The 115,343-nt window shown below is 61.0% G+C and carries 97 protein-coding genes (1 of these 97 running past the window's edge); 28 read left to right on the forward strand and 69 right to left on the reverse strand.

Annotation, left to right across the window (positions count from 1 at the left end; all coding sequences use genetic code 11):
• The 7 genes from AAFH49_RS03355 to AAFH49_RS03385 all read left to right on the forward strand — a co-directional run.
• Window positions 1–310 (forward strand): ClpP family protease (locus AAFH49_RS03355; RefSeq protein ID WP_342296002.1); only part of this gene is annotated, 310 nt, incomplete at its 5' end.
• A gap of 141 nt (window positions 311–451) precedes the next feature.
• Window positions 452–1,432 (forward strand): cation diffusion facilitator family transporter, encoded by a 981-nt coding sequence (locus AAFH49_RS03360; protein ID WP_342296003.1) that lies wholly within the window; start codon window positions 452–454, stop codon window positions 1,430–1,432.
• A gap of 57 nt (window positions 1,433–1,489) precedes the next feature.
• Window positions 1,490–2,728: an MFS transporter gene (locus AAFH49_RS03365; protein WP_342296004.1), complete on the forward strand. Its 1,239-nt coding sequence runs from the start codon at window positions 1,490–1,492 to the stop codon at window positions 2,726–2,728.
• Between the two features lie 194 nt (window positions 2,729–2,922).
• A complete protein-coding gene (locus tag AAFH49_RS03370) occupies window positions 2,923–3,318 on the forward strand; it encodes a hypothetical protein (RefSeq protein ID WP_342296005.1) in 396 nt (131 codons plus the stop codon).
• A gap of 112 nt (window positions 3,319–3,430) precedes the next feature.
• Entirely contained in the window at window positions 3,431–3,877 is a 447-nt protein-coding gene (locus AAFH49_RS03375) for a DUF6526 family protein (RefSeq protein WP_342296006.1), read from the forward strand.
• Window positions 3,878–3,963: 86 nt separating this feature from the next.
• Window positions 3,964–4,266 (forward strand): DUF4286 family protein, encoded by a 303-nt coding sequence (locus AAFH49_RS03380; protein ID WP_342296007.1) that lies wholly within the window; start codon window positions 3,964–3,966, stop codon window positions 4,264–4,266.
• Window positions 4,267–4,393: 127 nt separating this feature from the next.
• Complete coding sequence (locus AAFH49_RS03385; protein WP_342296008.1) at window positions 4,394–4,984, forward strand: arylesterase; 591 nt, start codon at window positions 4,394–4,396, stop codon at window positions 4,982–4,984.
• A 122-nt stretch (window positions 4,985–5,106) separates the two neighbouring features.
• On the opposite strand, the gene AAFH49_RS03390 is transcribed toward AAFH49_RS03385, so the two are convergent.
• Window positions 5,107–6,033 (reverse strand): DUF72 domain-containing protein, encoded by a 927-nt coding sequence (locus AAFH49_RS03390; protein WP_342296009.1) that lies wholly within the window; start codon window positions 6,031–6,033, stop codon window positions 5,107–5,109.
• Between the two features lie 75 nt (window positions 6,034–6,108).
• Window positions 6,109–6,381: a hypothetical protein gene (locus AAFH49_RS03395; protein WP_342296011.1), complete on the reverse strand. Its 273-nt coding sequence runs from the start codon at window positions 6,379–6,381 to the stop codon at window positions 6,109–6,111.
• On the opposite strand from AAFH49_RS03395, the gene AAFH49_RS03400 reads away from it, so the two are divergent.
• The 4 genes from AAFH49_RS03400 to AAFH49_RS03415 all read left to right on the forward strand — a co-directional run bounded on the left by AAFH49_RS03400 (window position 6,380) and on the right by AAFH49_RS03415 (window position 11,997).
• On the forward strand, window positions 6,380–7,267 hold the full coding sequence (locus tag AAFH49_RS03400) for a septal ring lytic transglycosylase RlpA family protein (RefSeq protein ID WP_342296012.1): 888 nt from the start codon (window positions 6,380–6,382) through the stop codon (window positions 7,265–7,267). The two genes, AAFH49_RS03395 and AAFH49_RS03400, sit on opposite strands and share 2 nt — an antisense overlap.
• Before the next feature lie 224 nt (window positions 7,268–7,491).
• A complete protein-coding gene (locus tag AAFH49_RS03405) occupies window positions 7,492–9,927 on the forward strand; it encodes a penicillin acylase family protein (RefSeq protein WP_342296013.1) in 2,436 nt (811 codons plus the stop codon).
• 73 nt (window positions 9,928–10,000) lie between these two features.
• Window positions 10,001–10,834: a TonB family protein gene (locus tag AAFH49_RS03410; RefSeq protein WP_342296014.1), complete on the forward strand. Its 834-nt coding sequence runs from the start codon at window positions 10,001–10,003 to the stop codon at window positions 10,832–10,834.
• 35 nt (window positions 10,835–10,869) lie between these two features.
• Window positions 10,870–11,997, forward strand: a complete 1,128-nt coding sequence (locus tag AAFH49_RS03415; RefSeq protein ID WP_342296016.1) for an energy transducer TonB — start codon at window positions 10,870–10,872, stop codon at window positions 11,995–11,997.
• 121 nt (window positions 11,998–12,118) lie between these two features.
• On the opposite strand, the gene AAFH49_RS03420 is transcribed toward AAFH49_RS03415, so the two are convergent.
• The 4 genes from AAFH49_RS03420 to AAFH49_RS03435 all read right to left on the reverse strand — a co-directional run bounded on the left by AAFH49_RS03420 (window position 12,119) and on the right by AAFH49_RS03435 (window position 16,853).
• Window positions 12,119–12,358 carry a hypothetical protein gene (locus AAFH49_RS03420; protein WP_342296017.1) on the reverse strand — a complete coding sequence of 80 codons (240 nt, stop codon included), beginning with the start codon at window positions 12,356–12,358 and terminating at the stop codon, window positions 12,119–12,121.
• Between the two features lie 185 nt (window positions 12,359–12,543).
• The gene (locus AAFH49_RS03425) at window positions 12,544–14,121 is read right to left on the reverse strand and encodes a DUF1501 domain-containing protein (protein ID WP_342296018.1); all 1,578 of its coding nucleotides are present in this window, start codon (window positions 14,119–14,121) and stop codon (window positions 12,544–12,546) included.
• Between the two features lie 16 nt (window positions 14,122–14,137).
• Window positions 14,138–15,889 (reverse strand): DUF1800 domain-containing protein, encoded by a 1,752-nt coding sequence (locus AAFH49_RS03430; RefSeq protein ID WP_342296019.1) that lies wholly within the window; start codon window positions 15,887–15,889, stop codon window positions 14,138–14,140.
• A gap of 250 nt (window positions 15,890–16,139) precedes the next feature.
• Window positions 16,140–16,853, reverse strand: coding sequence for a C40 family peptidase (locus AAFH49_RS03435; RefSeq protein ID WP_342296021.1), 714 nt, complete (start codon window positions 16,851–16,853; stop codon window positions 16,140–16,142).
• 334 nt (window positions 16,854–17,187) lie between these two features.
• Here AAFH49_RS03435 and AAFH49_RS03440 point away from each other — a divergent pair, with 334 nt between their 5' ends.
• On the forward strand, window positions 17,188–17,550 hold the full coding sequence (locus AAFH49_RS03440; protein ID WP_342296022.1) for a hypothetical protein: 363 nt from the start codon (window positions 17,188–17,190) through the stop codon (window positions 17,548–17,550).
• A gap of 136 nt (window positions 17,551–17,686) precedes the next feature.
• Window positions 17,687–18,499: a hypothetical protein gene (locus AAFH49_RS03445; RefSeq protein ID WP_342296023.1), complete on the forward strand. Its 813-nt coding sequence runs from the start codon at window positions 17,687–17,689 to the stop codon at window positions 18,497–18,499.
• A gap of 85 nt (window positions 18,500–18,584) precedes the next feature.
• Here the strand turns inward: AAFH49_RS03445 and AAFH49_RS03450 are convergent, their stop codons facing one another.
• Window positions 18,585–19,511: a helix-turn-helix domain-containing protein gene (locus tag AAFH49_RS03450; RefSeq protein WP_342296024.1), complete on the reverse strand. Its 927-nt coding sequence runs from the start codon at window positions 19,509–19,511 to the stop codon at window positions 18,585–18,587.
• Between the two features lie 158 nt (window positions 19,512–19,669).
• Window positions 19,670–20,830 (reverse strand): acyl-CoA dehydrogenase, encoded by a 1,161-nt coding sequence (locus AAFH49_RS03455; RefSeq protein ID WP_342296025.1) that lies wholly within the window; start codon window positions 20,828–20,830, stop codon window positions 19,670–19,672.
• Between the two features lie 179 nt (window positions 20,831–21,009).
• On the opposite strand from AAFH49_RS03455, the gene AAFH49_RS03460 reads away from it, so the two are divergent.
• Together AAFH49_RS03460 and AAFH49_RS03465 are read left to right on the forward strand one after the other, a co-directional pair.
• Window positions 21,010–21,372, forward strand: coding sequence for a DoxX family protein (locus tag AAFH49_RS03460; RefSeq protein WP_342296026.1), 363 nt, complete (start codon window positions 21,010–21,012; stop codon window positions 21,370–21,372).
• Between the two features lie 40 nt (window positions 21,373–21,412).
• Window positions 21,413–22,021: a hypothetical protein gene (locus AAFH49_RS03465; protein ID WP_342296028.1), complete on the forward strand. Its 609-nt coding sequence runs from the start codon at window positions 21,413–21,415 to the stop codon at window positions 22,019–22,021.
• An 18-nt stretch (window positions 22,022–22,039) separates the two neighbouring features.
• On the opposite strand, the gene recJ is transcribed toward AAFH49_RS03465, so the two are convergent.
• From recJ to pdhA, 12 genes are all read right to left on the reverse strand, one after another.
• On the reverse strand, window positions 22,040–23,779 hold the full coding sequence (recJ, locus tag AAFH49_RS03470; RefSeq protein ID WP_342296029.1) for a single-stranded-DNA-specific exonuclease RecJ: 1,740 nt from the start codon (window positions 23,777–23,779) through the stop codon (window positions 22,040–22,042).
• Window positions 23,780–23,996: 217 nt separating this feature from the next.
• Complete coding sequence (locus AAFH49_RS03475) at window positions 23,997–25,823, reverse strand: tetratricopeptide repeat protein (RefSeq protein WP_342296030.1); 1,827 nt, start codon at window positions 25,821–25,823, stop codon at window positions 23,997–23,999.
• A 191-nt stretch (window positions 25,824–26,014) separates the two neighbouring features.
• A complete protein-coding gene (locus AAFH49_RS03480; RefSeq protein ID WP_342296032.1) occupies window positions 26,015–28,138 on the reverse strand; it encodes a peptidylprolyl isomerase in 2,124 nt (707 codons plus the stop codon).
• 164 nt (window positions 28,139–28,302) lie between these two features.
• Window positions 28,303–28,566, reverse strand: coding sequence for a hypothetical protein (locus tag AAFH49_RS03485; RefSeq protein ID WP_342296033.1), 264 nt, complete (start codon window positions 28,564–28,566; stop codon window positions 28,303–28,305).
• Between the two features lie 22 nt (window positions 28,567–28,588).
• On the reverse strand, window positions 28,589–29,167 hold the full coding sequence (lptC, locus tag AAFH49_RS03490; protein ID WP_342296034.1) for an LPS export ABC transporter periplasmic protein LptC: 579 nt from the start codon (window positions 29,165–29,167) through the stop codon (window positions 28,589–28,591).
• 27 nt (window positions 29,168–29,194) lie between these two features.
• Window positions 29,195–30,529 carry a BamG family beta-barrel-assembly machinery protein gene (bamG, locus tag AAFH49_RS03495; protein ID WP_342296035.1) on the reverse strand — a complete coding sequence of 445 codons (1,335 nt, stop codon included), beginning with the start codon at window positions 30,527–30,529 and terminating at the stop codon, window positions 29,195–29,197.
• Entirely contained in the window at window positions 30,516–31,256 is a 741-nt protein-coding gene (locus AAFH49_RS03500; protein WP_342296036.1) for a type III pantothenate kinase, read from the reverse strand. Before AAFH49_RS03500 ends, bamG begins: the two co-directional genes overlap by 14 nt.
• Before the next feature lie 91 nt (window positions 31,257–31,347).
• Window positions 31,348–33,354, reverse strand: a complete 2,007-nt coding sequence (locus AAFH49_RS03505) for a pseudouridine synthase (RefSeq protein ID WP_342296037.1) — start codon at window positions 33,352–33,354, stop codon at window positions 31,348–31,350.
• Window positions 33,355–33,505: 151 nt separating this feature from the next.
• Window positions 33,506–33,889, reverse strand: a complete 384-nt coding sequence (locus tag AAFH49_RS03510; protein WP_198069582.1) for a TraR/DksA family transcriptional regulator — start codon at window positions 33,887–33,889, stop codon at window positions 33,506–33,508.
• Between the two features lie 185 nt (window positions 33,890–34,074).
• Window positions 34,075–34,551 carry a 6,7-dimethyl-8-ribityllumazine synthase gene (ribH, locus tag AAFH49_RS03515; RefSeq protein ID WP_342296038.1) on the reverse strand — a complete coding sequence of 159 codons (477 nt, stop codon included), beginning with the start codon at window positions 34,549–34,551 and terminating at the stop codon, window positions 34,075–34,077.
• A 182-nt stretch (window positions 34,552–34,733) separates the two neighbouring features.
• Window positions 34,734–35,510: a tetratricopeptide repeat protein gene (locus AAFH49_RS03520; RefSeq protein ID WP_342296039.1), complete on the reverse strand. Its 777-nt coding sequence runs from the start codon at window positions 35,508–35,510 to the stop codon at window positions 34,734–34,736.
• Between the two features lie 58 nt (window positions 35,511–35,568).
• Window positions 35,569–36,621: a pyruvate dehydrogenase (acetyl-transferring) E1 component subunit alpha gene (gene pdhA, locus AAFH49_RS03525; RefSeq protein WP_425293316.1), complete on the reverse strand. Its 1,053-nt coding sequence runs from the start codon at window positions 36,619–36,621 to the stop codon at window positions 35,569–35,571.
• 202 nt (window positions 36,622–36,823) lie between these two features.
• On the opposite strand from pdhA, the gene recF reads away from it, so the two are divergent.
• Both recF and AAFH49_RS03535 read left to right on the forward strand, forming a co-directional pair.
• Window positions 36,824–37,939, forward strand: a complete 1,116-nt coding sequence (gene recF / locus AAFH49_RS03530) for a DNA replication/repair protein RecF (protein ID WP_342296042.1) — start codon at window positions 36,824–36,826, stop codon at window positions 37,937–37,939.
• 72 nt (window positions 37,940–38,011) lie between these two features.
• Window positions 38,012–38,323, forward strand: a complete 312-nt coding sequence (locus AAFH49_RS03535; protein WP_342296044.1) for a DciA family protein — start codon at window positions 38,012–38,014, stop codon at window positions 38,321–38,323.
• Between the two features lie 224 nt (window positions 38,324–38,547).
• Here AAFH49_RS03535 and AAFH49_RS03540 read toward each other — a convergent pair whose 3' ends face one another.
• Window positions 38,548–38,934 carry a helix-turn-helix domain-containing protein gene (locus tag AAFH49_RS03540; protein ID WP_342296046.1) on the reverse strand — a complete coding sequence of 129 codons (387 nt, stop codon included), beginning with the start codon at window positions 38,932–38,934 and terminating at the stop codon, window positions 38,548–38,550.
• 278 nt (window positions 38,935–39,212) lie between these two features.
• Window positions 39,213–40,064, reverse strand: coding sequence for a glycerophosphodiester phosphodiesterase family protein (locus AAFH49_RS03545; protein ID WP_342296047.1), 852 nt, complete (start codon window positions 40,062–40,064; stop codon window positions 39,213–39,215).
• 134 nt (window positions 40,065–40,198) lie between these two features.
• Here AAFH49_RS03545 and AAFH49_RS03550 point away from each other — a divergent pair, with 134 nt between their 5' ends.
• A complete protein-coding gene (locus AAFH49_RS03550) occupies window positions 40,199–40,819 on the forward strand; it encodes a hypothetical protein (RefSeq protein ID WP_342296048.1) in 621 nt (206 codons plus the stop codon).
• A gap of 89 nt (window positions 40,820–40,908) precedes the next feature.
• Here the strand turns inward: AAFH49_RS03550 and AAFH49_RS03555 are convergent, their stop codons facing one another.
• The 12 genes from AAFH49_RS03555 to AAFH49_RS03610 form a co-directional block, all read right to left on the reverse strand.
• On the reverse strand, window positions 40,909–41,199 hold the full coding sequence (locus AAFH49_RS03555; protein ID WP_342296049.1) for a PLD nuclease N-terminal domain-containing protein: 291 nt from the start codon (window positions 41,197–41,199) through the stop codon (window positions 40,909–40,911).
• Between the two features lie 103 nt (window positions 41,200–41,302).
• The gene (locus tag AAFH49_RS03560; RefSeq protein ID WP_342296051.1) at window positions 41,303–41,965 is read right to left on the reverse strand and encodes a rhomboid family intramembrane serine protease; all 663 of its coding nucleotides are present in this window, start codon (window positions 41,963–41,965) and stop codon (window positions 41,303–41,305) included.
• Window positions 41,966–41,972: 7 nt separating this feature from the next.
• Window positions 41,973–42,944: a polyprenyl synthetase family protein gene (locus tag AAFH49_RS03565; RefSeq protein WP_342296053.1), complete on the reverse strand. Its 972-nt coding sequence runs from the start codon at window positions 42,942–42,944 to the stop codon at window positions 41,973–41,975.
• A 149-nt stretch (window positions 42,945–43,093) separates the two neighbouring features.
• The gene (locus tag AAFH49_RS03570; protein ID WP_342296055.1) at window positions 43,094–43,402 is read right to left on the reverse strand and encodes a hypothetical protein; all 309 of its coding nucleotides are present in this window, start codon (window positions 43,400–43,402) and stop codon (window positions 43,094–43,096) included.
• A 142-nt stretch (window positions 43,403–43,544) separates the two neighbouring features.
• Window positions 43,545–46,028: a ribonuclease R gene (gene rnr / locus AAFH49_RS03575; RefSeq protein WP_342296057.1), complete on the reverse strand. Its 2,484-nt coding sequence runs from the start codon at window positions 46,026–46,028 to the stop codon at window positions 43,545–43,547.
• A 331-nt stretch (window positions 46,029–46,359) separates the two neighbouring features.
• On the reverse strand, window positions 46,360–48,264 hold the full coding sequence (locus tag AAFH49_RS03580; protein ID WP_342296058.1) for an ABC transporter ATP-binding protein: 1,905 nt from the start codon (window positions 48,262–48,264) through the stop codon (window positions 46,360–46,362).
• A gap of 138 nt (window positions 48,265–48,402) precedes the next feature.
• Window positions 48,403–48,867, reverse strand: coding sequence for a hypothetical protein (locus AAFH49_RS03585; RefSeq protein ID WP_342296060.1), 465 nt, complete (start codon window positions 48,865–48,867; stop codon window positions 48,403–48,405).
• A 90-nt stretch (window positions 48,868–48,957) separates the two neighbouring features.
• Entirely contained in the window at window positions 48,958–49,626 is a 669-nt protein-coding gene (locus AAFH49_RS03590; protein WP_342296061.1) for a lipoprotein signal peptidase, read from the reverse strand.
• A gap of 175 nt (window positions 49,627–49,801) precedes the next feature.
• Window positions 49,802–50,473, reverse strand: coding sequence for a lipoprotein signal peptidase (locus tag AAFH49_RS03595; RefSeq protein ID WP_342296062.1), 672 nt, complete (start codon window positions 50,471–50,473; stop codon window positions 49,802–49,804).
• A gap of 211 nt (window positions 50,474–50,684) precedes the next feature.
• Window positions 50,685–54,089, reverse strand: a complete 3,405-nt coding sequence (gene ileS / locus AAFH49_RS03600) for an isoleucine--tRNA ligase (RefSeq protein ID WP_342296063.1) — start codon at window positions 54,087–54,089, stop codon at window positions 50,685–50,687.
• 169 nt (window positions 54,090–54,258) lie between these two features.
• Window positions 54,259–56,703, reverse strand: coding sequence for an efflux RND transporter permease subunit (locus AAFH49_RS03605; protein ID WP_342296064.1), 2,445 nt, complete (start codon window positions 56,701–56,703; stop codon window positions 54,259–54,261).
• A gap of 251 nt (window positions 56,704–56,954) precedes the next feature.
• Window positions 56,955–58,457: a glycine--tRNA ligase gene (locus AAFH49_RS03610; protein WP_342296065.1), complete on the reverse strand. Its 1,503-nt coding sequence runs from the start codon at window positions 58,455–58,457 to the stop codon at window positions 56,955–56,957.
• Window positions 58,458–58,631: 174 nt separating this feature from the next.
• Between AAFH49_RS03610 and AAFH49_RS03615 the strand changes: the two genes are divergently transcribed.
• Entirely contained in the window at window positions 58,632–60,032 is a 1,401-nt protein-coding gene (locus AAFH49_RS03615) for an inorganic phosphate transporter (protein WP_342296066.1), read from the forward strand.
• Window positions 60,033–60,221: 189 nt separating this feature from the next.
• On the opposite strand, the gene AAFH49_RS03620 is transcribed toward AAFH49_RS03615, so the two are convergent.
• The 13 genes from AAFH49_RS03620 to AAFH49_RS03680 form a co-directional block, all read right to left on the reverse strand.
• Entirely contained in the window at window positions 60,222–60,707 is a 486-nt protein-coding gene (locus AAFH49_RS03620; protein ID WP_342296067.1) for a hypothetical protein, read from the reverse strand.
• A gap of 215 nt (window positions 60,708–60,922) precedes the next feature.
• Complete coding sequence (locus AAFH49_RS03625) at window positions 60,923–61,417, reverse strand: DUF4385 domain-containing protein (RefSeq protein ID WP_342296069.1); 495 nt, start codon at window positions 61,415–61,417, stop codon at window positions 60,923–60,925.
• Window positions 61,418–62,310: 893 nt separating this feature from the next.
• Window positions 62,311–63,942 carry an Ig-like domain-containing protein gene (locus AAFH49_RS03630; RefSeq protein WP_342296071.1) on the reverse strand — a complete coding sequence of 544 codons (1,632 nt, stop codon included), beginning with the start codon at window positions 63,940–63,942 and terminating at the stop codon, window positions 62,311–62,313.
• A complete protein-coding gene (locus AAFH49_RS03635; RefSeq protein WP_342296073.1) occupies window positions 63,926–64,192 on the reverse strand; it encodes a hypothetical protein in 267 nt (88 codons plus the stop codon). Before AAFH49_RS03635 ends, AAFH49_RS03630 begins: the two co-directional genes overlap by 17 nt.
• Window positions 64,192–65,100 carry a class I SAM-dependent methyltransferase gene (locus AAFH49_RS03640; RefSeq protein ID WP_342296075.1) on the reverse strand — a complete coding sequence of 303 codons (909 nt, stop codon included), beginning with the start codon at window positions 65,098–65,100 and terminating at the stop codon, window positions 64,192–64,194. Before AAFH49_RS03640 ends, AAFH49_RS03635 begins: the two co-directional genes overlap by 1 nt.
• A gap of 150 nt (window positions 65,101–65,250) precedes the next feature.
• Entirely contained in the window at window positions 65,251–67,119 is a 1,869-nt protein-coding gene (mnmG, locus tag AAFH49_RS03645; RefSeq protein WP_342296077.1) for a tRNA uridine-5-carboxymethylaminomethyl(34) synthesis enzyme MnmG, read from the reverse strand.
• A 201-nt stretch (window positions 67,120–67,320) separates the two neighbouring features.
• Window positions 67,321–68,058: a GNAT family N-acetyltransferase gene (locus AAFH49_RS03650; RefSeq protein ID WP_342296079.1), complete on the reverse strand. Its 738-nt coding sequence runs from the start codon at window positions 68,056–68,058 to the stop codon at window positions 67,321–67,323.
• Between the two features lie 144 nt (window positions 68,059–68,202).
• Window positions 68,203–68,700, reverse strand: coding sequence for an rRNA maturation RNase YbeY (gene ybeY, locus AAFH49_RS03655; RefSeq protein WP_342296081.1), 498 nt, complete (start codon window positions 68,698–68,700; stop codon window positions 68,203–68,205).
• Window positions 68,701–68,716: 16 nt separating this feature from the next.
• Window positions 68,717–69,163: an ATP-binding protein gene (locus AAFH49_RS03660; protein WP_342296083.1), complete on the reverse strand. Its 447-nt coding sequence runs from the start codon at window positions 69,161–69,163 to the stop codon at window positions 68,717–68,719.
• A 163-nt stretch (window positions 69,164–69,326) separates the two neighbouring features.
• Window positions 69,327–72,863, reverse strand: a complete 3,537-nt coding sequence (locus AAFH49_RS03665) for a DUF4175 family protein (RefSeq protein ID WP_342296084.1) — start codon at window positions 72,861–72,863, stop codon at window positions 69,327–69,329.
• Window positions 72,864–72,981: 118 nt separating this feature from the next.
• The gene (locus AAFH49_RS03670) at window positions 72,982–73,752 is read right to left on the reverse strand and encodes an exodeoxyribonuclease III (RefSeq protein ID WP_342296086.1); all 771 of its coding nucleotides are present in this window, start codon (window positions 73,750–73,752) and stop codon (window positions 72,982–72,984) included.
• Window positions 73,749–74,141 (reverse strand): hypothetical protein, encoded by a 393-nt coding sequence (locus tag AAFH49_RS03675; RefSeq protein WP_342296088.1) that lies wholly within the window; start codon window positions 74,139–74,141, stop codon window positions 73,749–73,751. The genes AAFH49_RS03670 and AAFH49_RS03675 overlap by 4 nt, the downstream gene beginning before the upstream one ends.
• Window positions 74,138–74,545 (reverse strand): carboxymuconolactone decarboxylase family protein, encoded by a 408-nt coding sequence (locus AAFH49_RS03680; protein WP_342296090.1) that lies wholly within the window; start codon window positions 74,543–74,545, stop codon window positions 74,138–74,140. Before AAFH49_RS03680 ends, AAFH49_RS03675 begins: the two co-directional genes overlap by 4 nt.
• Before the next feature lie 209 nt (window positions 74,546–74,754).
• On the opposite strand from AAFH49_RS03680, the gene AAFH49_RS03685 reads away from it, so the two are divergent.
• On the forward strand, window positions 74,755–75,456 hold the full coding sequence (locus AAFH49_RS03685) for a ComF family protein (protein ID WP_342296091.1): 702 nt from the start codon (window positions 74,755–74,757) through the stop codon (window positions 75,454–75,456).
• Between the two features lie 82 nt (window positions 75,457–75,538).
• Here the strand turns inward: AAFH49_RS03685 and AAFH49_RS03690 are convergent, their stop codons facing one another.
• The 3 genes from AAFH49_RS03690 to AAFH49_RS03700 form a co-directional block, all read right to left on the reverse strand.
• Window positions 75,539–76,807 carry an SUMF1/EgtB/PvdO family nonheme iron enzyme gene (locus AAFH49_RS03690; RefSeq protein WP_342296093.1) on the reverse strand — a complete coding sequence of 423 codons (1,269 nt, stop codon included), beginning with the start codon at window positions 76,805–76,807 and terminating at the stop codon, window positions 75,539–75,541.
• 69 nt (window positions 76,808–76,876) lie between these two features.
• Window positions 76,877–77,923, reverse strand: coding sequence for a PorP/SprF family type IX secretion system membrane protein (locus tag AAFH49_RS03695; RefSeq protein WP_342296095.1), 1,047 nt, complete (start codon window positions 77,921–77,923; stop codon window positions 76,877–76,879).
• Window positions 77,924–78,020: 97 nt separating this feature from the next.
• Window positions 78,021–79,256 carry an OmpA family protein gene (locus tag AAFH49_RS03700; RefSeq protein ID WP_342296097.1) on the reverse strand — a complete coding sequence of 412 codons (1,236 nt, stop codon included), beginning with the start codon at window positions 79,254–79,256 and terminating at the stop codon, window positions 78,021–78,023.
• A 441-nt stretch (window positions 79,257–79,697) separates the two neighbouring features.
• Between AAFH49_RS03700 and AAFH49_RS03705 the strand changes: the two genes are divergently transcribed.
• From AAFH49_RS03705 to AAFH49_RS03725, 5 genes are all read left to right on the forward strand, one after another.
• Complete coding sequence (locus AAFH49_RS03705; RefSeq protein ID WP_342296099.1) at window positions 79,698–82,730, forward strand: AsmA family protein; 3,033 nt, start codon at window positions 79,698–79,700, stop codon at window positions 82,728–82,730.
• Between the two features lie 106 nt (window positions 82,731–82,836).
• Entirely contained in the window at window positions 82,837–83,679 is an 843-nt protein-coding gene (locus tag AAFH49_RS03710) for a DUF4382 domain-containing protein (RefSeq protein ID WP_342296101.1), read from the forward strand.
• 312 nt (window positions 83,680–83,991) lie between these two features.
• Window positions 83,992–85,005 (forward strand): ABC transporter transmembrane domain-containing protein, encoded by a 1,014-nt coding sequence (locus tag AAFH49_RS03715; RefSeq protein WP_342296102.1) that lies wholly within the window; start codon window positions 83,992–83,994, stop codon window positions 85,003–85,005.
• Window positions 84,998–86,359 (forward strand): HlyD family secretion protein, encoded by a 1,362-nt coding sequence (locus AAFH49_RS03720; protein WP_342296104.1) that lies wholly within the window; start codon window positions 84,998–85,000, stop codon window positions 86,357–86,359. Before AAFH49_RS03715 ends, AAFH49_RS03720 begins: the two co-directional genes overlap by 8 nt.
• A 128-nt stretch (window positions 86,360–86,487) precedes the next feature.
• A complete protein-coding gene (locus AAFH49_RS03725) occupies window positions 86,488–88,038 on the forward strand; it encodes a TolC family protein (RefSeq protein ID WP_342296106.1) in 1,551 nt (516 codons plus the stop codon).
• Between the two features lie 87 nt (window positions 88,039–88,125).
• Here the strand turns inward: AAFH49_RS03725 and AAFH49_RS03730 are convergent, their stop codons facing one another.
• From AAFH49_RS03730 to fumC, 12 genes are all read right to left on the reverse strand, one after another.
• The gene (locus AAFH49_RS03730) at window positions 88,126–89,568 is read right to left on the reverse strand and encodes an efflux transporter outer membrane subunit (protein ID WP_342296107.1); all 1,443 of its coding nucleotides are present in this window, start codon (window positions 89,566–89,568) and stop codon (window positions 88,126–88,128) included.
• 45 nt (window positions 89,569–89,613) lie between these two features.
• On the reverse strand, window positions 89,614–92,772 hold the full coding sequence (locus AAFH49_RS03735; protein ID WP_342296108.1) for an efflux RND transporter permease subunit: 3,159 nt from the start codon (window positions 92,770–92,772) through the stop codon (window positions 89,614–89,616).
• Between the two features lie 211 nt (window positions 92,773–92,983).
• On the reverse strand, window positions 92,984–94,141 hold the full coding sequence (locus AAFH49_RS03740; RefSeq protein WP_342296109.1) for an efflux RND transporter periplasmic adaptor subunit: 1,158 nt from the start codon (window positions 94,139–94,141) through the stop codon (window positions 92,984–92,986).
• A gap of 37 nt (window positions 94,142–94,178) precedes the next feature.
• Window positions 94,179–94,445 (reverse strand): hypothetical protein, encoded by a 267-nt coding sequence (locus tag AAFH49_RS03745; RefSeq protein ID WP_342296110.1) that lies wholly within the window; start codon window positions 94,443–94,445, stop codon window positions 94,179–94,181.
• Between the two features lie 248 nt (window positions 94,446–94,693).
• Window positions 94,694–95,203: a gluconokinase gene (locus tag AAFH49_RS03750; RefSeq protein WP_342296111.1), complete on the reverse strand. Its 510-nt coding sequence runs from the start codon at window positions 95,201–95,203 to the stop codon at window positions 94,694–94,696.
• Between the two features lie 138 nt (window positions 95,204–95,341).
• Window positions 95,342–96,712, reverse strand: a complete 1,371-nt coding sequence (locus tag AAFH49_RS03755) for a sensor histidine kinase (RefSeq protein WP_342296112.1) — start codon at window positions 96,710–96,712, stop codon at window positions 95,342–95,344.
• A 153-nt stretch (window positions 96,713–96,865) separates the two neighbouring features.
• Window positions 96,866–97,543, reverse strand: a complete 678-nt coding sequence (locus AAFH49_RS03760; RefSeq protein WP_342296114.1) for a response regulator transcription factor — start codon at window positions 97,541–97,543, stop codon at window positions 96,866–96,868.
• A gap of 106 nt (window positions 97,544–97,649) precedes the next feature.
• Window positions 97,650–98,141, reverse strand: coding sequence for a DinB family protein (locus AAFH49_RS03765; RefSeq protein ID WP_342296116.1), 492 nt, complete (start codon window positions 98,139–98,141; stop codon window positions 97,650–97,652).
• A 93-nt stretch (window positions 98,142–98,234) separates the two neighbouring features.
• The gene (locus tag AAFH49_RS03770) at window positions 98,235–98,690 is read right to left on the reverse strand and encodes a DUF6970 domain-containing protein (protein ID WP_342296117.1); all 456 of its coding nucleotides are present in this window, start codon (window positions 98,688–98,690) and stop codon (window positions 98,235–98,237) included.
• An 89-nt stretch (window positions 98,691–98,779) separates the two neighbouring features.
• Entirely contained in the window at window positions 98,780–99,187 is a 408-nt protein-coding gene (locus AAFH49_RS03775) for a diacylglycerol kinase family protein (RefSeq protein ID WP_342296119.1), read from the reverse strand.
• Window positions 99,180–99,773 (reverse strand): GNAT family N-acetyltransferase, encoded by a 594-nt coding sequence (locus AAFH49_RS03780; RefSeq protein ID WP_342296121.1) that lies wholly within the window; start codon window positions 99,771–99,773, stop codon window positions 99,180–99,182. Before AAFH49_RS03780 ends, AAFH49_RS03775 begins: the two co-directional genes overlap by 8 nt.
• Window positions 99,774–99,857: 84 nt before the next feature.
• Window positions 99,858–101,258, reverse strand: a complete 1,401-nt coding sequence (gene fumC / locus AAFH49_RS03785; RefSeq protein ID WP_342296123.1) for a class II fumarate hydratase — start codon at window positions 101,256–101,258, stop codon at window positions 99,858–99,860.
• A gap of 293 nt (window positions 101,259–101,551) precedes the next feature.
• Here fumC and AAFH49_RS03790 point away from each other — a divergent pair, with 293 nt between their 5' ends.
• Together AAFH49_RS03790 and AAFH49_RS03795 are read left to right on the forward strand one after the other, a co-directional pair.
• A complete protein-coding gene (locus AAFH49_RS03790) occupies window positions 101,552–101,935 on the forward strand; it encodes a dodecin family protein (protein WP_342296124.1) in 384 nt (127 codons plus the stop codon).
• A gap of 218 nt (window positions 101,936–102,153) precedes the next feature.
• Window positions 102,154–103,230 (forward strand): proline iminopeptidase-family hydrolase, encoded by a 1,077-nt coding sequence (locus AAFH49_RS03795; RefSeq protein ID WP_342296126.1) that lies wholly within the window; start codon window positions 102,154–102,156, stop codon window positions 103,228–103,230.
• Window positions 103,231–103,322: 92 nt separating this feature from the next.
• Here AAFH49_RS03795 and AAFH49_RS03800 read toward each other — a convergent pair whose 3' ends face one another.
• Window positions 103,323–104,501, reverse strand: coding sequence for a TonB family protein (locus AAFH49_RS03800; RefSeq protein ID WP_342296127.1), 1,179 nt, complete (start codon window positions 104,499–104,501; stop codon window positions 103,323–103,325).
• Entirely contained in the window at window positions 104,488–105,174 is a 687-nt protein-coding gene (locus AAFH49_RS03805) for an RNA polymerase sigma factor (RefSeq protein WP_342296128.1), read from the reverse strand. Before AAFH49_RS03805 ends, AAFH49_RS03800 begins: the two co-directional genes overlap by 14 nt.
• 137 nt (window positions 105,175–105,311) lie before the next feature.
• On the opposite strand from AAFH49_RS03805, the gene AAFH49_RS03810 reads away from it, so the two are divergent.
• On the forward strand, window positions 105,312–107,366 hold the full coding sequence (locus AAFH49_RS03810) for a vWA domain-containing protein (RefSeq protein ID WP_342296129.1): 2,055 nt from the start codon (window positions 105,312–105,314) through the stop codon (window positions 107,364–107,366).
• Between the two features lie 199 nt (window positions 107,367–107,565).
• On the opposite strand, the gene AAFH49_RS03815 is transcribed toward AAFH49_RS03810, so the two are convergent.
• The 5 genes from AAFH49_RS03815 to treF all read right to left on the reverse strand — a co-directional run.
• Window positions 107,566–108,384 carry a porin family protein gene (locus AAFH49_RS03815; RefSeq protein ID WP_342296131.1) on the reverse strand — a complete coding sequence of 273 codons (819 nt, stop codon included), beginning with the start codon at window positions 108,382–108,384 and terminating at the stop codon, window positions 107,566–107,568.
• 288 nt (window positions 108,385–108,672) lie between these two features.
• Window positions 108,673–111,528, reverse strand: coding sequence for a DUF7619 domain-containing protein (locus AAFH49_RS03820; RefSeq protein ID WP_342296132.1), 2,856 nt, complete (start codon window positions 111,526–111,528; stop codon window positions 108,673–108,675).
• Window positions 111,529–111,832: 304 nt separating this feature from the next.
• A complete protein-coding gene (locus AAFH49_RS03825) occupies window positions 111,833–113,635 on the reverse strand; it encodes a hypothetical protein (protein ID WP_342296133.1) in 1,803 nt (600 codons plus the stop codon).
• A complete protein-coding gene (locus tag AAFH49_RS03830) occupies window positions 113,632–114,186 on the reverse strand; it encodes an RNA polymerase sigma factor (protein WP_342296134.1) in 555 nt (184 codons plus the stop codon). The genes AAFH49_RS03825 and AAFH49_RS03830 overlap by 4 nt, the downstream gene beginning before the upstream one ends.
• A 255-nt stretch (window positions 114,187–114,441) precedes the next feature.
• Window positions 114,442–115,343: the 3' portion of an alpha,alpha-trehalase TreF gene (gene treF / locus AAFH49_RS03835; RefSeq protein ID WP_342296135.1), read on the reverse strand. The gene runs 757 nt beyond the window's last position; the window shows 902 of its 1,659 coding nt (coding positions 758–1,659); the start codon falls outside the window, past its right edge; it ends in the stop codon at window positions 114,442–114,444.

Raw genomic sequence — 115,343 nt, forward strand, 5'->3', positions numbered from 1 at the left:
CTGCACCGGCTTGGCCGCCAGCATGGGCGCGTTTCTGCTCTGCGGCGGCGCTATTGGCAAACGCTCGGCCCTGCCCCACGCCCGCGTCATGATTCACCAACCCTCGGGCGGCGTGCAGGGCCCGTCGGCCGACATCGAAATCACCGCCCGCGAGGTCATTAAAATCCGCGAGGAGCTCTACGGCATCTACGCCGAGCGCACCGGCAAAACCTACCAGCAAATCCACGCCGACTCCGACCGCGACTACTGGCTGCGGGCCGACGAAGCCAAAGAATACGGCCTGATTGACGAAGTGCTGACGCGGCCGTAGCACAGTAGCGCGGACTTTGTAGTCCGCGTCCCCGCGTCATTCGGGTGTCGTTCCGGGGCGCGGACTACAAAGTCCGCGCTACTTCATCGCACCCAAAGCCCAACCGTTTACGTTCTTCGCGCAGCGCCAACGCTTCGCCCCATGCCTCACGACCACGACCATTCCGCCCCCGGCCACTCGCACGCCGGCCACCAGCACGCCGCCCCGCCTCCCGGCGGCGGCTTCAGCGCTGCCTTCGCTATCGGCATTGGCCTCAACTTGGCCTTCGTGGTTGCCGAAACCATTGGCGGCTTCTGGGCCAATTCCAGCGCTCTGCTCTCCGATGCCGGCCACAACCTGAGCGACGTGCTCAGCCTGGCCCTGGCCTGGGGCGCGGCCTGGCTGGCGGGCCGGCCCGCCACCCGGCGCTACACCTTTGGCTACCGGGGGGCCACCATCCAGGCCGCGCTATTGAACACGGCCCTGCTCTACGCCGCGCTGGGCTTCATTCTCTGGGAAACCATCGACCACTTGCGCCACCCCGCCCCCGTCAACGGCCGCTGGGTGATGTTGCTGGCCGGCGTCGGCATCCTCATCAACGGCATCACCGCCCTGCTCTTCCGCAGCGGCCAGTCCGATGTGAACGTGCGCGGCGCTTACCTGCATATGATGACCGACGCCCTGGTGAGCGTGGGCGTGGTGGCCGGCGGCGGCCTCGTGCTGCTCACCGGCTGGGCCTGGCTCGACCCCGCCATCAGCTTCATCATCCTCGGTCTCATCGCCTATAGCTCGTGGGGCCTGCTGCGCGACAGCCTCCGCCTGGGCCTGCAAGCCGTGCCCGACGGCATCGACCCCGAAGCCGTGCGTGCTTACCTGCTGGCCCAGCCCGAGGTCGAGTCCGTGCACGACCTCCACATCTGGAGCCTCAGCAGCGCCGGCCACGATGCCGCCCTCATGGCCCACCTCGTGCGCCCCGGCCAGGCCGATGCCGCTTGGCTGGCCACCCTCACCAAGGGCCTCGAAACCGAATTCAACATCCGCCACAGCACCGTGCAGGTCGAGGACGGCCCCCTGCCCGGCGGCTGCCACAGCCACTGCGAGCTGGCCGCGCCGGCCGTGTCGGAAGCGGCGCACGCTCACTAATGCCTTAGGGAGCTGGCGAGCCGCTTGTGGCACCACAAGTTGGTGCTACATTTCGCCATGCAAGTTTCCCACCCTACTAAAACCACCGTTCTCAGCGCTGCCGTCATCGTAGCCGCGCTGGGCTATTTCGTCGACATCTACGACCTGATTCTGTTCAGCATCGTGCGCGTCAAAAGCCTCAATGACCTCGGCATTATTGACAAAGCGGCCGTGACGGACCGCGGCTTGTTTCTGATAAATATGCAGATGGGCGGCATGCTGCTCGGCGGCATTCTGTGGGGGATTTTGGGCGATAAAAAGGGCCGGCTCTCGGTGCTGTTTGGCTCTATTCTGCTCTATTCGCTGGCCAACATTGCCAACGGCTTCGTCCAAACCATCGACCAATACGCCTGGCTGCGGCTCATCGCCGGCATCGGACTGGCCGGCGAGCTGGGCGCGGGCATCACCCTCGTCAGCGAAAGCCTGCCCAAGGAAAAGCGCGGCTACGGCACCATGATAGTGGCCACCGTAGGCGTGAGCGGGGCTATGCTGGGCTACTGGGTGGGCGAAAAACTGGGCTGGCGCAACGCCTATTTCGTGGGCGGCGGCCTGGGCCTGGCCCTGCTCCTGCTCCGCGTGAGCGTGTTCGAGTCGGGCATGTTCCAGCAGGTGCAGGCCCAGGCCGAAGTATCGCGCGGCAATTTCCTGAGCCTCTTCACCCACCCCACCCGCCTGGGCAAGTACCTGCGCGTGCTGCTGATTGGGGTGCCGCTGTGGTTCGTGGTGGGCATCCTGGTCACGCTGGCACCGGAGTTTGGGCGGGCCCTGGGCCTCACGGGCGAGGTCACGGCCGGGCTGGCGGTGTTCTGGTGCTATTTCGGGCTGGTGTTTGGCGATTTCATGAGCGGGGCGCTGAGCCAGCTCTGGCACTCGCGCAACAAGGCGCTGCAGGTGTTTCTGGTGTTTTGCGCCACGCTGGTGGCCGTGTATTTGTTTGGAATAAAAGGCGCCTCACCGGCCACGTTCTACGCCGTGTGCTTCGTGCTGGGCATTTCGGTGGGCTTCTGGGCCTTGTTTGTGACGGTGGCCGCCGAGCAGTTCGGCACCAACCTACGGGCCACGGTAGCCACCACCGCGCCCAACTTCGCACGCGGCGCGGTGGTGGGCCTGGTGCCCGCCTTCAAGTACCTGAGCGGGCAGTTGGGCTTCGTGCCGGGCGCGGCCGTGCTGGGCGGCGTGTCGCTGCTAATAGCCTTCTGGGCCGTGAGCACCCTGCCCGAGAGCTACGGCAAAGACCTGGACTACGTGGAGGAATAGCCCCCAGGCCGTCATGCTGAGCGCAGTCGCAGCATCTCTACCGTTTAACTAATCCTAATCGACAGGTTTAGCATTGCGGTAGAGATGCTGCGACTGCGCTCAGCATGACGTGCTATTTCCCCCTGGTTCTGAAAACCTTGCGGTAGGCGCGGCGTACACAGGCCATACCTAACCGGGTTTCACAACCCGCCCCCATGAAAAAGCTCCTCGGCCTTTTGGCCATTATCGTGGCCTCCTCCCTCTCGGCCCACGCCCAAACCCCCATCACCCCCGAAGCCCAACAGCCGGCTCCGCTCACCATTGAGCAGCAGCAGCAGCGCGCCGCCGATACCAAAGCCACCTACGAGGCGCAAAAACAGCAAAGCAACAACAGCGACCAGGCCGTGCGCGACAGCAAAAACCAGCTTCAGCAAAACGCCAGCCAGCAGTCCGACCTCAAAAAGCAGCTCCGCGAGCAGCGCAACCAGGAAAAAGCGCAAAAGTCCCAGCTGAAAGAGCAGCGCCACGCCGCCTCCGAAGCCAAGAAGCAGGAGCGCGCCGCCCGCGACATGGCCAAAGCCGAAAAGAAACGCGCCAAGGAAATGAAATAAAGAAGTCGGCCCGCCGTCTTTCTATGAAAAAAACTCCGGCTTCGGCCGGAGTTTTTTATTGCCCGCTTTCCAACCCATCTCCCCTGCTTTAGTCCCCATCACCTCATTTCGCATGCCCACCCCCACCAAAAACACCGCCCAATATTATCCCTGGCACCATTTCGTGCTGCTGCCGCTGGCCGGGCTCATGGCCGGCTACGCCATTCTGCGCTACACCAAAGTGGCCGGCGACGACGACCAGACGGCCCGGCTCTGGTTCACAGTGGCCGCCCTGGCCATCATCGGCCTGGGCGTGCTCCTGATGCTGCGCCAGCACTACGCCCTGCAATTGCAGGACCGCATCTGCCGGCTTGAGGTGCGCCAACGCTATTTTGAGGTAAGCGGCCAGCGCTTCAATGCCCTCGAAAAGCAGCTCAGCCTCAGCCAAATCCTGAGCCTGCGCCTGGCCGGCGATGCCGAGCTGCCCGCCCTGGCCCAGGCCGCCGCCACGTCCAATCTTTCACCCAAAGACATTCAGGCCCGTATCACTGATTTTCAGTTCGACACCATGCGCGTCTGAAAAGAGCAACTGCGTGAGGGAGCGGCTGAGTGCTTTATTCACCGTTTCTTCACTCAGTCACCTCCTCACTCAGTCACTCCATTCCTATGATTCTCTACAACGTCACCAGCAGCATCGAGCCCACCGCCGCCGAGGCTTGGCTGGACTACATGCGCTCCACCCACATGCCCGAGGTGATGGAAACCGGCTTTTTCATCAAGAGCCAGCTCTGTCGCCTGCTCAACGAGGAAGAAGGTGGCATCACCTACGCCGCCCAATACTACTGCCTCAGCTTGGAGCAGCTCGAAGAATACCAGGCCATCTGCGCCCCCTCCCTCCGCGCCGATATGGAAAAGCACTTCGCCGGCAAGTACGTCTCGTTCCGCACCGTGCTGGAAGTGGTGGAGTAAAGCCCTGCCTCAGCTTAATTTAAGAACGTCATGCTTCGACTCCGCTCAGCATGACGTTCTTTCTGGTTCTTGCCGACCCCACCAGTCGGGCACGAAAAAGTCTACTGTGCTGTTTAAACAGCACTATATGAAAAATATTATTTTCTTTGGCGACAGCCTCACCGCAGGCCACGGCCTGCCGGCCGCCAACAGCTTCCCCAGCATCCTCCAGCAGCGGCTCGACGAGCACCCGCTTCCTTATAAAGCCTACAACTACGGCGTGAGCGGCGAAACCAGCGCCGGCGGCCGCCAGCGCCTGTCCGCCGTGCTGGCCCGCCACCCGATTGACGTATTCGTGCTGGCCCTCGGGGCCAACGACGGCATCCGGGGCATCCCCGTCCGCGAAACCACCCAGAACCTCCAGTTCATCATCGATGCCGTGCGGCGGCAGTATCCGCAGGCCCAAATGGTACTAGCTGGCCTGGAGTTTCCCTTCGACCTTGGCCCGCTCGGCGGCCACCGCCTGGCCCACTACGCCACCGAGTTCAAAGCCCTGTTCCGCACCCTGGCCGATAAAAACTCACTGCCCTTCGTGCCCTTCCTCTTACAAGGTGTGCTGGGCCGCCGTGAGTTGAACTTGGCCGACGGCGTGCACCCCAACGCAGCCGGCCAGAGAATCCTGGCCGAAAACGTGTGGCAGGTGCTTGGGCCGCTCTTGCAACAGCCGGTTAGTTTGTGACTTAACACCTCTGTCATCCTGAGCGCAGCGAAGGACCTTATCACATTTGGACGAAAGCTGTTTGAACGTAATAAGGTCCTTCGCTGCGCTCAGGATGACAGATGGCTGATAGCAAGCACCTCCTAAAACCCAAACAGGTTCCCCTGCACCGGCTGCGGAATGATGTGCGGCGGCGGCACCACAATTCCCGTTAGCCTCCGGATTTTCTCCAATAAATACTGAGCGAATACCGGCGCGTGACGCACGTCTTTTTGGTGGATGAAGAAGTAGACCTCGTGCACGCCCTGCGCCACCCAGGCGGCAATGCGCTCAGCCCAGGCATCAGCCCGGTGGTAGTCGGTGGAGTGCAGGCCGTGGCCGTTGAAACGGATGAAGGCGGTGGGCGTGGTCAGGCGCAGGGGCAGCACGTCGCGCCGGCCGGCCACATCGGTTATCACCAGCGTTTTGTTGAGGGCTTCGAGGGTTGCGAATACGGCATCGGCCAAAACGCGGTCGGCAAACCAGCGCGGGTGGCGCAACTCTACGGCCAGCGGCACGGTCTCGGGGAAGTCGACCAGGAAGCGTTCCAGTCGCGGCAAATGCTCGGGGCCGAAGTGCGGCGGCAACTGCAAAAAGGCCCAGCCCAGGTTGTCGCCCAGCCCTTCGAAGGCTCGCGCCGTGGTCACCACCAGGTCATCGGCCTGAAATAATTCCCGCTCGTGGCTGATGCTGCGCGGCAGCTTGGGGCAGAACTTAAAGCCCGAATCCGGCCCCACGGCCTCGCGCCAGCGCCGCACTGTGGTGGCATCTGGAATGCGGTAGTGGGTGGTATTCAGCTCAATGCTGTTGAACTGCTGCGCGTAGTAGCGCAGGTAGTCGGGCTCCTTGATGCCGGCGGGGAAATACGTGCCCAGCCATTCCTTATTCGTCCAGATGGGACAGCCGACGTAAATGCGGGCCGGCGCAGGCTGCGTGAGCCGGGCGCGGGCCAGCACCCGGGCCGTCTCGGGATGGTCGGGCGGCAGGCTGAAATCAACGTAGCGAAGGTCGGGTAAGCGGCCAAAATCCATGGGACAAAGGTAGGGTTAGGGCCCGGCGGCGGGCTACTGCTCTTACGATAAAAACCGGACTTATGCAACCCGGTTTCAAAGGTAGTCGTAGGGCCGATGCCCAAATTTTATACCCGTCGCATAATCTAATTTTGGTACCTGTGCAATGGCAAAGGCCCAATTCGGCAAAATATACTTTGAGGCAACCTCACGGCTACTTTTCAGGCCAACATGAAGATTAATTAAATGCAAGTTTTCTGGATAAAGGACAATTTTTAACCTAATTCGGTTAGTAGAGGTCAGCGGATTTTTAGCATTGCTCAAATGGATGGGTCTATGTTTGTCCTGCTCACCATCTGCAAATCGCATGATTTTATCTCGTCGCCTTAAAGTACTCGTCCTTTCCAGTTGCTTCTTTTTTCTACTGACTTTGCTGGGCGCTTCGGCGCGCACCGCCCCCGGTACCACCAAAGCAGTTCCTGCCACTAGCACCGCCACTACGGTGTTGCGCGGCCGGGCCTCCTGGTATGGCAGTTACTTCCAAGGCCGACGCACCACCAGCGGCGAGCGTTACAACCGCTTCAAATACACCTGCGCCCACAAAACCCTGCCCTTCGGCACCCGCCTGCGGGTTACCAATGTGAAAAACGGCAAGTCGGTCGTGGTGCGGGTTTCCGACCGTGGCCCGTTCCGCCACCAGCGCATCCTCGACTTATCCGAAGCCGCCGCCAAGCCCCTGGGCGTGGTTGACTGCGGTGCCGCTACCGTGGTAGCCGAAGTAGTAGCCCCCGAAACACCCCTCGGCCCCGCTTCTACCCCCAACAACCTGGCCGCCCTCTTCGCCGCCGACCCCAACCCCGAAGCCGCGTTCACGACCTACACGGTAACCCCGGATGCCCCCATCAGCCCCGCTGACTCAGCAGCCAGAGTCAACGCTACGGCCACGCTCATCGCCGCGGCGCACGCCACCAAAGCCGAAGTCATCAGCACCACCGAATCGGTGAATTGCCCGGCCGGTTTCCTCATTCAGGCCGGCTCTTTCATTGATGCTGCCAATGCCCAGACGGTGCAGGCCCGCATCAAGTCGCTGATGCCGGAGCTTAGCGTAACCATCTCCCAGGATTTGCTCGATGGGCGCCAGCGCAGCCGCGTGCTCGTGGGCCAGTTTGGCGAACGTCCCGAGGCCGAAGCCGTGCGCCAGCAATTGCTGGTCTGGGGTATCGGTGGGCTGGTGCGCGAAGTTGCGCTTCGATGAGTTTAGCATTGCGCTGATACGCCAACACTGCCCGCAGCGCGGAGGCATATTGGTAGTAGCACCGTTTCTAATAATTTTAAAGCCCTGGTGGGGCGACACTCATAATGTGAGTGTCGCCCCACCAGGGCTTTTGCTATTTTGTCTTCCCTGCTTCCTACCGACATGCCGCCGCTCTGCAGCTTCGCGCAGTAGCTTGCGCTCGGAATTCCAATTCATTATCTACCATGATAAAAGCCATACTGGCCCTGGCCGCGTGCCTTACCCTCGTTTGGGTGCTTAATACCAAGCAGGGCAACCTGCCGCCCTTCGGCAAGCTGCTGAGCCCGTACCGGGGCTTCTGGCTGAACGGCGAGCGGCCCGAAGACTTCCCGGCCCAACAAAAGCTAGCCATCGCGGGCCTGCAACAACCTGTGACGGTGCGCTACGACGACCGCCGCGTACCGCACATCTTCGCCCAAAACGACCACGACTTGTACCTGGCTCAAGGCTACCTCACGGCCCGCGACCGGCTCTGGCAGATGGATTTCGTGGCCCACGTAGCGGCCGGGCGGCTGGCCGAAATCGTGGGGCCGGAGCGGCTCGAAACCGACCGGTTTTTCCGGCGCATGGGCTTAGGCTTCGGAGCGCAAAAGTCAGTGGCCGCCGTGCTGGCCGACCCCGTGACCCGCGTGGTGGCCCAGTCCTATTCCGATGGCATCAACGCCTACATCAGCAGCCTTACGCCCGCTACCTACCCATTCGAGTACAAGCTGCTCGACTACGCGCCCGAGCCCTGGAAGCCGCTAAAAAGCGCCCTCATCCTCAAATACATGGCCTTCGACCTCACCGGCCGCTCCGACGACCTGCGCATGAGCAACGCCCTGCGCAAATACGGCCCGGCGGTGATGCGCGACCTGTTTCCGGACTACCCTACCCGCGAAGACCCGGTGATTCCGGTGGGCACTGCGTTAGATTTTAAGCCGCTGGCCACGCCGCCCGTGCCACCGGCTTTTGTGGCGGCTGAAGCGCCGTATGCGCCCACGCAGGAGCCCTCACGCGACTTGGGTTCCAACAACTTTGCGGTGGGTGGGGCGCGCTCGGCTACGGGCTTTCCAATGCTGGCCAATGACCCGCACCTACAGCTCAACCTGCCCAGCATCTGGTACCAGGTGCAAATGACCGCACCGGGCGTGAACGTCTACGGCGTGTCGATTCCGGGCGCGCCACTGGCCATCATCGGCTTTAACGAGCAGGTGGCCTGGGGCGTGACCAACACCTACGCCGATGTGCTCGACTGGTACCAGGTGCAGTTTCGGGACGCCCGCAAGCTGGAATACTGGCACGCCGGCCGCTGGAAGCCGGTGCGCCGCGTGGTGGAGCACATCAAAGTACGCGGGCAGGCTGACCGACTTGATACCGTATTATACACCCACCACGGCCCGGTGGTGTACGACCGCGTCGAGAAGCCCTTCCTGCCCCAGACGCCTATCGGCTACGCGGCCCGCTGGACAGCCCACGACGCGGCCAACGAGTTCAAAACCTTCTACCAACTCAACCGCGCCCGCACCTACGCCGACTACACGACCGCACTGGCCAGCTACGGCGCGCCGGCCCAGAATTTCGTGTTTGCCGATGCCGGCCAGGACATTGCCATCTGGCCCAACGGCCGCCTGCCGCTAAAATGGCACGAGCAGGGCAAATACCTGCTCGATGGCCGCGACCCGGCTCAGGACTGGCAGGGCTGGATTCCGGCCGCCCAGAACCCGCACGCCAAGAACCCGGCCCGGGGCTTCGTGTCGTCGGCCAACCAGTCGTCGGTGCGGCCGCAGGACTATCCATATTATATGAACTGGGACTACGGCTCGTCGGAGCGCGGCCGGCGCATCAACCAGCGCCTCGGCCAGATGCCCATAGTGACGGCCGACAGCCTGCGCCTGCTGCAGAACGACGTGCTGGGCCTGAATGCGCAGCTGATGCTGCCGCGAATGCTGGCGCTGGCCGGCACGCAGGCAGCCACTACACCCGAGGGCCAGGCCCTGGCCGCGCTGCGCGCCTGGAACTACCAGTACACGGCCGATGCCGTCGGCCCCAGCCTGTTTGAGCTGTGGTACGACAACCTGGTGAAGCGTCTCTGGGACGACGATTTTCCCCTCGACCCTAAAGGCCCGGCCTACCGCTACCCCGCCCGTGACCGCACCAACAACCTGATTCTGAAGGAAGACAGCAGTCGCTGGATTGACGACCGCCGCACCCGCGCCCGCGAAACCCTGCCCCTGCTGGCCCGCCAAAGCCTGCGCTGGGCCGTGGACAGCCTCACCCGCAAATACGGCGCACAAGGCCCCAAATGGCGCTGGGCCAGTCAGAAAAGCACCGACATCCTGCACCTGCTCAAGCTCCCCGGCTTCGGGCAGCTAGACGTGGATTGCGGCGGCGGCGCGGGCATCGTGAACGCCACCACCGAGCGCAACGGCCCCAGCTGGCGCATGGTGGTGGCGCTGGGCCCGCAGGTGCGCGCCTACGGCGTGTACCCCGGCGGCCAGAGCGGCAACCCCGGCTCGCCCTTCTACAGCAACCTACTGGAAACCTGGCGCGTGGGCCAGCTTGATGAGCTGGTGTTCCTGCGCAGCGCGGCGGAGCCAAATGCGCGGGTGGCTACAAGCTGGACGCTGAAAGCGAAGTAATTTGCGAGTATTTAAAATTTATCAATGGTGCCGTTTCGCACCCGTTTTGTCTCTTTTCACCCAACAACTTCCTTTGAAATCTACCTTGTTTAACCCCGCCTTGCGCACACTGCGCACCGTGCTGCCGTTTCTTATTATCTGCGCTGCGCAATCGGCCTTGGCGCAAACCACTCCGCCCCCGGTTCCGGCGTCTGATACCGCACGGATTGGCGGCAAAATATATACCTACGTCGAGCAAATGCCGCAGCTGCCCGGTGGAGGCGGTAATGCCTCCATTATCAATGCCATCCAGAGTCGGGTGGTGTACCCGGTCCAGGCCATTCAGCAGCATGTGGAAGGGCGGGTATTCGTGAGCTTTACAGTGGGCGAAAACGGGATGGTGCGCGATGCCAAAGTCGTGAAGGGCATCGGGGCCGGCTGCGACGAAGCGGTATTGGCGGCCGTACAGCAGCTGCCGCAGTTCAACCCCGGCCGGCAAGTGGGCCGGCCGGTACCAGTGCGCTTTACCGTGCCCGTTACCTTCCGCATGGTTGCGCCGGCTGGTAGCCTCGCTGCCCCAACTGACACCCTTAACCGGATTTACACCCTAGTGCAGCAGATGCCGGAGTTGCCCGCGGGCGGCGGTTCCGAGGCCATCTTACAGGCCATTCAACGGGCGTTAGTTCAGCCCGCTGCCGCGTTGGCCAGCCGCAAAATGGAGAAGGTGTTTGTTGCCTTTGTTGTAGGCCCCAGCGGGGTGGTGCGCGATGTCAAGGTTGTGAAGGGCGTGAATCCTGACTACGACGCTGCTGCGGTAGCCGCCATCCATAAACTTCCGCGCTTCAACGGCGGCAAAATGCTGGGCCGGCCTGCGTCGGTAAGCTTCACCGTGCCGGTTGAGTTCGGGCGGGCTGCTCGTTTTCATTGATTCCTGCAGTTCGCTCCCGCCAATAAATTTGCGGTATGAATTCCTGCACTCCTTACTTCAACATCCTTAGCAGCCAGCATTCCCAGCGGCTCTGGTTGCTGTTGGCGCTGGCGTTGCTGACCACCCACCCCGCCGCCGCCCAATACTACGGCCAGTATGCTACCGATACCACCCAGATATTCAACTACGTAGACCAAATGCCGACCCTGCCCGGCGGGGGTGGCAATCTGGCGCTGGTGAAGGCCGTTCAGAAGCACCTGCAGCTCCCGATTGAAGTTCGCGAGGGCCGCACCGAAGGCCGGGTGTTCGTGCGCGTCGTCGTGGGGGTGAGTGGGGTGGCCCGGCAGGCGGCCGTAGTGCAGTCCCTTAGCCCCGCCTGCGATGCCGCCGCGCTGGCCGCGGTGAAACGGATGCCGCGCCTGTTGCCGGGCCGCTACCAGGGCCAGCCGGTGGCGGTGCTGCTCACCGTGCCGGTCATGTTTCTGTCGCCGCGCCATGTGTTTGCCAGCGCGGAAGTGGCGCGGCCAGCTCAGTTTCCCGGCGGCGACGCGGCCCTGGAGCAGTACCTGCAAAAGAATAAAGCCACGCCCCCCGAAGTAAAGCAGCGCGACCTTAAAGGCCGCGTTGTGGTGCGCTTTGTGCTGAAGCCTGATGGCCGCGTGGGGGCCAGCGAAGTCATCAACTCCCTCTGCCCCAGCTGCGACGACGAAGCCCTGCGCCTCGTGCGCGGTTTCCCGCGCTGGCAGCCCGCCCTGGGCTACGACGACCAGCCCGTGGCCATGTACCAGGTGGTTAACATCTGGTTTAGCCCGCCCGCGCCGCCTACCGGCCAGGCCGCGCCGGTGCCCGAAAATCAGGTTTACAGCCAGGTTGAGCAGATGCCCGTGCTGCCCGGCCGCAGCGGCCCCGACGGCCTGCAAGCCGCCCTGCAGGAACTGATTGAGTACCCCGAGCGGGCTAGTAGCGGCGAGGGTCAGGTCAGCTTCGTGGTGGAGCCCGATGGCCGCATCACGCGCCCGGTCATGCTCAAGCCCATCAACAGCGCCCTGGATGAGGCGGTGCTGGCGGCAGCCCTGCGCCTGCCCCGTTTCGAGCCCGGCCGCCACAACGGCCAGCCGGTAGCCGTGCGCCTCACTGTCCCGGTCTTAGTTGACATTCGATAAGCAGCTTTTTCTCCGGAAATCAGCACTGTAAAAACACAGAAAAGGCGACCTCCAGTAGAAGGTCGCCTTTTCTGTATCGCATTGGTCCTGTACCGTTTTGCAGCGGCGGGCCGATAAATAGCTAGTCGTGGCTGGCGCGGTTGATGAGCAGTACCGTCACAGCCGCAATCGCCGCGATGCCGAGCACCATTTGCGTGGGCGTGAAGCGCTGAGCGGCTTTGCGCAGTAGTACGCCGCCGTTTTTCAGCAGGTCGTCTACGTGCTCGGTCTTGCCTTGAAATACGTGGTAGGCACTCTCGAAAGTACGGGCAAGGTCTTCGGGCAGGATGTCTTCGAGTTGTTTTTCGATTTGCGCTTCCATAAAGCTGGTATTGAGAAGGGAGAGGTGAAAAAGGGCAATTACCGCCCCGGATTCGCTGTACGGAAAAGTGCGGGGCCGGGCTGTCTTTTTTCTATTTATCAAACGAAAAAATCCACAACAACGAATACCAACCATCTCATTATAAGCAGGATTTATCAATAGATATTACCCCACAATTCCCGACTTTACTCCACCACCACGATGCGTGAGCCCGTGCGCCGGTCCTCCCGTACCTGGCAGTAATAGGCCCCCGGGGCCAGTCCGTTCAGGTCCACAGGCAGCAGTTGGGTGCCACGGGGCAACACCTGGTCCACGGCGCGGCGCACCTCGCGGCCCAGCGCATCGAGCACCACGATTTGGACGTGGCCACCGGCGCTTTCGTAGGCCACGGTGGTGCGGCTATCGCGCGCCACCGGGTTGGGGTACACCGTGAACTCGGCTACCTCGGCCGCGGCAGCCGTAGCTGTAGCGGCCCCGGGCCGCAGCACCGGCACGTAGGTGAAGGATTGCCCGAAGAGCTGCGTAAGCGTGGCCGGCGTCACCTGGAACCAGTCTTTGAGGATGCTGGTGTAGATGCTGCGGAAATCGAACTGCATGGGAATGTTGTCGTTGACGCCGGCGCTGGTGGGCAGCGTGGGGTTGGCGCCATGCACGATGGGGTTCACCTTGGAGCCAAACACCAGCAGCGGGGCAGCCGCGCCGTGGTCGGTGCCGAAGCCCGAATTGGACCGGATGCGCCGCCCGAATTCCGAGAACGTCATGCCTACCACTCGGTCCTGGATTGCTAGCCGCCGTAAATCATCCTGAAAGGCATTCACGGCCTCCGCAATCTTACCCAACAGCGTGGCGTGGGTGCCCACCGTGGTGCTGCCCGTGCTGGGCACCTGCAGCGTGTGCGTATCGAAGCCGCCGAGCTGGCACACGTAGATGCGCGTGCTCAGGCCACCAGCCACCAGCTGAGCCACTATTTTGAGCTGGTCGGCCAGCGAATTCTGGCCCGCCGTGGGGTATAGTGGCGAGAGGTTCTGGGCCCGCCCGGCCGCCGCCTGAATGGCCGTGGTGTACACCTGCGTCTGGCTCACCACCTGCCGGATAAACGTCAGCTCGTGCCCGGCCGGCGTATTCGGCGCGGCATCCACGCCGCCGCTAAGCAACTGATAGAAAGACGACGTGCTGGCAATGGCCATGCCCATGTTCACCGTGGGGCCCTGCACGCAGTTGCTCACCACCGAGCCGATGCTGATGGCCAGCGGGTCGGGATTCGTGGTGCTGGGGTAGCCGGTGGGGAAGCCCGGAAACTCGCCGTCGAGGTAGCGGCCGGCCCAGCCGGTGGTCCAGGTCACGTTCGAGTCGGAACCCGAAGTCCAGATATCGGTGGCCCGGAAGTGCGAGAAATTGGGGTTGGGGTAGCCCACGCTCTGCACCACGCCCAGCTTGCCATTCTGGTACAGGTTCTGGAGCGAGGCCATGGCCGGGTGAATGCCGGTAGCCGTGGTGAGCGGCAGCACCTGCGCCTGGGGCAGCGCAATATTGCTGCGCGCCGCCAGCAGGGCCGGGTACTGGTCCAAGGGGATAATCATGTTCAGCCCATCATTGCCGCCCTGCAGCTGAATGATGACGAGCACCTTATCCGTAACCGTGGTGGCATTGGTGAGGGCCGCCAGCTGAGCCGAATAGCCATAAGCTCCAATCGGCAGCCCGCTCAAAAAAGCAGTGCCAACTGAGGCCGCAGCCGTAGTCTGTAGAAATTCGCGACGTTTCATGGTGTGGCTGTTGGCGTTAGGACAAGTGGTATTCGGCCAGGCCCATCAGGGCGCGTAGCATGGCTTGCAGCTTGGTGGTCACGGCGGCTTTCTTGGCCGTGTTGGTGGGCGCGGCCAGGTACTGCTGCCACTCTATGGTCCACTCAAAATCGGGCAGGCCCGGCAGCAGCGCGGTTTTCAGAAAGGCAATTTGATTGGTGGTGAGGGCAATGGGCACCATCAGCTTCACATACTCAGCAATCAGCAGGTTGCAATCGGCCGCCGTAGCGGCCGGGAATGACTGCGTGAGCGCGAGCACGTCAATCACAATTTTGACCCCGCTGCGCGTGTAGCCCGAGCCAATGAACAGGTCCGTGACCTGGTTGCGGCGCGGCAGTGTCACGGCATTTATCCAGAGTTCGTGGTACTGCGGCGTCTGATAGTAGGCAGCCCAGCCGGCCACGTTGGGCGGGTCGCCCAGCGTCTGCTGCTGCACGAAAGTGAGGCTGTTGAGGTAGTCCCACATGGTGTACTGCACGGCCGCGTTGGTGGCGGGCGGAAACACCATTTCCATCTGCCGGCACAGGCCCACCGTGAAATCGAGCGGGCTTTTGATGAGGCAGCCCACGTTCAGCACATCGAAAAAATGCTCGGAGCTAAACAGCGCCCGCAGCACCGGCACGATGTCGAAACCATTGTTGATGAGAATAGTAGCCAGCGGCCGGATAATATCTGTCTCCACCTGCGTGTCAATCAGGTAGTACACAAACCAGCGGTACAGCTTGCGCACGATAAAGCGCGCCGTCTCGACCTGCTGAAAAATCAGGTTGATAAGGGCTTGGTATTCGGTAGCGCCGCCGTTGGCAATGCTGGCATTGCCGAAGGCCGACGAAAACACTTTGGTCGTAGTATCGTGGCGGCTGGCCGTGAAGTAGCTGCTCACGGGCACGGTGGCCAGGTCGCGCCAGCCGGTGAGGACTTTGGCGGCGGCCTGCACGTCGGCCTCGGTGTAGTTGGTGTAGTTGCCGACGCCAATCAGCGGCCCCTTGCCCACCGTGAACAGCTCCAGCAACTCCCGGCCGTAGTTCTCGTTGGGCGCACCGGTTATACTCTGGTTGCCATTTAGATAGCGCAGCATGGCGGGCGTCACGGTCACGTCCTTGGCCAGCTGCTTGAAATTGCCCAGCGCGTGCTGGCGCAGCAGGCGGCAGTATTCGTAACCCATGCGGGCATCATTGATGTCGCCCAGCTCCACCACAAAGTGGTTGTGCCAGAACAGCGTCATCTTCTCCACCAGCGTGGTGCTCTGGCCCAGCAACTGGCCCAACCACCAGTCGCGCAGCGAAGCCCGCCGCACGCCCTCAAAATTCTGGTCGAATACCTGCGCCGTCCAGGTCTGCCCGATGGGCACGCTGGTATCAGTGGCCGACACATTCACGGGCGGGTCGGGCGCGGTGGCCGGGACCGTCAGCAGGCCGTTGAGCACCGCTGTGAGGTTGGAGCCCGCCGCCGTCATAATCTCCGTGCGTGTGGGGCCGAACAGGCAGCGGCGCAGCAGGTGGGCGGCCTGCGCGTAGCCCCAGGTACCAGCGTAGGGCGTGAGGGTGCTGGTGGTGCGGGCCAGGCCGGTAGGCAGCGCCTTGTTGGCATAGCGGCTCACGGTTTCGGGTGGGTCCTGCTGGGCCTGCGCGGCGGCGGGGGCTACCGGTGACGCGGGCCGCTCAGCTACGGCCGCCGCCGGGGCATTTAGGACGGCCGCGTTTCGTTGGAGGAAATGTCGACGGTTCATAAGCAGGGCGTAATGATGGAATCAGCAACAACAATGAAACGAGTCCTGGCCCGGCGTTCTTTCTCTTATGGGCCAACGGTTTAGCATAGACTAGCCAACGCCTGGCGAGTTTAATACAAGTATCCCATTTCTTACTGAGTAATCGCTGAATTATCAGCCAATGGAGCCAATACCCCGGCGAAGGGCACAAAAAAAACGCCCGGCTGCAAGGCCGGGCGTTTTGCTTGAACTTCTGGTCTAAATCCGAAGGCTATTGAACCGAGGCAATTGCTGATTCGGTGGCAGCTTCGGTGATTGCCTCATCGGCCGCAGCAGCGGCGCGTACGCGGCCGGCGGCGTAGAAATTGCGGTGGTAGTAGGGCTGGTTCAGCGAGCTCACCATCACGCCGCCGTTGCAGGCCGAGTGGGCAAACTTGCCGTCTTTCAAATAGATACCAACGTGGTAAATCGGCCCTTTGCCCCGGCGGAAAAACACCAGGTCACCGGTCTGCATCTCGGCCTTGGCCACGCGCTGGGTGTTGCTGAACATGGCCCGCGAAGAATGAACCAGGTTGATGCCGTACACCTCGCGGAACACGCGCGTCACGAAACCCGAGCAGTCGGTACCACGGCGCGAGTTGCTACCGAAGCTGTAAGGCGTTCCAATCCAGTCCGTTACCGTACGCAGCAGGTCCTTGTTCTCATCGAAGGCCAAGTGCAGGCCCAGGGTCTGGGCGTAGTAGTGGTAAGTGAGCGAGTCGCGGGAGGCGGCCAGCTCGGCGGCAGTGGGCTTGGTGGCCGGTGGGTTGCTGGGGTCGCTTTCGGGGGTAGTCTCTCCTATCGTCAGGGCCGGAAGCAGCGAAGCTTCGGCCACGACCGGTGCCGAGATGGCACGGGCCGTAGCCGAAGCTTCGGGGGCGCGTTCAAAGAAGAAGGAGAGGGCCAGCGAGGTAGCGGCGAGGCAATACAGGAGGCTGTGTTTCATTGTCCGTCGTTAGGGTTGGGGGCAAAAAACCGGGTTCCAAAGTGAGGGCGGAAGAGCCGGAGTAGTAGCTTTCTTAGGCGATAGGCAAGGCTGAGTGTAGCCGAGTGAAGAGGTGGTGAAAAGAAGTCGTACCCGATAATTTCTATTGTTCGTAGAATAGGTCGCAGGGTAAAGCTAGGTTAAACTTTTGGTAAGTCCGGCACTTTTTCTCAAAAAAAAGCAAAAACACTTTTCAAAAGATAATTTTATCAATAAATATTAACTGAACAGCTTGCAACCAAGCTCGTCTTTGCTTCGTATCTGCGCGACCAAAATATTCCTATATCTTCCCCTTATGAAAAAGCTCCGGACCTGGACTAACTCGCCCCTCGCCCTCATCGCTCGCCGCGTGCTCAAGGCCCAGCGCGTGGCCATGGTGGTGGGCCAAACGGTGCACCTGAGCGGGGCCTCCCGCGAGGAATTCTTGGCCGATGCCGAGTGGGTAGCCCACGAGGCCGTGCACCTGCGCCAGTACCAGGAGCACGGCCTGTTCCCCTTCCTCTGGAAATACCTCCTGGAGTCGGCCCGCGTGGGTTACTACCACAACAAGTATGAAGTGGAAGCCCGTGAGGAAGCCCGCCGCGTGGTGCTGGCCGACCCCAACCATGTGCTGCGCCCCCTGCCGCGTCACTCCCAGCCCAGCCCCGAAACGACTTGATAAGACTAGCATTAGCCAAAATAAAACTGGCGAATTGCAACTAACCGGCAGTTGATTACGAATAAACCCAACGCCTTTGGCGCTCCGGCGCAGGACTCTCTTCTTTTATTTCCACTTCCAATTCCCGCTCATACTCATGGATAACCAGCAAGACCAGTTCGGGACCCCGAACCCAGCTAATACCGGCCGCACCGGCCAGAACCCCACCACGCCGGGCACCAATCCCAGCACTTCCAGCGGCGCTTCCGCCGCTTCGCGCAAATCGGCCCCCACGCCCAGCGCCCAAAGCTCCTCCCCTGCTTCCGACGCTCAGAATCAAACCACGGCCAACGCTGGCGACAACCGCCAGGGCGAAGGCCAGCAAACCAACTCCCAGGAAGGCACCCTGCTCGACACGGCCCTGAACAGCGGCAAAAAATGGATTGAAGACTCGGGCGTGCTCGACAGCGTGAACCAGCTGCCCCAGTCGCTCAAAGACCTTGGCAACCGCGCCCTCGACCGCGTCAACGGCCTCAGCACGACCCAGAAAGTGGTAGGCGGCGCCATCCTGGCCGGCGGCATTGCCTGGCTAGCCACCCGCAAGGGCAAGTCGGGCAGCAGCGACAGCAGCGCGTATAACTATGGCCGCCAGCGCGATGCCGGCAGCTACGGCCGCCGCAGCTATGGCTACCAAGCCCCCGACGCGAGCACCAGCCGCCGTCCGGCCGCCGGCACCACCGGCCGCACCGATAGCGGCGCGCCCTACGCCAACAGCGGTAGCCGTTTCGGCAGTAGCGGCAGCTACAGCAGCGATGCCAGCGCCTCCAAGTCATCCAGCAATACCGGCATCCATTCGGGCAGCGGCCGCAGTGAAAGCAGCCCCAGCGCCTCGGCATTCACCGACCACGGCGCACAAGCTTCCGAGCACCGCTCCCACTCGAAAGACGACGGTTTCCGTAGCATCGAATAACCTCGTAATCTGCTAAAGAAAAAGCCCCGCTTCTCCTCGAAGCGGGGCTTTTTCTTTGCTATCGCCTTTAGGGCGAACAAACTATTTAGATGTTCATGGCCGACTCGCGGCGGCGCATCTTACCGGCCGGGATGCCGAACATCATCTTGAAGCGGCGGCAGAAATAGGCGGTGTCTTTGTAGCCCACTTCCTTGCCGATGTCGCGGATGCTTTTCTTGGTGGTGCGCAGCAGGAACACGGCGCGCTCCATGCGCTGGTATTCGATGTAGTCCTGCGGGTTGATGTTGGTCAGCATCTTGAAATACTGGCCCACGTAGTCCTCGCTCACGTTGGCTACGCCCGAGAGGACTTTGTTCGACAGGTCGCCGCCCAGGTTCTCCTTGATGTAGTTGAACAGGTCAATCAGGCGGGGGTCTTTGAAGTAGGTGCTGTTGGTGGCCAGCTGCTCCACAAACATGTTGTTGCGCAGCACGTAGCGCACCACTTCCACCACGATATTCTCGGTGTAGATGTTGATGAGACGCTCGCGGCCGGGCAGGTCCTGCATGCTCTCTTCCACCACCTTAATCACCAGATTGGCGAGCTTGGGCTGGCCCGAAATGAGGAAGGCCGGCACATCGAGCGAGGCGAAGAAGTTCACCGAATCGAACACCTTGGCTTCGAAGCTTACGAAGCTGTGGCTCTCTTCGGCGTCGCCGATGAGGTCGAGGTTGTCGTTGGAATGGAAGAACTTGTCCTTGTTCGAAATGAGGTCATCGTTGGTGATGACGCGGTTTTTCGTGTCTTCGCCGTAGCTCACGCGGGTGGGCCGGCCGCCGGGGATGAAGAGCATTTCGCCTTCTTCCACCACCATAGCCTCTTCGCCAAACGTGAGGTGGCCTTTGTGGAGAAGAATCAGATTATTGCCGACATCGTAGGAGTTGCGCACAGTAAAGGGCTGATGCAGCACCAGGTTTTTGGCCTTGATGTATCGAACGCCCAACGACTCGATGACTTTATTGTAATCTTCCATAATTCAGGTGGCCCGGAAGGCCGTTGAGGGGTGCGGACGAGGTAACTGGGTGGCTACCGCAATGCAATATAACAGCTTGAAATTCACAAAAACTAAAAACCCAGCCAAATAGTGGCTGGGTTTTGTGCAATGAATCTGAATTTTAGGCAATTCCCCGTTTACTTGAGGATATCCCGCGAAATCACAATTTTCTGAATTTCCGAAGTGCCCTCGTAAATCTGGGTAATCTTGGCGTCGCGCATGAAGCGCTCGACGTGATATTCTTTCACAAAGCCGTAGCCACCATGAATCTGCACCGCTTCTACTGCCGAGTCCATGGCAACTTTGGAAGCGAACAGCTTCGCCATGGCACCCGACTTGCCGTAGTCGGCGCCGTTGTCTTTGTCGGCGGCGGCTTGCAGGCAGAGCAGGCGGGCGGCGTCCACATTGGTCGCCATGTCGGCCAGCTTGAACTGGATGGCCTGGTGCTGGGCAATCGGCACGCCGAAAGCCTTGCGCTCCTTAGCGTATTTCAGGCTGAGCTCCAGCGAGCCCGAGGCAATGCCCAGGGCCTGCGACGCGATGCCGATGCGGCCGCCGGCCAGCACCTGCATGGCGAACTTGAAGCCGAAGCCGTCGTCGCCGATGCGGTTTTCCTTGGGCACCTTCACGTCGGTGAACATCAGCGAGCAGGTATCGGAGCCGCGAATGCCGAGCTTGTTCTCTTTCGGGCCCTGGATGAAGCCGGGCATGTCCTTGTCCACGATGAGCACGTTGATGCCACGCGACTTCAGCTCGGGGTGGGTTTGGGCGATGACGAGGTAAACCGAGGCGGTGGTGCCGTTGGTAATCCAGTTTTTGGTGCCGTTGAGGAGGTAATGGTCGCCCATGTCCTCGGCGGTGGTGCGCTGGCTGGTGGCGTCGGAGCCGGCTTCGGGCTCGCTCAGGGCGAAGGCACCGATGATTTCGCCGGAACACAGGCGGGGCAGGTATTTCTGCTTCTGCTCTTCGGTGCCGTACTTCTCCAGGCCCCAGCACACCAGCGAGTTGTTCACGCTCATGATAACCGAGCACGAAGCATCGACTTTGCTGATTTCCTCCATCGCCAGCACGTAGCTCACGGTGTCGAGGCCGGAGCCGCCGTACTCGGGGCTCACCATCATGCCCATAAAGCCGAGCTCGGCCATCTTCTTGATTTGCTCGGCGGGAAATTTCTGGTGCTCGTCGCGCTCGATTACGCCGGCCCACAGCTCGCTTTGGGCGAAGTCGCGGGCAGCGTCGCGCACGGCCAGCTGCTCTTCGCTGAGCTGGTAAATATTGGATGAGGTGGCGGTTTGCATGGGCGGGGTGGGAATAATTGATTTAATGGCACAAAAGTACGGCCCTGGGGCACGACGGGCAAGGTGAACGGTATGCGCCCAGTGTGCCTAACAGCCGTTAGCCAACAAAAGATTCTGGCCTTTCGCCCCAAACAACCTCTTGGAGCGACCCGGAGTTTTTGCCCGACTTTTACCCAGATATGACTATTCGCCTCCTCAGCCGCTACGTGCTGGCTTTGCTATTTGTGCTGGCCGGCATCTGGCATTTTGTGCATCCGGCAACCTATATGGCCATTATGCCGCCCCAGCTACCGGCCCCGCTGGCACTGGTGTACGTGAGCGGCATTTTTGAAATGCTGGGCGGCCTGGGGCTGCTGCCGAAGCGCACGCGACGGCTGGCCGGCTGGGGCCTACTGGCGCTGCTGGTAGCCGTGTTTCCGGCCAACGTGTACATGGCCCTGATTCATGAGCAGCTGCATATTCCCGGCTGGGTGGCCTGGGGCCGGCTGCCCCTGCAATTGCCCTTGATGTGGTGGGTGTGGCGAGTGATGCACCAGCGGTAGCGCACCCTATCTTGCGGCCGCATTTTCTACCATTTGCTCCATGTTAACAAACGCAAAAAGCAATTTCCTGGGCCTAATGGCCTTGGCACTGAGCACCTGCTCGCAAGCCCACGCACAGAACCTCTCAACTGCTCCGTCAGCTTCTACGCCGGTTGCTCAGCCAGCCGTGCTCACCCTGAATTCCTTTGCAGCGGCCAATGACTCGCTCCTGCACCGCGTGGCGCGCACGCGGGCTCAGCTTGAAGCCCGCATCTCTTCTTTTAAAGCCACGCAGGGCTCTTTTGGTGGGCTGCACCGCAAAGTACGGAGCTACACCGGGGTGCCAAAAGGCGTAGTCGATGCCGTGGGCGTTCAAACCAGTTCGGGTGTGGTCAAGCAGCAGACTATCAAGCACCGCTACGGTATCGAGCTGGAAAAAATAGTGTATCGCGATGCCAAAGGCCGCAAGGTGCTCACAGAGCGCTACGAAGGGCGCCAACTGACCCGCCTCGAACTGTTCGAATACACTGAGCCGTTCAGCGCACCGGTGGGCAGCTGGCTGCTCGTGCGCGGCGATTATCTGCGCTATATCTTCTCGCCGGTTTCGTTAATTTACAAAGGCAGGCAGCAAAAGAGCTACTTCTTCCGCCCTCGCCCGGCCGGCGAATAGCGGAAGAAGTTTAGCGGCTTACTCCCAGCGCACGTCCAGCAGACGCAGCTGCACGCTGCGCTGGCCCCGGTACTCGTTCAGCTCCACGGTGTAGCAGGCGCTGAAGGGCCGGCCCTGCTCAATCTCGGGCAGGTAATCGGCCAGGCCGAAGCCAATGGCATCCACGGCTGGCCCTTGGGCATCGGCCGAGGCCAGGCGCAGCTTGAGGTGTCCCTGCCCCACCACGCGGGCGCTATGTGGCACGGCAATCAGCCGTTGCGAGGCGAATACCGGGTTGGGGTTGCCGGGACCAAACGGCTCCATGCGGCGCAATTCGCCGAAAAACTCTTCGGTGATGCGGCTCAGGGGCAGCACGGCGGCTATTTCCACGGGCCGCACCAGGTGCTCGGTGGTGAGCGTATCGGCCACCACTTCTTCGAAGCGGCGCTGAAAAGCGGGCACGTTTTCCACCTTCAGCGTGAGGCCGGCGGCGGCGCGGTGGCCCCCAAACTGGTCAAGCAATGAGGAACAGGCTTCAAGAGCCGTGTGCACATCGAACCCGGCCACGGAGCGGGCCGAGCCGGTGGCCTTGCCGTCGCGCTGCGTGAGGATGACGGTAGGGCGGTAGTACTGGTCGAGGCAGCGCGAGGCCACGATGCCGAGCACGCCCTGGTGCCAGTCGGCCTTGTAGAGCACGGTGGCGTGGGCGTTTTGCAGAATGGGGTCGCCGGCAATCATGTCCAGCGCCTCCTGGGTGGTGTGCTGGTCCGAGCCGCGCCGCTGCTGGTTCATCTGGTCCACCACTTCGGCGGTGTAGCGGGCTTCCTGCTGGTCGGGGGCCAGGAGCATGGCCACAGCGCGGCGGGCGTCGCCCATGCGCCCGGCCGCGTTGATGCGCGGTGCAAAGCCGAATATCAAGCTGCTGATGCCCAACGGGCCTTCGCGTAGGGTGGCCAACTCGCGCAGCGCGGCCAGGCCGGGGCGCAGCAAGTGGGCATCCTCATTGAAGCGCCGAAGGCCGTAGGAGGCCAGAATGCGGTTTTCGCCGGTGATGGGCACGATGTCGGCGGCAATGCTCACCGTCACCAAATCCAGCAAGTCGTGAAGCGGAGCCTGGGGCAGGCCAAGATGTTCGCCCAGCGCCTGCATCAGCTTGAAGCCCACGCCGCAGCCCGAAAGCTCTTTGTATGGATACTCGCAATCGGCCCGCTTGGGGTCGAGCACGGCCACGGCGGCCGGCAGCTCGTCACCGGGCAAATGGTGGTCGCAGATGATGAAATCGACGCCCCGGCTGCTGGCGTAAGCCACCTGCTCCACAGCTTTAATGCCGCAGTCGAGCGCGATGATGAGCGCGAAGCCATTATCGGCGGCCGTATCAATGGCCTTGTGCGAGATGCCGTAGCCCTCGGTGTAGCGGTCCGGGATATAGTCGCGCAGGCGCTCGGCCCCGAACAGCGGCGTTAGGTAGCTTATCACCGTGGCCACCGAGGTGATGCCGTCCACGTCGTAGTCGCCCAGCACCAGCACTTTTTCGCCGGCTTGCAGGGCGTGGGCCAGGCGGGCCACGGCGCGGTCCATGTCGCGCATCAGCAGCGGGTTGGGCAGCTGGCGCAGGTCGGGGTGGAAGAACGCGGCGGCGGCTTCGGGCGTGGCAATGCCGCGCTGCACCAGCAGGGCGGCTATCTCGGGGGCAATGAAGAGAGCCTGGGTGAGGCTATGGACCTGGGCAGGGTCGGGTTCGGGGATATAATTCCAGCGCTTACCAGCGGATACGGACATTGGATACTTCGTCAAAATGGGTCCAAAAGTACGACCAAACCCCTCCCCCGCGCCGATGGCCGTACCTTCGCCCTCCGTTTTGCCAGCCCCGCGCACCATGAAGAAGCTCCGAGATTTCTACCGCCAATACCGCCAGTACATCGGGACCGATGTGCTGATGTACGGGGTATTTATCCTCGTGCTGGCGCTGATGTTCGTGTTTTTCCGGTAGGCGGACCTACTGCACCCCATCGCCCCGCAGCTTGCGGAAGCGCTTGCGGGCCTCGGCCACGTAGATGCTGCCGGGGAACTTGGTAATCACCTGGTTGTAGAGCTCTTGGGCTTTCCCCTTGTCCTTCACGTCTTCCTCCTGAATGCGGGCCAACAGGAACAGCGCATCGTCGCTCAGCACGTCCGTTTTCGGGTTGGACGTGATGCGCTCCAGCGTGGCAATGGCCCCGGGGAAGTCGCCGGTGCGGCGCTGGAGCTGCGCTTTCAGGTAGTAGGTGTCATCGGCCAGCGAATGGCCAGGGAAGCGTTCCAGCAGCGCATCCAGGCCTTTAATGGCCTCCGGAATCTTGTTCTGAAACACCAGTTGCTCCACGGCGGCGTAGGCTTTCAGCCCCAGGCCCAGCGTGTCCTCCACGGTGTTGTCCTGAATCAGCAGCGAGAGCTGCATGGCGTCGTTGGCGATTTCGCGGGTGGTGGCTTCTTTCAGGATGTCAAGGTGGCTTTGGGCTAACTTGAAATCACCCGCATAATAGCTCAAGCGGGCGTTGCGCAGCTTGGCTTCGTAGCCCAGCGGCGAGTCTTTGTGCGACTTCTCCACTTGCGAATACAGCAGCGTGGCCTCCCAGGGCTCCCCTTTCAGGATATATAAATCGCCCTGCGTGACCTTGGCCTCGTCCACCACCTCATCGCTGGCGCGGGGCATGTCGATGACTTCCTGGAGCAAGGTCATGGCCCTGGCCCGGTCATTCAGCTGGAAAGCGTAGAGGTTGGCCAGGTTGCGGATAACGGGCGCGGTATCGGGCGTGCGGCCCAGCTCGGCCAGCAGTTGGTCATATTCCGTCACCAATGCCCGCACCTTCGCCACATCCACGGGGTAGGTTTCGCGCACCTGGGCCTCGCGGGCTTGCAGCAGGCGCTGGCGGGCCCCGTTATAATACGGGCCGTTACGGTACTCCTTGGCCACATAGGAGAAGCCTTCGATGGCCGTTTCGTAGTCCTTATTCTGCTGCGCAATGGATGCCAGCTCCATCACCCGCACACCTTCGCTGCGGCTGCGGCGGTCCAGGGCGCGGGCCTGCATCAGCGCGCCACCGAAATCGTGCCGCTGCACCTGCAGCCACAGCAACAGCTCACTGTAGGCCGCCTGGTCGGGGTGCTCCTGAATGGCGGTAATCAACTGCTTTTCCAGCGCGTCGAAGTCTTTTTCTTCGTGAAGGGCATTTTGCAGCATGTTGCGCACGTAAGGCAGCTGCTTGTCGTCCTGGGCTATCAGGCGCAGGGTTTCGGCCAGTACCTTGGGCTGGTCCTGGCTTTGAGTGTAAAGCTGGATGAGCTGCGGAGCGTACTCGGTGTCGTTTTTGGCCAGGGCGCGGCCGCGCAGGTAGGTGCGCTCGGCCCATTCGGGCAGCTCGCGGCGGCTGAATTCGGCCGCTACCGGCTGCACCTGCGTGGGCGTGAGCTGGGCCAATACCTTTTGCCACTGCTTTTCGGCTGCCGGTTTATCTCCAGCCGCCAGATATGCGCCGCCCAACGTCACGCCCAGCGTGGCATCTTCGGGACGCAGCTTAATGGCTTTTTTAGTCAGCTTTTCGGCATCCTTGTAGCGCTTCAGCGCCTGCAGCGACGCGATATAGACCGGGAAGGTCGCCAGGCTGGTTTGCTCTTCCAGCGGCAGCTTTTCAAACAAAAAAACCACTTTCTCATGCTCGCCCCGGCGGGCGTAGTCCTGGGCCAGCGCGGTATTGCTCACGGGTGCCCAACCCTTAGAGGGCTGCGCATGCGCGGGCAGGCTCAGGAGTAAAGCAGCAGCAACGAGGAAGGAAGACGAACGCATAGATTCAAAAGTCGATTCAGGAAGCACTAGCCGACCGCAAAACGCCACCAGCTAACGGCCTCAAAACGCCGGACCGCAGGCGCTTCGTTCAACGCTAACGCACTGGCCCGGCCCCGCAAAGCCCACGCTTAGAAAACGAAAAAGGGCCGCCCCCGAAGGTACGGCCCTTTTCAAACTCGCGGATTGACGTCCTAGAAAAACTTCGTGCGGTTGTCTTTCACGTTGGCATGGGCCTTCACGGCCTCGTAAATCTTGCCATCCTGCGCCTGAGCACGCTGCTGGGCCAGCTGCTTCTGCACGGCTTTCACGTCGCCGGTAGCCGCGCCGGGCGTCACGCTCACCGGCTCAATCACCAGCACACCCTGCTCGCCCTGAATCGGAGCCGATTTCTGGCCGGGTTTCAGCGCGTAGGCTTTGCCCACGGCCAGCGGCTCGAAACCGATGTTGGCAATGCTGCCCTGGCCCAGAATCACGTTCTCGGCGGTACCTACCTGGGCGGTGGGACCGTATTTGGCGGCCATCTCTTCCAGAGTGCCGGCTTTGGGCAGCTTGGCGATGATTTGCTTGGCTTTCTCCTCGTTGCGCACCATGGCCGACAGCTCGGGCTTCAGGTTGGCTACGGTAGCGGTGCCTTTGGCGCGCTCGTCGGTGAGGGCGGCAATGACGTACTGGTCACCCATTTCGTACACTTCCGAAACGTCGCCCACCTTGGTTTCGGTGCCGTTCGGGTTGAAGCCGAAGGCCCAACGCACCAGCTCGCGGGCGTTCTGCAGGTTGTTCACGCTGCGGGCACCACGGTCCAGGTTTTTGGCTTCCTGCTTTTGCAGGGTTTTGTCTTTGGTAGTCAGGGCGCGGAAGCTGGCGAGGTCCGTGGCCTGGCCTTTCAGCTCCTGGGCCTTGGCGTAAGCAGCTTCACGAGTGGCATCGCTCGGGGCGATGGTCTTCTTCACCTCAGCCACCTGATAGGTCTGCTTGGTGGGCGCGGCAGTGATTTTGATGATGTGGTAGCCGAACGAGGTTTCTACCACGTTGGGCAGCAGGCCGGGGGCCGTAGCGCCGAAAATGGCTTTCTCAAACTCCGGTACCATCCGGCCTTTGCCGAACCAGCCGAGGTCGCCGCCCTGCTCCTTGGTGCCGTCGGTGCCGAACTGGCGGGCCATGGCCGCGAAATCAGCGCCGCCCTTGATTTTGTTCAGGATGTCCTGAGCCTTTGCTTTCGCGGCGGCTTTGGCTTCGGGCGTAGTGCCTTCGGCCTTGATGAGGATGTGGCTGGCCCGGGCGGCGGGCTCTTTGCCCACACCGGTACCGGTCACTTTAAACAGCGAGTACGTGCCGTTTTCGGCGTACGGACCGTAGATTTTGCCAGCAGTCAATGGCAGCTGCTTGCGGAGCTCCTCGGGCAAATCGGCAGGGCTACGGAAGGCCTTGTTATAAGGCTGCTCCGAGTTCTGCATCACAAACAGCGAGTCGACCGGGGCCGAGGCAAACTGCGTGGTCAGCTCGGCCATCGAAGTTTTCACAGCGGCGCTGTCCTCTTTCGAAGCCACCACCGGCACGGTGATGTACTCCACCGAGCGGCCGTCTTCTACTTTGTATTTGCCTTTGTTCTTGTCGAGGTAAGCCTGCAGCTGCTCGTCGGTCACTTTCACAGCCGAGTCGGAGATGCTGCCGTAGGGCACGAACAGGTACTTCAGCGTTTCCTTGGTGTTCTGGGCGGCATCGAAGCGCTTGGCTTCGGCCGTGGTCACGTACACCGAGTTTTTCAGCAGGGCGTTGTACTTGTTGGCGAGGCGCTCAGCGGGCAGGTTGGCTTCGAAATTGTGCCAGGCGGCCTGGTTTTCGGGGGGCAGCTTGTCGAGGTTTTTCAGGTACTCCACCAGGCGGGCTTTGTCGAACTGACCCGTTTTCTGGTCGGTAAAGGCCTGCTTGATGCCGGGGCTGATGTTGTCGCCCTGCACCATGTCCACCAGCTCGTCGTCGCTCACGGTCAGGCCCAGCTTGTCCCACTCCGGCTTGAAAGCCATGCGGTAAATGGTCTGGTTCCAGGCCTGGTCGCGCAGGTAGCCGAGGGCTTGCTCGTCGGGCTGGCGCTGCTGCTGGGCCACGAAAGCCTGCTTGGCTTGCTCCAAAGCGTTGTTGTAATCGGCCAGCTCTACTTTCTCGCCCGCTACCTCACCCACGGTTTGGTCGTTGCGGTTGAAGAGCCGGTTTTTGCCGCCCACCAGGTCGCCGCCCACAATGAAGAGCAGCATCCCGACGGCCACGGTACCTACCGCCCAGCCAGATTTTTCCCGAATCGTGTTAATTAAAGCCATTTACTTGTCAAAAGAATCGAAGTCTGTGTTGGTCAAAAGAGGCGCAAAATAACCAGAATTTGGCCGGCAATCAAAGTTTTACGGTTTTTAAAGTCCTCACTCAAGCTGTCCCAACCGATTGCAACGCCCTAGTCGCTCCAGTAGCATTATAGCCGAATACTAGCCTAGCGGCGTTTTTTAGTCGATTTGGCCGGGGTTTTGGCGCGTGCCTGCTGGGCCAGCTTGGCTTTTTGCTCGGCGATTTTTGCTTCCAGCCGCTCCTGCTGCCGCCAGTATAGCAAGGGCATCCAGCAGGCCATCGCCACCATGAAAATCCAGTAGTTGCGCATCAGGTCGTTGAACAGCAACGTCTGGTAAATGCCAATAACCATGGCCACTACGCCCACGGCAAAGAGCACGGTGCGCAGCAAGTCTTTATCAAATTTCATGGGAGTTGCGGTTTATGGGCCGTTAGCGGGCGGGCGCGGGCGCTGTCACGGCCTGGGGCGCGGCAAACACGCCGGTGGGCCGGGTAATCTTGTACCGCGAGAAATTCTGGTTGGCCTTCAGGCCATAGCCGGTCAGGTATTCCGTAGGCGTGGTGACTTTCACAAACATGGCCGAATCAGTGTAAATCAGCTGCTTGGTCTTGTCAAAGAACAGCTCCTCGGTGTCCATGTTCTGCTGTTCGGGCACGTTCATCACGTGTACCTTGCCGCGCATGATGTAGAGGTTCTTGCCCTTATCGGATTTGCCGTAATTGGCTTTCAGCGTATTGATGACGTTCTTTTTGCCATCGGCCGAGTAGAACGTGACCAGCATGCCCTTGGGGTAGATGATATCGCCGTTCTCGAACTGCTGCTCCAGTGGGGCCGTCAGTTGAAACTTCAGCTTGGCCGAGTCGCTCACCAGCGTCAGTACGTTGGTGGTTTCCATCAGCGGGCCGGTGTAGACCTGCATGGGGCCGGTGGCGGCTTTTTTTTCGCAGCTAGCCAAGGCCAGTGCGGCCAGCATTGCCCCCACTCCTGCCGCGTGCCACGATGCTTTCACTTAGATATTGGTTAGATATTCTCCGCCTTATTGCAGGCGACGCTTGATAAACCACCGGTTGTTGAGCGTGATGCCCAACTGGCCGCGGATGTAGTTTTCCTGCACGTTGCTGCTGCCCGTGGTGCCGCCCACCAATTCCGTATTGCCACGCACGCCGTAGGTAAAGGCCAGGCTGATAGTAGTAGCCTCCAGCGGAGTAGCGGTGGGCAGCGGGAAGCCGAAGCCCCAGCTCACCGACCGGTCGTAGAGCATTTTGCCGCCCGGCTGGTATGGCAGCTGTGCCAGCGAGATGCCGGCCCGGTACGATACCCGCTGGAAGTAATGCTCCACCGAACCCGGGTCAGGACTAATTTCCCCGCCCAGCCCGAAACGCATGGTATTGCTCAGCACCGGGCCCGTGGAGTTGAAGCTCCGGAATTTCGACCACTCCTGCTGGGCCACATCCAGGTTCAGGCTCCAGTTCTTGTCATTGTCGAAGCTGATGCCGGCCTGGGCCAGTGCGGGCACAAACGTGCTGCCGCGGCCGTCGCTCACAATCGTAGCCGCGCTCACGAGCGTGCCGTTGGTATCCTCCCGCTCCTGGGTATTGGTTTGCTGCCCGTTGAGGTTGTGCGCGAAGCTGTAGACGCCGCCCACGTTCATATTGAGGTCTTTGCCGAGCTTCTGGCGGTAGTGTGCGCCGGCCCGGAAGGCGAAATCCGAATAGCGGGTGTGCTGGCGGTCCACCGCTTTTTCCAGCGTATTGTTGGTGCTGTTGGTCACCACCACGGTGGTCCCCGACGTTTCATCCACCACGCCAAACACGTAGGAGGCCGTGAAGCCCAGCGTCAGGGCCTTCGTGATGCGAACCCCCTGACCCAGATAGGCCTCCGAAACGCCGCCCGTGCCTTTCAGCTGCGTGAGCGACTGTGCCGGCTGCCCGGTGGGGGTGTTTATCACGTCCCGCACGATGTTCGATTCGTAATCCACCGCGCTGAGCGGTTTCAGGCCCACGGCCGCGCCCCACTTCGTGCTCAACGGTACCGACATGGCAAAATAGCCCAACGTACCATTGCCGGTGCGGCTGGAGGCGCTGGCATTTTTCACCGTTTTGTATTGCCCGCTGTAGCCGGCCTCAAACGTGGTCCGGCCGGTGTAGTACAGCATAGCCGGGTTCAACTCATTCACGTTGACAGCGTTGGGCGCAGCCAGCCCAACGCCGCCCATGCCCATCTGGCGCACGCCGCCAGTGTTGGCGTTGTATTCGCCCAGGCCGATGCGCGAGTACGGCGAGTTGCCGAGGCCCTGCGCCTGTGCGCTGCCAACTGCCACTACCGCCAGGCTTGCCAGCACCAAACGCTTCATCTCTTTATTTGTCAACATGATAAACTAAAATCCGATTAAGACCAAGCAGCACCAGCTCGGGAACTACAAAGATACGAGCCGGGAGCCGGGCCGCCAGAAACGCGGCATCGCCCCCGGTCAGCAATACCCCAATGCCGGGGTGTCGCTGTTGATATTGAGCCACTAAGCCGTTGATTTCGGCCACCGTGCCATTCACTACACCGCTCAGCAGGCTCCCGGTAGTGGAGTCGCCCACCAGCGGAATCGTTGCATCGGCGGCGGGCAATTCCAGCAACGGCAGCCGCCCCGTGAAGGTGTGCAGCGCCCGCAGCCGCATGGCCAACCCCGGCGCAATGCTACCGCCGTGGTAAGTGCCGTCGGCCGTCACGAGGTCGAATTTCAGCGCCGTGCCCGCGTCGATGATGAGCGTATCCTGGCCCGGCCGCAGCCCGGCCGCACCCACGGCAGCCGCCAGCCGGTCGGCCCCCAGCGTGTGGGGCGTGGCGTAGGCATTGCGCAAGGGCACGGGCGTGGTGCCGGGGCTGAAACCAAGCACCTGGCCCGGCACCAAATCCTGCAATTCCTCCACGGCCAGCACTGCCGCCTCCGCCACCGAGGCCACGATGACGTGCAGCGGCTGCCAGCGTTGCACCAGCTCCCGCACGGAGGCTGGCGTGAGGCCGGCCAGCATTTCTCGCATCAGCGGGCCATCGAAGCAGCCCGCCTTCACGGCCGTATTGCCAATGTCCAGAACCAGAGTCCGCATCAGGTCAGTGTTGAATGAAAAGAACGTCAGGCAGAGCGAAGCCGCAGCATCGTTCTACCTGACGTTCTATGTCAATTTATTCGACAAACCCTTACAGGAAGTATTTCATGCGAATAACCTCCTGCTCGCTCAGGAAGCGCCATTTGCCACGCGGCAAGTCCTTCTTGGTGAGGCCAGCGTACTGCACGCGGTCCAGGGCTACCACTTCGTAGCCGAGGTGCTCGAAAATGCGGCGCACGATGCGGTTACGGCCAATGTGGATTTCAATGCCCACAAAGTGCGCGTTGCCCGCCACCACGGCCACGTCATCAACAATGGCTTTGCCGTCTTCCAGCTCCAGGCCTTCGGCAATCTTGCGCAGGTCTTCTTCGGCCAAAGGCTGGCTGAGCTCTACCTGGTAAATTTTCTTGTTCTTGTGCGAAGGGTGCGAGAGCTTCTGAGCCACTTCGCCGTCGTTGGTAAAGAGCAGCAGGCCGGTGGTGTTCCGGTCGAGGCGACCCACCGGGAAGATACGCTCCTTGGAGGCGCTGGCCACCAGGTCCATCACCGTGCGGCGGCCCTCCGGGTCCTCCGTGGTCGTGATGAAGTCCTTGGGCTTGTTCAGCAGCACGTACACCGATTTCTCGCGGTTGAGGTTGGTTTTGCCGTACTGTACGGTGTCCTCGGGCAGCACTTTGTAGCCCATCTCGGTCACCACTTCGCCGTTGACCTTGATTTCACCGGCCGCAATCAGCGCATCCGCTTCGCGGCGCGAGCAAATGCCTGCGTTGGCGATGTAGCGATTCAGGCGCGTCTCGTCGGGGTTGGAATCTTCTTCCTCTTCACGACGGCGCTTGTTGCCGCGGGTTTTGTCGTTTTCGTAGTGCTTCAGGTTCTTGTAGTCGGGAGCCTCGCCGGGGCGCTCGCCGAAGCGGGGCTTGTCGGCGCGGTTCTCCTGCACCGTGGGGCGGGCGGGACGGGGCTTGTCCACGCTGGCACCATAGCCAGTGCCCGAGCGGCGCACGCTGCGCTCCTGAGCTTTCAGGGCTTCGCGGCGCTCGGCAAAGCTGCCGGGAGCCGGCGTCCAGCGCTCGGTGCTACGCTTTTCGTAGCCACCGGGGCGCTCGCCGGTGCTGCGGCCCGAGGCGGGCGCACCATCGCGGCGGCCAAACGCACCGGGCGTGAACTTGCGGCCAAACGCGGCCTGGTCGGCGCGGTAGTCGGCATTGCCGGCATCGGCGCGCTCGATGTTGGCATCGCGGCGCTCATTGCGCTCGCCACGCTCCTCGCGGGGCTGGGGCGGGTTGGCCTCAAACGGGCGGGCCGAGCGGATGGGCCGGTTCGGACCGCGCTCGTCGCTCCGGCTTTCGCTGCGGTCGAAGTTCTCCGTTTCACGGGGATTGCTGCGGCCAAAGCTGCCACCGCTGCGTGGGGCGCGGTCTTCGGCCGGCGCGTAGGGGTTGCTCTTCTGGAATTTGCGGTTGCGCTCGCCGGGCTCGCCCCGGGGCACGGCCTTTTCGCCGTCGCGGCGGTAGGGCTGGCCATTCCAGTTCTCCTTGGGCTGGTACTCGCGAATGGGGCGGGCATCGGCCGACTGGTTGCGCTGCTCGCCACGGTCGACGCCGTAGTTGCGGGGCTCGGCGCTGCGGCCGTAGCTGGTGCCGGTGCGCTGCTCCTTGCCCAAACGGGGCCGCTCGTCGCGGCGCTCGAAGGGACGGTCATTGCCGAAGCTTTTGCCGCCACCAAAGCTCTTATTGCCGCCGCCGAAACCGCTGCCACCTTCGCGCTGGCCGCCGCCGTAGCTACTGCCATAAGGGCGCTTCTCACCACCGCCGTCAAATTTCTTCCCGCCACCAAAGGCTCCGCCCGATGGGCGGCCAAACGCGCCACCAGTCGCGGGGCGACCAAATGCGCCATTCGAAGCCGGACGGCCGTTGCCGTAGGCTGGGCGGTCGCCATTGCGTGCACCACGGTCACTGCCGTAGCCGCCGCGGTCACTGCCGCCACGCTCGTTACTGTTGCTACGGCCGGCGCTACCGCCACCAAAGCCGCCAGGACCGCCGGCACTGCGGCCGCCGCGACGGTCCGCTTTATCTTCTGAAAAATGTTTCTTGCCCATGGGGAGAAAAGTTGCGTGCCGTATCGCTACGGTACAGGTTAAAAAAAGGTCGGCATTAAGAAGCCGGCAGTCAGAAGGGGGTCAACAACATCAACCCAAATAAAATTCTGACCACCGGCTACTTAATGCCGACTACCAAAAAAGCTACGGCTTAGTCGCGCCGGGCCATTTTGGCTTCAATAGAATGCTGGGTGTGGGGCACGGCCCGCAGGCGCTCCTTGGGGATGAGCTTGCCCGTACCGATGCACACGCCGTAAGTACCGTTTTTGATGCGAACCTGGGCGTTTTCGAGCTGCTGGATGAACTTCATCTGGCGCGAAGCCAGCTGGTTCATGCTCTCCTTCTCGGCCGTTTCGGCGCCATCCTCCAATACTTTGGCCGAAGAGGCCGTGGTGTCGGTGCCCGAGTCGTTGCTGCGGTTCAGGGTTTCTTTAATGAAAGACAGTTCCTTGCGGGCCGCTGTCAGTTTTTCCTGGATAATCTGGTCGAACTCATTCAAGTCCTCCCGCGAATAGCGAATGTTGTCGTCGTTCATTTTTTGAGAAAAAAGGACTGCTAGAGAAAGTTAAGAAATTGTCATCTGTAACTACCGCGCAACGCCAACGGCTGCTAATTGGTTTGGCAAGTCAAAAAAGCCTTTATTAACACCAATCCAAGCCCTTGGATGCTTGATTTTGCGGGTGCAAAGTTACGCGGTTCGGCGCGCTTTTCCTCCGAATGCTAAAAGCCCAGCATTTGGATGGCTGCCACAGCAGCTTCCACGCCCTTATTGCCGTGCTTTCCGCCAGTCCGGTCCCAGGCCTGCTCCAGCGTATTCGTCGTCACCAACCCAAAAATAACGGGCTTGTTGAACTTCAGGCCAACCTGGGTGATGCCCTGCGCCACCGCGTGGCAGATGTAGTCGTCGTGCTTGGTTTCGCCCTGAATGACCACGCCCAGACAGATAACCGCATCAATCTCCTCGTGCTGGGCCAGAAACTGCGCCCCCAGTGTCAGCTCGAAGCTGCCGGGCACGCTGTTGCGGTAGATGTTGTCGGCCACGGCCCCGTGCTTTATCAAGGTATCGTAAGCCCCGGCGCTTAGGATGTCGGTTATCTCGCGGTTCCAATCGGCCACTACTAGACCAAACCGTTTGTTGCTGATGTCGATGAACGTAGAAGCGTCGTATTCGCTCAGGTTTTGCAAAGAAGTTGCCATATCGCGGTTTTCGTTCGGAAAAGTTTTTTTGTACAAAGGCATTGCGCAGCCGTGCCAGTAAGCCGGAAGTGCCGCGATGGTTTGTGTTTCCCTTGATTTAAGTAAAAAAATTGCGCTTCCTCAAAGATGAGAAAGCGCAATCAATAGTTGTGATGCCTGCCCGAGTTGGCAGCTCACGCAGCTTATTTCTCCAGCTTGGCTTTGTACTGGCGGGCTTCCGCTACTTCCTGGGCTGTGGGGTACTCGGTGATGATGCGGTCGTAGGCTTTCACCGCGCCTTCGTCGTCCTTGGCCAGCTCGCGGGCCGTGCCTTCTTTCAGCAAGTAGCCGGGCGAGAAGAATTCGTTGGCGTTGTGCTCGGCAGCTTTGGCGTATAGGTCGGCGGCTTCCTTGGGCTTGTTCAGTTCCAGCTGCGCATCGCCCATGAGCGAGTAGGCGCGGCTTTGCACGAGGTAATCGTCCGAGCTGAAATCTTCCAGGTAATCGAGAGCGGCTTTGTAGTCACCCTTCTTCAGCGAAGCCACGCCGGCGTAGAAGTTGGCGAGGTTGCCAGCCTTCGTGCTGCCGTACTCATTAGCCACGGTGGTCAGGCCGGGAGCCTTGCCGTCGCCTTTGATGGCTTTGTTCAGCGAGTCAGCCTCCCAGTTGTTCACAGCGCGGAACATGCTGGCCTGGGCCTTCGAATCCTGCTGGTTGCGCCAGGTGTAGTAGCCGAAGCCACCTACCACGGCCAGCACCACCACGGCCAGAATGCCCAGCAGCAGGCTGCGGTTGTTGCGCACGAAATCCTCGGATTCGGCCAGGCGAGCGGCCAGAGCATCCGGGTCTTCCAATAGTGGGTTTTCGGACGGCACAAATTCTTCAGCCGGGGCCAGCGGGTCGGCGGGCACGTTGGTCGGCTGGTTGGCTTGCCCCTGGCGGGCCTGCTGGCTCTTGCCAGTGTACGGAATCTTCGACATTACAATGGGTATTGCTACGGCGGCCCGCAAGCAGGCCGGGGGCCTGGGGCCCGGTTAATTAGTCGTGGATGTAGGGATAATCGGCCTGCACGTACACGTCCTTGTACAGTTCGTCGGGCGTGGGGTAGGGCGAGTTTTCGGCAAATTCAACCGACTCCTGCACCGCGGCCTTGATGCGCTCATCAATGGCTTCGAGGTCGGCTTCGGTGGCGAAGTTGTTCGTCAGAATGGTGTGACGCACGCCCTCGATTGCATCGCGGTGGCGGTAGTCTTCCAGCTCTTCTTTGGTGCGGTACTTGGCGGGGTCGCTCATCGAGTGGCCCTTGTAGCGGTAGGTCTTGAACTCAAGCAGCGTGGGGCCTTCGCCGGCGCGGGCGCGCTCGGCGGCACGGGCCACAGCCTCGTGCACATCCTCAACGCGCATGCCGTTCACAGGCTCGGAGGGCATGTCGTAGCTCAGGCCAATTTTGTAGAGGTCCGTCACGTTCGACGTGCGAGCCACCGACGTGCCCATGGCGTAGCCGTTGTTCTCAATCACGAAGATGACCGGCAGCTTCCACAGCATGGCCATGTTGAAGGCCTCGTGCAGGGCACCTTGCCGCACCGCGCCATCGCCCATCGAGCAGATGCAAAGCTTGCCCGTCTTGTTATACTTCTCGGCGAAGGCAATGCCCGCGCCCATCGGCACCTGGCCGCCCACGATGCCGTGGCCGCCCATGAAACCAACTTCCTTATCGAACATGTGCATCGAACCACCCTTGCCTTTCGAACAGCCGGTGGCTTTGGCAAACAGCTCGGCCATCACGGCATTGGGCGAGGTGCCCAGGGCCAGCGGATGGGCGTGGTCGCGGTAAGCGGTGATGTATTTATCGCCCTTTTCCAGAGCCGATACCTGCCCGGCCACACAGGCCTCCTGGCCGATGTAGAGGTGGCAGAAGCCTTTGATTTTCTGCTGACCGTACAACTGCCCTGCCTTGTCCTCAAACTTGCGCATGAGCTGCATTTGCTCGTACCACTGCAGGTACGTTTCCTTCGGGAACGTAGCCGTGGAGGCGGGCACAGTCGTAGCCGAACCTGACGCAGCCGCCGTGGGCTTGTCGGTTCCGGGCATGACGGGGTCGGGCTGGGCCACGGTGGTTACACCGTTGCTCTTTCCTTTGGCAGCTTTGGCGGCTGAACCATTGGTAGCCTTCGAGGCCGTCGGTTTTTTAGAAGCAGCTTTTACTTTCGTATCCGCCATAGCACTTTTAAGGAAAGAATAATTCGCGTTGGGAGGGCGAAATTACGTAAAACTGCTGGCAAATCCGCACCTTATGACTCTTGACTCCCTCCAGCTTCTTTTTTTTAAAAATTACGACGACGCCGCGCTTCGTTTATCGCCCGGCCTCAATTGCTTCATCGGGGATAATGGGAGCGGCAAAACCAACTTATTGGACGCAATTCACTACTTATCGCTGACCAAGAGTGCCATTACCGCTTCTGACGCCCTTTGCATCAAGCAAGATGCTGATTTCTTTGTAGTTAAGGGCGTTTTTTCTTCAAATAACACTTCTGACAAAGAAACCATTCAGGTAAGCCTCCGTCAGGGCCAGAAAAAGACCGTCACGCACGATAAGCAGGCCTATGAGCGCATGGCCGACCACATTGGCCGCTACCCCGCCGTGCTTATTTCGCCCTACGACACGGACCTGATTCGCCAGGGCAGCGAGGAGCGGCGCAAGTATTTCGACAGCCTCATGGCTCAACTCGACCATGAGTTTCTGGAGCAGCTCATCTCCTATAACTCCTTGCTGCGCCAGCGCAATGCCGTGCTCAAACAAGGTGGGCATAGCAATGCCCACGGCTTCGACCGCGACTACCTGCTGGCCATTGATGAGCAGCTTGCGCCATTGGGCCAGCAGCTCACGGCGCTACGCGAGGCTTTTCTCATCGACTACCTTCCCATCTTTCAGCGGCACTACGAGCAGTTGGCCGACGGCCGCGAGCAGGTCATGCTCACCTACAAAAGCCAGTTGGTCGGGGCCGACTTTGCCCAGCTGCTGCGCCTGAACGAGCGCAAAGACTTCGTGCTGCAACGCAGCACCATTGGCTCGCACCGCGACGACTTTGTCTTTGTGATGAATGACCAGCCCGTGAAGAGCCACGCCTCCCAGGGCCAGCAGAAGTCGTTTGCTATTGCGCTCAAGCTGGCCCAATTTGAGTTGCTGGCAGCCAAGCAGCAGAAAAAGCCCCTGCTCCTACTCGACGACATCTTCGACCGCCTCGATGATAAGCGCATTGCCCGCCTGCTAGAGCTGGTTGCCGATGAGACTTTCGGTCAGGTTTTTCTGACTGATACCAACTTGGAGCGCACCGACCAGGCCCTGGCCCGGGTGACCGTTCCCATCCTCCGATTTCGGGTGCAGAATGGCACCGTGGCACCCGTTTAGGCACCACACGGCAGTACCTTTGCAGGCCCTCAACCGGCATCCTTTCGCTGGTTGAAGTTGCCCATCAGCTCCGTGAAAAAACCCTCCGCTCCTTCTCGCTCCGGCGATATTATTCCGCTCAAGGAAGGCCTCGAAGCATTGGTCCGGGCTTACCGTCTTCAGGGCAAGTTGAACGAGGTAACGGTGGTATCGAGTTGGGAGCGGGTGATGGGCAAAGCCGTGGCTTTGAAAACCCAGGAGGTCTACGTGAACAAGGGCCGGCTCTTCGTGCGGCTCAGCTCCGCGCCACTCAAGCACGAGCTGCTTATGGCAAAGACACGCGTAGCCGAACTCATCAATGCGGAGGTTGGAGCAACGGTGGTAACGGAGGTCATCTTCCTCTAACTGTCCCGTTCTGAATCAAAGCTGAGGTGCGTAACTGAGCAGGAAAGTTGCCCGGCATTTCCGATGCCGCGTTGCAAAACTTCGTTGATGCACGGCGGACAAAATGCTTGTTTGCCCTTGGCCGTTTGCATCCCAATACCCCCCTGCTTTTTTATTCAGGCGCTTTATCTAAAACGCCCAAAGAAACGTGTCAGGACAAAAATGTTTCACGTGGAACATTTTTGTCACTTCGGCCCATACACTTTTAGCAGTAGCTCATTGTAGGCTTCCAGAAGCGCTATGTACTTAATCTGAAGGGCTAAAAGCTGTTTAGACAGGTCGGCATCGGCATTAAGTGTCTGCGTTACACGCGGCGTAACAATATTTGTAACGGCTGGTTTTGGAACAGATGTTACGAATGATAAAACAGATTGTTGTGTAACCGTAAAATCATTTGAAAAATCATGATTAATGATTTCGCCAATTCTTTTTACAAAGCTGTAATCAATTGTTTCATCCTTGAATTTACGGTAGATGGTTGGACGTGTAATACCCAATTCCTCGACAATGCGAGTGATTGAAATACCACTGTTTTTGATGGCTTCTTGAAGGATTTCGCCCTGATGTGGCATATAAAGAGTGTTGCGTAACGCTGATGCAAATATGTATAATGTAACCTAATTAAACAAATGGGGGCGAACAATAATTACACCTGTAACGATGACAAACTGTTTAAACAACACTGTTACATCGTCACGAAACACATGATACAAGGCTTACAATTACACGTTACAAATCATATTTGTAATGCAAGCGTTGCTACTCCTTGATACATCACCCAAGTATTGCTCAAGGCTTGCTAGAGCGAAGCTGAGCACAAAACACTGCCGCCAACCAGGCCGGGCCGATGTTAGTCGGTTGTCAAAGTCAAAAAATGGTTGGGGTAATCAGTCGTTATTCCATCGACGCCGAGTGCGATTAGGTTTATCATATCGGACGGTTGGTTTACGGTCCATGGTACAAGCCGGAGGCCGGGATACCGGCTACGCAACTCCTGCACCGCCGCTGCTGTAACAGTAGTAAAATCGGGACCTAGTGTGGTGGGCACGAAACCCAGCTCCTGGATGCTGGCATCCCAGGGTTGGTCGGCTTCGAGGAGCAGGCAGGTGGCCAGGTCGGGTTGGTACTGATGGACGAGCCGAAGAATCCGCGGGTCGAAGCAGAGCACGGTGGTGCGGGCTGCAACCTGTGCCTTATTGATTTCAGCCAGGACCAATGACAGGAATTCTTCGGGGGCTGGCTGGAAGACATTATCATCGGCCGGGCTGCTTTTTATTTCGATGGCATACCGGATTGATGAATGGCCGGCGGGGCGGATGAAGGCCTCGCTAGCAGCTAGCACTTCGCTGAGCAGAGGCTTATATGCCGGCTCTGAAATCTGCTCGGGAAAGGCCGGATGACGCCGCAGACCGCAATCGCAGCGGCGAATGGTGGTGTAGGGCATCTGGTAGAGATTGAAGCGCGGAGAAGGGCTGTTTTCGATGATTTGACCCTCAGGAGCGAGGCAAATGGCCGGATTGAGCCAGGGCTCGTGCGAGACGACGACCTGATGGTCGGCAGAGATAACCACGTCCATTTCCAGCACATCGACGCCCAGCGCGAGGGCGTGCAGAAATGCAGGTAAGGTATTCTCGGGGCGTAGGCCCCGGCAGCCACGATGGCCGTGGAGTTCCGGAAATCGGGGGTGAGGAGAAACGGGCATGGAATAGGAGCTAAAGGGCATGATTAAGGAGCGGGAAGAGCAATGGGCCAAGCCATGCGGGCCGCTAATGCAGCACGGTGTTCGCTACGTGGTTTGGGCTAATTTTGTAGCTCATCCTAACCGTTTACGATTTCATGAAAAAACTACTGCTACTTGTTGTGTTGCTAGCCCTCGCAGCCGGCGGGTACTATTACTACCGAAGCCTGAAGCAGGGCCCGAGTGGCGCACTGGTTTCGGCCGCCGCCGCGGTGCAGACGCACGACATGGCGATGTTTGAGAAGTACGTCGATGTGAACAGCGTGACTACCCACCTCGTGGATGATGTGGCACAGCAGAGCTCGGCCTTGACTTCGCTGCTGCCCGGCGGCAGCCTGGTGATGGGTGGAGCCATGCGGCTGCTGAAGCCTGCCCTGGCCAAGGCCGCGCATCAGGAAGTGCAGCGCTATGTGGAAACGGGCTCGCTGGAAGCGGCGGCGGCAGCGGCTCCGAAGCGTATGGTGAACATCTCGCTCACGGGACTGGCCAGCAAAGTTGTGAGCCCGGAGAGCGAGTTTAAAGGCATCAAATACACCCGGGAGGAGGGCGACAATGCTTTCGTGGGCCTGGAGGTGACGCAGCCCAAATACGACACCACGATGGTGGTGGAAGTGAAGATGCGCCGCCAGGGCGACCATTGGCAGCTGACGCAGATTACGAACAGCGGCGAGTTGCTGCGTGGCGTGGCACGGCTGGAGAAGAAGCGGCTGCTGAATTAGATTAACTGGCGTTTTCAGGAATGCTTTAGAAACGAAAATGCCCCGGCCAGATGGTCGGGGCATTTTCGTTTCTAAAGCATCGGTGGAGGCTACACGATGCCGGTGTTTGACTTGCCGCGACCGGCGAAGATGTAGTAGATGATGAGGCCGCCCAAGGGGAAGATGAAAATGATGACGGCCCACAGCAGCTTTTTGCCAATAGTCCAGGGCTGACGGAATACGTCGAGCATAGCTATGATATCGAGGGCAAGCAGGACGTAGCCCCATGTGGCCAAGCTGCCATCGTTGTTGAAGCGGCTGCACGAGGTGGCCAGCAACATCAGCGGGAGAAGAAGGGCCGCGAGCGGGAGGCGGGAGGTGTAATGACGAAGGGTACGCATGACAGGGGAAACAAGGTGAAAGAATGTGTCTGAGTTTCCCTTACGCAATGGGTTTCAAATAAGATATGAGAATTCGATTTTTTTAATGTTAATTAATTGGTAATCAACTATTTAAACCAATAAATCGACTGATTTGGCGAACAAACTCAATACCAGCAGCAGGCATGAATAGCAACGTGAGTACCACGCCGTAGATGGCGCCATAGAAGTGGGCATCGTGATTGATATTGTCTCCCCGGCGGCGGCCCTGATAGTAGGAATAGGCCAGGTAGAGGAAGCCGAAAATGAAGCCGGGGATGCCTACCGGGATGAACATCATGTAGATTTTGTTCAGCGGCGAGTAGATGACGCCGGCGAAAAGCACGGAGGCTACGCCGCCCGAGGCCCCGAGGCTGCCGTAATTGCGGTCGTCGCGGTGGCGGAAATAGGTGGGGATATCGGATACCACGATGCCGCCTAGGTAGAGCAGCAGGAAGCGCCAGATGCCGCCCATGGCCCCGAAGCCATCGAGGCCGGGCGCGCCGGTGCCGTTGGCCAACACGTCGAGTACGAGTTGCCCGAAGGAGTAGAAGGCAATCATGTTGAAGAGCAGGTGGCCCCAGTCGGCGTGCAGGAAGCCGGAGGTGAGGAAGCGGTACCACTGGCTGTTGTCGCGGGCCATGCGGTAGGGGCGCAATATCCAGGACTCCATGAGGTCGTGATTGGACCAGGCGTAGGCGGAAACGAGGACCGTGAGGCCGACGAGTATCAGGATGGGGTTGAACACTGAGGGGTTAGTTTTCGCGGTCCATGAGCTGGAGTGCGAGGCGGTGAAGGGGTTCTTTGCGGGCTGCGGGGGCCGCTACGCGCTCCAGATGCTGCAAGGCATCCTGGAAGTAGTCGTTGATGAGAACTTCCGTCTGGGGGCGAATTTCGAGCTCGTCGTAGATGGCGCGCACGGCCTGCACTTTGGCTTCGGCATCGACTACGGGCTGGCCGATGTGCTGGGCCAGGGTGGTTTGCTGGGCGGCGTTGGCCTGGGCTTGGGCGGATAGCAGGAGGAAGGTTTTCTTGTCGGAGATGATGTCGCCGCCCACGCGCTTGCCGAAGGTGGCGGCGTCGCCATACACGTCGAGCAGGTCGTCGCGCAGCTGGAAGGCCAGGCCGATGTCGGTACCGAACTGGCGCAGGTGCTCGGCATCTTCTTCGGAAGCGCCGGCGAGGCGGGCGCCCAGCTCCAGGCAGAAGCCAAGGAGGACGGCCGTTTTCAGGCGAATCATGTCCAGGTATTGGGCGATGCTGACCTGGGGCTCGGTTTCGAAATTCATGTCCCACTGCTGGCCTTCGCAGACCTCAGCGGCCGTCTGGCTGAAGCGGGCGAGGATGCGGGGGAGCAGCGCGGGCGGCACTTCCAGGAACAGCTCATAGGCCCGCACCAGCATCACGTCGCCGGAGAGGATGGCGACGTTGGGGTTCCACTTTTCGTGCACGGTGGCCTGGCCGCGGCGCAGGGGCGCCTGGTCCATCAGGTCGTCGTGGAGGAGGGTGAAATTGTGGAAGACTTCGGTGGCCAGGGCGGGCTTGAGGATGCCGCTGAGGTCGTCGGTGAAGAGGTGGGCGCCAAGCAGCGTGAGCAGCGGCCGGATGCGCTTGCCGCCCAAACCCATGATGTAGCGAATGGGGGCGTAGAGGGTATCGGGGGCTTGGCCGTAGTCGAGTTGGGCGAGGGCGGCAGTGATGTTAGCGGGGAAGTCGGCTGGGGTCATAGGTGGTGCAAAGAACGGGGGCATCTGTCATTGCGAGTGAAGCGCAGCGGAACGCGGCAATCCGTCCTCTCAAAGCCAGATGCCTGATAAAGCGACAAGCCCCGGTTCTGGTTAGAACCGGGGCTTGTCGAGCTTTGGTTTGGAGCTCCTCATTGTTCGTGCATCGCTGCCCCGCTATTAGCACAATAAATCCAGTAGCCAAGGTGCAAGAGAAAGGCAAGCGCGAAGAACATATCGGCTTTTTCAGGCCTGCCTTTCCGGAGGACTACGGTCGCCAGGAAGATGCTGAAAAGGTGCACAAGCAGCAAGAAACCGGACAGCATCATCCCGAAGAAGATGGAATCATCATTGAAGTACTCCCGCCCATGTTCACCGTAGTGCAACTTGTATGCTGAGTTGAGAAACGTCAGATACAATAAGCCGATTGAGGAGAAAGCGTACTTGATAAATCGCAGCATTGGGCTGTGGAATTACTGATAAAATTAAATAACAAGCCCCGACTCTGGGTGGAGTCGAGGCTTATCACATCTCGGGGTTGGTCGCATTGGGAGGAAAGATTGCCGCGGTCCGCTGCGCTCCCCTCGCAATGACAGGCGACGGCTAGCGGCGCTTGTTGCCCTTGTGCCCCCCCTTGCTGTGACCCTTGCCGCCGCTGTGGTCGCGGTAGCCGCGGGGCTCGCTGCTGCGCTGTTTGCGCTCGTCGGCTTCGCGCTTTTTCACGAAGTCGGGACGGTCGTCGACCAACTCGAAGTCGATGGTGCGGTCGAGGAGGTTGGCGGATTTTACGACTACCATCATCTCATCGCCGAACTGGATGATGCGCTTGTTGCGGCGGCCCACGATGCGGTAGTTGTCCTTGTCGAGCTCGTACTCGTCGCCGGGAATGTCGCTGATGCGGACCATGCCCTCGCACTTGTTCTCCTCGATTTCGATGTACATGCCGCGCTCGGTGAGGCCCGATACGACGCCCTTGAAAGTGTTGCCAATTTCATCGGCCATGAACTCGACCTGCTTGAATTTGATGCTGGCGCGCTCGGCGTTGGCCGCTAGTTTCTCACGGGCCGAGGAGTGCTTGCACTCTTCTTCCACAGGCTCGACGGCCACGTTCTTGCCGCCGAGCAGGTAGTGCTCTAGCAGGCGGTGGGCCATCATGTCGGGGTAGCGGCGGATGGGCGAGGTGAAGTGCGAGTAGTGGTCGAAGGCCAGGCCGAAATGGCCGAGCGGCTCGGTGGTGTAGATGGCCTTGCTCATGGTGCGAATGGCCAGGCCCTGCAGCACGTTTTGCTCGGGCTTGCCCATCACCTCGGAGCTGAGGTTGTTGAGCTCGGTGCTGATTTTCTTCGGGTTTTCGAGCTTGAGCTTGTAGCCGAATTTCTGGGCGAAGAGGGCGAAGGTCTGGAGGCGTTCGGGCTCGGGCGCGTCGTGGGTGCGGTACACCATGGTGAAGCGCGGCTTGGTCTTTTTGAGGTTGAACACGAACTCGGCCACCTTGCGGTTGGCCAGCAGCATGAACTCCTCAATCATCTTGTGGGCATCCTTGCGCTCCTTCACGTACACGCCGAGCGGCTTGCCGTGCTCATCCAGCCGGAACTTCACTTCCTGGGTTTCGAAGGTGATGGCCCCCTGCTTGAAGCGCAGCGCACACAGCTTATGCGCGATGCCGTTCATCAGATTTATCTCCTCGGCGTAGTCGCCCTCCTTCCTTTCGATGCGCTCCTGCGCCTCCTCATAGCTGAAGCGGCGGTCGGAGTGAATGATGGTTTTGCCGAACCACGATTCGTAGAGCTTGCCGTTTTCATCCAGCTCGAACACGGCCGAAAAGGTGAGCTTGTCCTCGTTCGGGCGCAGCGAGCAGAGGCCGTTGGAGAGGCGCTCGGGCAGCATCGGAATCACGCGGTCGACGAGGTAAACCGAGGTGGCGCGGTGCTTGCCCTCGCGCTCCAGCTCGGTGCCGGGGCGCACGTAGTGGGTGACGTCGGCGATGTGCACACCGATTTCCCAATGGCCGTTTTCCAGCTTCCGGATGCTCAGGGCATCGTCGAAATCCTTGGCGTCGGCGGGGTCGATGGTGAAAGTGGTGATGTTGCGGAAGTCGCGGCGGCGGGCAATCTCATCCTCCGCAATCACCTCGCTGATGCCTTCCGATTCCTCCTCCACTTCCGAGGGGAATTCGAAGGGCAAGCCGAACTCGGCCATGATGGCGTTTATCTCGGCCTCGTTGCCGCCGGCCGCGCCGAAGTTGCGGATGACCTCGCCCACCGGCTGCCGGCTGCTGTCCTCCGGAAACTCGTTGATGCGGACCAGCACCTTGTCGCCGTTGCGCGACTCGTGCAGCAAATGCGGCGGCACGAACACGTCGAAATACACCTTGCGGTTGTCCGGCTTCACGAAGCCGAGCGTGCCCTGAATCTGGATGCGGCCCACGATTTCGGGGCGCACCCGCTTGAGGACTTCCACCACGTCGCCCATCGGGCGGCCGTCGCGGGAGCCGCTACGCAGGCGCACCCGCACCACGTCGCCCTGCAGGGCAAACTTGAGCTGGTCGGTGAACACGCGGATGTCGTCGGATTCGCCCGTGCCCTCCGGCACCACGAAGGCGAAGTTGGGCGTGGCCAAATCGACGGTGCCGATGACGGTGTTCGACGGGGCGCGCTCGGGGCGGTCGTCGCCGTCCACGTAGTCGAAGCCAGCCGAGCGGCGGCGGTGCACAATGGGGTCCTGGCCGAACTCGGCCTGCACCGAACGGTTGCGGGGCGGGGCAATGGGCGAGTCGCCTTTTTTGGTTGATTTTTTGGCGCTGGACGGCATCAAAGCTGCCGCTACGGCGTCCGCATCGGCGAGGCGGTATTCGTCGTTTTGGAGCAGCGTAATGAGGCCGTTTTTGCGCAGCACCTTGATGTGGGCAAAAATCTCCTCGCGCTGGCCCTTTGTCGTGACGCCGAGGCGGCGCGAGAGCTGGCGGTAGGCGAGAACTTTGGTGGGGTTGTCGGCGAAGACGCGCAGGACTTGGTCTTGGGTGATGGCCGCGGGTTCGGGCTTTTCGCGCTTGGCGCGGGGAGCCTTGGGGTTTTCGGGGGTATTCATTTGGGGTAAAAGTGGCCGCCGAAAAGTGGTTTGGTCGCAGGCGGCGAGAGCGGAAAAATGAGTGGCTGGCTGGGCCGCGCCGCATAGTGAAACGCGGGCCGGGCCGGGAGGTTGTAGCGTGGACTCTGCGAGTCCGCGCGGGATTGGGATTGACGCAGTAGCAGCCAGCATCTGGAGCTTCATCAGCGCTGCTCAAGTAGCGTCTGGCGGCGCAAGGTATTGAGGCAAGCGCGGAGTAGCGCGAGTGCTGTAGCGTGGACTCTGCGAGTCCGCGCTTGGGCGAACGATATACCGCCCGACGATGCGCGGACTCGCAGAGTCCACGCTACAGCTACGCCCGGCTGGCTACGGCGGCTTCGATGTCGGCCAGGCTGTCCTTCGGGATGGCGGCTAGCAAGCCTTGGGTGTATTCGTGTTGGGGAGCGGCGTAGATGGCCGCCGCCGGGCCGCTCTCCACGATGCGGCCCTGGTGCATGACCAGCAGCCGGTCGCTCATAAACCGGGCCACGGACAGGTCGTGCGTGATGAACAGATAGGTGATGCCGAACTCACGTTTGAGGTCGTTGAGCAGGTTCAGGACCTGCGCCTGCACCGAGACGTCGAGGGCCGAAACCGACTCGTCGCAGACAATCAATTTGGGCTGCAAGGCCAGCGCCCGGGCAATGCAGATGCGCTGCCGCTGCCCGCCGCTGAACTCGTGCGGGTAGCGCTGGAAATGCTCATCGCGCAGCCCCACGGTGCGCAGCAGCTCCAGCACTCGGGCCTTTTGCTGCTGGCGAGTGCCGCCCACGTTATGCACGCGCATCGGCTCCCAGATGGCCTCGCCCACGGTCAGCATCGGATTCAGCGCGGCGTAGGGGTCCTGAAACACCAGCTGCAAATCGCGCCGACGGCGGCGCAGGTCCCCGCTCGACAGCTTCGCCAAATCGGTTCCTTCAAACAGGATGCTGCCCGCCGTTGGTTCCGTGAGGCGGAGCAGGGCCCGGCCCAGCGTGGTCTTGCCGCAGCCCGACTCGCCCACGAGGCCGATGGTTTCGCCGGGGTAGAGCGTGAAGCTGACATCGTCCACGGCCCGCACGTAGTCGGTGGCGCGGCGGAAGAAGCCCTTGCGAAGCGGGAAGTAGACCTGCAGGTTTTGAACCTGGAGAAGCGGCTCAGAACCGTTGGACGCGGCGGCCCCGACGGGCGCGGCAACGGGTCCCGGAGTAAGCCCGGCAGGGCGTGGAACATCCTCCAAAATGCCATGTTCCACGGGGAACGTTTTGGCGGTTTCGCTTTTATCGTGTAACTGCTGGGCCTCCACTTCGGGCGAAGATTCCGCAAGTGCCTCATCTGGCAGCGGAAGCACGGGCGCGGGCTGGGCCAAAAGTTGCCCGCTGGCGTCTTCCCGCATGAAATCAGCCACCACGGGGAGGCGTTTTTTGCCCACCGAGAGGCGCGGACGGCACGCCAACAGGCCTTTTGTGTACGGATGTTGCGGATTTGAAAAAATATCCAGCACCCTCCCCTGTTCCACGACCTTGCCCCGGTACATCACCAGAATGCGGTCGGCGATTTCGGCCACCACGCCGAGGTCGTGGGTGATGAAGAGGACGGCCGTGTTGTGCTGGCGGCGCAGGTCGTCAATCAGGCGTAGCATGCGGGCCTGCACCGTCACATCGAGGGCCGTGGTGGGCTCGTCGGCGATGAGCAGGGCCGGGCGGCAGGCCATGGCCATGGCAATCATGACGCGCTGCTTCTGGCCACCCGAGATTTCGTGCGGGTAGCTGCCGAAAATGGCTTCGGGGCGCGGCAGCTGCGCCTCGGTGAATAGCTCGATGGTGCGGGCCTTGGCAGCGGCCTCGCTGAGGTCGGTGTGGAGGCGCAGGGCTTCCACCACCTGGCTACCGCAGGTGTACACGGGGTTCAGCGAGGTCATCGGCTCCTGGAAAATCATGCCGATGTCGTTGCCGCGCACCTGGCGCAGGTCGGTTTCGGAGAGTTTCAGCAGGTCGGTCTGGCCCAGCTTTTCGGACTGGAAGAGGGCCTGGCCGCTGGCAATGCGGCCGGGCGGCATCGGAATCAGCCCCAGCAGCGCCAGCGACGTCACGGATTTGCCCGAGCCGGATTCGCCCACTATGGCCAGCGTTTCGCCCCGGTGCAGCTCAAACGACACGTTGTCCACGGCCCGCACGTCGCCGCGGTGGCTGGAGAAGTCAATGGTGAGGTTGGAAACGGTGAGCAGCGGGTTGGGCACGGAGGGAGTTATGGGTAACGGTTGGGGGTGGTTTTGAGCGGCTGTAGGCTGTTTTGAGCTATTTAGGTACGCAAGAACGTCAATACACAAGAACGGTCATGCTGAGCGCAGCCGAAGCATCTCTACCGAACGATGTCCCTAATCAGGCTTCTTTACGCCTGCCGGATAAATATTCTTTTCATCAAAAGGGTCGAAATACGGCTCAAGACCTTCTGCGATTATCCGTCCAGGCTCATAACGTCTGCCTGTTTTGTCAATAAGGTAGGGAAAACAATAGATTCCGACCCAATAAATATTGGGGTTCAGAAATTGAAAATTGATATGTGCTTCCGTTATAAAATCCGTGTCGAACCCATTTGCGAGTAACTCTTTGTCAATTATCGTTTTCAAGTTCTTCGCATGAAGAACCAACGGATAAAGATTTAATTCGGCGGGCTCAAAAGAGGCTTCCAGAACATTGAGAGAGGCGTTTGTTAGATTCAGCTTTCTTGCTGCATGCAACAACCAATCACCCATATAGCCGCAGCTATAGAACCTCTCAGTTCCAAAGAAACTTTGAGTGATGTTGTGGGGAATCCCATTTAAATTTCTCCACTTAGCCATAGAGTATGAGGTCTTTGCAACGAAGCGGTAGAGATGCTTCGACTGCGCTCAGCATGACGTTCAAAGATTCCACCGTCTGCCCCTCCCCTGCTACGCCAGCTTCTCAGCATCGGCAGCGACTAGGGGCTGGGGCTCGTTGGGAGCGGCGGCGGGCTGCGATTCGTTGAAAAAGCGGCTTTGGTTGAGCAGAATCAAGGCGACGCCGATGAAGATGGAGGAATCGGCGATGTTGAAGATGGGGAAACCGTTGCTGTACGAGCCGCCGATGAGGGGCCAGGATTTGGGGAAATAACCCACGTACAGTGGCACGAAAATCATGTCGATGACCTGGCCGTAGAACCAGCGCGTAGGCGAGCCTATAGGGGCATTATTGTAGATAATTCCGTAGAAAATCGAGTCAATCAGGTTGCCGACCGCGCCGCCGAGGATGAGGGCCATACAGGCGATGTAGCCGGCCGCCACGCGCTGGCGGCAGAGGCGAATAATGTAGTAAATCAGCCCGCCCACGGCCAGCATGCGGAAGCCGGTGAGCACCAGCTTGCCGTAGGGCGCGGGCAGCTCGGCCCCGAAGGCCATGCCGGGGTTCAGCGTGTAGGTGAGCTTGGCCCACTGGCCGAAAATCGGAATCTCACCAGCCGAACCGAGCTGCATGTAGGTGTGCACCAAATACTTCGATAGCTGGTCGATGGCAATGATGAACAGGGCCAGCAGGAAGAATTTAGCCGCAGAATGCTGGCGGGTGGTGAGCGTTGGGTGCATTTTGGAGGGTGCCCGGGGGCAGAATTGGCGGGCAAAAGAGAACACAAAAGAACGTCATGCAGAGCGTAGCGAAGCATCTCGCGTGCCGAAGTAATCCATTCGATTGAGTTACTACCACACGCGAGATGCTTCGCTACGCTCTGCATGACGTTCCTTTTCGTTCAAGGATGCGCCGCTACCCCAGATTTTCCGAGTCAGGAGCTACCAGCGGCTCGCTGTGTTTCTCGGCTACGGCCACAGGCTCTTCCTGCTTGAAAAAGCGGCTCTGATTGAGCAGAATCAACGCTACACCGATGAAAATGGAGGAATCGGCGATGTTGAAGATGGGCCAGAGCGAGACGTACTTCCCTCCTATCAGCGGCCAGTTTTGGGGCAGGAAACCTTCGTAGATGTCGACGTAGAGCATGTCGATGACCTGGCCGTAGAACCAGCGCGTGGGCGAGCCAAACGGCGCGTTGTCGTAGATGACGCCGTAGAAAACCGAGTCAATCAGGTTGCCGACCGCGCCGCCGAGGATGAGGGCCATGCAGGCGATGTAGCCGGCGGCGGCGCGCTGCTTGCAGAGGCGGATAATGTAGTAGCTCAGGCCAAACACCGCCAGCAGCCGGAACCCACTGAGAACCAGCTTGCCATATGGCGCGGGCAGTTCGGCCCCGAAGGCCATGCCGGGGTTCAGCGTGTAGTGCAGCTTGGCCCAGTCGCCCATCAGACGGATTTCGCCTGCCATGCCGGGCTGCATGTAGGTGTGCACGGCCCACTTCGAGAGCTGGTCGAGGGCAATGACGAACAGCGCCAGCAGGAAGAATTTGGCAGCGGTTTGCTGGCGATTGGTGAGGGTTGGGTGCATTCAGGCAGGGCCGAAAATCGAAGAGATTGAAGCCAGAAATCGGTACTAAAACGGCATTTTCAGAACGGACAGTTGCCGACCTTCTTTCTATCGTTTTTATACTTTTTATAACTGACTGTCTGATGTTTTGAACGGATAAAGACGAGCTTATCGACTGTTTGTGCGGCGGAGGACTCGCCGGGGATTTCACCTCCTGGCGAGTCATTCATCCTCAGCTAGTTGCGACCTCCAAAAAGACCGGCACGGAGTAGTCATCAAATTCGAGCACCGAGCCACCGTTCACATCGGCCGCGAAGGTGAGGACGAGGGCCTGCGTTTCGGTGCGGATGTAGTCGCCGAACGCGGCCACGGCGGCCGTGAGCTCGGGCTGCTGGTCTGCCATCGTGACGCGGATTTTGTCCTGCACTTCCAGGCCCGAGTCTTTGCGCAGGTTCTGCAGGCGGTTCACCAGCTCGCGGGCCAGGCCCTCCTGGCGCAGCTCGTCGGTCAGGGTCACATCGAGGGCCACGGTGAGCGGGCCGTCGGTGGCCACGAGCCAGCCGGGCAGGTCGTCGGTGCGGATTTCCACATCGTCCGGGGCGAGCGTGATGGGCTGGCCATCGACTTCCACGGCGAGGCTTCCCTCCTTCTCCAGCTTGCTAATTTCAGCCGCCGTCATCTGCTGAATGCGGGCACCCACGGCCTTCAGGCGCGGGCCGTATTGCTGGCCGAGGCGCTTGAAATTGGGCTTCACCGACTTCACCAGCACGCCGCTTTCGCTCTCGTCGTCGAGGAATTCGATGTGCTTCACGTTGATTTCGGCGCAAATCAGGTCCTCCACGAGGCCGACTTGCTCCTTGGTCGAGTCGTTCAGCACCGGCACCAGGATGCGCTGCAGCGGCTGGCGCACCTTCAGCACCGACTTTTTGCGTAGCGAGTGGGCCAGCGAGCTGATGCGCTGGGCCAGCTCCATGCGCTCCTCCAGCTTCGGGTCGATGCGGGCCGTATCAGCTTCTACGAGCAGCGTCAAATGCACCGATTCCGGAGCCAGGGGCGTGTTCTTGGCTACGGCCTCGGCGCGCATGCCGTCGGTCATGTTCTTGTACAGCCACTCACCGAAGAAGGGCGCGATGGGCGACATCAACTGCGCCACCACCACCAGGCATTCCTGCAAGGTTTCGAATGCAGCGCGCTTATCCTGAGTGAGTTCGCCTTTCCAGAAACGGCGGCGCGAGAGGCGCACGTACCAGTTCGAGAGCTGGTCGGTCACGAAATCCTGGATGGCGCGGGCGGCCTTCGTGGGGTCGTAATTGTCCAAGTGCCCGCGGGCTTCCACAATCAGCGACTGCAGTTTGCTCAGCACCCAGCGGTCCAGCTCGCTCAAATCCGCGTGCGGAATGCGGTTGAATTCGCTTGTCTGAAACTCGTCCAGGTTCGCGTAAAGCGCATAGAACGAGTACGTATTGAAGAGCGTGCCGAAGAAACGGCGCTGCACTTCGGTCACGCCGGCGGGGTCGAACTTGAGGTTGTCCCACGGTGGCGCGTTGGCAATGAGGTACCAGCGGGTGGCATCGGGGCCGAACTGCTTGATGGTGGCAAACGGGTCGACGGCGTTGCCGAGGCGCTTGCTCATCTTCTGGCCGTCCTTGGCCAGCACCAAGCCGTTGGCAATCACGTTTTTGAATGCCACGGAGTCTTCCAGCATCACGGCCAGGGCGTGCAGCGTGAAGAACCAGCCGCGGGTTTGGTCCACGCCTTCGGCGATGAAATCGGCAGGGAAATTCTTCTGGAACTGACCCTCGTTTTCAATCGGATAGTGCCACTGCGCGTAGGGCATGGCCCCGGAGTCGAACCACACGTCGATGAGGTCGGCCTCGCGGTACATGGGCTGGCCGGTGGGCGAGACGAGGAAAATATCGTCGACGTAAGGCCGGTGTAGGTCCACTTTTTCGCCGTTGGCGTAGGGGTTGTGGGTCATGATTTCGGCCGCGACGGCCTTGTCAATCTCTGCCTTCAGCTCGGCGATGCTGCCGATGCAGATTTCCTCCGTCCGGTCCTGGGTGCGCCAGATGGGCAGCGGCGTGCCCCAGTAGCGCGAGCGGCTTAAGTTCCAGTCTACCAGGTTCTCCAGCCAGTTGCCAAAGCGGCCGGTACCGGTACTTTCGGGCTTCCAGTTGATGGTTTTGTTGAGCTCGATGAGCCGGTCCTTCACCGCCGTGGTCTTGATGAACCAGGAATCGAGCGGGTAGTAGAGCACGGGCTTGTCGGTGCGCCAGCAGTGCGGGTAGGTGTGCTCGTACTTCTCCACTTTGAAGGCCGTGCCGTCGCCCTTCATCTTGATGACGATGCTCTCGTCCAGCGTTTTATAGTCGGCGCCGGATTCGTCGTGGCCGTCGTAGTTCTTCACCCAGCGGCCCGCAAACTCGCCCATTTGGGGCACGTAGCGGCCCGTCCGGTCCACGATGGGGCCGAGGGTGCCTTCGGCATCCGGCACCATCAGCGCCGGGATGTCGGCCAGCTGCGCGGCCCGGAAGTCATCGGCGCCAAACGTGGGCGAGATGTGCACGATGCCCGTGCCATCCTCCGTGGTCACGAAGTCGCCGTTGATGACGCGGAAAGCCCGCTCCTCCCCTTCAAACGGCGTGAAATCGAACAGGCGCTCGTACTTGATGTCCACCAAATCAGCGCCCGTAAACTCGCCTTCCAAGCGCCAGGGCAGCACCTTATGGTCGCCCTCGGCATAGCCTTCCAGCGGTGCCGCAGCGCCCTTTTCGTTGAAATAACGGCTCACTAACGCCTTTGCTAACACCACGTGAATGGGCGCGTAGGTGTAGGGATTGAAGGTGCGGATGAGTTGGTACGGGATGTTCTTGCCCACCGCCAAACCGGTGTTGGCGGGCAGGGTCCAAGGCGTGGTCGTCCAGGCCAGGATGTACACGCTGGCATCATCGCCGGCAGCGGCGAAAAGCTTCTTCGAAACCTCCGTGTGCTTCACCTTGAACTGCGCCACCACGGTCGTGTCCTTCACGTCCTTGTAGGTGCCGGGCTGGTTCAGCTCGTGCGACGACAGGCCGGTGCCGGCAGCCGGCGAATACGGCTGGATGGTGTAGCCCTTGTAGAGCAAGCCTTTGTCGTAGAGCTTCTTGAGCAGCGCCCAGCAGCTTTCGATGTACTCCGGCTCGAAGGTCACGTAGGGGTCGTTGAGGTCGACCCAGTAGCCCATTTTCTCGGTCAGGTCGTCCCACTGCGCCTTGAAGCGCATGACGGTTTCCTTGCAGCGCTGGTTGTAGTCCTCCACGCTGATTTTCTTGCCGATGTCCTCCTTCGTGATGCCCAGCTCCTTCTCCACCTGCAGCTCGATGGGCAGGCCGTGGGTGTCCCAGCCGCCTTTGCGGGGCACTTGCTTGCCGAGCAGCGTCTGGTAGCGGCCGAAAATGTCCTTCACCGTGCGCGCCATGACGTGGTGGATGCCGGGCGCGCCGTTGGCCGACGGGGGGCCTTCGTAAAACACGAACGTGGGCTGGCCTTCGCGGCTGCTAACGCTCTTTTCAAAGATGCCGTGCTCCTTCCACCAGGCGAGGATGTCCTCGCCGAGCTGGCCGTAGTTGAGCGGCTGCTTGTATTCGGGGTATTTCATTTATGTAGAGCAGTTTGCACGATGTAGAGACGCAATATTTTGCGTCTCGTCGTTGCTGATGTTGTTTGTTCTGCGCGGGTTTGGTCGTTCTTTTTGGGTCGTTCTGATGGGGTCGTTCAACGCGAGTCGTTCAACGACGAGACGCAAAATATTGCGTCTCTACATCGTTCTAAATCGAATAATCGCCTTCGTAATCGGAGGCTTTGTGCATTTCTTTCAGGTTCAGGTCGGCGTCATCGTCCTCCTCATGGTACGACTCATCGTAGTGCCGGATGAGGGCGTTGGTGTCCGTGTCGCCCTTGCCGTGCTCAAATGTCACGAGCAAGGAAGGCAACAGTATCAGGTTGGAGAAGTTGGTTATCAACAGCGACGCCGACATTAGCATTCCCAGCGCCTTGGTGCCGCCAAATTCGCTGAAGGCGAAGATGCTGAAACCCACGAACAACACGATGCTCGTGTAAATCATGCTGGTGCCCGCTTCGCTCAGCGTCACGGATACGGCTTCGCGCACCCGGCCGCCGTTCAGGGCCATTTCCTGTCGGAATTTGGCCAGCAAATGGATGGAGTTGTCCCCATCAATCCCCAGCGCAATCACGAAAATCAGGGCCGTGCTGGGCTTGAGCGCGATGTTGAAATAGCCCATAATACCTGCCGTGAGAATAAGCGTGACGGCGTTGGGGATGAGGGCAAATAATACCGTTTTGAACGAGCGGAACAGGATGAGTACCACCAAACCCACCAGCCCGAAGGCCATAAACAGGCTGTCGCGCAGGGTGTGAATGACGTACTCGTTGCCCTTCGTGAAAATGATTGTCGTGCCCGTGGGGCGGATGTCCATGCCCGTCCCTTTGAAGATGCGATTCATCTCCGGGATGATTTTCGTGTTCATCAGCGTGTCCAGGTTCTGGGAGCCGATGTCAGCGATTTTCAGACTAATACGGGCCTTCTGACTAGTGCTGTCGATGAATGAGCGCAGCAGCTTGCTGTTCATACCCGCCCCGCCGGCCGAGCCGCCGGAGTTAGCCAGCGCACTCAGAATGAAGTTCTTTTCCGAGTTATCGGGCAGGCGGTAGAACGACGGGTTGCCGTTGTAAAATGCCTGGGTGCTGGCCTTGAGGAAGGTCACCAGGCTGACGGGTGGCGACAACTCCGGCTGGGTGCGCAGATACTTCTCGAACTGGTCGATTTTCTCCAGGTTTTTCAGCTTGAATAGGCCTTTTTTCTTGTGGGTATCAACTTCAAATTCCAGCGGCATCACGCCGTTGAAGTGACTCTCGAAGAAAGCCAAATCGGAGTTTACCGAGCTTTTCTTGGGCAGGTCATCCACCATGTAGGACACGGCTTCGATGCGCGAGATACCGATGGCGGCGCCCGCCACCAGAACCAGCGCGGCGATGTACACGGTGGGCCGGCGGTCGAGCACGAGGTGGTCGAAGAACTCCAGCAGCTTGGTGAGGGGCGCGGCATCAAGATGCTCCAGCTGCTTGGCGGTGGGGGGCGGCAGGTAGGTGAAGGCGGCCGGAATCAGGATGAAGCTGATGATGAAGGCCGCGAAAATGTTGATGGTGGCGACGAGGCCGAACTGGTAAAGAATGGCAATGTCGGTGAAGGCAAACACGATGAAGCCCACGGCGGTAGTCGTGTTGTTCATCAGCGTGACGAGGCCGATTTTGCGGATGACCCGCGTCATGGCCAACATCTGGTTGCCCGATTTTCGGTAGTCGTAGTGGTAGCGCGAGAGCAGGTAGGTGCAGTTCGGGATACCGATAACGATGATGATGCTCGGAATCAGACCCGTCAAAAGGTTGATTTTGAAGCCCAGCAGCACAATGGAGCCAATGCACCAGATAACGGTGACGCCCACCACCACGAGTGGAAACAGCACCGCCGACCAAGTTCTAAAGAAAACCAGCAGCGTAATCCCGGTCACAATCATGGCCAGAATGGTGAAGAACTTCATCTCCCCGGCCACTTTGCTCGTCATCGTGGAGCGGACGTAGGGCAGGCCGGCGTAGTGCAGCTTGATGCCCGTTTTCTTCTCAAACTGCGCCGAGAAGCCCAGAATGTTGTTCATCACCGCCTGACGCTTTGATGAATTCAGGTATTTCGGGTCCATCGTGAGGGCCAGCAGCGTGGCCCCGGTGTTCGGGCTGATGAGCTGGCCCTTGTAGAACTCCACGCTGTTCACGACGCGCATCAGGCTGTCGAGTTCCTTCTGTGAGCGCGGCGGCGTTTTGAAAATGGGAGCGGCTTTGAAGCTGTTATTAGCCGTGTCCTTGCTGATGTTCAAGAGTTTGCTCACGCTCAGCACGCCGTTCACGCCTTCTACTTTGGCCAGCGTATCGGTGAGCAGGCGGAACTCGTTGAAGTTATCCAGCTTGTAGACTGAGCTGTCCTGTAAGCCTATCACCAGCACGTTGCCATCTTCGCCGAAGGTCCGTTTGAACTGCTTGAAATAGAGCATGTCCGGGTCCTTCTCGCTCACCACCTGGGCAAAGTCGTAGGTCATTTCCACGTCCTTGGCTTTCCAGGCCATGAAGACGGTGATGACGGCTAATATCGCAATCAGCGAAATGCGGAATCGGATGATGAATAAGGCGAGGTGTTGCCACATAAATTCCTTGTAAAGAGGCAAAGTTACGTAAGCACGGCGCTGGGCAACCGCACGAGACCCCTACGGGGCTGGCCTCTCTCCCACTGAGAAGGGAGCCTGACGGATGTAGGAGCGGGGCTTGCCCCCGCCCGCCGTTCGCACCGTCTCAACGATTCCTTGCAACGACGGGCGGGGGCAAGCCCCGCCCCTACACGCAAAAAGCCCCGTTTCAGGCAATGAAACGGGGCTTTTTGCTTTTAAAACAACTATTCCTACAGCTGCTCGAAGATGCGGCGGAAACTCACCGCCTCGCCGATGTACTGGCGCAGCTCCGAAATCGGCATGCGGGTCTGCTCGCGGGAGTCGCGGTGGCGCACGGTCACGGTTTCGTCTTCCAGCGTCTGGCCATCAACCACGATGCAGAAGGGCGTGCCGATGAGGTCCTGGCGGGTGTAGCGCTTGCCGATGGCGTCGCGCTCTTCGAGCACGAGGCGGAAATCGAACTTCAGCGCGTCGAAGATTTCCTGGGCCTTCTCCGGCATGCCGTCTTTGCGGACGAGCGGGAAGATGGCCGCTTTCACCGGGGCCACGGCGGGGTGCAGCTTCAGCACGGTGCGGGTTTTGGTGGTTTGGGCGTCGCCCTCCCCTTCCGTGATGGTTTCTTCCTGGTAGGCGTTGCAGAGCGTGGCCAGGAAGAGGCGGTCGGCACCCACCGAGGTTTCGACTACGAAGGGCACGTAGTTGCCGTAGGCCTTGCCGGTGGCGGGGTCTATGTCGGCATCGAAATACTGCTGCTTTTTGCGGCTCAGGTTCTGGTGCTGGGTCAGGTCGAAGTCGCCACGCGAGTGGATGCCTTCCATTTCCTTAAAGCCGAAGGGGAATTCGTACTCGATGTCCACTGCCGCCTTGGCGTAGTGGGCCAGCTTATCGTGGTCGTGGAAGCGCAGCTTTTCGGCGGGCAGGCCCAGCGCCTCGTGGAACTTGCGGCGCGAGGCTTTCCAGGTGTCGTACCACTCGCCTTCGGTGCCGGGGCGCACGAAGAATTGCATCTCCATCTGCTCAAACTCGCGCATTCGGAAAATGAACTGCCGGGCCACAATCTCATTCCGGAAGGCTTTGCCGATTTGGGCAATGCCGAAGGGAATCTTCATGCGGGCCGATTTTTGAACGTTCAGGAAGTTCACGAAAATGCCCTGGGCCGTTTCGGGGCGCAGGTACACGGGCGGCGCGTCCGAATCCACGGCCGAGCCTTGGGTCGAGAACATCAGGTTGAACTGGCGCACTTCGGTCCAGTTTCCGGTTTTGGAAACGGGGCAGAGAATTTTCTCGTCGATGATGAGCTGGCGCACGCCGGCCAGGTCGTTGGCCGTGAGCAGGCGGCCCATTTCGGCGGTCAGGGCGGCACCACGGTCGGGGTTGCCGGCGTTTTCGTACTCGGCGGCTTTTTCTTCGAGCAGCACATCGGCGCGGTAACGCTTTTTGCTGTCGAGGTTGTCGATGAGCGGGTCGTTGAAGCCGGCGATGTGGCCGCTGGCTTCCCAGGTGCGCGGGTCCATGAAAATAGCCGCGTCGATGCCCACTACGTTGCCGTTCAGCTGGGTCATGGCTTCCCACCACAGGCGCTTGAGGTTGTTTTTCAGCTCCACGCCGTTGGGGCCGTAGTCGTACACGGCGGCCAGGCCGTCGTAGATTTCCGATGACTGAAATACGAAGCCGTATTCCTTGGCGTGGGCCACAATATCCTTAAGCTGGGTGGTTTCGATTGCTGGGTTCATATCTGCAAAAGTAGGCCGATGCGGCTGAAGCTGAAACTTGTGCGTAGAAGGCCCAAAATCCCTTTCCCCGTAGCCTGGCCAACCGGAGGTCACAATTCGGTAACATAGCGTCTGTAAGCTACCTCCCTACCTTTGACCCATGATTCAACCTAAATACCCACCAACCCCCTCTTTATGTTTGGTTTAGAACCTCACGTGCTTCTGCTCCTCGGCGTGTGCCTGCTGGCCGCCTGCGCGTTCGAGTTCGTGAATGGCTTCCACGACACGGCCAACGCCGTGGCCACCGTTATTTACACCAATGCCCTCCGGCCGTGGGTGGCCGTCATCTGGTCGGCTTTCTGGAACTTCATCGGCGTGTTTGCCGGCGGCATCGGCGTGGCCATGGGCATCGTCTACCTGCTGCCCGTCGAAAGCCTCGTCGATTCCAACGTGTACCACGGCATTGCCATGGTGGGCGCGCTCATTCTGGCCGCCATTATCTGGAACGTGGGCACCTGGTACTACGGCATTCCAGCCTCCAGTTCGCACGCGCTTATCGGCTCCATTCTGGGCGTCGGCATTGCGTATTCGCTGCTGCCCGAGTCGCGCGGCACAGCCGTGAACTGGTCCAAAGCAGGTGAAACGGGCATTGCCCTGCTGGCAGGGCCGCTGCTGGGCTTCGCGCTCACCATTGGCATGATGTTCCTGTTCAAGCGCTTTGCGCCCAGCAAGGCCATTTTCAAGGAGCCGCACAAGCGCAAGCCCCCACCCCTCTGGATTCGCCTGCTGCTTATCACCACCTGTACGCTGGTAAGCTTCTTCCACGGTTCCAACGACGGCCAGAAGGGGGTGGGCCTTGTTATGCTGATTCTGATTGGCATTGTGCCCTTCCGCTTCGCCCTCGATGAAAGCAAAAACCCGCTCGACCTGCGCGAGTCGCTCGGCAAAGTGGAGTACGTCATCAGCCGCGTAAACCGCGCCGACCTCAGCCCCAACGACCAGAAAAGCCTGCTTGAAATCCAGGAGAAAACGGCCGACCTCGACCGCATTTTTGCCGGCAAAACCGAAGTAAAAGAATTGCCTCAGCAGACGCGTTTCGAGATTCGCCGCGACGTGCTGCTGCTCGCTAACCGAGCCAAAAAGCTGCTGGCCTCGCCCAACGTCAGCCTAAGCACCCAAGACCGCAACATCTACGACGCGGCCGCCAAGGAAATGAAAACCTTCACCGACTACGCCCCGTGGTGGGTGCTGCTCATGGTGAGCCTGTCGCTGGCCGTGGGCACCATGATTGGCTGGCAGCGCATCGTGAAAACCATCGGCGAGCGCATCGGCAAGGAGCACCTGAGCTACGCCCAAGGTGCCTCGTCGGAGCTGGTGGCGGCGGCCATGATTGGCGTCAGCACGCAGTTCGGTTTGCCGGCTTCTACCACGCACGTCCTCACCTCGTCCATCGCGGGCAGCATGGTGGCCAGCCGTGGCGTTAAGAACATCAACCCCGGCATGGTGCGCAATATTGCCCTGGCCTGGGTGCTAACCTTGCCAGTAACCATGGTGCTGTCGGGCGTGCTGTTCCTGCTGTTCCGGGCCCTGCTGTAGCCGCTAAGCCCAACAAGTCAAAACACAAAAAAGGCTGCTCCTTAATCGGGAGCAGCCTTTTTTAATGCCTGAACGAATAATCGGGACTCTTTCTCGATAAACAGCCGAAAGTGCGTGTTAAACCAGCTGATATCACCGACTTATCCACTTATCCACAGCCAAAAAGCGTCGAAATGTGGATAAGCAAGATTATTTGGGCCACTGCACTTCCATGTCGTCGTTGATGAACACGCCGAAATTGACGAACTGCAGCTCACCCTCTTCGAAGTATAAGTCAATCATCGACTTCTCGTAGGACAGGCGAATGGCACCTTCTTCCATGGTTTCCAGCTCGGGCGTAGCCTGACCGTGGCGCTCCATGAGGGCCTTCACCTGGTCCACGCTCAGGCCGTAAATGGCCTCGCCGTAGAGGCGCATGTTGGGGTTGTCAGTTTCGATGCAGCTCAGGCGGAAGTCGTCTTCGCGGTCGAAGTAGAGCGAGAGCAGGTAGTCTTCCTCGTGGTAGTTCCAGGCCTGGTGCTCGAAGTCGTCGTCATCGTCCGACTCTTCAATTTCCTCGGGCTCGCCCACGAGGGTGCGCACTTCGTCCATGGTGGCGCCGAAGCGCAGCGGGCCCATGCCGGTGCCCAGAATGATTTCGTTTTCCTCGATGCTGGAGGGTTGGGGGGTGCTCATGCGGGTTGGGGTGAAGGGTAGTAAGCAAAGGTAGGGTTGAGGCTTGGTTGTTGGTGCGTGGTGCCTGGTTGCCGCCTGTCATCCCTCATCTGGCGTCCGCGCAGCGAAGGACCTTATCACGTCGAAACGATTGGCCGTAAACCCAAACGAAACAGCCGTGATAAGGTCCTTCGCAATCTCAAGATGACAGGCGGTTTTATCCACACACTTATCCCCTACTTCCCGTATTTCTCAATAAATGCTTCCTTCTGCCGCAGGTATTCTGGGTTGGCTTTGGCCTCGTCCCACTTGCGCTTGAAAATGGCGGCGGCTTCCACCTTATCCACATCGGGATGGGGATTGCGGGGCAATTCGGCGCGGCCGTGGGCTCCGCTTTGGCCTTTTTTATCGGCGGGCACGGGGCCGGCGTATTTCTTGCCGCCGGCGTGGTTGGCGTAGCGCCGGGCGCGGGTAAAACCCATCTGGATGAATTTGCGGGCCATGTCGGCTCCCACAAAGTCGTGGGCCTTCAAATAAGCCTCAAACAGGCCGTAAATCGTCTCGGATGACTCCCGGGCCGCCGCCGCGTCTTTGAAGCGCCAGTGGGGCAGGATTTCGGCCTTGTAGGGCTGCACCAGCAGCACGCCCTGCTCGCCCCGGCCCACGCGGTAGAGTTCGGGGTGCTGGCGGAAATCGACGGAATGGAAATCGAGGGTGTAATCGAACGGCATGGGGAAACCTGAATCAAAGGTTTGGTAGGTCTTTGGGCAATGTGCATAACCCATACGGATTCGCGCAAAAACCGGGATGGCGCTTTTTGAAATTCAAAACGCCCGGGCCTTTCCATTTTTTTGAGCAGCGCTTTTGGCTAAACGGAACAGGAAATCCGAAAAGCTTTTCCCACTCGGGTTTTCCCCACTTTTAATTTTTGATTAAATTTTTTTCTTAAAAACCTTTTTTATTTCCACTCATTAGGTCGGTTGATAAGTGGAAAAGCCGACGAGGTTATCCACGCTGGGGATAACGTGGGGGTAATACCGGTTTTATCCACGGGCTATACACCGGCATTGTGGAAAACAAGAGGCTGTTTTACAGTGCGTTGAATCGATTTTCAACATGTCCACCACGTTTCCACATTTTTATTATCCCCTGAAAAATGACGGTGTGGGAAGGCGTTTTCCCCGGGGAAAGTTATCCACGGTTATCCCCGCCCGATTTGCCCTGTGCGGACAGCCTACTGGCCAAAAAAACTTCTACCCCACTTATCCCCGAGAGGCCGGGGTGTTTCCCCCAGGTTATCCCCGAATTTATCCTCAACCGATAACCGATGTGGAAAACCCCGTGGAAAAGCGGTGGATTAGGGGCGAAAAAGCGGCTCAGTAACTGGAAAAGAAGGAAAGTTATCCACTAATGTGGACAGCTTAATGGGTTTTAGCTGATTTTGCTATCGGAACCAAGCCTGCCGAAGAGACTTGGCTAAGCCAGGAAAAGGGTGAAAACCGGAGGGCAGCGGCACCGCCCGCGAGCGAAATGCCAATCTAAATAGCAACGCCGAAATGCCGTAAGGAACTGCCTGCTGCAAAATCAGACAGATTGGCACCCCGACAAGAAAAGGGCATTGCGGTTAAAATTTCAGCGGCTCCACAATATCGAAGCCGGCGCGGACTTGCTGGGGCTTGGGGTCGAGGTACACGGGTTCGGGCACGAGCAGCAGGTTGGAGTCGCCGCCGCGCCAGCGGCCGTCGCCGTCTGTGTCGATGAGCACGCGCAGGCGGTAGGTGCCGGGAGCCATATCCGAGAACAAATAAGTGCCCTTGGGCGAAACCAGGCTGGCCACCACCTGAAACTTCTCATCGAGCAATTGCAGCTCAAAGCTCTTCTCCTTGGTGGTGATAGTGCCCGAAAGACTGGTCGACACGTCCTGCTCACTGATGCCGAGGCGCAGGGGCTTCAGGCGCAAGTCTTGGGCGGTAATGGCCGTGATGGCGGTGCTGTCGAGCAGGATTTCAAGCCGTTTTTTGGCTTTAGAATTGAAGCGTACGGCCAGCTCGGTGCGGTCGGCGCTGAGCACGCCGTCGGCGGGCAGGCGCAGCGGGCGGCGCTTCACCGAATCCTCCACCAGCGTGCCAAACGGCCGGTCTTTGGCAATGCGCACGGGCACCGAAAACTGGAATTTCACCTGGCCTTCGGGGTACACGTTGCGCGTGCCACCCTCCACGGTATAGAGCGACGGCGCGGGTGCTTTTTTGGCCGCAGCTGGCACTGGGAACTTGACTTGCAGAGTATCATGGCCCACGTTGCCGGTGCTGTCGGTAGCGGTGAGGACGTAGCGGCCATCACCCACTTCCGGGGTTTTGAAAAGCACCACCGAGCGGCCCCGGTCGGCTAATTGAACGGCCTCGGCTACGGCGGCTGGGGCGGCTTTGCTGTCCAGCGCGACCAGGGTGGCAGTGCGCACGCCTTCGCTCAGGCTGAGGCGCAGCTGCGTGGGGCTGGGGGTGCGCGAGGTAATCAGCGGCGGGCGCTTATCGGGCTGGGTGAGCACGAGGGCGATGTCTTTGCTGGTATTGCCCTCGATGGTGATGGGCGTGGGCAGGTAGGCAATTTTCTCGCCTTCATCGTAGTGGCCGTTGTTGTTCTTGTCGGCCACGGCGTAGATTTTGTAGGTGCCGGCTTTGAGGAAATTCAGGCTGAATTTCCCGGCTTTGTCGGTGAGCACAGTGTAGTACGGGCGGCCTTTGCGCACGCCCAGCGTGTCGCCTTCGCGGTAGAGGCCGATGCTGGAACCCTCCACGGTCTTGCCCGTGAGCACATCGGTGAGGGTGCCGCGCACCTTGCCCGAGTCGAGCACGGCCCCGGTGCTGAAGGTGAGGTAGGCGTTTTTGGCCGGCAGGGCCTCGGTGATGTCCACCACAGCCTCGCGGAAATTGAAGCTATAGGTGGTGTTGGCATCAAGCGGCTTATCGAAAAGCAGCGTGATGGAGTTGCGGTCTTCGCGCAGCTTGTAGGGGTTGTCTTCGGGCAGCTGGGGCGTGATGAGCAGGTTTTTGCTCAACTCCTTAGTCACCACAGGCTCCGAGAAATTGAGCCGCACGAACTGCTGCTTCACGTTGCGGGCCGCGCTGTCGGGCGAGCTGCTGATGCGGCGCGGGGGGGTGCGGTCGCGGGGGCCGCCCAGGGGCGGGGCCACGGCGGCGCAGCTTTCAAGCAAGGCAACCAGCGCCAGCAAAGCCAGCAATTCAGCGCGAACGGACATTATACAACAGCAGCGTGGTGAGCGTAAGAACAACAATGGCCGCCCCGATGCGCAGCCCCGTGCGGCGCGTCACCTCGGAAGTCGGCTCGGTGGTGCTAACGACCACAACGCGCCGGGCGGTATCGGCCACAAAGGTCGGCGGTGGCTTTTTGATGGAATCGGGCAGCGGCACGGGCACGGTTTGGGCACGGGCGGCGGTGGCCAGTAGGCCCGCCGCAAGCATCAGCCGCCACTGTACCGCCGGCCGCATCAGGTGCTGGCTAGGGTGCGCCGCCCGGCCACGTACAGCAGGCTCGAATACTGCCCCTCGTGCTCCTCCGCGTAAGCATTCGACTTGTAGCCGGCCTTGAGCACGGTGAGCAGGCCGCCGGCGCGCTCAGCCTTGTGCTTCTCGCTGAGCATACTCACGTAGTAGGCATCGAGCGGCATGGGCAGCGTCTGGCGGATGGTCAGCTTATGCTTTTTGAGCAGCTGGGCCATGGTTTTGGGCGCGAAATGGTAGAGGTGGCGCGGCACGTCGTAGGCCGCCCACAGCTCGCGGTAGTGCTGGGCATCGAGGCTTTCCACGTTGGGCACGGCGATGAGGATGACGCCGTCCGGTTTCAGCAGGGCCACCAGCTGGGCCAGCGTCTCGTTCAAGGTATGCACGTGCTCCAGTACGTGCCACAGCGTAACCGCATCAAACGTGCCGGGCTGAAACTGGGCCAGGCTCTCCTGACCTATCGTTTGGCCGAGGCGCCGGCTGGCTTCGTCGCGGGCGCGGGCGTTGGGCTCCAGGCCGGCCACCTGCCAGCCGGCCGACTTGGCGGCGGCCAGAAAATGACCCGTGCCGCAGCCGTAATCCAGCAATTTTCCGCGGCGCGGGGCGAGTTTGTTCAGCAGGCTTACTTTGCGGCGCATGGTGAAAAACCGCGCCATTTTGTAGGCCTGGTTCACGAAGCCCTGAGCCGCGCTATTGTGCGACACGTAAGCGTCGGACTCGTAATACTTGCCGATTTCAACCTCATTCGGCCGCGGGTTGGTGAACTGGAAGCTGCACGCCGCGCACTGTACAATGGCGAAGCTTTCGTGGCTCACCGTGCGGTCTTCCACCACCAGCTTGTTGCGGAATTCGGTTTTGCCGCAAACCGGGCAATTATCAATTCGTTCGTAGGACACGGATACTTCTAAAGGCAAAAACCGGCCGGCACAGGTGCGGCGCGGCTCATTTTATAGCTGTGCAAAGCTCGCAAGATTTTAGGTAGCGCGGACTTTGTAGTCCGCGAGGGGAATTAGACCACTCGCGGACCACAAAGTCCGCGCTACATCTTACCGCCCAAGGTACACCATCAGCACCGACACGTCGGCGGGCGAGATGCCGCTGATGCGCGAAGCCTGACCAATGGTTTCGGGCTGAATCTTGAGGAGCTTTTCCCGCGCCTCGTGGCTGAGGGCGGGCATGGCGCGGTAGTCGAGCCGGCCCTGAATTACAAAGTTTTCCAGCTCCTGCATGCGCTCGGCCTGCTGCTGCTCCTTCAGCAAATACGTTTCGTACTTGATGTTGATGATGGCCTGCTCCAGCGCCTCGGCGTCGAAAGAAGCCAGCGCTTCATCCAGCGCGGGCAGGGCGCGACGTAGGTCAGCCAACTCCACGTTAGGGCGGCGCAACAAGTTTACGGCGCGGGTTTTTTCGTGGATTTCGGCCGAGCCCAGCTCCACCAGCAGCGGGTTTATTTCGGCCGGCTCGATGGCGAATTTCAGGAATATCGTGCTGATTTCGGTGGTCTGGGCTTCCTTCATCCGCACGCGTTCCAAACGTTCATCCGAAGCCAAGCCCAACTCGTGGCCCAGCGGGGTGAGGCGCAGGTCGGCATTGTCCTGACGTAGCAGAATGCGGTGCTCAGCGCGGCTCGTGAACATGCGGTAGGGCTCATCTGTGCCTTTGTTCACCAGGTCATCAATGAGCACGCCGATGTAGGCCTCGCTCCTTTTGAGAACGAAGGGTGCTTTGCCGTGCACCTTGTTGTGCGCGTTAATGCCGGCCATCAGGCCCTGACAAGCGGCTTCCTCATAGCCCGTGGTGCCGTTGATTTGGCCCGCGAAATACAGCCCCGCAATCAGCTTGGTTTCGAGCGTCAGCGCCAACTGCGTAGGCGGGAAAAAGTCGTACTCAATGGCGTAGCCGGGGCGGAACATCTTCGCGTTCTCGAAGCCCGCGATTTCGCGCAGGGCGCGGTATTGCACATCCTCCGGCAACGAGCTGCTGAAGCCGTTCACGTAGCATTCCACGGTGCTCCAGCCTTCGGGTTCCACAAAAATCTGGTGGCGGTCCTTATCGGCGAAGCGGTTGATTTTGTCCTCTACGCTGGGGCAATAGCGCGGCCCCAGGCCCTTAATGCGGCCCTGGAACATGGGCGACTTCTCGAAACCCTCGCGCAGGATGTCATGCACCCGCTCGTTGGTGTAGGTGATGTAGCAGGGGCGCTGCTGCGTGAGGCGCGGCGTGTCGAGGTAGGAGAATTTGCAGGGCACCTCGTCGCCGCCCTGCGCTTCCATTTTGGAGTAGTCGAGACTGCGGCCGTCCACGCGGGGCGGAGTGCCGGTTTTCATGCGCCCGGCTTCAAAGCCCAGCTCCACCAGCTGCTCGGTGATGCCGCGGCTGCCCTTCTCGGCCGCCCGGCCACCGCCAAAATTCTTCTCGCCAATGTGAATGAGGCCGTTCAGGAAAGTGCCGTTGGTGAGCACCACCGACTTGCTGCGAAACTCGATGCCGAGGGCAGTTTTCACGCCCACTGCGGTGTCGTTTTCTACCACGATGCCGGTCACGGCTTCCTGCCAGAAATCCACGTTGGCGATGCCTTCCAGGGTCAGGCGCCAGGCTTCGGCGAAGCGCATGCGGTCGCTTTGCGCGCGCGGGCTCCACATGGCGGGGCCTTTCGAGCGGTTCAGCATCCGAAACTGAATCATGGTCTGGTCGGTAATGATGCCCGACTGGCCACCCAGCGCGTCGATTTCGCGCACAATCTGGCCCTTGGCCACGCCGCCCATGGCGGGGTTGCACGACATCTGGGCGATGGTGTTCATGTTCATCGTCACCAGCAGCACTTTCGAGCCGAGGTTGGCGGCGGCGGCGGCGGCTTCGCAGCCGGCGTGGCCCGCGCCCACTACAATGACATCGTAATCTTCTTGCTGAAACATAAGCGCAGAGGTTCGCGGAGGGAGCTGAGTTCCGCAGAGTTTATAAAGTTCAGGACGGTCGAATCAGTTCAAAGCCGCACACTGCGCAACTCTGCTATCTCCGCGAAACGCTGCGCGAGAATAGATTTTCCGTCTTTAACAGCTACAAAATTACGCAATTCGGCCCCGGCCGCCAGTTTCACGTGAAACGGCTTGCCGCTTTCAGGATTTGGGACTAAAGTTGCCCTGTAAATCTTCCGGCAACCACTCAGCAAAAAGCTCGGCGGAATTGGCCTGCACGGCCTCCCAGGCAAAAGGCAGCCACTGACCGTTGATGCTGTCGAAAACCTCCGTGGCGGTGGCGCAGGCAAAGAGCTTGTAGTCGAACTTCGGATAATTATTCACCAGGTAGCCGGGGTAATAGTAGTCGAGGCGCTGGCGACGGGCATAGTCGGTTTTCAGCAGCAACAGATACTTGCCGAGGCTGTGGCGGTGGTAGGTGGGGTCGTAGAAATTGAGGATGCCGGCCAGGGTGCGCTCGCCGTAGTCGAGGATGCCGGCGGCGATGAGGCGGCCTTCGTCACGGAGTTCGATAATCTGGGTGTTGAAGACGTTGTGCGTGGATTCGCCCAGCAGCACGGCCGCAATAGTCGGCGCGGCATCGAAGGTGATGGCGGCGCGGTAGCGGGCGTACAACTCCTCGTACTCGTCGGTGAGGCGGAAGGACCGGATGGTGGCTTTGAAACGGGCATTGCGGCGCAACAGGCGGCGCTGCTCGGGGCCCCACTCCACGCGGGCCAAGTCGATGCGCAGCCAGTGAGCGGTGTAGAGGCGGCCATCGAAGGGCACGAACTGGCAGGTGAACAGGTCCTGCTGCATCCGGTAGTAGCCCTGGGCGAGGTAAAAATCCAGGGCATCGCCCCGAATGATGGGGAAATCGGCAGAAGAAGAGGCGGCCATAAACGGAAGCAGCAGCGGATAAAAAGAACGTCATGCTGAGCGAAGTCGAAGCATCTCTACCGCAATACTAAAATTGATTAGTTGCACAGTGGAGATGCTTCGACTTCGCTCAGCATGACGTTCCTTAATTCAGAATCAAGCAGCCTAGAATTCGCGCATTGCCAGGCAATAGTCTTCCTTGGCGCGCATGGCCGTCTGGCTCAGCAGGTCCTTATCGTGGTAGCCGAGCAGGTGCAGCACGCCGTGAATCATGACGCGGTGCAGCTCGTCGCGGAACGGGATGCCGAGGTCCTTGGCATTGTCGCGCACGCGCTCTACACTGATGAAGATGTCGCCTTCGAGGATGTCGGCGTCGTCGGAATTATCAAACGTGATGACGTCCGTCAGCGTGTCGTGGTCGAGGTACTCGACGTTGAGGCGGTGCAAGTAGTCATCGGAGCAGAAGATGTACGTGAGCTGCACGATGCGGTGCTCGTGCACCTTGGCCACGCGCTCAATCCAGCCCAACAGCTCTTCGGCGTCGGAAAGCTCAAAATCGGGCGCGTCTTCCACCATGAACTCGATGCCGGGGGCCTCGTGGTGCAGCTCGCCGGGAGGGAAATTTTCGTTGTGGGGCGGGCCCAGCGGCGGGGTGCTGTTCATGCGGAATCAGGCAGCTTTAGGCAGCGAGGTGGTCGGCGGTGGTGGCTTCGTCAGCGGGCGCGGGGGCTAGCTGGAAGGTGAGCAGCAGGCAACGGCCTTCTTTGCTGAACTCCACTTCATCGGCCAGGTGGCGGATGAGGAAGATGCCGCGACCACCCGGGTTTTCCAGGTTTTCGGGGGCCGTGGGGTCGTCGAGGTTGTCGTAATTGAAGCCCGTGCCTTCGTCCTCAATCTCAAACTTAAGCTGCTGGGGCTCCACGTAGAGCGACAGGTAGACGTTCTTGTCTTTGTCGAACTTGTTGCCGTGGCGGATCGCATTGTTCACCGCTTCGGTCACGGCCACCATGATGTTGCCGTAGATATCGTCCTCAATCTGAAAGGTATCCTTGGAATTGTCGATGAAGCTCTCAACGACGCGGATATTCTCAACGAGCGACGGAATCTGAATTTTTACCTGCTTCATAAGGCGGTTTGATGGGAAGGACGGCAGCGAGTTTGGGGCGGCAAAAATAGTCTTTTAACGGCAAAGCGCCGCAACTATTTCTGCTATCCTCAAATGCTTGGTTCTAACAGTACACTAATTGGTTAACGAAACAGCGGCCCGCTTGGATGGGAAGCCGTTCGGATTATTTGATTTTCTGAAAGTACTCGCCCACCTCGCGCTGGTAGTACGGGGTCAGGTTCGGGGGTGTACTACGTAATAACTCGGTCTGGCGTTCCTTGCTAACCTTGTATTTGTCGAACGCCGGCGGGAATACCGGGGGTTTATACTGAGCCGCTTGGGCCTCGCGCTTGGTGTCCTGGTCTCGCTCACGGGCCGATTTTTCTACTTCCAATAGGCGAGTGAGGATTTGCTGCTGGCGCATCATTGTCTCCTCGGTGAGGCGCTTGTTCACGAGGTCGGTTTCGGTTTGTTCCATCATTTTTTTGATGTCGCCGGTGCCGCCCGCGCCCTGTTCGCCTTTGCTATCCTTGCCGTTCTGGCCGCCTTCTTTGCCGTCTTTTCCCTCCTTGCTCTGCCCTTGTCCGGGCTGGCCGCCACCCTGGCCCTGCGAGCCGCCGGGCTTGCCGCCTTGCTGTAGCTTGTCGAGCTGCTGCATGGCTTGGCGCAGCATCTGCTGCTGGCCGGCCAGCTTGGCCAGCTCCTGCGACATTTCGCGGCCCGATTTGCCCGACTTCGACAGCTGCTGAATCTGCTCGTTGAGCTGCTGCTGCATTTTGCCCATGTTGCCGGGGCCTGGCTTGCTGCCCTGGCCCTGCCCTTTGCCCTTGCCTTTTTTCTTGCCGGGCTTGCCCTGGCCGTCCTTGGGCTGGCCTTTGCCGGACTGTGCCTCCTGCTGCATCTGGTCGAGGGAGCTTTGCAGCATTAGGGCCAGGTTGTTCATGCTGGTCATGGCCTGCTGCTCGGTGGCGGTGGCGCGGCCCAAGTCGCGCTGCTGAATGTGGGTGAGCGACTCGTCCATGCGGCCGTTCATCTCGCCCACCTCACGGGTCACGAAGCTCTGAATCTTAGGCTCTTTCTTTGCCAGAGCATACAGCGAATCCTGAATGATTTTAGCGTCGTCGCGCAGCTTGCGCTGCGTCTGGCCCAGTTGCACGAAGCGCGGGTCGGACTGGTCCACTTTACGGAAGTCCTTCATCAGCTGCTCCTGGTCAAAGCTCAACGTCAGAAGGTTGTCCAGGATGTCGCGCAGGTCATCGATGTTCTGCTGGGCCTGGTCGCTCTCCTCCTCGCTCATCTGGTCGCGCATTTTCTGCGCCATTTTCTTCATGCGGGAAGCAGCACTTTTCTGCTGGCCAGCGGCTTTTTTGTTCTGGTTTTTGCTTAGGCTCTGCTGGCTTTCCTGCATGTCCTGGTCGGTCTGCTCCTGGTCGGGCTTCTGCTCGTCCATGCCGTTCTGGTCGCCCAGTTCCTTGTCCATCTGCTTCAGGTCCTGGAGCTCTTTTTTCAGGTCTTCGAACTCCTTTTGGTTCTGGGCCTGCTCTTTTTTGAGCTCCTCCTGTTTGGCTTTCTGGTCCTGATTCGACGCCTTGTTATCGGGGTTTTCCTTGTCGTTCTGTGCGGTTTTTTCGGCCAGCTTATCTTCCTGCTTGGCCAGCTCGTCAAGCTTGTTGGCAGTTTCCTCGGCCTTCTGCTCCAGCTGCATTTGCTTGAACATTTCGAGGGCGCGGTCGAGCTCCTTTTGCAGGGTGTCCTCCTTATTTTCGAGCTGCTGCAGTAGCTTTTGCATCTCGGCGTCGGGCATCTTCTGCTCTTCCAGCAGCTTGCGCAGCTTCTCGTAGAGCTTCTTGGTTTCGGGGTCGAGCAGGTCGGCCATCAGCTTTTTCAACTCCTCGGCCTTTTTGGCCAGCTCCTCACTTTTGGGGCTGAGCTGGTCCTGCTTCTGCTGCAGCTGCTCAAACATCTTCTGCATCTGCTCCATCTGCTGGTTCAGCTGGTTTTTCTCGTCCAGCATGTTTTCCAGCTGCTTGCGGTCCTGAAAGCTCAGGTCGCGCTTGGTTTTGAGCTTGTCCTGGGTTTTGGCCAACTCGCGCTCCAGCTTCTCACTTTGCTTGGCAGCCTGGCTCATCTGGCTGGCCACGGATTGCGCCTGGGCCTGCATCTCCTGCCGCAGCTCGCGGCGGCTGGGCAGGCGGAACTCGGCCGGCCGGGTGCGGGTGGCCTTGGGGCCGTGCACACCGTCGTTGTCCCAAGCCTCCACAAAGTATTCGAGGCGGTCGCCAGGCTGCATGTTCAACGCGCCCAGGTTCCAAGTGTACGCGTAGGTACCGGCGCTTTCGCGGGGCAAGCCCAGCGGCGTGGCACCCTGGCGGCTGGGTGCGGCATTTGGCCCCTGCCCTGCCCGCCGCAACGCGTAGTGCAACTCCAGCCGGGTCAGGCCATAGTCGTCGCGCACGGTGCCGCCCAGCGCCAGGAAGCGCCGCGTCACCGTATCCGAAAACGCCTCAAGTGTGAGCGAAGGCGGCAAATCGGGTACCGCCGTGAGCTGATAGGAAATCGGGTCGCGGTTGAGGCTGGCCGGGTTTTTCAGGCGCAGTAGGTAAGGCTGCGAGCGCATGATGCGCCGCTCAGCGGTGAAGGTGCCATCGTCGCCGGTCGCGGCCAGCGTCTCGTCAGGGTTCTGGAACACCAGCGCCAGCTCATCGGTAGCGGCCGTGGCAAACTCCCAGCGTACGGTGCTGCCTTCGGGCACGGTCAGGTTGCCGCCGTTCTCGATGGTTTCGGCCGGCTTGCCAGTATAGGGCGGGTAGGTGATATTGACTTTGAAATCGCGCAGATTGGGCCGCTCCAGCACCGTGAGCTGGTATTCTGGCGAAGCAAACCCCGCTCCTTTCAACTGAAACGTCACGTCGCCCTGCGGCTGCTCAAACGTGTAGCGGAACTGGTCGCCGTGCCCGGCTATCTTGCTCAGCCGTCGCTCGCCGCCGTCCATTGCAATACTCACCTCGGCCGGCAAAGCCGCACCCGCTACGTCTACATTGAGCGTGAAATCTTCACCCCGGAATGCCGTCAGCTTGGGGTTCTTAATCAAAAACTGAAACGGCGCGGGCGGCGAATACGCCCGCTTGTAGTGCCAGATGCGCTCGGTGCCCTGCACCAGAAAGCTGGGGTAAAACGCCAGCAGCGCCAGCAGCACGGCCGCCGGAATGGCTGCGTACTTCCACAGCGGCTTGCTCTGCTGCTGAATATTAATGCCCTCGGCAAACGAGTACTGGCCGAATTGCGCGGCGCGCTGCTCCAGGCTGGCCGCAATCAGGGCGTTGTCGCGGGCCTGGCCTTGCAACTGCAGCGCGTTCAGCAGGCGGTCCTGCACTTCCGGAAATATCTCCCCTACCCGACGAGCGGCCTGCTCATCGCTCAGCAGCCGGCGCAGGTTGGTGAGGGCCGCCAGCGGCGTCCAAATCCAGCGCACAAAGCTGTAAATCGTGAGGCCGATGAAGCCAAACAGCAGCCCGGCCCGCACCACGGTGGGCAGGTAGAGGAAGTATTCGAGCCCGTTGAACACCACGAAAAACGTGAGCAGCAGGCCGCCGGCCACCAAACCACCACGCACCAGCAGGTTCAGGTAAAACTTGCGCTTGAAAGCCTCCAGCTCCGTTCGTACCCGCGCCAGGGCGGGGTACTCGGCCGCCGCAGCGCCGCGCTCCATCAGCATCGCCATAAATCAGGTCTTAGTCGGGAAAGATACATCAGGAGCAGGCTGCTTGGTTCAGTGCTATAGCGTGGACTGTGCGAGTCCGCGTGTTGACCGAACGACACGCGGACTCGCGCAGTCCGCGCTACAGTACTTCCACCCAAGCCGGGCAGTGGTCCGAATGCACCACGTCGGGCAACAGACCCGCGCCGGTCAGGCGCGGTTGCAAGGCCGCATCCGCCAGCCAGTGGTCGAGGCGCCAGCCTACGTTGCGGCTGCGCGAGCCGGCACGGTAGCTCCACCACGAGTAGTGCCCCGTGGCCTCGCCGTGGTGGTGGCGGAAGGTATCCACCAGCCCATCACTCAGGAAATCGGAGAACCACTGCCGCTCCTCCGGCGTGTAGCCGGGGCTGTTCTGGTTGGCTTTCGGGTTATGCAGGTCAATAGCCGTCTGGCAGCAGTTGAAATCGCCGCCGATGAGCAGCGGTGGGGTTTTCCCGTCGGCCCGCAGCTTGGCCACGTAGTCTCGGAAAAAGTGCAGCCACTCAATCTTGAACGCCTGCCGCTCCGGCCCACTCGTGCCCGATGGCATGTAGGTGTTCAGTACCGATACATTCTCGAAATCGAGCCGTAGCACGCGGCCTTCGTCGTCGTAGCAGCTCTGCCCGCAGCCGTGCACCACGGCTTTCGGCTTCACTTTCGAGAAGATGGCTACGCCGCTGTAGCCCGGCTTCTGGGCCGGGTGCAGATAGGCGTGGTAGCCCAGCTTTTCGAATCCGGAAATATCCATCGGCTCACGACTGGCTTTGATTTCCTGGAGGCACAGCACGTCGGGCGCAGCCTCGGCCACCCAGTCCAGCAGGCCCTTGCTCAGGGCCGAGCGCAGGCCATTCACGTTGTAAGAAACAATTTTCATAGTTCGTCTCCCGGGTCCAGCGAGAAATATTCCAGCACGTGCCATTTCAGCATCCGCTCCTGCTCCTTCAGGTTGGCGAAGGGCACGGGGCGCAACAGCCTGTAGTGCGGCCAGCCGTCGGCGTCCACGTGCGTCTTTTCGTAGTGGCCGCTGAGGCTGAAGAGGCGGCAGGTGGCAATGTGCATCAGGTCCTGTTTTTCCTCCTTGGTGAAGGTGGTGAGGCCTTGGTTCAACTCCTGAATGCCGATGAGCAGCAGCAGCGCATTCAGGTCGGGGCGCTTACCGAAACGCTCCTCCATTTCCACCATCAGGGTTTCCCAGCGGGCGTCGAAGTCGGCTTCGGCCTCGGGGTGCTCGGCCGGGGCGGCGTGGTTCAGGTCCTCGCTCATGCGTGGGGCTGGCCGTCGTGTTCGGCTTTGTGGGCGGCCAGGGCCGCGCCATCGTGGGCACCGGCTTCCGATTTCAGGATTTCCCAGTACTCCACCGCGCGGCGGAAATGCGGTATCACGATGCTGCCGCCGATGATGTTGGCAATGGCAAACACCTCATAAATCTCCTCGTCGGTCAGCTTCTCATCAAAGCATTTGCCCACGTGGTACTTGATGCAATCATCGCAGCGCAGTACCATAGAGCAGGCCAGGCCCAGCATTTCCTTGGTTTTCACGTCGAGCGCGCCGGCCGCGTACGTGTTGGTGTCGAGGTTGAAAAACCGCTTGATGACCTTGTTATCGGCTGCCATGATGGTGGCATTCATCCGCTGGCGGTACTCGTTGAATTCGGTTACTTGGGACATTTTTAGGGAATATTCTGAGAAAGAAGGAACATCATGCTGAGCGCAGCCGAAGCATCTCTACCGCAGTCAGTAATCAATGCAACAACAACGAAGCGGTAGAGATGCTTCGGCTGCGCTCAGCATGACTGTTCTGGTTCAGCATAATGCGCCGGTTTAAGCTACATTGCTTCTCCAAAATTACTCCCAAACCCTTCCCCCACTCTACCGCCATGCTCCGCACTCTGTGGGCCGATTTCCTTGGTCTCATCTACCCCCGCCTGTGCCTGGCTTGCCGCGAGCCTCTGGTAACCGGCGAAAACCACCTCTGCACCGGCTGCAGGGCCGAACTGCCCTACACTGACTTTCACCTGCTGCCGCCCGACCAAAACCCGCTGGGCCGTCGCTTCTGGGGCAAGCTGCCCATCCGCCATGCCCTGAGCTATCTGCGCTTCGTGCGCCACGGCCGGGTGCAGCACCTGCTCCATGAGCTCAAGTACCAAGGCCAGCGCGACGTGGGCAGCGCCCTCGGCCAACTCTACGGAGCCGAGTTGCACGCCGCCGGCCTGGCTACCGATTTCGACCTCATCATCCCCGTGCCGCTGCACCCGCGCAAGCTGGCCAAGCGAGGCTACAACCAAGCTGCCGCATTCGCCACCGGCTTAGCCGAGGGCCTGAAAGTGCCGGCCGCCAACACCGCCCTGCGCCGCACCACCAACACCAAAACCCAAACCAAAAAGAACCGCGCCCAGCGCTGGGAAAATGTCGCAACGGTCTTTGAAGTTGAAAATCCAGCGTCGATCATCGGCCGCCGCATCCTCATCGTTGACGATGTGCTTACCACTGGCGCTACGCTAGAAGCCTGCGGCGCAGTGCTGCTGGCGGCTGGCGCATCCGAAGTAAGCATCGCAGCCATTGCGTGTGCGGATAGGTAAGTCACCAATCAGCTGAAAATATAGTCCATAAAAAAAGGTCGCTCCTGATTCAGGAGCGACCTTTTTTGCTTTGTCGAACCGATTACTTGTTCGAGCCAGCGTTAATCATTGCGCAACGGAAACCGATGGTTGCCGTGGCCGAATCCTCAGCCATGAAGCGACGCGTACCGGGCGAGAGCCAGTAGGCCACATCGCGCCACGAACCGCCTTTGTACACGCGAACGTGGTCGTCAATCAGCGACTGGTAGCCTTTCTTGTCGTACTTCTCGGCGGGGTCACCCACGCCATTACGACGGAAGGGGTTCAAATCTTCCACGTCCTGGAACGACAGGGGGCGGTACACGTCCTGCACCCACTCGTTCACGTTGCCGGCCATGTTGTAGAGGCCGTAGTCGTTGGGCGGGTAGGCGTACACCTGCTCCGTAATCATAGCACCATCGTTCAGGCTACCGGCGATACCGGCGTAGTCACCACGGCCACGCTTGAAGTTAGCCAGAAACTGGCCCTGCTTGCGGCCGTAGGCGTTGCGGGTCGATTTGCCATCCCAGGGGTAAATGCGCTTCTCCTCCTGGTTTTCATTGCCTACTTCCTGGGTGCCTACGAGAGCTTGTGCAGCGTACTCCCACTCAGCCTCGGTGGGGAGGCGGTAGTTGGGCAGCGTGTTGCCGTTTTCGATGGAAGTCGTGCTTTTGCCGTTGCCCAGGGCACCAGCGGCACCGGCAGTGCCTTCGGCACCGGCAGCAGCGCCTTTGTCTTTTTTCTTGCCAAACAGGCCACCTTTGCCCGATTTGCTGTCGCCACCAGCGGCGAGGCGCTCGTTCACCTTGGCGGTACGCCAGGTGCAATAGTCATCGGCCTGCAGCCAGCTCACGCCCACCACGGGGAAGAAGCGGAAACCGGGGTAACGCAGGTAGTAAGTAACGTAGGGGTCGTTGAACGACAGGTCGCGTGCCCAAACGGTGGTGTCGGGCAGGGCCGACTTATAAAACTCTTCGGCCGAGTCGGTGCGGATAAAGTGCAGGTATTCCAGCCAGTGAATGTTGGCTACCTCGGCTTCGTCCATGTAGAACGAGGCGATGGTCACCGTGCGCTCGATGTTGTCGTGCGTCATGGTCACGTCTTCCTCCTGCGAGCCCAGTACCGTGCGGCCACCTTCAATAAACACGAGGCCGGGGCCTTCGGGAATTTTCTTGAAGTTGGCTACTGCCATGCCCTTCTCGGTATTGTATTCGATACCCGTCGTAGAGGAATATTTACCAGGGTTCGAAGCCGTCGCCGGACCCTTTTTGCCACAGCCCGCAAGGGCCACCGCCCCCACCAAGACTAAGCGTAGATAATTATTTAATTTCATAACAAAGTTAAAACCAGTATGGGTGAGGAGGGGTTAGCAAGCGCAATTAGGACGCAATAATACAAAATATTAAAATACCGGGCAAGGGGATGCCGGATAAACGCGCCTTTTTAGGCGACGATGGGCATTTTCCAATCGGTCAAATGCCCGCAGCGCCAGCGTGACTTCATGGGCTCCGCCCAAATCGGCACTTAGGCGGCTCAGGCCCACGTCGTAGCTGTAGCCCAGGCGCAGGCCACCGGCCTGAATGCCCGCCACCGCAGCGAGTACGTGTTGGGGGCTAACGCTGCCAGGTACTGAAATATTGCGATACACTGCCCCGAGCGTGACGGGCGAAGCCGTGAGGTATACCCCGGTTTCGATGCGCTGCGAACCGCCCTGGCGGGTGTAAGCCGCCACTGGCGTGTAGCTGACCTCGCGGGTGGCAATGCCCGGCCCGGGTTTGATAACGAAGAACTTATAGCCGCCGGAAATGCTCAGCGAAAGCGGGAGCTGGCTTTGCTGGCGAAAGCCCAGGTCGGGCTGGTTGAGGTGCTGGCCAGCTAAGCTAATCCAACCCTGCTCGGAATACACCACCACCCCGGTGCCCACGCTGAAGTAGTTGACGGGCACAAAATCCAAAGCTTCGGCCGAGGGGCCGCCCACGCTGCCATCTTCCCGAATCTGGTCGCCGAACACGAAATTGTCATACCCCACACGCTGCCGGCCGTAGCTGGTGCGCAGGCCGCCGCTCAGGGCCACTTTTTCGGTGAGGCGGGTGTGGTAGGCGTAGAGGCCACCGATTTCGAGGCGGGTGTAGCCCACGGCCCCAGTGCGGTCCTGGTTGATGAGCAGGCCGAGGGCGTGGTGCTGGCCCGGCGTGTTAAGGCGCAGGTCGGCCCCGAGCTGGGTACTCACGAAGGAGCCCGCCAGGCTGGGAAACTGGTTACGGTAGCTCAGCGTGACGCTGTAATCATCGACCAAACCCGTGAAAGCCGGGTTGGTGTGCAGCCGGGTGGCGAAGGGCTGGGAAAAAAAGACATCCTGCCCGTGTGCGCCAACTGTGGTGCCCGCCGCCAGCAGCCCGGCCAGCGAGGCAGGGCGTATCAGCTTGCTAAACAACGAGGAAGAAGGCATTGGCATACGGACCGGCATAACGCCAAGCCGGCGCGAATTAGTGCGCCGGCCTGGCGAAGATACGTCCCGGCCCTGCGAAGGCCGGAACGGCCGGGGCTCATTTTTGCAGCACTTTCACGCTCAGGCGGCGGTTCATGGCGCGGCCTTCCTCAGTGGCATTGGAGGCGATGGAGTAGTTGGGGCCGTAGCCGCGGGCGTCGAGGCGGCTGGGGCTCACGCCCATTTCAACCAGGCTGGCCCAAGCGGTGCGGGCGCGGGCTTCGCTCAACGCCTTGTTTACCTTGTAGGTACCGGTGTCGTCGGTGTAGCCGCCGAGCTTAACGCGGGCGTTGGGGTAGGCGCGCAGCAGCGTGGCAATGTTGCGCAGCTGGCTGACGGACTCGGGCGTGAGCGTGGCCTTGCCAGCTTCAAAATAAACCCGGTCGAAATTGTACCAGCCCCGGGTCAGGTCCACGGAGTCTACCTGCACCTGTGGGTCGCTCAGAAAGCGGAACAGGTAGCTTTCAGTCGAGTTGGCTCCCACGTTTGTAACGGTCGCGCCGCCGGGCAGCTTGAGCGTGGTGGGCTGGCCGGTTTCGTAGAGGTAGTTGCCGGTTTTGGCATCGAAATGACCCGGCACAATGGGGTCGGCTACGCGGGCGGCGGGGCGGCGGGCCGGGTAGTGGTTGTTGTAGCGCGGGTACCGCGAAGGCGCTGCCGAAGCCGGGGCATTTGGCGTAGCCGTGGTGGCAGCAGGAGGCAGGGCTATTGAAGCTACTGGAGTAGCAACCGGGGCTGCTGCCACCGGGGCCGGCATGGGGGCTGCCGGCGTACTTGCTACGTGCGCGGCTGTTGGCTTGGCATTGGCTACGGGGCGTACGGTGTGCGCAGGAGCGCTGAGGGCCGTCACCAGCACGGGGCCCCCCACCACGGCCTCATTGGCCAGGGCCAGCGTGGGGGAGCTGGCTGGGATGTTGCGGTTGTTGTTGGCTTTGGCGGGTGCATCGCCGAGCTTGTTGAGCGTGACGGTGAAGTTGGCGGTTTTGCCCGTTTCGAGAAAAACGTTTTCCACCGTTTGTGGGCGGTAGCCGCCCTCTCCAACCCGTATCAGGTAGGGGCCGCCCACCATGAGGTTGGCCACCATGAAGCGGCCGGCCGCATCAGTAGCGGCCGCGTGGCGCACCCCGGACGGCAAGTGAATGACGGTGATGGCCGCGCCCGGCAACGGAGCCTGCGAATCGGATTGCACGCTGCCCATCAGGCTCATAGCCGTGTTTTGCGCCCGTGTGGGCTGGGCCGTTCCCAATAGCCACCCCAGCATAACCAACGGAATAGCAGGTAAAAAACGCTTCATACTGAATGCGGGAAATAATAGGGCTGAGCCTTTATGTTGGAGTTAATATTCTGAAATGCAAATACATGAGTTCAAGAGAGGCAACTGCTAGTAGTATTCAAACCCCATTGACGGTAGTTTGGACAAACAGCTGGTGCTAAATTATAAACCCACAACGTCCATTTCAGGCCAAAGATAGTGCAAAAATAAGTTTAGAATAATTAGGTAATTATTTATAAGTAATCCAATCCTAATGTTTTGCTTTTCTAACAGGATTATTATTTCGGGAGTAAAGTGGCTGGCCTGTTTGGATAACCGACCTGATGTCGCAAAAGCCAACTGTTGAGCCTATACCCGTTATTACTGCTCTATTAAAACGGCGTGCTCGTCGATTTGACCTCAAATTGTGGCACAGTCAGCGTTTTACCTTTGTTGGGATTCATTCATTTAAGAGGACTTGCTATGCGAAAGATTTTGTTGGGGTTGCTGGCCTTGGTTATCGTGCTGGTGCTGGCGGCGGTAGCGGCACCGTTTCTATTTAAAGACAAGCTGCGGGCGCTGGCCGACAAGCAGATTGCCCAGCGCGTGCGGGCCAAGGTGCTCTACAATCCGGCTGATATCGACGTGAGCGTGTTTCACTCTTTCCCGGATTTGACGCTGGATATCAAGAACCTGCGGGTGATTGGGCTCGACTCGTTCAGCCGCGATACGCTGGCCTACCTACCCAGCCTGCGTGTGGGCCTGGATGTGATGACGGTGATAAAGGGCCAGGAAATCAAGATTAACAACGTGGAACTGGAACGGCCCGACCTGAGCCTGCGCCGCCTGAAAAGCGGCCTCGCTAACTGGGACGTGGTGATTTCAGACTCGGCCGCTGCGGCTAAGGGGCAGGATACCAGCCAGGTGAGCCTGGCCATCAAGGGCTGGAAGCTGACGGACGCGCATTTGCGCTACGAGGATTTGACCCTCCCCTTCCGCATGGAGGCGCGCGGCGTGAACCACACCGGCAGCGGCGACTTCGCCAGCAACGTGTTCGATATGAAATCGCAGACCACGGCCGGTGATTTGGACATGAGCTACAACAACGTGGCCTACGTGACGGATAAGAAGCTCGACGCCGACGTGACGCTGAACATGGACCTGAATAAGAGCCTGTACACGTTCAAGGATAATAAATTTAAGCTCAATGACTTCCCGTTCAGCTTTGCCGGGGCCATTGGCCTGCCGAATGCCACGGATATTACCTACGATATCACCTTCAAGGCGCTGGAAACGGATTTCAAAACCCTGCTCAGTCTGGTGCCGGGCGCTTATACCGACAAGTTCAAGAACATTGAAACCAGCGGCAAGGTGGCGTTTGACGGCTTTGCGAAAGGCACCCAGACCGCCACGCAGCTGCCCGGCTACGGCGTGAACCTGGTGGTGACCAACGGCCAGTTCAAATACCCCGAGCTGCCCCGGGCGGCCAAAAACATCAACCTGAAAATGCAGGTGAGTAACCCCACGGGCGTGACTAATGATGTAAAAGTCAATATCCCGCAGTTTCACCTCGACCTCGGCCCAGACCCAGTGGATGGCAACATTGCCATCGACGGGCTGAACCCGATGAAGGTGGACGGCCGCGTGAAGGCTAACGTGAACCTGGAGGAAGCCCTGAAGGTGTACCCGGTGAAGGATTTAGCCATGCGCGGACAGTTTTTCGTGGATGGCACGGCGAAAGGGATTTACTCGAAAACGCAGATGCCGGTGGTGAACGCGGCCATTCGGCTGAGCAATGGCTTCGTGAAATCGGCCAAATTCCCGGCTCCGATTGAGAATATCAACCTGAGCGGTACGGTGGTAAATACTACTGGTAAGGTGAATGACACGCAGATTAACTTGCCACAGTTCAAAATGGTGTTGGAAGGTGAGCCGCTGGAAGGCCGCCTCACGGCCCACAACATCGACAAGCCGGTGTTCGATACCAACGTGCGCGGCACGGTGGATTTGACCAAAATCACGAAGATTTTCCCCCTGCAAGGCATGACCGTGACGGGCCGCGTGGCTGGTGATATTGCCGCCAAGGGCAACATGGCCGACGTGGAAGCCGGCCGCTACCAGAACGTGGTGGCCAGCGGCACCGTGAAGGCTACCAACGTGACTTACAAGAGCAAAGACCTGCCGCAAGGGGTGAAAATCAGTACCGGTACGGCTACTTTCAACAACAACCAGATTGCGCTGCAAAACGTGAATGGTATGGCCGGTAGCTCCGATTTCGCGGCGTCGGGCACCATCAGCAACTACCTGGGGTATTTGTTCACGCCGGGGCAGTCGTTGAAGGGCAACCTGACGGTTAACTCGCGCAATTTCAACGTGAACGAGTGGATGGTGGACGAGGTATCGGCCAAGCCCACGGTGGCGGCTACGGGCGGCAAGGCCCCGGCCAAAGCGGAGGGCGTGCTGCAGATTCCTAAGTTCTTTGATTTGGTGCTGAACAGCCACGTCGACAACGTGACGTATGATAACCTGAAGCTGACCGATGCCAAGGGCATCGTGACGGTGAACGACCAGACGGCCACGCTCAAGAACCTGACGTTTAATACGCTGGGCGGCAGCTTTGGTACTACGGGCAGCTACAGCAGCAAGGATTTGGCGCACCCGAAATTCAACTTCGGGCTGAACATTAATAACCTGAGCTTCCAGAAAGCATTCTCGGCGTTTAACACCATCAAGACGCTGGTGCCGCTGGCTAGTCAGGTGGAGGGCGTGTTTGGTACCAACTTTAGCGTGAGCGGGGAGATGGGGCCGGATATGTTCCCGAACCTGGCCACGCTGAGCGGCAAGGGCATTTTCGACGTGGTGAAAGCGGCCATCAATCAATCGGAGGTGATGACTAAGATTGCCAGCCTGACGACCTTGCCCGAGCTGAAAACGCTGGTGGTTGTGGACAAGAAAATCCAGGCCAACATCGTGAACGGCAACTTGGTAGTTCAGCCGTTCGACCTCACTATTGGCGACGTGAAAATGAACATCGGCGGCTCGAACAGCTTGGCTGGCGTGCTGTCGTACGTCACGGCCCTGAACGTGCCCACCGGCCGGCTCGGCACGGCCATGAGCAGCCAGCTCACCCGCCTCACGGGCGTGAGCAACATTCAGGGCACCGACCGCGTGACGCTGGGCCTCAACATCGGCGGCACGGTGAAGGCTCCGGTGGTAAAGCTCACCAGCGGCAGCATGAAGGACCAGGGCAAAACCCTGGTGCAAAACGTGGCCAAGCAAAAAGCCCTCGACCTGCTGGGCCTGAAGCCCCGCGCCGTGAGCAAGGAGGACAGCGTGCGCCGCGCCGGGCAGACCGCCGAAGAAGCCGCTGCCCAGGCCGAGCTCGACAAAAAGCAGCAGCGCATCGACGCCGCCAACAAGGCCAAGGAGCAACTGGCAAAGGGCTTCAACAGCCTCTTCAACAAGCCAAAACCCAAGCCCAAGGCCGTGGAGCCGGCCGATACCACCAAGCCCTAGTTCCGGCAAAAAGCAACTTTGGCCGAATTGTTGGAGTAGAAGTCCCGACTATCTGATTGATAGTCGGGACTTTGTATTAATTCAATAATCAACTAACGCCAACGCTATGATGTTCAAACGCCTGCTTCCCCTCACTGCCATTGCCCTGCTGGGCCTGGCGGGCTGCTCCAAGAGTTCCGACGAAAACGCTAACACGTCCAAGCTTGAAGTGCGGCTGATGGACGCTCCTGGTGACTTCCGCAGCGTGGTGCTCGACGTGCTTCAGGTGGAAGTACACCTCAAGGACGAGGCTGACCCGGACGGCTGGAAGAAGCTGAACTTCACCCCGCGCGCCATCAATGTGCTGGAGTACGTGAACGGTAACTCGGCGCTGCTGGTGAACGACGACTTCGCCCCCGGCGACCTCAAGGAAATCCGCCTCATCCTGGGGCCGAACAGCTACGTTATCGGCCGCGATGGCCAGCAGTATGACCTGAAAACGCCCAGCGGCCAAACCTCCGGCGTGAAGCTGAAGCTGGAAAAAGCCACCCTGAAACTGCGCGAGACGTTCCAGCTACTGCTCGATTTTGACGTGGCCAAGTCCATTGTGGAGCGCGGCAACTGGAAGCCGGGCAACGACAAAAAGGAGCGGTACCTGCTCAAGCCCGTTATCCGGGTGGTGGCGCAGGACCTGCGCGCTGGCCTGCACGGCACGGTGAACCCGGCGGCGGCCCGGCCCCAGATTCTGGCTATCCGCACCTCGGGCCTGCTCGCGCCTGATACGGTGAGCACGGCGGCCGATGCCTCGGGTGAGTTCCGGATAAGCGGTTTGGCGGCTGGGACTTATCGGGTAGAATTCTTCCCAACAGTCACGGCCCCGGCTGGTCAGACTTACCAGAACAAGGTGCTGACGGGCATTACAATCGTTAGCGACCAAGTGAAGGAGCTTGGCACAACAACCCTGAACTAGACGGCCAGCGCCTTACTCAACAAAAAGCCCCAACCCGCAACGGTTGGGGCTTTTTGTTGTGGGTAAGAAGGCCCGCAGCAACAGTTGGATAGAAAACGCCCGTCATGCTTCGGCAATCTCAGCGGAACGGCTCGATACATAGCAAAAAGCCGCTCATTCCAAAAATTAAAAGCGGATTAACAGGTAGTTAAAAGGGGATTAATTCGGAAAATGCCTGCAACAAAGGCTTGGAAACAGGCATTTATAGGGCTGTATTCGGCGGCGCAGGCCCTGCGCTGACCGGATGAATTACCTCCTCTTTATCTCTTTTTAATGGCTTCACACGCTAGTACTTTGCCGCCGCCCACGCCGTGGCAACGACTGACGCGAATGCTCGACACCGAGCGCAAAACGATTCGTCACATTATCTGGTACGCCGTGGTGGCGGGCATTGTCAGTCTGTCGCTGCCGCTGGGCACCCAGGCGGTCTTCAATCTGGTTTCAACCGGGGCCGTTTTTGGCTCTACCTACCTGCTTATTGGGGTGGTGGTGGGTGGCGTGCTGCTGGCCAGCATCCTGCTCATCGGGCAGCTCACGATGGTGGAAGCCATCGAGCAGCGCCTGTTTGCGAAGGCCGCCATCGAGTTTGCCTACCGGCTGCCGCGCATCAAGCCCGAGGCGCTAGCCGGCCAGAATCCGCAGGAGCTGGTGAACCGCTTCTTCGACGTGCTCACGGTGCAGAAGGGCCTCACCAAGCTGCTGATTGACTTGATGTTTGCCGGCATGCAAATCCTGTTTGGGGTGCTGGTGCTGGCGTTTTACCACCCCATTTTTATTGCGCTGGGGCTGTTCACCATCATTGCCCTCATCCTCATCTATGCCGTGAACTACCAGCGGGCGCTGCGCACCAGCATCGAGGAGTCGGCCTACAAATACGAGCTGGTGGACTGGCTGGAGCAAGTGGCGGCCCGCCTGCCCGAGGTGCGCGCCAGCCACGCCCGGGAAGACGAAGCCCTGACCCGTACTGACGAGCTTACCGCCGGCTACCTGCACGCCCGCAACGCCCATTTCCGGGTGCTGAAAACCTACTACAGCTACGCTACCGCCCTGCGCACAGTGCTCACGGCCAGCCTGCTGATTGCGGGTACGCTGTTCGTGGTGTCGCGCCAGATGACCTTGGGGCAGTTTGTTGCCGCTGAGGTGCTTATCGTTCAAATCAGCGGCTCGATTGAGAAGCTGATGACGGGCGTGAGCACCATTTTCGATATTCTGACTGGGGTCGAAAAAATGGCCGCCGTCACCGACCTGCCCCTCGATTCCCACCACGCTAACCTCAACCATGCTTAACCTCTCGAACCAACACGTAGCCAAGGAGGTATGGGAGAAAGTGCCCCGGCAGTCGCGGCCCGAGCTACTGCGCATCCACGGCAGCCGGCGGCTGGGCCGCATCCTGCTGGTAGTGGGGGTGCTGTTCGTGATTGCGCTGTTTCTGCCCTGGCGGCAGACGATTGCCGGTAACGGCACCCTCACCGCCCTTACTCCGCAGGACCGGCCCCAGACCGTGCAGAACCAGATTGCGGGCCGCATCGAGCACTGGAACGTGCGCGAAGGCCAGCTGGTACGCAAGGGCGATACGCTGCTGACCATCTCCGAAATCAAGGACGAATACTTCGACCCCAACCTGCCCGAGCGCCTGAGCGAGCAGCTGACTGCCAAGCGCGGCAACGTGGCCGCCAACGCCGCCAAAATCGCGGCCACCGACCAGCAGATGGCCGCCCTGCGCGCCACCCTGGAAGTGCAGCTCGAATCGGCCCGCAACAAGGTGGAGCAGGCCGCCAATTACCTCAACAGCGACCGCGCCGACCTCGTGGCCATCCAAAACTTTTATCAGACCAGCCAGGCCCGCCTCGCCCGCTACGAGGAGGGCTACAAAAACGGCCTGTTCTCGCTCACCGACATCGAAACCCGCCGCCTCAAGCTGCAGGAAGACCTGGCCAAAGTCACGGCCCAGCGCAACAAGGTGGCCAGCAGCCAACAAGGCCTGGCCAATGCCCGCATCGAGCTGGCCAACCTGCGGGCCAAGTACGGCCAGGATTTGGCCAAAACATTGTCGGACCGCAGCTCGGCCGTCTCAAGCCGGGCCAGCTCGGAGGGCGAAGTGGCGGCGCTGCGCAACAAAATCAGCAACGTGGCGGTGCGGCGCGGCCTGTACGTGGTGCGCGCCCCCCAGACGGGCTACGTGGTGCGGGCCCTCAAAGCGGGCATCGGCGAAACCATCAAGGAGGGGGAATCTATTGCCACGCTCCAGCCGGAATCGCCGCTGCTGGCGGCCGAAATCTACGTGCGGGCCATGGACGTGCCGCTCATTCAGCGCGGGCGGCAGGTGCGGCTGCAGTTCGATGGCTGGCCGGCGATTCAGTTTTCGGGCTGGCCGTCGGCGGCGGTGGGCACGTTCGGCGGCTTCGTGTCGGTGATTGACGTGGTGAGCAGCGGTGGCGGCAAGTACCGCCTGCTGGTGCGCCCCGCCCAGCCCCAGACCGGCGACAAGCCCTGGCCTCGGCAGCTCCGCCTGGGCTCGGGTGTGCAGGGCTGGGTCATTCTGGATTCGGTGCCGGTATGGTACGAAATCTGGCGGCAGCTCAACGGCTTCCCTCCCACTTTGCAAGCCGAGCCCGACGACGCGCCGGTGAAAGGGAAGTAAGTAGGGGCGGGGCTTGCCCCCGCCCGCCGTCGAACGAACCCCGCGCCAGATGTTCAACGATGGGCGGGGGCAGGCCCCGCCCCTACCCGCTCTTGTTGCGCCAGTCGAAATAAACGTTATTTATCAAGATGTTATCCAACATATTCAACACGCTCTTTCAACCCAAACGCAGTAGTATCTGGCTGCTGCTTTTGCTGCTTTTATTCAGCCTGACGCGCCCTGCCCTGGCCCAGAACCCCACCCTGCCCGCCCGCCGTTCCGGCCTCGAAAAAGCGCCGCTCCAAACCACGCAGCTGGCCATCGTCCGGCCCGGCGATACGGCCAAGGTGTTTTCGCTGCAAAATCTGGCCGATTTGGTGTTCGCCAATCACCCCATCGTGAAGCAGGCCGCTTTGCTCAGCGATGAGGCCCGCAGCCAGGTGCTGCAAGCCCGCGGCGGTTTCGACCCCAAAATCGGCTCCGATTTCCACCGCAAGCAGTTCGGCGGCACCGATTACTATAACAACTGGGGCAACGAGCTGAAAATCCCGCTCTGGCCCGGCGGCATCGACCTGAAAGCCAGCTACGACCGCAACGTGGGCACCTACGTGAACCCCGAAAGCCGCACCTCCGGCAACGGCCTGGCCGGCATCGGCCTGTCGGTGCCCATCGGGGCAGGACTGCTGATTGATGCCCGCCGTAGCACCCTGCGCCAGGCCCGCGTGATGCAAACCGCCGCCGAAGCCGACCGCGTGAAGCAGATAAACGAAGTGTGGCTGCAAGCCGCCAAGGACTACTGGACTTGGTACTACACCTTCCAGCAGGCCGCCCTCATCCAGGAAGGCGTGGCGCTGGCCGACCGGCGCTTCCAGGGCACCGCCCGCCGCGCCCAGATTGGCGACCAGGCTCCCATCGACTCGGTGGAGGCCCAAATCACGGTGCAGGACCGCCAGGTGCAGGCCGAGCAGCTGCGCGTGGAGCTGCAAAATGCCCGCCTCGTGCTCTCCAACCACCTCTGGACCAAAGACGGCCAGCCCGCCGAGCTGCCCGCCTATGCCGCCCCGCAAGCGCCCCTGCTCGACAGCGTGAGCCGCGCCGAGCTGGCCCGCCTCGCCGACCTGGCCGCTACCCAGCACCCCACCCTGCGCAAGCTGGAAGCCAAAATCAGCCAGCTCGGCATCGAGGAACGGTACCGCCGCGAGATGCTAAAGCCCAAGCTCAATGTGAGCGGCGTGCTGCTCAGTCAGGGTAATTTCTACCAGCCCGAAGTGCCCGCCTACTACAATTTCGGCCGTGACAATTATAAGGTGGGCGTCGATTTTGCCTTCCCGTTGTTCCTGCGGGCCGAGCGCGGCAAGCTGCAATACACCCGCATTCAGGTGAAGGAAACCACCCTGGAGCGGCAGCAAAGCCAGCGCTCCATCGTGACGCAAGTCAACACCGTGTACAACACCCTGCAGGCCTACGAGCGGCAGCTTGCGCTCCAAGCCCAAACCATTGCCAACCAGCGCCTCCTGCTTCAGGCCGAGCTGCAAAAGTTCGAGCTGGGCGAAAGCACCATCTTTCTAATCAACGCCCGCGAAACCAAGCTCATCGACTTGCGCATCAAGCAGGAAAGCCTGCGGTCCGGCTACGAAAAGTCGCGGGCGGAGCTGTACTACTACGCCGGGACTAGGTCAGTGGAGGTGGCGCAGAAATAGCGCCGAAAGAACGGTCATGCCGAGTGCCACCCGTCATCTCTGAGCGCAGTGAATGATGACAGGTGGCACTCGGCATGACCGTTCTTGCTATTGCCAGCCGCCGCCCAGCGCCCGGTACAGATTCACGCTTTGTAGCAGCAGGGCCTGCCGGGTTTCGGCTAGGCTCAACTCGGCTTCGAGCACGCTGCGCTGGGCGGTAATGACTTCCAGATAAGTGGCGTACCCGGCTACGAACAAGTCGTTAGAAGTAGCCACGGCGCTGGTGAGCTGCTCCACCTCGCGGGTGCGCAGGTTGACCACGGACTGGAAGTTTTGCAGGCCTTGCAGGCCCACTACCACTTCGCGGAAACCGGTTTGCAGGGCCTGCTGGTAACGATAGTAGCCCTCGTAATTGTTGGCCACGGCCTCGCGGAAATCGGCCCGGTACTGGGCGCGGTTGAGGATAGGGCCAGTGAGGCCCGCCACCGCGCCGTACACCACGGAGCCAGGGTCAAGCAGGACATTGGCGCGGAAGGCATTGAGGCCGGCGTAGGGCGTGAGGGTGAGCGAGGGCAGGAAAGCGGCGCGGGCGGCGTCCACGTCGGCGCTGGTGGCGCGGAGCTGCAACTCGGCCTGGCGCACATCGGGCCGGCGGAGCAGCGCCGTAGCGGGCAGCCCGGCCGAGAGCTTGGTGGGCAGGCCTGACTGGTTGGGCAGCGCCGGCCCGCGCCGGATGGCTTGCGGGTAGCGCCCCAGTAGCTGGTTAAGTTGGGTTTCAGTTTCGGTGATGCGCTGGCGAGTTTCATAAGCCAAGCTCTCAGTGCGTAGGGCCTGGGCGGCGAATTGTTGCACAGCTAGCTCGGTGACGCGGCCGGCCTGTTTCTGAATGCGAATCAGCCGCAGTCCCTCCTGCTGGAAGCGGGTATTGCGGAGCAGAATGGCCAACTGGTTATCCAGCGTCAGCAGTTCGTAGTAGGCGCGGGCCACGTCAGCCACCAGATTGGTCACCACCAAGTTGCGGCCTTGCTCCGAGCCAAGTACGCGCAGGTAGGCGGCCTTGCGACGGCTGCGCAGCTTGCCCCAAAGGTCGATTTCCCAAGAGCTGCGCAGGCCTACGAACAGGTCGGGCGTGAGGGCGGTGGGCACGCGCTGGTTGTCGGCAATATTCTGCGAGAGGTTGGTATCGAAGTTGCCGATGCCCGTCATGGTGTACTTGCCGTAGCGGTCCAGCCCCGCCGTGCCTACGGCCGAAACCGAGGGAAACAGCGCCCCGCGCCGGGCCAGGTACTGCGCCTGGAATACCTCTACCCGCTGCATGGCCACCTTCAAATCAAGGTTTTGCTGCAAGGCCGTATCGATGAGGCCAGCCAGCGCGGGGTCTTGGAAAAACTGCCGCCACGGCGTGCTGCCTACGCTGACGGTATCAGTAGGCGCGGTGGTTTGGTTGAAGGCTTTGGGTGTGGCGGGGCTGGCGGCGGGGCCGTCGGGCGCGGCCACGCGGCAGCTGGTGGATAGGGCGAGGACGGAGAGAAAGGCAGGGAGAAAACGCATGATTGGGGTAATTGTCATTGTGGAGGTGAGGTTCACGTTGTGGCATCAATGCGCCACCAGTTCCTTTTCCTCCTCTTCTACTTTGGCCTCCGCATCCAGATTCTTCACCTTCTCAAAGCTGGCAAACAGCACGTACAGCCCCGGAATCAGCACCATGCCGAACACCGTCCCAATCAGCATGCCGCCCGCCGCGGCCGTGCCAATGGACCGGTTGCCCAGCGCCCCGGCCCCGCTGGCAATGACCAGCGGAATCAGCCCCGCGATGAAGGCAAACGAGGTCATGAGAATCGGGCGCAGGCGGGATACGGCCCCTTGCACGGCGGCCTCCAGCACGGTGGCCCCGGCGCGGCGGCGCTGCTCGGCAAACTCGATGACTAGGATGGCGTTTTTGCCCAGCAGGCCGATGAGCATCACCAGCGCCACCTGGGCGTAGATGTTGTTTTCGAGGCCAAGGAGCTTGAGGCTGAGGAAGGCTCCGAACACGCCGGTGGGCAAACTCAGCAGCACGGGCAGCGGGAGCAGCAGGCTTTCGTACTGCGCGGCAAGTAGTAGGTACACGAAAATCAGCACGATGCCGAAGACGTAGAGGGCCTGGTCGCCGCTCAGGATTTGCTCGCGGGTCATGCCACTCCATTCGTAGCTGAAGCCTTTGGGGAGCACCTTGGCCGCCACGCGCTCGATGGCCGCGATGGCATCGCCGGAGCTGTGGCCGGCGGCGGCATCGCCGTTTATCATGGCCGAGGTGTACATGTTGTAGCGCGTGAGCTGGTCAGGGCCGAAGACGCGCTCCAGCTTCACGAAGGTGGAAAAGGGCACCAGCTCGCCGCGGTTGTTTTTGACGTGCAGGGCCAGCAGGTCGTCGGGGCGGCCGCGGTACTCGGGGCCGGCCTGCACCATCACCTTGTACATCTGGCCGAAACGGATGAAGTTGGAAGCGTAGTAGCTGCCCAGCAGCGTCTGCAGCGTGCTCATGGCCTGGTCCACGGTCACGCCTTTTTTGGCCGCCATGTCCTGGTCGACGTGGATGAGGTACTGCGGAAAATTGGGGTCGAAGCCGGTGAACGCGCCGTTGATGGCCGGCTCCTTTTGCAGCGCGGCCAGGAAGGTTTTGGAGGCCTGGGCCGTCTTCTGCAAGTCGCCGCTGCCCGACTTATCCAGCAGCCGCAGCTCAAACCCACTGCTATTGCCGAAGCCCGGCACCGTGGGCGGCGGCAGAAACTGAATCTCGGCATCGGCAATGCCTTTGGTCTTGTCTTCCAGCTCCTTGATGAACTCGGCCACCGACTGCTCCCGCTCGTCCCAGGCCTTGAGGTTAATCATGCCCATGCCGTAGCTGGAGCCCGCCACCTCGTTCACCAGGCTGTAGCCGGCCAGGGTCGACACCGATTCTACTGGCTTGAGCTTCTGCGCAATGCGCTGCACCTGGGCCAACACGGCCTCGGTGCGCTCCACGGTGGCCCCGGCGGGCGTGGTCACGTTGATGTATACCATGCCCTGGTCCTCGGTTGGGATGAAACCCGAGGGCAAAATCCGGCTGATGCCCCAGGTGGCCCCGAAAAACAGCAGCAACCCCGCCAGCGTCACCACCCGGCGGCCGGCCACGTTGTTCAATAAGCGCTGGTAGCCACCGGCCAGCTTCTCGTATTTGTTATTGAAACCCTTGAAAAACCGGCCCACCAAACCCGTGCGCTCGCCCTCGTGCGGCTTGAGCATTAGTGCGCAAAGGGCCGGCGTGAGCGTCACGGCATTCACGCCCGAAATGACGATGGCAATAGCCAGTGTGAGCGAAAACTGCCGGTAAAAAACGCCCACCGGCCCGTCCATAAACGACACCGGGATAAATACCGCCGACATCACCAAGGTAATGGCAATCAGCGAGCTGCTGATTTCGTGCATGGCTTCGTAGGTGGCGCTGCGGGCGTCCATGTGCTTCTCCTCCATCTTGGCGTGCACGGCCTCCACAACCACAATGGCATTATCGACCACGATACCAATAGCCAGCACCAACGCAAAGAGCGTGAGCAGGTTAATCGAGAAGCCCAGCATCTGCATGAAGGCCAGCGTGCCGATAAGCGCTACCGGCACCGCCAGCGCCGGAATCAGCGTGGAGCGCCAGTCCTGTAAAAACAGGTACACAATGATGAAAACCAGCACGAAAGCCTCCACCAGCGTGCGCAACACCTCGTGAATACTGGCGTCCAGAAACCGCGATACATCGTAGGCAATGCTGTATCTCATGCCGGGCGGGAAGCTGGTTTTTTGCAGCTCGGCCATGCGGTTTTTCACGTTTTCGATGACCTCGCTGGCATTCGAGCCCGGCCGCTGTTTCAGCATGATGGCCGCCGAGGGCTGCCCGTCATTCTTCGACGACATGCCGTAGGTGAGCGAGCCAAATTCCACGTCGGCCACCGCCTTCAGGCGCAGCACCGAACCATCGGGGTTCGAGCGGATGACGATATTACGGTACTGCTCGGGCTCGAACAGCTTGCCCGTATAGCGTAGCACGTACTGCAGCTGCTGGGCCGCGCCGCCCGAGCTCTCGCCCGATTTGCCGGGGGCCGCCTCCACATTCTGCGCCCGAATGGCCTGCACGATTTCATCAGTGCCCACCTCGTAAGCCGCCATGCGGTCGGGCTTCAGCCACACCCGCATCGAGTATTCCCGCGAGCCCATGATTTCGGCAAAGCCCACACCGTTGATGCGCTTTAGCTCCTGCAACACGTTGATATCAGCGAAGTTGTAGATGAACTGCTCCCCCGCCGTATTGTCGTCGCTCGTGATGTTGAGGTAGAGCAGCATGGAGTTTACCTCCTTCTCCGTCGTCACGCCGGCCTTGATAACTTCCTCCGGCAGCTCGTCAATCACCGTTGTCACGCGGTTTTGTACGCCCACGGCGGCCAGGTCCGGGTCGGTGCCCACCTCGAAGAAAACGGTGATGAGCGTCACGCCATTATTCGAGCTCACCGAGTTCATGTAGGTCATGCCCGGCACGCCGTTGATGGCGCGCTCCAGCGGCGTGGCCACGGCCTTGGCGCACACCTCGGCGTTGGCCCCGGTGTATCTGGCCGTCACGGTCACGGACGGCGGCACGATGTCCGGAAACTGCGTGATGGGCAGCGTGAACAGCGCCAGCCCGCCCAGCAGCACCAGAAAAACGGAAATCACCAGCGAGAGAATCGGCCGGCGGATGAAGATGTCGAACATAAGCAGTAGCGTGGACTCTGCGAGCCCGCGTTTAGGCGGTTTTAAGGATTTGCCCTGGATAGAGGCTGATTCAGAAGGTCATGCAGAGCGCGGCGAAGCATCTCGCGCGGTTTGGCAATCAGGGCCGGTGCAACGAGGCGGGCCAGATGCTTCGCTAGGCTCTGCAGGACGTTCTTTCGGGCGCGGACTCGCAGAGTCCACGCTACTGGATTTACTGCGCCGCTATTGCAGCCGTATCCATCAGCACGGTTTTGGCGTTGATTTTCTGTTGGTCGTGCAGCTCCGGCGCACCTTCGTACACCACCCGCTCGCCGGGTTTCAGGCCGTCCTTCACCACGTAGAAATCGCCGAGGCGCGTTTGCGGCACGAAGCTGCGGGTGTGCGTCATGCCCGCCTGGTCCACCACGTACACGAAGTTTTGGTCCTGAATCTCGAACACCGCTTTCTGGGGCAGCAGCAGCGCCGCGGGCAGCTGGTCGGTCAGGCGGACTTTGCCCGATGCGCCGTGCTTGAGCAGGCGGTCAGGGTTGGCAAAGCGGGCGCGCAGGGCAATGGAGCCGGTGTTAGGATTGAACTCACTTTCAGCGGTTTCGATGTGGCCCGTGAGGGGGTAAACTTCGCCATTGGCCAGAGTGAGGCGCACCGAATCGGAGTGCAGTTCGGGATGCTCGCGGCGGGCCTTGGTGTAGTTCATGTAGCTGCCCTCGGCCACATCGAAATAGGCGAATACCGCACTCAAATCCGATATCGTAGTCAGGAGCGTGCCTTCTTCCACCACACTGCCCACTTTCAGGGGAATTCGGTCAATCACACCGTCGAAGGGCGCGCGGACTAGGGTGTAGCTCAGGCTGAGGCGGGCGGCGGCCTCGCCGGCGCGGGCGGCGGCTATCTGGGCGTCGGCGTCGTTCACCTTGCTATCGGAAAGGGCCGATTCGGATTTGGCGATGACGTTTTTACCCACCAGCAGGCGCACCCGGTCGCGCTCCACGCGCACGGCGGCGGCCTGGGCCTGGGCGCTGGCTACGGCCGCGTGGGCCTGGGCCAGGCGGTTCTGGTAGGCGCTGGCGTTCAGGCGAAACAGTAGCTGGCCTTTCTTCACCGGCTTGCCTTCTTCCACGTAAATGTGCTCCAGAAACCCCGCCACCTGGGCCCGGACTTCCACGTTGCGCGCGGCCTGAATATCGGCCACGTAGTCGCGGTGCAGGGTTTGATTGGAGGTTTTCAGCGTCACCACCGGCACTTCGACCAGCACCTCGGCGGTGTCTTTTTCAGCCTTAGCCGAACAGCCGCTGAGGCCGCTGGACAGCAGGGCAGCCACTGCCGTGAGCGCGAAAGAGGGAAGGAAAGAGCGGCGCAAAAAGGAGTTCATGAGGAAGAGAATGAGCAATAGGAAGCCGCAGGCCCGCTTAGTGGGCCGTGGCAGTGGCCGTCGATAAGGCCGGTAATTCGGGGTGGAGGGCCAGCAGGCTGTCCTGCTGTTGGTGGGCGGCCTGGCAGCGCGCCAACAGCCGCTGGGTCAGGCGCAGGTCGGCTTCCGTTTCCTGCAGGTCGTCGCAGTCGCCGACGGGGTCGGGCGTTTTGTACAGTAGGAAGCCATTGAGCCCCAACGACAACGTCAGGGCCCCAGCCAGGAGCAAAACCAGAAAATTAAGGGGCCGGGGTTGGGAAGACATTGTTGTTTGCGGTGGTGGCAACTGCCCGCAAAGCACCCAACCCGACATTAAAACGGTATGAGAACCGTATTAGAATACATGAAAACGGCGCTAGAATAGATGGCGCGGGGCTGTGCCCCGTGCCAAACTATTCGCAGGCCTCCGGCCTGCAATCGTTGAACACTGCCCGTACTGTGCAGGCGGCTGCGGGCCAAAGGCCCGCTAATAATCGGCACAGGGCATAGCTCCGCGCCATCAGTTGCCATCAGCTAGCGCTTGGTGCCCACGGCCGCATCCGCTTTCAGCGCATCCAGTATCTGGCTAACCAACTCCTCCGGCGTATGCGTGATGGACAAGCGCAACGCATACTCCGGCCGCTCCAGCGTGGCCAGCTGCGAATCGAGCATATTGGAGTGCATATAGTGGCCTTTGCGCCCGCTCATGCGCTCCAGCAGCAACTCCTTTGGCCCATCGAGGAACACCCAGTGCAGCGGCTCAGCGGATTCGCTTTGGAGTGTGGTGCGGTATTTCTCTTTGAGAGCCGAGCAGGCCAGTATGGCCCCGCCGGCCTTTTCCCACTCGCCCAGCTTGGTGGCCAGCGTGGCCAGCCAGTCGCGTCGGTCGTCGTCGGTGAGGGGCGTGCCGTGGGCCATTTTGTCGATGTTGGCCGGCGAATGGAAGTCGTCGGCATCGTAAAAAGGCAGGTTGAGTTTTTGGGCGAGCTGCTCGCCTACCGTTGTTTTGCCGCAGCCCGAAACCCCCATGACGATGAAACTCATACCTGCCTGATTAATTTGGAAAAAGGGTAATACGCTGGAAATAAAGCCTCCTCAGATGCTGCGCGCGGCCACTGCCGCCACGGCTTTTCTTTACGGAATGTTGAGCTTAGCGGCCATGCGGGGCTATCGGTTCGCAAGCTAAGCGGCCGGCAGCCACACCGTAGCCGTAGTCCCCTGCCCTACCGCCGAGGCCAACTCCAGCCGGCCGCCGTGGCGCTGCACGATGCGCTGCGTGAGCGGCAAGCCCAAGCCGTAGCCAGGCCGACCCACGGCACCCGCCGCCCGGTACAGCGGCTCGTAAATGTGGCTCAATTCCTCCGGGCTGAGGCCGGGGCCCACATCGATAACGCGGATGCGTAGGGTCGCCGGGCCTTCATAGGCCAACTCCGCCTGCACGGGCCCGGCCGAGTATTTGCCGGCGTTGTCCAGCAGGTTGAGTAGCGCGGTGGTGAGCAGCTCGGCGTTGCCAGGCACCATAAATACGTCGGTTTCGGCCTCCTCTGGCAGCTCGCCGAAAGCCAGGCGAAATTCCCGGCCCGCGTACTTGGCGCGGGCAAAGCTCAAGGCCTGATTCAGGCATTCATCCAGCCGCACGGGCTCAAATTTCGGCAGCGTGCCATCAACCTTTGCCAACGATAATAAGCTGCTGGTAAGTGCTGTTAAGTGGCGCGAGGCTTCCAGTGCCTGCGCCAGACTTTGCCGCGCTTCTGGCAGCGAGGCATCGTAGGCCAGCGCGGTTTCCAGCGTGCCGGTGAGGGTGGTGAGGGGCGTGCGCAACTCGTGCGAGGCGTGGGCCAGGAAGCTTTTTTGCGCCTCAAATGCCTGCTCCAAGCCGCCCAGCATGCCGTTGAAGGCGTAGGCCAGCTGGGCCAGCTCATCGCGCCCGTTGCCTTCCGACAGCCGCCGGCCTAGGTTGGTGGCCGAAATGCGCCCTGCCTGCCGACTGATGCGCGCCACCGGGGCCAGCGCTGCCCCCGCGAAATACCAGCCCGCCAGAATAGTCAGCGCCAGCGCCCCCAAGTTGCCCACCAGCAGCAGCAGGCCCAGCTGCCACAGCCGCTCCCAGCCCGGCTTGTCCTCGGCCGAAACGAAAATGCGGTAATGCTCGCCGTCGTGCAAATAGTCCAGGCCCACGCCCTCACGCCGCTTTTCTCCTTTAAAGGGCACCAGCTTGCCCGGTTGCCAGGCACGCAGGCGCGCCCGGCTGGGCACCTGGTCGATGTCGTCGGCACTGCTGAAGCGGAGGGCGCCGTCAGCATCATAAATGCTGATTTGCTCCTCCTGCAAGGTCAGGATATCGCGGCGGCGCAGGCTGCCCAACTGGCCGGTTTCGAGCTTGCCGGTGCGCACCAGCAGCCGCGAGGCCAGCGTGGCGCTTGTGCCCAGTCGGTGCTCAAACCGCTGCGCCCGCGTGCTGGCATTGAAGTAGTAGATGAACGCCGAGAAGCTGACCTGAATAGCCAGCACGAGCAGCGTAAAGCGCAGCATCAGCTTATTGCGAATCAGCATGTTGGGGTTTTTGTAGTGTGCTCCATCAAGATGTCATGATGAGCTTGTCGAAGCATCTCTACCTCAATACTAAATCTAATTAGTTGCGCGGTAGAGATGCTTCGACAAGCTCAGCATGACTTTCTTTTTGAAACCTGCAACCAATTATTGGTCCTACTCCTCCCGCATCACATAACCCATACCCACCACGGTATGGATGAGCTTAGGCGAAAACCCGCGGTCCAGCTTCTTGCGCAAGTAGCTCACGTATACATCTATGACATTGGTGGTGGTGTCAAAATCCAAATCCCAGACCCGCTCCGCAATATCAACCCGCGAAACGACCCGGCCCCGGTTGCGCAGCAGGTGCTCCAGCAGCGAATACTCGCGGGTGGTGAGGTCGATGCGCTGGCCGGCGCGGCTCACGGTTTTGGCGTCGAGGTCGAGCACGAGGTCGGCCATGCGCAGCTCCTGGCGCTGGCCGGCGGCCGCAGCGTAGCGCTGGGTGAGGGCTCGAGCGCGCATCAGCAATTCCCTGAATTCGAAAGGCTTGACGAGATAGTCATCGGCTCCGGCGGCGAACCCGGCTTCCTTGTCGTCGAGGCTATCGAGGGCAGTGAGCAGCAGGATGGGTACCAGGCGGCTATTAGCCCGGATACGCTGGCACAGCTCCACCCCGTTGATGTAGGGCAGGTTCACATCGAGAATAACTAAGTCGTAGGGCTGCTGCTCGTAGAGCGACCAGCCGGTGCGGCCGTCGTAGGCCACGGTCAGGTCGTAGCCTTCGTGCTCAAAGCCTTTTTTGACGAACGAAGCCAGTGGCGGCTCATCCTCAACCAGCAGGATTTTCATAAACGAACTAAACGTGTGGCTGCCGCACTCGGCCATTTCCAAAAAGCAAAACAGGCAGCCCAAAGCTACGTGCCGGGCTGCCTGTTGAGGAGAAAAAGGCGTGTTTCTACAGCTGCGGCTGCACCTGCCCGCTCATTTCGCGGCAGTAGGTGATGAAGTCGGAATTGACGGGTTCCAGGCCGCCTTCGCGCATTTTGGTGGCTACTTGGCCGCGGTGGTAGGTGGCGTGCGTCACGGCGTGGGTCAGGATGTCGCTCACCAGCGAATCGTAGGCATCGCCCTGCGAGTTGGTGTACTGGATGTGGCGGTTCAACTCAGCTTCGTCGGTGGTTTCGCAGAGCTGCGCGAGGCGGGCCGAAGTCTGCTCGTGCCAGTGATGAATACCGGCCAAATCATGCTCCTGCCACACTTTTACGGGGCTTTGCGTGCCGGTGATGCGGGCAATCCAGATGGCTTGGGCATTGATGGCGTGGCTGAACAGGCGCAGCACGGGCTGCGGAACTTCCTGGCCGGCCGCTACCGAAGAATCGAGGCGGCGCAGCAGGGTTTCGTTGGCCCAAACGTTGAATGCGCCGAGCTTAGCAATAGTGTTAATCATCTGTAATTATGAATTATGAGTTATGAATTATGAGTTCAGACCACGACTTGCCAGAGCGACAACTCATAATTCACAACTCATAATTCATAATTGCTACCTTGGGTCTTGCCAGACCAGCTTTTCATTGGTTTTGTTTTTTTCAAAGTCCGGGCATTTGCCATCGCCCTTGCCGGTGATGCCGCCATCGGGGTTGCAAATCAGCTTGCCTTTGGTGTCGAATACCTGCGAAAACTGGTCGCAGCACGGGGCCGACTGGTAGTACACGGTTTTGCCCTCGTACTGATAGCGGAAAATGCGGGTGATGGGGTTGCGCTTGCGCTCGGCCAGCACGGCCGCGATGCGGGCTTTCAGCCACTGCGGGCGGGCCGTGGTATCCGATTCGGGGATGCGGGCGTACACCGGGTCCACGGTATTGGCGCTGGTGGGGGCGGCATCGGTGGCGCTCACCTGGCCGCTGGGGGGCGGCGACGTGGGCGTGGTCACGCTCACCTGTTGGTGGGCGCAGGCCGTGGTGAGGAGCAAAGCAGCAGCGAAAGAGAGCAAACGCATAGGAGTTGAGGGAGAAGCGGGGCGTGCCCCCAAGCGGGGCTCCCTATGGGTACGCCCGGCGCGGCCAATAGTTGAGGCAGGGACCGGAATCAGACGTTAAAAAAGTAGGGCCCGAACACCAGCGCCCCCACCACCACCGCGCCCAACGCGGCCAGCAGCACCGCCCCGGCGGCTACGTCCTTGGCCTTGCCAGCCAATAGGTGGTAGGCCGGCGAAGCCAAATCGGTGAGGGCCTCGATGGCCGTGTTCATCAGCTCGGCGGCCCATACGCTGGCTACCGAAATGGCCACCAGCGCCCATTCCAGGCGGGTGATGTGGCAATAAAACCCCAGCCCGATAACCACCACGGTAGCCAGGGCGTGGAAGCGCAAATGCACTTCGGAGCGTAGCGCCGACCACACGCCGCGCCCGGCGTGGCCGAAGCTGGCCACGCGCCGCCGCCACATTCGCTCGGGTGGGCGCAGCCGCTCGGGGGCCGATGGGGTTGGTTCAGCCACGGGATTCAAACTCCTGGAAAGTGGACTTGCGCAGCGTCGGCCACTCGGGGCGGATAATGCTGAAGATGACCGTGTCGCGCCGCACCCCGCCCTGCGTGGGGCGGTGGCTGCGCAGCGTGCCTTCCTCGGTAGCCCCCATACGGGCCATGGCCGTGCGCGACTTGTGGTTGCGCGAATCCGTTTCCAGTTCCACCCGCTCACAGTCCAGCGACCCGAAGGCGTGGCGCAGCAGCAGGTGCTTGCAGGCCCGGTTCAGGCCCGAGCGCTGGAACTTGGTGCCCACCCAGGTGTAGCCGATGCTGAGGCGCTGGTCGGCCTCGGCCACGTTGTAGTAGCTGGTGCTGCCGGCCAGCTCGCCGGTGGCGCGGTCGATGATGGCGAAGGGGTAGCGCAGGCCCTGCTGGCGGGCTTCCACGGCCTGGCGCAGGTAGGCGGCCAGGCTCACGGCATCGTCGCCACGCGTGAGGGTGTATTTCCAGATGTCAGCATCGAAAGCAACGGCTTTGAGGGCTTCAAAGTCGGTGAGTTCGAGCGGGCGCAGCCGGGCGCGGTTGTTTTCGAGGACTACTTGAGCGGAAAAATCCATAGGGCTGCAAAGATGCCGGGAAAAAAGAAAAGCCGCTCTTCCGTGAGCGGAAGAGCGGCTTTTTTCAACAGAAGTTAAAAGGCGCTACTTAATCTCGCCTACCATTTCCTCGGGCTTCATCCACTCGTCGAACTCGGTGGCGGTCACGTAACCGAGCTTAATGGCGGTTTCCTTCAGCGTGGAGCCGTTTTTGTGGGCCGTCTGGGCAATTTCGGCGGCTTTGTAGTAGCCGATGTGCGGGTTGAGGGCCGTCACGAGCATCAGCGACGAATCGACGTGCTTCTTGATGTTGGGCAGGATGGCGGTGATGCCCACGGCGCACTTGTCGGTGAAACTCACGCACACGTCGCCGATGAGGCGGGCCGAGTGCAGGAAGTTGTAGATCATCACCGGCTTGAACACGTTCAGCTCGAAGTGGCCCATCGAGCCGCCCACCGTGATGGCCACGTCGTTGCCCATCACCTGGGCTGCCACCATCGTCATGGCTTCGCACTGCGTGGGGTTCACCTTGCCGGGCATGATGCTGGAGCCGGGCTCGTTGTCGGGGATGTCGATTTCGCCAATGCCAGCGCGCGGGCCGGAGCTGAGCATCCGAATATCGTTGGCGATTTTCATCAGGCTCACGGCCACGGTTTTGAGGGCACCGTGGGCCTCCACGATGGCGTCGTGGGCGGCCAGGGCCTCAAATTTGTTTTCGGCCGTGATGAAGGGCAGGCCGGTGAGGTCGGCAATGTGCTTGGCCACGTTCACCGAGTAGCCTTTGGGCGTGTTGATGCCCGTGCCCACGGCGGTGCCGCCGAGGGCCAGCTCGCTGAGGTGCGCCAGCGTGTTTTTGATGGCGCGCAGGCCATGGTCGAGCTGGGAGACGTAGCCCGAAAACTCCTGGCCCAGCGTGAGCGGTGTGGCATCCATGAAGTGGGTGCGGCCGATTTTGACGATGTGCATGAAGTCTTTCGACTTGGTTTTCAGCGCGTCGCGCAGCTTCTCGATGCCGGGGATGGTGACTTCGGTTAGAATTTTATAGGCCGCGATGTGCATGGCCGTCGGGAACGTGTCGTTCGAGCTCTGGCTCTTGTTCACATCGTCGTTAGGAGCCAGGGCCTTCTTTTCGTCGGTGAGCTGGCCGCCGTTGAGGACGTGGCCGCGGTAGGCAATCACCTCGTTCACGTTCATGTTGCTCTGCGTGCCCGAGCCGGTTTGCCACACCACCAGCGGGAACGAATCGGCGAGCTTGCCGGCCAGAATCTCGTCGGCCACTTTGCCAATCAGCTCGGCTTTCTCGGCCGAAAGGATGCCCGCGTCGCGGTTGGTGAGGGCAGCGGCTTTCTTGAGGTAGGCGAAGGCGGCGATGATTTCCTTGGGCATCCGGTTGATGTCCTGGGCGATGGGGAAATTCTCGATGCTGCGCTGGGTTTGAGCGCCCCAGTACGCGGTAGCAGGCACCTGAACGGTGCCCATGGTGTCCTTTTCGGTGCGGAAAGCCATGCGGGAAGTAGGTTGGTGAAGAAGTAAAAGGGGAGGTTTGGAAGCGCCAACGCGGCGGTAGTCAGGCGCAAAAGTACACCGCAGGCCAAGCGCCGCTTTTATTTCAACCGAAATAGCCGTCAAATGGCCTACCGCGTACACAAAAAAGTCCTGCGAAACCGCATAGGTACGAGTACCCCGAATTTTTAATTCGGGCCGTTGAACGGTGGTCGTTCCGGCGGCCCGAATTAAAAATTCGGGGTACTCGTACCACGCGGCTCCACGGCCACCACACCATCATCTTATTCCTTCCCATGTCCTCCATTAAGCAAGTCATTGAAATCCTGGCCTCGTCCGAAAAGAGCTTTGAAGATGCCCTGCAGCGCGCCGTGGTCCAGCTTAGTAGCTCGGTGCCGAACATCAGTTCCATCTACATCAAAGACCAGAGCTGCAAAGTGAAGGCCAACCGCATTGTCGAGTATCGCATCACGGCCAAGGTGAGCTTCGGCACGCCGACGGAGGAATTCGACCTCTCGGAGCTGGAGCGCACCTTTGACGAAGCCCCCGTGCCCGCCGGCAACGGCGCGCCCGACTACAGTCACCTCGACCTGCACACCCAGCCCGACCTGCCCACTCCCGCCGAGCCCGAAAACGGCAGCGCCACCGAGCCCGCCAGCGGCGGCGGCTACAGCGGCTAGGGCCTGTTGGTTCCACAACAGGAACAAGTTGGGTTGCTAAGTAAACGTCTGTCATCCTGAGCGGAGCGAAAGACTTTATCACGTTCGAACAAATTGTTTTTACGTGATAAGGTCCTTCGCTGCGCTCAGGATGACAGACGTTTTTTTTAATAACTAAATAGATTCAGTTGCACCTATCTTTCGCCGGCATACTTCTGTGCCCCTTGCCTTTGCGAAAAATGAAGCTTTCGACTCCCTTGCACCTTGCGGTGGCGCTGCTGTTTGGTACGGCCGGTTTTATGGGCTGCAACCAACCCCAAGCGCCCGAAACCAGGGCAGCTCCCGCCACTACGCTGACCAGCTATTTCGCCGATTCGGAAACCGGCGTGCAGGACGGCAATGTGCGGCTGATTCCGATAACCACGCCCAAGGGCCAGTTCAAAGTCTGGACCAAGCAGTTTGGGAATAACCCCAAAATCAAGGTGTTGCTGTTGAATGGCGGGCCGGGGGCCACGCACGAATACTTCGAGTGCATGGAGAATTTCCTGCCGAAGGAAGGCATCGAATTCATCTACTACGACCAACTGGGCTGCGGCAATTCTGATAATCCCAAGGACACCTCAATGTGGAGCCTGCCGCGCTACGTGGAGGAAGTGGAGCAGGTGCGCCAGGCTCTGAAGCTCAATAACACCAATTTCTACCTGCTGGGCCACTCCTGGGGCGGTATTCTGGCCGCCGAGTACGCCTTCAAGTACCAGCAAAACCTCAAGGGCCTCATCATTTCCAACATGATGATGAGCTGCCCCGCCTACGGCAAATACGCCCAGGACGTGCTGGCCAAGCAGATGAAGCCCGAAGTGCTGGCCGAAATCCGGCAGCTCGAAGCCAAAAAGGACTTCGATAACCCGCGCTACATGGGCCTGCTCGAACCCAACTTCTACGCCGAGCACCTGTGCCGCATCGTGCCCAACCCGGAGCCCGTGAGCCGCTCGCTGGGCAAGATTAACCAGTCGCTCTACGTCACGATGCAGGGCCCCAGCGAGTTCGGCATCTCCGGCAAACTCACCAACTGGGACCGGGTGGCCGACCTGCCCAAGCTCACCGTGCCCGTCCTCAGCATTGGTGGCAAGTACGATACCATGGACCCCGAGCACATGCGGATGATTGCCACCAAGGTGCAAAATGGCAACTCCCTCATCTGCCCCAAAGGCAGCCACATGAGCATGTACGACGACCAGCAAACCTATTTCACCGGCCTCATCAAGTTCCTGAAAGCGGTGGATGCTGGCACCGTGCAGCCCGGCGCGGCGCTGTAATAGTTAACTGCCTGTCATCCTGAGCGCAGCGAAGGACCTTATCACGTTGTTGCGAGCGTGATAAGGTCCTTCGCTGCGCTCAGGATGACAGCTTAAAACGTGACGGTCAGTTCGATGGGCAGGTCGGCGCGGCGGCCGCCGGCAATGCCGGGCTGCCAGCCCGGCCCTTCGCACACCATGCGCAGGGCCTCTTCGTCGTAGTCGGGGCGCAGGCTGCGCAGCACTTTCAGGTTGCTGATTTTGCCATCGGCCCCTACCATAAACCGGAGGCGCACCGTGCCATGAAGATGAAGCTGGCCTTCCTCGGGCTCGAACGCGTCGGCTTCGCGGTACAGGTAGTTGCGGAAGGCTGGCGTGCCGCCCACCGGTGCGGGATTGATGGCTGGCGTGGCCGGCATGGGGGCATCGGCCACGCGCACGCTGGCGGTGTTGTCAGGCAGCTTATTGACAGCTATTGCCTTGGATTTAAGGCCGAATGACCGGCTGGCCTTGGCCGCTCTGTCATTATTGGCCAGCGTGTCGGGCGAGGTAGTTTCGGCCAGGATGGAAGCTTGCGGGGTTGCAGAATCGACGGTGCTGGCAGCTGCTGATGCAGATATATTTGAGGCGGTGGCAACTCTGGCTTCGGCGTTCGCCTCCGAGGCCGGAGCTTTATCCTCCATCACCATTGCATTGCCATCAGGTGTCTTGGTCGCCCGGCGGGAAAGCTGGCCGAGTGGGGCCCGATGCCGTGAACGTGCGGGACTAATAGCTGCGTAATCAGCTGCTTTTGAAGCGCCTGGGGCCGCCGCTACTACGGTTTCTGATACTTTGGTGGATTCCTTTTCTGCTTGTTCCGGCACAGCCAGGCGTGCGGCGGGTGCCGCTGGGGGCGCAATTGCAGGGGTTTCGAGGCGAGCCGTGGCCGCTGGCCGGGCCGCTTCGTGCTGCTGCCAGGTCCAGATGCCGGTGGCCATTACGCCCACCATTGCCGCCGCCACCGCGATGCGCGGCCAGGCCCAGCCGCCGGCCACGGGAGCCGGTTCTTCGGCTTCGACGCGGGTTTGCAGGCGGGCGCGCAGCTCGGCCACGGCCTGGTCGGTAGTGGCCGGGTCGCTCATTGAAAAGCCCGTCAGGATATCGGCGCAGCGCTCGCAGTCCAGCGTGTGGGCCTCAATGCGGTGCTCCTCGGCGGGGGCAAGGGTGCCGGCCGCGTAGGCGCGCAGCTCCGCCGGGGCCGGGTGGGGGCCGGGGGCGGGCAAGCGGGCAAAAGGCGAATCAGCGGGCAGCATGACGAGGGTTTGGAGAAGCGGGAAGCGAAGATTGCGGCGTCGGTTTGGGACTGGCGGGCGGCTCCAATTGGCGGCGCAGCATCCGTTTGCCGTTCTGCAAATGGCTGCGCACCAGGTTTAGTTCGAGGCCGGTTTCGGTGGCGATTTCGCGGTAGCTTTTCTTTTCGAGGTAAAATAATTCGAGGCAGCGGCGCTGGGCCGGGGGGAGCTCGGCCAAGGCCGCTTCGATGCTTTGCAGGCGCAGCTCGGCAGTTTCGGCGTCCTCGGCGGCGGCCTGCTCATCGGGCAGATGCCGGGCGGCGGCCAATTCCACATCGGCCGCGTCCGGAAAACTCAGCACGAGCGGCCCGGCGCTGGGGCCGGCCCGCTTGCGGGCGCGCAGCTGCATGAGGCAGTGGTTGCGGGCCGTGGTGTGCAGCCAGGCCGGAAAGTTTTCGGGGGCGTGGGTGCGCAGCACTTTCACCAGATGCTCAAACAGCTGCATGGCCGCATCCTGGGCATCTTCGTCGGGCGGGGCCAGGTAGCGGCGGCACACGGCAAAGGCCTCGGGCAGGTACCGGTCGTAGAGCTGGCCGAGGTCGGCCACGTTGCCGTGCGCGCGGTAGCGGGCCAGCAGCTCCTGGTCGGAGAGTGGCGCAGCGGCAGCGGGCGACGAGGAGCGGCGGAAGAACATCGGGCCGGGAAGTTAGCGCCCGCCGCCGGTATTGAAGGCGGCCGGGGATAGGGCTGCAACTATTTTTTTGGCCCCGTTGTGCAATCAACCAAACGCGGGCATCAACGGGGCATACTTCACCCCCTAACGCCGATGCCATGAGAAACCAGTTGCTGCTGCCGCTCCTTGCCGTGCTACTGGCCCCGCCGCCCGCCGCCGCTCAATCGACGTCCGACACCAAAGCCGCTCAGCCGGCCTCGAAGAACACCGCCAAAAACTGGGTTGTGTCGGGCGTGGTCACCGACCACGTCAATCAACAGCCGCTGCCCGGCGTTACGGTCCTCGTCAAAGGCACCAACTTGGGCACCAGCACCGATGCGCAGGGGCGCTACTCGCTCATGGTGCCGGGGGCAGCGCGGGCCGTGCTGCTGTTCAATACCATCGGCTACCTGCCTGTGGAGCGGGCCGTGGGCCAGGGCCACACCCTCAACCTGAGCCTGCGGGCCGATAACAAGCAGCTAAACGAGGTGGTGGTGACGGCCATAGGCATCGAGAAGCAGCGCCAGAATGTGAGTTATTCGGCCACATCCGTCGCGCCGGCTACCGTCAATGGGCTAGCAGGCAAAGTGGCGGGCGTGCAGATTCGTGGGGCGGCCAGCCCGCGCAAAGCCCGGCGTACCAGCCATCAGGTCGATTACGTCCTGGCTGATTCGGAAATGGCCCCCGGCCAGCCCCTGTCCACCTTGCCCGCCCAACAGGAAGCCGGCGACGGCGATACCTACGCCCACATCAAGGAAAATGCCTTTTTCGAGGCGAAGAAAGACCCGCTCAGCACCTTCGCGCTCGATGTGGACAACGCCTCCTATTCCAACGTGCGCCGTTTCCTGAACGAAGGCCAGCTGCCCCCGCGCGACGCCGTGCGGGTGGAGGAAATGCTGAATTACTTCCGCTACGACTACGCTGCGCCGCCCACCGCCTCGCCCGACCCCGTGCACATCAGCACCGAGCTGGCCGCCTGCCCATGGAACCCGGCCCACCAGCTGGCCCGCATCGGCATTCAGGCCAAACGCATTGAAACGGCCAAGCTGCCGCCCGCCAACCTCGTGTTCCTCGTCGATGTATCGGGCTCGATGGACGAGGCCGACAAGCTGCCCCTGGTGCAGGCGGGCCTGAAACTGCTGGTGAAGCAGCTGCGGCCCCAGGACCACGTGGCGCTGGTGGCCTACGCCGGCGCGGCCGGCCTGGTGCTGCCGCCCACCCCCGGCTCGCAGCCCCAGGTCATCCTCGATGCCATTGAGCGGCTGCGGGCCGGCGGCTCCACGGCCGGCGGCGCGGGCCTGCGGCTGGCCTATTCCACGGCCAAGCAGAGCTTCCAGAAAGAAGGCAACAACCGCGTGATTCTGGCTACCGATGGCGATTTCAACGTGGGCGAAAGCTCGGATGCCGCGATGGAGCAATTGATAGTGGACCAGCGCGAAAGCGGCGTGTTTCTGACGGTGCTGGGCTGCGGGCGCGGCAACCTGCGCGACAGCCGCATGGAAACCCTGGCCGACAAGGGCAACGGCAACTACGCCTACCTCGACAACCTGGACGAGGCCGGCCGGGTGCTGGTGGCACAGTTCGGCGGCACGCTATTCACGGTGGCCAAGGACGTGAAGCTGCAAATCGAATTCAACCCCGCCCGCGTGGCCAACTACCGCCTCGTGGGCTACGAAAACCGGCTGCTGGAAGCCGAGGATTTCAACAACGACCGCAAGGATGCGGGCGAGCTTGGGGCGGGCCACACCGTCACGGCCCTCTACGAAATAGTGCCCGTGGGCAGCGCCCAGCCCCTCATCGATGGCCTGAAATACCAGCCCGCCAAAACTGCCCCGACCAGTATGCAGCAGTTCCTCACCAACGACGTGCTGACCGTGAAGCTGCGCTACAAAGAGCCGCAGGGCAATAGCAGCAAGCTCCTGGCCCAGGCGCTGACCGGCGCACCCGTCGCTATCGAGAAGGCCTCGGCCGATTTCCGTTTTGCCGCCGCCGTGGCGCAGTTCGGCATGCTGCTGCGCCAGAGCGAGCAGCGCGGCACCGCCACCTGGGCCGCCACCGAGCAGCTGGCCGACGGGGCCCGAGGCAAAGATGCCGACGGCTACCGGGCCGAATTCGTGCGCCTCGTGCGCCTGGCTCAGGGCTTGAGCGGCAGCGGCAGCGTGGGCGTGCGCTAATTGTAGCGCGAACTTTTAGTTCGCGTCCCCGCGCTGTTCGGGTATCGTTCGGAGACGCGAACTAAAAGTTCGCGCTACATTCAACAAACTAGAAAGGCCCCTCCGTTGTAGCGGAGGGGCCTTTCTATTAACATATCTCGGATAATGACGAATGAATCGGACGCTAGAAATCGAGGGATAGAATGGCTGCTAATCAGCCTTAGAAGGAGTAGTTGAGGCCGACTTTGGCCACGCGGTTGTAGGCGCTGAAGCGGTTGTTGGCATCTAGCGAGGTGAGGCCGTAGTCGTAGCCGGCGCTCAGGCCGAAGCCGTTATCGAACTGGTAGCCCAGGCCGGCCACAGCGGCGAAATCAACTTTGCGCAGCTGGTTCGAGACATCGAAATCCTGCTTGTAGGCCGAGAAGCCGAGCACGCTGGCATCCACGCGGGCCTTGCCGCTGACCAGGAACGAGGCCTGCGGGCCGGCGTAGAGGTAGAAGCCCGGCGTGATGAACACCTTGGCCAGCACCGGCACATCTACATAAGCCAGGCGGGCCGTGCCGGTCACCTTGGCGTTCAGGAAATCGAGGGCCGGGAAGGGGAGGGTACCTTGCAGCACCGCGCCTTTTTCGGCGTAGGTGATGCCGGGCTCGATGGCGAAGCCGGGACCAATGGGCAGCGTGGCGTACAGGCCGGCGTAGAAGCCGGGGCGCAGCTGCTTGCTGATGGACCCATCGGGCAGGTAGCCGGTCAGGTTGGTGAAGCTGTTCACGGCATCGCCCTGCAAGTCGGCCACGTTCAGGCCGGCCCGGAAGCCGAAGCGCACGCCGGAGGTGGAACTGCTATTGGAAGTCGAATAGGTGGGTTTGGAATAGCTGGGAGCACGGCGCGTCGAGGAGGAGCCCATGGGGCGGGGCGAAGGGGCGGCTTTGGGGTTGCCGTAGGCATCGCGGGCACCCTGGGCCGAGGCGGTGGTGAAGGTGGCCGAAATCAATAGGCAAGCCGCGGCCAGGCCGCCCGAAAGGCGTGAAATTTTCATAACCAGCAAGGGTTTGGAATGAGTGAAAGAAACCGGCCAATCGGGGCCGGACTTCCGGCCCGGCTACTGGGCCGATGAAGAGATACATTGCAAAACCGTGCCAAACCGCGGCTCCGCAGCCCACCGCCCCGGCCCCATTTTCCAACAGAGCAGACCAACTCCGGCAATTCCCAGATTAACGGCCGCACGAAATCGACCAATGCCAGCCCTATTCAAAACGCCAAAAAGCCGGACCACTCGGCGGAGCGGCCCGGCTTGGGAGCTGGAAGTGGAAAAAGGAAGCGGAAGCTAGCGGAGCACCACCCGGCGGCTGGTGGCCGGGCCGGTGGGCGGCGTGAGGCGCAGCAGGTACACCCCGGCGGCCAGGCCGTGCAGGTCCACCAGCTGGTGGAGCGGGCCGGCGGGGGCCGTGAGCAACTGCCGGCGTAGGGGCCGGCCCAGCACGTCGAGCAATTCGATGGCGACTTTGCCGGCGGTGGCCAGGTCCGCATTGATGCTGACGGCGTCGGTGGCGGGGTTGGGGTAGGCGGTCCAGGCGGGGGCGTCGTGGCGGGCCAGGGCGGCCGTGGCCTGAAATACCGTGGTGGTGGCCACGTTGGTGATGACGGGCGCGTTGTAGTCGAACACGATGCCGGCGTGGTTGGGGATAATTTCGCCCACCGTGAGCGTGCTGCGCGGCTGCACCCGGAACCGCACGAAGCCCATCGAGCGGATGACATCAGCGTTGCGCTCGGGCAGGTTGATGTTCGGGAAACGTACCGTGAGCAGGCCCTTGTCGGGGCCGGCGGTGGCCAGGCTCCAGATGCAGCTGTGCGACTGCGCCACCAGCATCAGGCTGGCCAGGTTCAGCTTGCGGAAGTCGAGCGTGTCGCTCAGGACGACCGTGGACGCGGCGGCCGTGCCCAGGTTCTGGAAATGAATGGTGTAATCGAGCGGCTGCTGGGCCGTGACCTGGGCCGGCGTGAGGCGGTCGTAGTTCACCTCAATGTGGTTGGGGTCGTAGGCGGCCAGCACGGTCTGGGCCAGGGCGGCGGTGTTGTCGGCGGGCATCACGTCGGCCGTGAGCGGCGCGGCGGCGGCGGTGCTGAGCACCGTGCCGGCCGGGGTGTTGGTGGGCAGGCTGAAGAGGACATCATATTCCAGCCGGGCAAACGGGGCCAGGGTGCCATACGTCCACGTCAGCACCTGGCCCGCGCGGCCGGCGCTGGGCGTGCTGCTGATGTAGGCCATGCGGCTGTCCAGGGTGAGGGTGGCCGTGCCGCCGGCCACGGTGGTGGTGCCCACGTTCTCCACCGTGAGGCGGTAGCGGGTGGTGAAGCCCGGCCGCGCAGTGCCGTAGGGCGTGAGCGTGGCGCGCACATCGGCCTGGTTGGCCACCGGCACGAGGCCAAAATCAAGCCCGGTCACGGGGTAGCCCACGGCCGGCAGCGTGCCGGTGCGCACCGCCGCCGCGCTCAGCGTGTAGCTCGAATGCGGGCTGGGTACGGTGAGGCGGTAGGCCGCGCCCGCCGGGCCGAAAAAGCTGTACTCGCCGGTGCCGGCCGTGCTGGAAAAGGCGCGGCTCTGCGCCGCGTCGGCCACCACCTGCGGGTAGGGGAAGGGTATTTCGCCGGCATCGCGCTGGCCGTTGTTGTTCTGGTCGAGGTAGAAGGTTCCGCTCACGCGGGCGGCCTGCTCCAGGCGCACCACGGTGTAACCGGTGCCCAGCGGCTGGTTGTCAACTTGCAGCTGCCCGCCGCCCGTGGGGTTGGCCAGCAGGTACACGTTGAAATTCTGGTCGACGCCCAGGCCCGCGCCCCATTGGGCGTAGGCGGCCGGGGTGGCGGGAGCCGGCACGGCGTTGGCGGTGCGCGCCCAGCGCACGGTGCCCGTCGAGTCGTAGCTCACCAGGTAAAAGGCTACGGGCGGCGTGGCGCCGGTGCCGGCGATGGGGTGGGGGAGCGTAATGGTGCCAAACATGGCGCTGGGCAGGCCCAGCACGCCCAGCCGGTACACGTTGCCGGCCGCGTCGAGGGCAATGCGCGTGGCGTTGCGCGTGGTTTCGACGCGCACGTAGTCGGGCACGGTTTCGGTGGCGCGGGCCCACTGCGGCGTGCCGTTTTTCGATATTTTCACCACGTAGCCGCCCAGGCCCACGGGCAGGCCGCCGTAAGTAAAATTGCTGTTGATGGTGACGCCGGCCACGTACACCGCGCCGGTGGGACTCACCGCGATTTTCACGTGCTTGGATTCGGTGGCCAGGCTGGCCAGGTGGGTGGAGCTGAGCACGCCCCAGCGGCCCCCGCCGGCCGTGCTCAGCCGCGCCACAAAGTTGCCGTTGCCGCTAATGGACACAACCGGCGTGGTGTTGAGCAGGAGCGTGCCGTCCAGCTCCCCTTCGCAGTAGAGGTCGCCGTTGGCTCCAAGCTGCAAGTCGTTCAGGCGCAGATAGGCAGAGCCGCTCGTGCCCGCGGTGGCGCCCATCGAGCGCACCAGCGCGAAGCCGCCGCTACTGCTGCGGCGCACGATGAGCGCGCAGGTGGTGCCGGCGGTGCCCGGGAAGCGGAACGAGCCAAAGTACCGGCCCCCGTCGTCCACCGTGCTCAGGTAGCAGTTGCCAGCGGAATCGGCCGCGAGGGCCGTGATTTCGGACAGCGGGTATATCGTGCGGCGCTGCAGGTAAACGAGCGAGGCCACCGCCCCGGCGGGCGTCACCTTGGCCAGCAGGTTGCCGGCAATGGGGGTAGTGCGGCTGCCAAACGCGAAGCTGGAGCTCAGGCCCGCCACCGAATCGACCTTAAAGGCCACGTACGCATTGCCCAAGCGGTCCAGGGTGAGGGTTTGCACGCCAACGGTTTGCTGGCTGATGCCACCAATGGCCCACTGCACCACCCCGGTAGGCCCCACTTTGGCCAGAAAGCCGTTGCGGCCGCTGGCCGCGGGGGCCGGTAGCAGGGTGCCGCCCAGCTGCACCGGGCCGTTGGCGTAGGAGCCGGCTACGTAGGTGTTGCCGGCCGCGTCCGTCATCGAGCGGGTGTCGTCGGCCAGGTTGGTGATGGCCGGGTCCAGGGGCGTGGCCACCGTGGCCACCTGCGCCCGCGACGCGCCCAGGCCCGCCGCGTAGAAAAACGCCACCAACAGGTAGCAATGCCGTAAAATTTTCATCGAAATAGAATGGAAAAGGAAGGACCAAATGCGTGGCCGCGCGGTGAAATCCGTGTTGGTGCCGCCCCGGCCGGAGCGCGGCGCCGCGTTTCAAAAACTCAGACCAGCCGCTGCCCAAAAAGGCTGCCGGGACGAAAGAAAGTTTTTCGGTACCGTCATCCTGAGCCGCCCTGTCATCCTGAGTGCAGCGAAGGACCTTATCACGTTTGTGTCAGATAGAGCTACTGCAAACCGTACTGCGGTGATAAGGTCCTTCGCTCCGCTCAGGATGACAGTCGTACTCAGGATGACCGGGCGGCGCGGCTCACAGCCCGAACCGCACCCCCAGCATCAGGCCTGTGGACGTGGCCTGCTGGCGCAGCCCCGTTTCGGGCTTGTAGAGGGAGAGGGCCTGCCAGCGCATGCTTGGGGCCACGCTCAGGCTCAGGCGGGGCGTGAGGGCGTAGTTGAGGGCCAGCGAGCCGGCCAGGGCCACGTTGAGGGCGCGGAAGGGGCCGGTGCCGGCCGTTATGCGCTCGGTGCGGAAGTTCTCGCCGTCGTTGGTCACCACCTGCGTGCCGCCCAGGAAAAACTGAAGCTGTGCGCCTACGGCCACGTCGGTCCACAGGCGGCTGGTGCTGGGCGCGGCCAGGCGGTAGCGCAGCAGCACCGGCACCGTGAAGAAGCGGTAGTTGGGCTGCAGCAGCTTGGTGGTGAGGGTTTCCTTCTTGGTGATGGTGGGCGTGGTGACGCTGCGGGTGGTGTGGGTGGTGTCGTGCTGCACGGTGGTGCTGAACACGGTATCCTGGCGCGGCACATACACGGTATCGTAGCGAATGACTTGGCCGTTGCCGTTGAAGATGGGCGAGAGCTGCGGCACCTGGATGATGCGAATGGAATGCGTCTGGTAGCTCGAGGTAAAGACGTTGGTGCTCGTGGTGGTGGTCGTGTTATAGCTCACCAGCACGTCGGTGGTTTTGTTGGTGATGCGCAGGTCGGCCCCGAAGGCGGTGTAGCCCACGCCGCCGCCCACGCTCAGGCGAGGCGTAAGCTTGTATTCGGCCGTGAGGGCGGCGCTGAGGCCGGCGCGGCCGGTTTCGTGGTTGCGGCGCAGGGCCGTGAGGGAGTCGTTTTCGGCCCCTTGCAGGGCGAGGGTATTCTGCTCGGGAGTGGCCGAAAGCATCACGCTCCAGCGGCGGGCCAGCGGGCGCGGCCGGGCCGTATCGGGCGCGGCGGCCGCCACGGCGGGGGCGGACGGGGCCGCGCCGGGCAGGTCGCCGAGGGCCAGCAGCAGGCTGTCGGTGCGACGCTGGAGGCGGAACAATTCGGCCCGCTCGGTGCGCAGATTATTCAGCAGTGCGGCGCGGCCATCGGCCGGCAGCGTGCCGGGCGCGAGGGTGCCGATGCTGGGCAGCTGCTCCAGCGTTCGGCGTTCCAAGGCGGCGAGGGGGCGTAGGATGGGGGGCAGGGTTTCGGCGGCGAGCGAAACCGTAGGAGTACCCGGCAAAGTACCCATCGAAGCGCCTGGCGAAACCTGAGCCACTACTGTTGCTGTTGGGGCAGTAGTAGCGGTGCTATCCTCCGGCGAAGCTGCGGCTTTGATGGTGCGCGTCGATTCAATGACTCCGGGGCTCCGGAATGGGCTTCGTCGTTCGGAAATGGCATCTCCGGAGCTCCGGAGCAGGCTTCGCCGTTCCGATTTAGCCATTCCGGAGCCCCGGAGTAGGGTCCGCTGTTCGGAAATGGTTGCTCCGGAGGTCCGGAGAGAGCTTAGCCGCTCGGAAATGGTCGCTCCGGCGTTCCGGAGTGGGCTTTGCTGTCCGGAAATGGTCGTTCCGGAGCTCCGGAGCTTCGCCTGCGCATTATTCGAGGCAATACTGTCCATTTGGTTTGTCCCCACTGAAGTAGCCGGCCCGCGCAGCAGCCAGCCGCCCATCCCGGCCAGCAGGCCGGTGAGCACCCACAGCAGCGGCACCAGCACCGGCCGACGGCGCGGGCGTAGCCGGGGCGGCGGGGGCAGGCGCTGCTCAATGCCAGCCCACACCGGCGCGCCGGGCGGCAGGTCGAAGTCTTCGAATTTGCTGCGCAAAGACTCGTCGAGGCGGTTTTCTTCCGATTCGGGCATCATAGTCGTAAGTAGTTGGCCTGCCGCTGGTGCAGCAGGGTGAGTTGTTTGCGGGCCTTGCTGAGCTGGGCCTTGGAGGTGCTCTCCTGAATGCCCAGCAGCTCCGCGATTTCGCCGTGCGTGTAGCCGTCCACGGCGTAGAGGTTGAGGACCATGCGGCAGCCGTCGGGCAGCTGTTCCATCAGGGCCAGCACTTCGGCCACGCCCAGGCGGTCGAAGGCGTCGGCGTCGGGCGCGAAGGGCTCGGGCACATCGTCGAGCAGCAATTGCTGGCGGCGGTGCTGCCCGCTCTGCCAGTGGTTGAGGGCCGTGGTCACCACAATGCGGCGTACCCAGCCCTCCAAAGAGCCCTCGGCCCGGAACTCGCCCAAGTGGGTAAACACCTTCACAAAAGCATCCTGCAAAATGTCCTCGGCCTCGGCCACCGAGCGCGCGTAGCGGCGCGCCACGCCCAGCATCCGGCTGGCGTAGCGGGCATAGAGCGCCCGTTGCGCCGCCGGCTCGCGGCGACGGCAGGCGGCAAGAAGCTCGTCCAGTTCCGTAGAAAGGGGCATTGAGGGGCAAAAGCAGCGCAGCCCGGCCGGGTGCTGCCCGGCAGACAAGTTACCGCCCGAAAAGGCTGCTGCGAAAGGCGAAAGTTTTTTGCCAGGACCGATGGCGCGGGCCTGTGGCCCGTGCCGATTATTAGCAGGCCTCCGGCCTGCAATCGTTGAACGGCATCGCAATCGCGTCGTTCTAACATAGCGGGCCAGAGGCCCGCGAATAGCCGGCGCGGGCCGCAGGCCCGCGCCATCCCCGCTTAACTGCCCCTACCGCGGCTGCTCCCGATTCAGCAGCCGCAGCAGCACCCCATTTGTCCACCCGAAACCGTCCTGGAGCGGGTACTCACCGCCGCCGGCGGGGCGGTTCACATTCTCCACATCGTATTTCTCCAGCAGCTTGCCGGTTTGGCTATACACGCGGGTATTGAGACGTACCCAGCGGTGGGCCACCGTATCGGACAAGGCCTTCTGGTCGTAGCGCGCCAGACCCTCGATGGCCAGTTGTTGCAGCGGAGCCCAGGCGTTGGGCGCGTCCCACTGCTGCTTGGTGGCCGAGAGCGTGGTCACTAGGCCGCCGGGTTTCAGGAAGTTGGTTTGCAGGCCGGCCGCTACCCGCTTGGCCTGTTCCGGGGTGGCCAGCCCATACGCCAGCGGGTAGGTGCCCGCCAAGCTGCGGACTGTGGAACGCTGCTTCAAGCGCCAGTTGTAGTCCTGAAACCAGCCGGCTTTTGGGTCCCAACTCAGGGCCAGCAGGGCGGTTTTGCGCTGGGCGGCTTTAGTCTCGTACAGGCGCGCCTGGGCCGGCTGGCCGGCCACGCGAGCCGCCTCGGCTAGGGTCATTTCGAGATTATAGAGCAGACAATTCAAATCGACGGGCACCAAATCAGTGGTCTGAATGCTTTCCAGCCCGCCGCCGGGCTTAAACCAGCGGCTGCTGAAATCCCAGCCCGAGGCCGCGCCCGCCCGCATGTGATGGTAGAACTGCGCGGCCGGCTGCTTGCTCTTTTTGGCGGCGGCCACGTCTTCGGCGTACGATTCTTCGCGGGGCTGGTCGCTCTCGTCCCAATAGCGGTTCAGCAGGTCGCCGTTGGGCAGGCGCACCACGCGGTGGGCAGCGGTGCCGGCCTTCACGGTTTCGGCCCCCAGCATCCAGTAGCGGTACTCGGTTT

This window comes from Hymenobacter segetis, from assembly GCF_038448715.1.
Taxonomy (GTDB): Bacteria; Bacteroidota; Bacteroidia; order Cytophagales; family Hymenobacteraceae; genus Hymenobacter; species Hymenobacter segetis.

Bases quoted from the DNA above. Each gene is read 5' to 3' on its own strand.
- AAFH49_RS03400 (WP_342296012.1), top strand. From the start codon at position 6,380: ATGATTTTATCTCGTCGCCTTAAAGTACTCGTCCTTTCCAGTTGCTTC.
- AAFH49_RS03635 (WP_342296073.1), bottom strand. From the start codon at position 64,192: ATGCGGCCGGCGGTACAGTGGCGGCTGATGCTTGCGGCGGGCCTACTG.
- AAFH49_RS03480 (WP_342296032.1), bottom strand. From the start codon at position 28,138: ATGGCTTTAATTAACACGATTCGGGAAAAATCTGGCTGGGCGGTAGGT.
- recJ (WP_342296029.1), bottom strand. From the start codon at position 23,779: ATGTCCGTATCCGCTGGTAAGCGCTGGAATTATATCCCCGAACCCGAC.
- AAFH49_RS03375 (WP_342296006.1), top strand. From the start codon at position 3,431: ATGCCCACCCCCACCAAAAACACCGCCCAATATTATCCCTGGCACCAT.
- AAFH49_RS03700 (WP_342296097.1), bottom strand. From the start codon at position 79,256: ATGAAGCGTTTTTTACCTGCTATTCCGTTGGTTATGCTGGGGTGGCTA.
- AAFH49_RS03670 (WP_342296086.1), bottom strand. From the start codon at position 73,752: ATGAAAATTGTTTCTTACAACGTGAATGGCCTGCGCTCGGCCCTGAGC.
- AAFH49_RS03680 (WP_342296090.1), bottom strand. From the start codon at position 74,545: ATGTCCCAAGTAACCGAATTCAACGAGTACCGCCAGCGGATGAATGCC.
- AAFH49_RS03810 (WP_342296129.1), top strand. From the start codon at position 105,312: ATGAGAAACCAGTTGCTGCTGCCGCTCCTTGCCGTGCTACTGGCCCCG.
- ybeY (WP_342296081.1), bottom strand. From the start codon at position 68,700: ATGAACAGCACCCCGCCGCTGGGCCCGCCCCACAACGAAAATTTCCCT.
- mnmG (WP_342296077.1), bottom strand. From the start codon at position 67,119: ATGTTTCAGCAAGAAGATTACGATGTCATTGTAGTGGGCGCGGGCCAC.
- AAFH49_RS03755 (WP_342296112.1), bottom strand. From the start codon at position 96,712: ATGCTGATTCGCAATAAGCTGATGCTGCGCTTTACGCTGCTCGTGCTG.
- AAFH49_RS03425 (WP_342296018.1), bottom strand. From the start codon at position 14,121: ATGAAACGTCGCGAATTTCTACAGACTACGGCTGCGGCCTCAGTTGGC.
- AAFH49_RS03510 (WP_198069582.1), bottom strand. From the start codon at position 33,889: ATGAACGACGACAACATTCGCTATTCGCGGGAGGACTTGAATGAGTTC.
- AAFH49_RS03735 (WP_342296108.1), bottom strand. From the start codon at position 92,772: ATGTTCGACATCTTCATCCGCCGGCCGATTCTCTCGCTGGTGATTTCC.
- AAFH49_RS03725 (WP_342296106.1), top strand. From the start codon at position 86,488: ATGTTATCCAACATATTCAACACGCTCTTTCAACCCAAACGCAGTAGT.
- AAFH49_RS03555 (WP_342296049.1), bottom strand. From the start codon at position 41,199: ATGCGTACCCTTCGTCATTACACCTCCCGCCTCCCGCTCGCGGCCCTT.
- AAFH49_RS03805 (WP_342296128.1), bottom strand. From the start codon at position 105,174: ATGTTCTTCCGCCGCTCCTCGTCGCCCGCTGCCGCTGCGCCACTCTCC.
- AAFH49_RS03365 (WP_342296004.1), top strand. From the start codon at position 1,490: ATGCAAGTTTCCCACCCTACTAAAACCACCGTTCTCAGCGCTGCCGTC.
- AAFH49_RS03540 (WP_342296046.1), bottom strand. From the start codon at position 38,934: ATGCCACATCAGGGCGAAATCCTTCAAGAAGCCATCAAAAACAGTGGT.
- bamG (WP_342296035.1), bottom strand. From the start codon at position 30,529: ATGTTGACAAATAAAGAGATGAAGCGTTTGGTGCTGGCAAGCCTGGCG.
- AAFH49_RS03675 (WP_342296088.1), bottom strand. From the start codon at position 74,141: ATGAGCGAGGACCTGAACCACGCCGCCCCGGCCGAGCACCCCGAGGCC.
- ribH (WP_342296038.1), bottom strand. From the start codon at position 34,551: ATGGCAACTTCTTTGCAAAACCTGAGCGAATACGACGCTTCTACGTTC.
- AAFH49_RS03570 (WP_342296055.1), bottom strand. From the start codon at position 43,402: ATGCTGCGATTTATCAAGTACGCTTTCTCCTCAATCGGCTTATTGTAT.
- AAFH49_RS03765 (WP_342296116.1), bottom strand. From the start codon at position 98,141: ATGATTAACACTATTGCTAAGCTCGGCGCATTCAACGTTTGGGCCAAC.
- AAFH49_RS03590 (WP_342296061.1), bottom strand. From the start codon at position 49,626: ATGCACCCAACGCTCACCACCCGCCAGCATTCTGCGGCTAAATTCTTC.
- AAFH49_RS03460 (WP_342296026.1), top strand. From the start codon at position 21,010: ATGACTATTCGCCTCCTCAGCCGCTACGTGCTGGCTTTGCTATTTGTG.
- AAFH49_RS03710 (WP_342296101.1), top strand. From the start codon at position 82,837: ATGATGTTCAAACGCCTGCTTCCCCTCACTGCCATTGCCCTGCTGGGC.
- AAFH49_RS03440 (WP_342296022.1), top strand. From the start codon at position 17,188: ATGAAAAAGCTCCGGACCTGGACTAACTCGCCCCTCGCCCTCATCGCT.
- AAFH49_RS03730 (WP_342296107.1), bottom strand. From the start codon at position 89,568: ATGCGTTTTCTCCCTGCCTTTCTCTCCGTCCTCGCCCTATCCACCAGC.
- AAFH49_RS03780 (WP_342296121.1), bottom strand. From the start codon at position 99,773: ATGGATTTTTCCGCTCAAGTAGTCCTCGAAAACAACCGCGCCCGGCTG.
- AAFH49_RS03545 (WP_342296047.1), bottom strand. From the start codon at position 40,064: ATGCCCGTTTCTCCTCACCCCCGATTTCCGGAACTCCACGGCCATCGT.
- AAFH49_RS03685 (WP_342296091.1), top strand. From the start codon at position 74,755: ATGCTCCGCACTCTGTGGGCCGATTTCCTTGGTCTCATCTACCCCCGC.
- AAFH49_RS03415 (WP_342296016.1), top strand. From the start codon at position 10,870: ATGAATTCCTGCACTCCTTACTTCAACATCCTTAGCAGCCAGCATTCC.
- AAFH49_RS03715 (WP_342296102.1), top strand. From the start codon at position 83,992: ATGGCTTCACACGCTAGTACTTTGCCGCCGCCCACGCCGTGGCAACGA.
- AAFH49_RS03605 (WP_342296064.1), bottom strand. From the start codon at position 56,703: ATGTGGCAACACCTCGCCTTATTCATCATCCGATTCCGCATTTCGCTG.
- AAFH49_RS03660 (WP_342296083.1), bottom strand. From the start codon at position 69,163: ATGAAGCAGGTAAAAATTCAGATTCCGTCGCTCGTTGAGAATATCCGC.
- AAFH49_RS03615 (WP_342296066.1), top strand. From the start codon at position 58,632: ATGTTTGGTTTAGAACCTCACGTGCTTCTGCTCCTCGGCGTGTGCCTG.
- AAFH49_RS03825 (WP_342296133.1), bottom strand. From the start codon at position 113,635: ATGATGCCCGAATCGGAAGAAAACCGCCTCGACGAGTCTTTGCGCAGC.
- AAFH49_RS03650 (WP_342296079.1), bottom strand. From the start codon at position 68,058: ATGGCCGCCTCTTCTTCTGCCGATTTCCCCATCATTCGGGGCGATGCC.
- AAFH49_RS03430 (WP_342296019.1), bottom strand. From the start codon at position 15,889: ATGAACCGTCGACATTTCCTCCAACGAAACGCGGCCGTCCTAAATGCC.
- AAFH49_RS03405 (WP_342296013.1), top strand. From the start codon at position 7,492: ATGATAAAAGCCATACTGGCCCTGGCCGCGTGCCTTACCCTCGTTTGG.
- AAFH49_RS03610 (WP_342296065.1), bottom strand. From the start codon at position 58,457: ATGAACCCAGCAATCGAAACCACCCAGCTTAAGGATATTGTGGCCCAC.
- AAFH49_RS03445 (WP_342296023.1), top strand. From the start codon at position 17,687: ATGGATAACCAGCAAGACCAGTTCGGGACCCCGAACCCAGCTAATACC.
- AAFH49_RS03520 (WP_342296039.1), bottom strand. From the start codon at position 35,510: ATGTCGAAGATTCCGTACACTGGCAAGAGCCAGCAGGCCCGCCAGGGG.
- AAFH49_RS03380 (WP_342296007.1), top strand. From the start codon at position 3,964: ATGATTCTCTACAACGTCACCAGCAGCATCGAGCCCACCGCCGCCGAG.
- AAFH49_RS03620 (WP_342296067.1), bottom strand. From the start codon at position 60,707: ATGAGCACCCCCCAACCCTCCAGCATCGAGGAAAACGAAATCATTCTG.
- AAFH49_RS03630 (WP_342296071.1), bottom strand. From the start codon at position 63,942: ATGTCCGTTCGCGCTGAATTGCTGGCTTTGCTGGCGCTGGTTGCCTTG.
- AAFH49_RS03370 (WP_342296005.1), top strand. From the start codon at position 2,923: ATGAAAAAGCTCCTCGGCCTTTTGGCCATTATCGTGGCCTCCTCCCTC.
- AAFH49_RS03705 (WP_342296099.1), top strand. From the start codon at position 79,698: ATGCGAAAGATTTTGTTGGGGTTGCTGGCCTTGGTTATCGTGCTGGTG.
- AAFH49_RS03475 (WP_342296030.1), bottom strand. From the start codon at position 25,823: ATGCGTTCGTCTTCCTTCCTCGTTGCTGCTGCTTTACTCCTGAGCCTG.
- pdhA (WP_425293316.1), bottom strand. From the start codon at position 36,621: ATGCCCGGAACCGACAAGCCCACGGCGGCTGCGTCAGGTTCGGCTACG.
- AAFH49_RS03720 (WP_342296104.1), top strand. From the start codon at position 84,998: ATGCTTAACCTCTCGAACCAACACGTAGCCAAGGAGGTATGGGAGAAA.
- AAFH49_RS03550 (WP_342296048.1), top strand. From the start codon at position 40,199: ATGAAAAAACTACTGCTACTTGTTGTGTTGCTAGCCCTCGCAGCCGGC.
- AAFH49_RS03625 (WP_342296069.1), bottom strand. From the start codon at position 61,417: ATGCCGTTCGATTACACCCTCGATTTCCATTCCGTCGATTTCCGCCAG.
- AAFH49_RS03740 (WP_342296109.1), bottom strand. From the start codon at position 94,141: ATGAACTCCTTTTTGCGCCGCTCTTTCCTTCCCTCTTTCGCGCTCACG.
- AAFH49_RS03745 (WP_342296110.1), bottom strand. From the start codon at position 94,445: ATGTCTTCCCAACCCCGGCCCCTTAATTTTCTGGTTTTGCTCCTGGCT.
- AAFH49_RS03690 (WP_342296093.1), bottom strand. From the start codon at position 76,807: ATGAAATTAAATAATTATCTACGCTTAGTCTTGGTGGGGGCGGTGGCC.
- AAFH49_RS03500 (WP_342296036.1), bottom strand. From the start codon at position 31,256: ATGCGGACTCTGGTTCTGGACATTGGCAATACGGCCGTGAAGGCGGGC.
- AAFH49_RS03760 (WP_342296114.1), bottom strand. From the start codon at position 97,543: ATGAAAATCCTGCTGGTTGAGGATGAGCCGCCACTGGCTTCGTTCGTC.
- ileS (WP_342296063.1), bottom strand. From the start codon at position 54,089: ATGAAATACCCCGAATACAAGCAGCCGCTCAACTACGGCCAGCTCGGC.
- AAFH49_RS03450 (WP_342296024.1), bottom strand. From the start codon at position 19,511: ATGGAAGATTACAATAAAGTCATCGAGTCGTTGGGCGTTCGATACATC.
- AAFH49_RS03585 (WP_342296060.1), bottom strand. From the start codon at position 48,867: ATGGCTAAGTGGAGAAATTTAAATGGGATTCCCCACAACATCACTCAA.
- AAFH49_RS03695 (WP_342296095.1), bottom strand. From the start codon at position 77,923: ATGCCTTCTTCCTCGTTGTTTAGCAAGCTGATACGCCCTGCCTCGCTG.
- AAFH49_RS03800 (WP_342296127.1), bottom strand. From the start codon at position 104,501: ATGCTGCCCGCTGATTCGCCTTTTGCCCGCTTGCCCGCCCCCGGCCCC.
- AAFH49_RS03770 (WP_342296117.1), bottom strand. From the start codon at position 98,690: ATGCGTTTGCTCTCTTTCGCTGCTGCTTTGCTCCTCACCACGGCCTGC.
- AAFH49_RS03815 (WP_342296131.1), bottom strand. From the start codon at position 108,384: ATGAAAATTTCACGCCTTTCGGGCGGCCTGGCCGCGGCTTGCCTATTG.
- AAFH49_RS03485 (WP_342296033.1), bottom strand. From the start codon at position 28,566: ATGAAATTTGATAAAGACTTGCTGCGCACCGTGCTCTTTGCCGTGGGC.
- AAFH49_RS03830 (WP_342296134.1), bottom strand. From the start codon at position 114,186: ATGCCCCTTTCTACGGAACTGGACGAGCTTCTTGCCGCCTGCCGTCGC.
- AAFH49_RS03750 (WP_342296111.1), bottom strand. From the start codon at position 95,203: ATGAGTTTCATCGTCATGGGGGTTTCGGGCTGCGGCAAAACAACGGTA.
- AAFH49_RS03360 (WP_342296003.1), top strand. From the start codon at position 452: ATGCCTCACGACCACGACCATTCCGCCCCCGGCCACTCGCACGCCGGC.
- AAFH49_RS03385 (WP_342296008.1), top strand. From the start codon at position 4,394: ATGAAAAATATTATTTTCTTTGGCGACAGCCTCACCGCAGGCCACGGC.
- AAFH49_RS03395 (WP_342296011.1), bottom strand. From the start codon at position 6,381: ATGCGATTTGCAGATGGTGAGCAGGACAAACATAGACCCATCCATTTG.
- AAFH49_RS03435 (WP_342296021.1), bottom strand. From the start codon at position 16,853: ATGAAACACAGCCTCCTGTATTGCCTCGCCGCTACCTCGCTGGCCCTC.
- AAFH49_RS03455 (WP_342296025.1), bottom strand. From the start codon at position 20,830: ATGCAAACCGCCACCTCATCCAATATTTACCAGCTCAGCGAAGAGCAG.
- rnr (WP_342296057.1), bottom strand. From the start codon at position 46,028: ATGAATACCCCCGAAAACCCCAAGGCTCCCCGCGCCAAGCGCGAAAAG.
- AAFH49_RS03595 (WP_342296062.1), bottom strand. From the start codon at position 50,473: ATGCACCCAACCCTCACCAATCGCCAGCAAACCGCTGCCAAATTCTTC.
- AAFH49_RS03420 (WP_342296017.1), bottom strand. From the start codon at position 12,358: ATGGAAGCGCAAATCGAAAAACAACTCGAAGACATCCTGCCCGAAGAC.
- recF (WP_342296042.1), top strand. From the start codon at position 36,824: ATGACTCTTGACTCCCTCCAGCTTCTTTTTTTTAAAAATTACGACGAC.
- AAFH49_RS03505 (WP_342296037.1), bottom strand. From the start codon at position 33,354: ATGGGCAAGAAACATTTTTCAGAAGATAAAGCGGACCGTCGCGGCGGC.
- AAFH49_RS03665 (WP_342296084.1), bottom strand. From the start codon at position 72,863: ATGGCGATGCTGATGGAGCGCGGCGCTGCGGCGGCCGAGTACCCCGCC.
- fumC (WP_342296123.1), bottom strand. From the start codon at position 101,258: ATGGCTTTCCGCACCGAAAAGGACACCATGGGCACCGTTCAGGTGCCT.
- AAFH49_RS03565 (WP_342296053.1), bottom strand. From the start codon at position 42,944: ATGACCCCAGCCGACTTCCCCGCTAACATCACTGCCGCCCTCGCCCAA.
- AAFH49_RS03390 (WP_342296009.1), bottom strand. From the start codon at position 6,033: ATGGATTTTGGCCGCTTACCCGACCTTCGCTACGTTGATTTCAGCCTG.
- AAFH49_RS03465 (WP_342296028.1), top strand. From the start codon at position 21,413: ATGTTAACAAACGCAAAAAGCAATTTCCTGGGCCTAATGGCCTTGGCA.
- AAFH49_RS03790 (WP_342296124.1), top strand. From the start codon at position 101,552: ATGTCCTCCATTAAGCAAGTCATTGAAATCCTGGCCTCGTCCGAAAAG.
- AAFH49_RS03820 (WP_342296132.1), bottom strand. From the start codon at position 111,528: ATGAAAATTTTACGGCATTGCTACCTGTTGGTGGCGTTTTTCTACGCG.
- AAFH49_RS03795 (WP_342296126.1), top strand. From the start codon at position 102,154: ATGAAGCTTTCGACTCCCTTGCACCTTGCGGTGGCGCTGCTGTTTGGT.